The organism is Halomonas sp. CSM-2 (assembly GCF_002119345.1).
Classification (GTDB): Bacteria; Pseudomonadota; Gammaproteobacteria; order Pseudomonadales; family Halomonadaceae; genus Vreelandella; species Vreelandella janggokensis.
In genome coordinates this window covers 57112-171063 of sequence record NZ_NBYR01000003.1, presented here as the reverse complement: position 1 = coordinate 171063, position 113952 = coordinate 57112, and the positions used below count along the sequence as shown (strand labels likewise).

The 113952-nt window shown below is 57.7% G+C and carries 115 protein-coding genes, 4 tRNA genes, 1 pseudogene, 1 CRISPR repeat array and 1 riboswitch (2 of these 122 cut by a window edge); of the genes and pseudogenes, 43 read left to right on the top strand and 77 right to left on the bottom strand.

Features of this window, described 5'->3' with window-relative positions; all coding sequences use genetic code 11:
* The 5 genes and pseudogenes from B7L15_RS03655 to B7L15_RS03640 all read right to left on the bottom strand — a co-directional run.
* Positions 1-285: the 5' portion of a VRR-NUC domain-containing protein gene (locus tag B7L15_RS03655; RefSeq protein ID WP_085917665.1), read on the bottom strand. The gene continues 1407 nt to the left of window position 1, outside the view; only the first 285 of its 1692 coding nucleotides appear in the window; it begins with the start codon at positions 283-285; its stop codon lies beyond the left edge, outside the window.
* A gap of 54 nt (positions 286-339) precedes the next feature.
* The gene (locus B7L15_RS03650; protein WP_085917664.1) at positions 340-675 is read right to left on the bottom strand and encodes a hypothetical protein; all 336 of its coding nucleotides are present in this window, start codon (positions 673-675) and stop codon (positions 340-342) included.
* A gap of 72 nt (positions 676-747) precedes the next feature.
* Positions 748-1785, bottom strand: a complete 1038-nt coding sequence (locus B7L15_RS03645) for a histone deacetylase family protein (protein ID WP_176243628.1) — start codon at positions 1783-1785, stop codon at positions 748-750.
* 69 nt (positions 1786-1854) lie between these two features.
* A pseudogene (locus tag B7L15_RS19510) lies at positions 1855-2079 on the bottom strand (GIY-YIG nuclease family protein); the annotation flags it as partial.
* A 17-nt stretch (positions 2080-2096) separates the two neighbouring features.
* The gene (locus tag B7L15_RS03640) at positions 2097-6089 is read right to left on the bottom strand and encodes an EAL domain-containing protein (protein ID WP_085917662.1); all 3993 of its coding nucleotides are present in this window, start codon (positions 6087-6089) and stop codon (positions 2097-2099) included.
* 424 nt (positions 6090-6513) lie between these two features.
* Between B7L15_RS03640 and B7L15_RS03635 the strand changes: the two genes are divergently transcribed.
* Positions 6514-6825, top strand: coding sequence for a hypothetical protein (locus tag B7L15_RS03635; RefSeq protein WP_085917661.1), 312 nt, complete (start codon positions 6514-6516; stop codon positions 6823-6825).
* Positions 6826-6873: 48 nt separating this feature from the next.
* Here the strand turns inward: B7L15_RS03635 and argE are convergent, their stop codons facing one another.
* Positions 6874-8049 carry an acetylornithine deacetylase gene (gene argE, locus B7L15_RS03630; RefSeq protein WP_085917660.1) on the bottom strand — a complete coding sequence of 392 codons (1176 nt, stop codon included), beginning with the start codon at positions 8047-8049 and terminating at the stop codon, positions 6874-6876.
* A gap of 218 nt (positions 8050-8267) precedes the next feature.
* Here argE and ugpB point away from each other — a divergent pair, with 218 nt between their 5' ends.
* From ugpB to B7L15_RS03610, 4 genes are all read left to right on the top strand, one after another.
* Positions 8268-9593, top strand: coding sequence for a sn-glycerol-3-phosphate ABC transporter substrate-binding protein UgpB (gene ugpB, locus B7L15_RS03625; protein ID WP_085917659.1), 1326 nt, complete (start codon positions 8268-8270; stop codon positions 9591-9593).
* Positions 9594-9663: 70 nt separating this feature from the next.
* Positions 9664-10548 carry a sn-glycerol-3-phosphate ABC transporter permease UgpA gene (ugpA, locus tag B7L15_RS03620; protein ID WP_085917658.1) on the top strand — a complete coding sequence of 295 codons (885 nt, stop codon included), beginning with the start codon at positions 9664-9666 and terminating at the stop codon, positions 10546-10548.
* A 38-nt stretch (positions 10549-10586) separates the two neighbouring features.
* Entirely contained in the window at positions 10587-11429 is an 843-nt protein-coding gene (gene ugpE, locus B7L15_RS03615; protein ID WP_085917657.1) for a sn-glycerol-3-phosphate ABC transporter permease UgpE, read from the top strand.
* A gap of 1 nt (position 11430) precedes the next feature.
* Positions 11431-12495 (top strand): sn-glycerol-3-phosphate import ATP-binding protein UgpC, encoded by a 1065-nt coding sequence (locus B7L15_RS03610; protein WP_085917656.1) that lies wholly within the window; start codon positions 11431-11433, stop codon positions 12493-12495.
* On the opposite strand, the gene B7L15_RS03605 is transcribed toward B7L15_RS03610, so the two are convergent.
* Complete coding sequence (locus B7L15_RS03605) at positions 12481-13146, bottom strand: SDR family oxidoreductase (RefSeq protein ID WP_085917655.1); 666 nt, start codon at positions 13144-13146, stop codon at positions 12481-12483. The genes B7L15_RS03610 and B7L15_RS03605 overlap by 15 nt on opposite strands.
* 185 nt (positions 13147-13331) lie before the next feature.
* On the opposite strand from B7L15_RS03605, the gene B7L15_RS03600 reads away from it, so the two are divergent.
* The 5 genes from B7L15_RS03600 (at position 13332) to B7L15_RS19300 (ending at position 16639) form a co-directional block, all read left to right on the top strand.
* Positions 13332-14495, top strand: a complete 1164-nt coding sequence (locus tag B7L15_RS03600; protein ID WP_085917654.1) for a glycosyltransferase family 4 protein — start codon at positions 13332-13334, stop codon at positions 14493-14495.
* On the top strand, positions 14458-14997 hold the full coding sequence (locus B7L15_RS03595) for a phosphatase PAP2 family protein (RefSeq protein ID WP_085917653.1): 540 nt from the start codon (positions 14458-14460) through the stop codon (positions 14995-14997). The genes B7L15_RS03600 and B7L15_RS03595 overlap by 38 nt, the downstream gene beginning before the upstream one ends.
* A 687-nt stretch (positions 14998-15684) precedes the next feature.
* Entirely contained in the window at positions 15685-15816 is a 132-nt protein-coding gene (locus tag B7L15_RS03590; RefSeq protein ID WP_085917652.1) for an entericidin A/B family lipoprotein, read from the top strand.
* A gap of 7 nt (positions 15817-15823) precedes the next feature.
* Positions 15824-16372 (top strand): YqiA/YcfP family alpha/beta fold hydrolase, encoded by a 549-nt coding sequence (locus B7L15_RS03585; RefSeq protein WP_085917651.1) that lies wholly within the window; start codon positions 15824-15826, stop codon positions 16370-16372.
* A gap of 90 nt (positions 16373-16462) precedes the next feature.
* Positions 16463-16639, top strand: coding sequence for a DUF6435 family protein (locus B7L15_RS19300; RefSeq protein WP_139839340.1), 177 nt, complete (start codon positions 16463-16465; stop codon positions 16637-16639).
* 22 nt (positions 16640-16661) lie between these two features.
* On the opposite strand, the gene ntrC is transcribed toward B7L15_RS19300, so the two are convergent.
* The 4 genes from ntrC to glnA all read right to left on the bottom strand — a co-directional run bounded on the left by ntrC (position 16662) and on the right by glnA (position 21371).
* Positions 16662-18092, bottom strand: coding sequence for a nitrogen regulation protein NR(I) (gene ntrC / locus B7L15_RS03580; protein ID WP_085917650.1), 1431 nt, complete (start codon positions 18090-18092; stop codon positions 16662-16664).
* Complete coding sequence (glnL, locus tag B7L15_RS03575; RefSeq protein ID WP_085917702.1) at positions 18089-19147, bottom strand: nitrogen regulation protein NR(II); 1059 nt, start codon at positions 19145-19147, stop codon at positions 18089-18091. The genes ntrC and glnL overlap by 4 nt, the downstream gene beginning before the upstream one ends.
* A 206-nt stretch (positions 19148-19353) precedes the next feature.
* Entirely contained in the window at positions 19354-19884 is a 531-nt protein-coding gene (locus tag B7L15_RS03570) for a DUF4124 domain-containing protein (RefSeq protein ID WP_254902843.1), read from the bottom strand.
* 80 nt (positions 19885-19964) lie between these two features.
* Positions 19965-21371, bottom strand: coding sequence for a glutamate--ammonia ligase (glnA, locus tag B7L15_RS03565; RefSeq protein ID WP_085917649.1), 1407 nt, complete (start codon positions 21369-21371; stop codon positions 19965-19967).
* A gap of 538 nt (positions 21372-21909) precedes the next feature.
* Between glnA and B7L15_RS03560 the strand changes: the two genes are divergently transcribed.
* Positions 21910-22482 carry a hypothetical protein gene (locus tag B7L15_RS03560; protein ID WP_085917648.1) on the top strand — a complete coding sequence of 191 codons (573 nt, stop codon included), beginning with the start codon at positions 21910-21912 and terminating at the stop codon, positions 22480-22482.
* On the opposite strand, the gene B7L15_RS03555 is transcribed toward B7L15_RS03560, so the two are convergent.
* Positions 22479-23513, bottom strand: a complete 1035-nt coding sequence (locus tag B7L15_RS03555; protein WP_085917647.1) for an acyltransferase family protein — start codon at positions 23511-23513, stop codon at positions 22479-22481. The two genes, B7L15_RS03560 and B7L15_RS03555, sit on opposite strands and share 4 nt — an antisense overlap.
* A 116-nt stretch (positions 23514-23629) precedes the next feature.
* On the opposite strand from B7L15_RS03555, the gene B7L15_RS03550 reads away from it, so the two are divergent.
* Positions 23630-24565, top strand: coding sequence for an alpha/beta hydrolase (locus B7L15_RS03550; protein WP_085917646.1), 936 nt, complete (start codon positions 23630-23632; stop codon positions 24563-24565).
* 68 nt (positions 24566-24633) lie between these two features.
* On the top strand, positions 24634-24936 hold the full coding sequence (locus B7L15_RS03545; RefSeq protein WP_085917645.1) for a hypothetical protein: 303 nt from the start codon (positions 24634-24636) through the stop codon (positions 24934-24936).
* A gap of 70 nt (positions 24937-25006) precedes the next feature.
* Positions 25007-26955: direct repeats of the CRISPR family, unit length 28 nt; unit sequence TTTCTGAGCTGCCTGGGCGGCAGCTAAC.
* 129 nt (positions 26956-27084) lie between these two features.
* Here the strand turns inward: B7L15_RS03545 and cas6f are convergent.
* From cas6f to cas1f, 6 genes are all read right to left on the bottom strand, one after another.
* Positions 27085-27654: a type I-F CRISPR-associated endoribonuclease Cas6/Csy4 gene (gene cas6f / locus B7L15_RS03540; RefSeq protein WP_085917644.1), complete on the bottom strand. Its 570-nt coding sequence runs from the start codon at positions 27652-27654 to the stop codon at positions 27085-27087.
* A 3-nt stretch (positions 27655-27657) separates the two neighbouring features.
* Positions 27658-28683, bottom strand: coding sequence for a type I-F CRISPR-associated protein Csy3 (csy3, locus tag B7L15_RS03535; protein WP_085917643.1), 1026 nt, complete (start codon positions 28681-28683; stop codon positions 27658-27660).
* A 15-nt stretch (positions 28684-28698) separates the two neighbouring features.
* Complete coding sequence (csy2, locus tag B7L15_RS03530) at positions 28699-29667, bottom strand: type I-F CRISPR-associated protein Csy2 (protein WP_085917642.1); 969 nt, start codon at positions 29665-29667, stop codon at positions 28699-28701.
* Entirely contained in the window at positions 29660-31036 is a 1377-nt protein-coding gene (csy1, locus tag B7L15_RS03525; RefSeq protein WP_085917641.1) for a type I-F CRISPR-associated protein Csy1, read from the bottom strand. Before csy1 ends, csy2 begins: the two co-directional genes overlap by 8 nt.
* A gap of 224 nt (positions 31037-31260) precedes the next feature.
* Positions 31261-34605 carry a type I-F CRISPR-associated helicase Cas3f gene (gene cas3f, locus B7L15_RS03515; RefSeq protein WP_085917639.1) on the bottom strand — a complete coding sequence of 1115 codons (3345 nt, stop codon included), beginning with the start codon at positions 34603-34605 and terminating at the stop codon, positions 31261-31263.
* Positions 34602-35576 carry a type I-F CRISPR-associated endonuclease Cas1f gene (gene cas1f, locus B7L15_RS03510; protein ID WP_085917638.1) on the bottom strand — a complete coding sequence of 325 codons (975 nt, stop codon included), beginning with the start codon at positions 35574-35576 and terminating at the stop codon, positions 34602-34604. The genes cas3f and cas1f overlap by 4 nt, the downstream gene beginning before the upstream one ends.
* A 226-nt stretch (positions 35577-35802) precedes the next feature.
* Here cas1f and B7L15_RS19505 point away from each other — a divergent pair, with 226 nt between their 5' ends.
* Genes B7L15_RS19505 through B7L15_RS03495 form a run of 4 tightly spaced genes read left to right on the top strand, consistent with a single transcriptional unit; the run spans position 35803 to position 38670 of the window.
* Positions 35803-35952: a hypothetical protein gene (locus tag B7L15_RS19505; protein ID WP_176243623.1), complete on the top strand. Its 150-nt coding sequence runs from the start codon at positions 35803-35805 to the stop codon at positions 35950-35952.
* Entirely contained in the window at positions 35949-36683 is a 735-nt protein-coding gene (locus tag B7L15_RS03505; protein WP_085917637.1) for a metal ABC transporter ATP-binding protein, read from the top strand. Before B7L15_RS19505 ends, B7L15_RS03505 begins: the two co-directional genes overlap by 4 nt.
* The gene (locus B7L15_RS03500; protein WP_085917636.1) at positions 36667-37557 is read left to right on the top strand and encodes a metal ABC transporter permease; all 891 of its coding nucleotides are present in this window, start codon (positions 36667-36669) and stop codon (positions 37555-37557) included. Before B7L15_RS03505 ends, B7L15_RS03500 begins: the two co-directional genes overlap by 17 nt.
* Positions 37558-37596: 39 nt before the next feature.
* Positions 37597-38670: a metal ABC transporter solute-binding protein, Zn/Mn family gene (locus B7L15_RS03495; RefSeq protein WP_085917635.1), complete on the top strand. Its 1074-nt coding sequence runs from the start codon at positions 37597-37599 to the stop codon at positions 38668-38670.
* 24 nt (positions 38671-38694) lie between these two features.
* Here the strand turns inward: B7L15_RS03495 and B7L15_RS03490 are convergent, their stop codons facing one another.
* On the bottom strand, positions 38695-39570 hold the full coding sequence (locus B7L15_RS03490; RefSeq protein WP_085917634.1) for a LysR family transcriptional regulator: 876 nt from the start codon (positions 39568-39570) through the stop codon (positions 38695-38697).
* Between the two features lie 168 nt (positions 39571-39738).
* Between B7L15_RS03490 and ampC the strand changes: the two genes are divergently transcribed.
* Together ampC and B7L15_RS03480 are read left to right on the top strand one after the other, a co-directional pair.
* Positions 39739-40902 carry a class C beta-lactamase gene (gene ampC / locus B7L15_RS03485; protein WP_441316945.1) on the top strand — a complete coding sequence of 388 codons (1164 nt, stop codon included), beginning with the start codon at positions 39739-39741 and terminating at the stop codon, positions 40900-40902.
* An 87-nt stretch (positions 40903-40989) separates the two neighbouring features.
* Entirely contained in the window at positions 40990-41670 is a 681-nt protein-coding gene (locus B7L15_RS03480) for a cupin domain-containing protein (protein WP_085917632.1), read from the top strand.
* On the opposite strand, the gene B7L15_RS03475 is transcribed toward B7L15_RS03480, so the two are convergent.
* Entirely contained in the window at positions 41662-42024 is a 363-nt protein-coding gene (locus B7L15_RS03475) for a DUF6164 family protein (RefSeq protein ID WP_085917631.1), read from the bottom strand. The genes B7L15_RS03480 and B7L15_RS03475 overlap by 9 nt on opposite strands.
* Before the next feature lies 1 nt (position 42025).
* The gene (gloA, locus tag B7L15_RS03470; RefSeq protein ID WP_085917630.1) at positions 42026-42559 is read right to left on the bottom strand and encodes a lactoylglutathione lyase; all 534 of its coding nucleotides are present in this window, start codon (positions 42557-42559) and stop codon (positions 42026-42028) included.
* Positions 42560-42771: 212 nt separating this feature from the next.
* On the opposite strand from gloA, the gene B7L15_RS03465 reads away from it, so the two are divergent.
* The 4 genes from B7L15_RS03465 (at position 42772) to thiE (ending at position 45172) form a co-directional block, all read left to right on the top strand.
* The gene (locus B7L15_RS03465) at positions 42772-43146 is read left to right on the top strand and encodes a DUF2237 family protein (RefSeq protein WP_085917629.1); all 375 of its coding nucleotides are present in this window, start codon (positions 42772-42774) and stop codon (positions 43144-43146) included.
* A 108-nt stretch (positions 43147-43254) separates the two neighbouring features.
* A complete protein-coding gene (locus tag B7L15_RS03460) occupies positions 43255-43599 on the top strand; it encodes a hypothetical protein (protein ID WP_085917628.1) in 345 nt (114 codons plus the stop codon).
* Between the two features lie 47 nt (positions 43600-43646).
* A riboswitch (TPP riboswitch) is annotated at positions 43647-43743 on the top strand.
* Between the two features lie 24 nt (positions 43744-43767).
* Positions 43768-44571 (top strand): hydroxyethylthiazole kinase, encoded by an 804-nt coding sequence (gene thiM / locus B7L15_RS03455; protein ID WP_085917627.1) that lies wholly within the window; start codon positions 43768-43770, stop codon positions 44569-44571.
* Positions 44561-45172, top strand: coding sequence for a thiamine phosphate synthase (gene thiE, locus B7L15_RS03450; RefSeq protein ID WP_085917626.1), 612 nt, complete (start codon positions 44561-44563; stop codon positions 45170-45172). The genes thiM and thiE overlap by 11 nt, the downstream gene beginning before the upstream one ends.
* Before the next feature lie 9 nt (positions 45173-45181).
* Here the strand turns inward: thiE and B7L15_RS03445 are convergent, their stop codons facing one another.
* From B7L15_RS03445 to B7L15_RS03210, 48 genes are all read right to left on the bottom strand, one after another.
* Positions 45182-46057, bottom strand: coding sequence for a DMT family transporter (locus B7L15_RS03445; RefSeq protein WP_254902841.1), 876 nt, complete (start codon positions 46055-46057; stop codon positions 45182-45184).
* A 95-nt stretch (positions 46058-46152) separates the two neighbouring features.
* The gene (locus B7L15_RS03440; protein WP_254902840.1) at positions 46153-47412 is read right to left on the bottom strand and encodes a D-alanyl-D-alanine carboxypeptidase; all 1260 of its coding nucleotides are present in this window, start codon (positions 47410-47412) and stop codon (positions 46153-46155) included.
* Positions 47413-47646: 234 nt separating this feature from the next.
* Entirely contained in the window at positions 47647-48033 is a 387-nt protein-coding gene (gene rplQ / locus B7L15_RS03435) for a 50S ribosomal protein L17 (RefSeq protein ID WP_074397824.1), read from the bottom strand.
* A 39-nt stretch (positions 48034-48072) separates the two neighbouring features.
* Positions 48073-49068: a DNA-directed RNA polymerase subunit alpha gene (locus B7L15_RS03430; RefSeq protein ID WP_027337527.1), complete on the bottom strand. Its 996-nt coding sequence runs from the start codon at positions 49066-49068 to the stop codon at positions 48073-48075.
* A 98-nt stretch (positions 49069-49166) separates the two neighbouring features.
* Positions 49167-49787, bottom strand: a complete 621-nt coding sequence (gene rpsD / locus B7L15_RS03425) for a 30S ribosomal protein S4 (RefSeq protein ID WP_085917623.1) — start codon at positions 49785-49787, stop codon at positions 49167-49169.
* 12 nt (positions 49788-49799) lie between these two features.
* On the bottom strand, positions 49800-50186 hold the full coding sequence (gene rpsK / locus B7L15_RS03420) for a 30S ribosomal protein S11 (protein ID WP_027337525.1): 387 nt from the start codon (positions 50184-50186) through the stop codon (positions 49800-49802).
* 39 nt (positions 50187-50225) lie between these two features.
* Positions 50226-50582, bottom strand: a complete 357-nt coding sequence (rpsM, locus tag B7L15_RS03415) for a 30S ribosomal protein S13 (RefSeq protein ID WP_085917622.1) — start codon at positions 50580-50582, stop codon at positions 50226-50228.
* A gap of 123 nt (positions 50583-50705) precedes the next feature.
* Positions 50706-50819 carry a 50S ribosomal protein L36 gene (gene rpmJ, locus B7L15_RS03410; protein ID WP_009099023.1) on the bottom strand — a complete coding sequence of 38 codons (114 nt, stop codon included), beginning with the start codon at positions 50817-50819 and terminating at the stop codon, positions 50706-50708.
* Between the two features lie 29 nt (positions 50820-50848).
* Positions 50849-52180 carry a preprotein translocase subunit SecY gene (gene secY, locus B7L15_RS03405; RefSeq protein ID WP_085917621.1) on the bottom strand — a complete coding sequence of 444 codons (1332 nt, stop codon included), beginning with the start codon at positions 52178-52180 and terminating at the stop codon, positions 50849-50851.
* Positions 52181-52615, bottom strand: coding sequence for a 50S ribosomal protein L15 (gene rplO, locus B7L15_RS03400; protein WP_066318535.1), 435 nt, complete (start codon positions 52613-52615; stop codon positions 52181-52183).
* A gap of 3 nt (positions 52616-52618) precedes the next feature.
* Positions 52619-52801 carry a 50S ribosomal protein L30 gene (gene rpmD / locus B7L15_RS03395; protein ID WP_066318538.1) on the bottom strand — a complete coding sequence of 61 codons (183 nt, stop codon included), beginning with the start codon at positions 52799-52801 and terminating at the stop codon, positions 52619-52621.
* A gap of 6 nt (positions 52802-52807) precedes the next feature.
* Entirely contained in the window at positions 52808-53308 is a 501-nt protein-coding gene (gene rpsE, locus B7L15_RS03390; RefSeq protein WP_085917620.1) for a 30S ribosomal protein S5, read from the bottom strand.
* 12 nt (positions 53309-53320) lie between these two features.
* Positions 53321-53671 (bottom strand): 50S ribosomal protein L18, encoded by a 351-nt coding sequence (rplR, locus tag B7L15_RS03385; protein ID WP_066318549.1) that lies wholly within the window; start codon positions 53669-53671, stop codon positions 53321-53323.
* Positions 53672-53680: 9 nt separating this feature from the next.
* On the bottom strand, positions 53681-54211 hold the full coding sequence (rplF, locus tag B7L15_RS03380) for a 50S ribosomal protein L6 (protein WP_085917619.1): 531 nt from the start codon (positions 54209-54211) through the stop codon (positions 53681-53683).
* Between the two features lie 9 nt (positions 54212-54220).
* Entirely contained in the window at positions 54221-54613 is a 393-nt protein-coding gene (gene rpsH, locus B7L15_RS03375; protein WP_085917618.1) for a 30S ribosomal protein S8, read from the bottom strand.
* Positions 54614-54645: 32 nt separating this feature from the next.
* Positions 54646-54951 carry a 30S ribosomal protein S14 gene (gene rpsN / locus B7L15_RS03370; protein WP_066318556.1) on the bottom strand — a complete coding sequence of 102 codons (306 nt, stop codon included), beginning with the start codon at positions 54949-54951 and terminating at the stop codon, positions 54646-54648.
* A 10-nt stretch (positions 54952-54961) separates the two neighbouring features.
* On the bottom strand, positions 54962-55501 hold the full coding sequence (rplE, locus tag B7L15_RS03365) for a 50S ribosomal protein L5 (RefSeq protein WP_085917617.1): 540 nt from the start codon (positions 55499-55501) through the stop codon (positions 54962-54964).
* An 18-nt stretch (positions 55502-55519) separates the two neighbouring features.
* Positions 55520-55834 (bottom strand): 50S ribosomal protein L24, encoded by a 315-nt coding sequence (rplX, locus tag B7L15_RS03360; RefSeq protein WP_007111996.1) that lies wholly within the window; start codon positions 55832-55834, stop codon positions 55520-55522.
* A gap of 14 nt (positions 55835-55848) precedes the next feature.
* Positions 55849-56220: a 50S ribosomal protein L14 gene (gene rplN, locus B7L15_RS03355; RefSeq protein ID WP_066318559.1), complete on the bottom strand. Its 372-nt coding sequence runs from the start codon at positions 56218-56220 to the stop codon at positions 55849-55851.
* A 50-nt stretch (positions 56221-56270) separates the two neighbouring features.
* Positions 56271-56531 carry a 30S ribosomal protein S17 gene (gene rpsQ, locus B7L15_RS03350; protein WP_066318561.1) on the bottom strand — a complete coding sequence of 87 codons (261 nt, stop codon included), beginning with the start codon at positions 56529-56531 and terminating at the stop codon, positions 56271-56273.
* 1 nt (position 56532) lies between these two features.
* A complete protein-coding gene (gene rpmC / locus B7L15_RS03345; RefSeq protein WP_066318563.1) occupies positions 56533-56724 on the bottom strand; it encodes a 50S ribosomal protein L29 in 192 nt (63 codons plus the stop codon).
* The gene (rplP, locus tag B7L15_RS03340; protein ID WP_066318565.1) at positions 56724-57137 is read right to left on the bottom strand and encodes a 50S ribosomal protein L16; all 414 of its coding nucleotides are present in this window, start codon (positions 57135-57137) and stop codon (positions 56724-56726) included. The genes rpmC and rplP overlap by 1 nt, the downstream gene beginning before the upstream one ends.
* Positions 57138-57152: 15 nt before the next feature.
* Positions 57153-57857, bottom strand: coding sequence for a 30S ribosomal protein S3 (gene rpsC, locus B7L15_RS03335; RefSeq protein WP_066318566.1), 705 nt, complete (start codon positions 57855-57857; stop codon positions 57153-57155).
* 10 nt (positions 57858-57867) lie between these two features.
* A complete protein-coding gene (rplV, locus tag B7L15_RS03330) occupies positions 57868-58200 on the bottom strand; it encodes a 50S ribosomal protein L22 (protein WP_027337512.1) in 333 nt (110 codons plus the stop codon).
* Positions 58201-58218: 18 nt separating this feature from the next.
* The gene (gene rpsS / locus B7L15_RS03325) at positions 58219-58494 is read right to left on the bottom strand and encodes a 30S ribosomal protein S19 (protein ID WP_027337511.1); all 276 of its coding nucleotides are present in this window, start codon (positions 58492-58494) and stop codon (positions 58219-58221) included.
* Positions 58495-58527: 33 nt separating this feature from the next.
* Positions 58528-59358, bottom strand: coding sequence for a 50S ribosomal protein L2 (rplB, locus tag B7L15_RS03320; RefSeq protein ID WP_085917616.1), 831 nt, complete (start codon positions 59356-59358; stop codon positions 58528-58530).
* Between the two features lie 17 nt (positions 59359-59375).
* Positions 59376-59672 carry a 50S ribosomal protein L23 gene (rplW, locus tag B7L15_RS03315; RefSeq protein WP_085917615.1) on the bottom strand — a complete coding sequence of 99 codons (297 nt, stop codon included), beginning with the start codon at positions 59670-59672 and terminating at the stop codon, positions 59376-59378.
* A complete protein-coding gene (gene rplD, locus B7L15_RS03310) occupies positions 59669-60274 on the bottom strand; it encodes a 50S ribosomal protein L4 (RefSeq protein ID WP_066318576.1) in 606 nt (201 codons plus the stop codon). The genes rplW and rplD overlap by 4 nt, the downstream gene beginning before the upstream one ends.
* A 15-nt stretch (positions 60275-60289) precedes the next feature.
* Entirely contained in the window at positions 60290-60928 is a 639-nt protein-coding gene (gene rplC / locus B7L15_RS03305; RefSeq protein ID WP_066318578.1) for a 50S ribosomal protein L3, read from the bottom strand.
* Between the two features lie 152 nt (positions 60929-61080).
* Entirely contained in the window at positions 61081-61392 is a 312-nt protein-coding gene (rpsJ, locus tag B7L15_RS03300; RefSeq protein ID WP_009098983.1) for a 30S ribosomal protein S10, read from the bottom strand.
* A gap of 159 nt (positions 61393-61551) precedes the next feature.
* Positions 61552-62745, bottom strand: coding sequence for an elongation factor Tu (gene tuf / locus B7L15_RS03295; protein WP_085917614.1), 1194 nt, complete (start codon positions 62743-62745; stop codon positions 61552-61554).
* A gap of 29 nt (positions 62746-62774) precedes the next feature.
* Complete coding sequence (fusA, locus tag B7L15_RS03290; RefSeq protein WP_085917613.1) at positions 62775-64898, bottom strand: elongation factor G; 2124 nt, start codon at positions 64896-64898, stop codon at positions 62775-62777.
* Between the two features lie 193 nt (positions 64899-65091).
* Positions 65092-65562, bottom strand: coding sequence for a 30S ribosomal protein S7 (gene rpsG, locus B7L15_RS03285; RefSeq protein ID WP_027337504.1), 471 nt, complete (start codon positions 65560-65562; stop codon positions 65092-65094).
* Positions 65563-65710: 148 nt separating this feature from the next.
* On the bottom strand, positions 65711-66085 hold the full coding sequence (rpsL, locus tag B7L15_RS03280; RefSeq protein ID WP_066318585.1) for a 30S ribosomal protein S12: 375 nt from the start codon (positions 66083-66085) through the stop codon (positions 65711-65713).
* A 163-nt stretch (positions 66086-66248) separates the two neighbouring features.
* Positions 66249-70463 (bottom strand): DNA-directed RNA polymerase subunit beta', encoded by a 4215-nt coding sequence (gene rpoC / locus B7L15_RS03275; protein WP_085917612.1) that lies wholly within the window; start codon positions 70461-70463, stop codon positions 66249-66251.
* A 10-nt stretch (positions 70464-70473) separates the two neighbouring features.
* Complete coding sequence (gene rpoB, locus B7L15_RS03270) at positions 70474-74550, bottom strand: DNA-directed RNA polymerase subunit beta (protein WP_085917611.1); 4077 nt, start codon at positions 74548-74550, stop codon at positions 70474-70476.
* A 252-nt stretch (positions 74551-74802) separates the two neighbouring features.
* Positions 74803-75174: a 50S ribosomal protein L7/L12 gene (gene rplL / locus B7L15_RS03265; RefSeq protein ID WP_066318605.1), complete on the bottom strand. Its 372-nt coding sequence runs from the start codon at positions 75172-75174 to the stop codon at positions 74803-74805.
* Between the two features lie 94 nt (positions 75175-75268).
* Complete coding sequence (rplJ, locus tag B7L15_RS03260) at positions 75269-75769, bottom strand: 50S ribosomal protein L10 (RefSeq protein WP_066318608.1); 501 nt, start codon at positions 75767-75769, stop codon at positions 75269-75271.
* Positions 75770-76073: 304 nt separating this feature from the next.
* Positions 76074-76766, bottom strand: coding sequence for a 50S ribosomal protein L1 (rplA, locus tag B7L15_RS03255; protein WP_085917610.1), 693 nt, complete (start codon positions 76764-76766; stop codon positions 76074-76076).
* Positions 76767-76768: 2 nt separating this feature from the next.
* Complete coding sequence (rplK, locus tag B7L15_RS03250) at positions 76769-77200, bottom strand: 50S ribosomal protein L11 (RefSeq protein ID WP_085917609.1); 432 nt, start codon at positions 77198-77200, stop codon at positions 76769-76771.
* Positions 77201-77340: 140 nt separating this feature from the next.
* Entirely contained in the window at positions 77341-77874 is a 534-nt protein-coding gene (nusG, locus tag B7L15_RS03245) for a transcription termination/antitermination protein NusG (protein WP_066318615.1), read from the bottom strand.
* Positions 77875-77882: 8 nt separating this feature from the next.
* A complete protein-coding gene (gene secE / locus B7L15_RS03240; protein WP_085917608.1) occupies positions 77883-78266 on the bottom strand; it encodes a preprotein translocase subunit SecE in 384 nt (127 codons plus the stop codon).
* A gap of 73 nt (positions 78267-78339) precedes the next feature.
* A tRNA-Trp gene (locus tag B7L15_RS03235) sits at positions 78340-78415 on the bottom strand.
* A gap of 160 nt (positions 78416-78575) precedes the next feature.
* Positions 78576-78650 (bottom strand) — tRNA-Thr (locus B7L15_RS03230).
* Positions 78651-78678: 28 nt separating this feature from the next.
* Positions 78679-78752, bottom strand: a tRNA-Gly gene (locus B7L15_RS03225).
* Positions 78753-78855: 103 nt separating this feature from the next.
* A tRNA-Tyr gene (locus B7L15_RS03220) sits at positions 78856-78939 on the bottom strand.
* A 147-nt stretch (positions 78940-79086) separates the two neighbouring features.
* Entirely contained in the window at positions 79087-79926 is an 840-nt protein-coding gene (locus B7L15_RS03215) for a type III pantothenate kinase (RefSeq protein ID WP_085917607.1), read from the bottom strand.
* The gene (locus B7L15_RS03210; RefSeq protein WP_085917606.1) at positions 79923-80909 is read right to left on the bottom strand and encodes a biotin--[acetyl-CoA-carboxylase] ligase; all 987 of its coding nucleotides are present in this window, start codon (positions 80907-80909) and stop codon (positions 79923-79925) included. The genes B7L15_RS03215 and B7L15_RS03210 overlap by 4 nt, the downstream gene beginning before the upstream one ends.
* Before the next feature lie 162 nt (positions 80910-81071).
* Here B7L15_RS03210 and typA point away from each other — a divergent pair, with 162 nt between their 5' ends.
* The 5 genes from typA to B7L15_RS03185 all read left to right on the top strand — a co-directional run bounded on the left by typA (position 81072) and on the right by B7L15_RS03185 (position 86995).
* Entirely contained in the window at positions 81072-82898 is a 1827-nt protein-coding gene (gene typA, locus B7L15_RS03205) for a translational GTPase TypA (RefSeq protein WP_085917605.1), read from the top strand.
* A gap of 222 nt (positions 82899-83120) precedes the next feature.
* Positions 83121-83891: an ABC transporter ATP-binding protein gene (locus B7L15_RS03200; protein ID WP_085917604.1), complete on the top strand. Its 771-nt coding sequence runs from the start codon at positions 83121-83123 to the stop codon at positions 83889-83891.
* A 71-nt stretch (positions 83892-83962) separates the two neighbouring features.
* Complete coding sequence (locus B7L15_RS03195; RefSeq protein WP_085917603.1) at positions 83963-84667, top strand: ABC transporter ATP-binding protein; 705 nt, start codon at positions 83963-83965, stop codon at positions 84665-84667.
* A 16-nt stretch (positions 84668-84683) separates the two neighbouring features.
* The gene (locus B7L15_RS03190) at positions 84684-85685 is read left to right on the top strand and encodes a branched-chain amino acid ABC transporter permease (RefSeq protein WP_085917602.1); all 1002 of its coding nucleotides are present in this window, start codon (positions 84684-84686) and stop codon (positions 85683-85685) included.
* The gene (locus tag B7L15_RS03185) at positions 85685-86995 is read left to right on the top strand and encodes a branched-chain amino acid ABC transporter permease (protein WP_085917601.1); all 1311 of its coding nucleotides are present in this window, start codon (positions 85685-85687) and stop codon (positions 86993-86995) included. The genes B7L15_RS03190 and B7L15_RS03185 overlap by 1 nt, the downstream gene beginning before the upstream one ends.
* A gap of 63 nt (positions 86996-87058) precedes the next feature.
* Here the strand turns inward: B7L15_RS03185 and B7L15_RS03180 are convergent, their stop codons facing one another.
* Together B7L15_RS03180 and B7L15_RS03175 are read right to left on the bottom strand one after the other, a co-directional pair.
* Positions 87059-88267, bottom strand: coding sequence for an ABC transporter substrate-binding protein (locus B7L15_RS03180; RefSeq protein WP_085917600.1), 1209 nt, complete (start codon positions 88265-88267; stop codon positions 87059-87061).
* 105 nt (positions 88268-88372) lie between these two features.
* The gene (locus B7L15_RS03175) at positions 88373-88609 is read right to left on the bottom strand and encodes a hypothetical protein (RefSeq protein ID WP_085917599.1); all 237 of its coding nucleotides are present in this window, start codon (positions 88607-88609) and stop codon (positions 88373-88375) included.
* 65 nt (positions 88610-88674) lie between these two features.
* Here B7L15_RS03175 and B7L15_RS03170 point away from each other — a divergent pair, with 65 nt between their 5' ends.
* A complete protein-coding gene (locus B7L15_RS03170; RefSeq protein WP_085917598.1) occupies positions 88675-89478 on the top strand; it encodes a redoxin family protein in 804 nt (267 codons plus the stop codon).
* Between the two features lie 114 nt (positions 89479-89592).
* A complete protein-coding gene (gene rapA / locus B7L15_RS03165) occupies positions 89593-92538 on the top strand; it encodes an RNA polymerase-associated protein RapA (protein WP_085917597.1) in 2946 nt (981 codons plus the stop codon).
* Here the strand turns inward: rapA and B7L15_RS03160 are convergent.
* Complete coding sequence (locus B7L15_RS03160; RefSeq protein ID WP_085917596.1) at positions 92535-93455, bottom strand: TIGR01777 family oxidoreductase; 921 nt, start codon at positions 93453-93455, stop codon at positions 92535-92537. The two genes, rapA and B7L15_RS03160, sit on opposite strands and share 4 nt — an antisense overlap.
* A 160-nt stretch (positions 93456-93615) precedes the next feature.
* Between B7L15_RS03160 and B7L15_RS03155 the strand changes: the two genes are divergently transcribed.
* The 9 genes from B7L15_RS03155 (at position 93616) to B7L15_RS03115 (ending at position 102496) form a co-directional block, all read left to right on the top strand.
* Entirely contained in the window at positions 93616-94698 is a 1083-nt protein-coding gene (locus B7L15_RS03155; protein WP_085917595.1) for an NAD(P)/FAD-dependent oxidoreductase, read from the top strand.
* A 182-nt stretch (positions 94699-94880) separates the two neighbouring features.
* Positions 94881-95801, top strand: coding sequence for a MerR family transcriptional regulator (locus B7L15_RS03150; RefSeq protein WP_176243627.1), 921 nt, complete (start codon positions 94881-94883; stop codon positions 95799-95801).
* 66 nt (positions 95802-95867) lie between these two features.
* On the top strand, positions 95868-97280 hold the full coding sequence (gene phrB / locus B7L15_RS03145) for a deoxyribodipyrimidine photo-lyase (protein WP_085917594.1): 1413 nt from the start codon (positions 95868-95870) through the stop codon (positions 97278-97280).
* Between the two features lie 39 nt (positions 97281-97319).
* The gene (locus B7L15_RS03140) at positions 97320-97751 is read left to right on the top strand and encodes a nuclear transport factor 2 family protein (protein ID WP_085917593.1); all 432 of its coding nucleotides are present in this window, start codon (positions 97320-97322) and stop codon (positions 97749-97751) included.
* A gap of 60 nt (positions 97752-97811) precedes the next feature.
* A complete protein-coding gene (locus tag B7L15_RS03135; protein WP_085917592.1) occupies positions 97812-98591 on the top strand; it encodes an SDR family NAD(P)-dependent oxidoreductase in 780 nt (259 codons plus the stop codon).
* Positions 98591-99940 carry an NAD(P)/FAD-dependent oxidoreductase gene (locus B7L15_RS03130; protein ID WP_085917591.1) on the top strand — a complete coding sequence of 450 codons (1350 nt, stop codon included), beginning with the start codon at positions 98591-98593 and terminating at the stop codon, positions 99938-99940. The genes B7L15_RS03135 and B7L15_RS03130 overlap by 1 nt, the downstream gene beginning before the upstream one ends.
* Positions 99937-100701: a DUF1365 domain-containing protein gene (locus B7L15_RS03125; RefSeq protein WP_085917590.1), complete on the top strand. Its 765-nt coding sequence runs from the start codon at positions 99937-99939 to the stop codon at positions 100699-100701. The genes B7L15_RS03130 and B7L15_RS03125 overlap by 4 nt, the downstream gene beginning before the upstream one ends.
* On the top strand, positions 100698-101966 hold the full coding sequence (locus tag B7L15_RS03120; protein WP_085917589.1) for an SAM-dependent methyltransferase: 1269 nt from the start codon (positions 100698-100700) through the stop codon (positions 101964-101966). Before B7L15_RS03125 ends, B7L15_RS03120 begins: the two co-directional genes overlap by 4 nt.
* Positions 101966-102496, top strand: coding sequence for a DUF2878 family protein (locus tag B7L15_RS03115; protein WP_085917588.1), 531 nt, complete (start codon positions 101966-101968; stop codon positions 102494-102496). The genes B7L15_RS03120 and B7L15_RS03115 overlap by 1 nt, the downstream gene beginning before the upstream one ends.
* Here B7L15_RS03115 and B7L15_RS03110 read toward each other — a convergent pair.
* On the bottom strand, positions 102493-104358 hold the full coding sequence (locus B7L15_RS03110) for a putative bifunctional diguanylate cyclase/phosphodiesterase (RefSeq protein WP_085917587.1): 1866 nt from the start codon (positions 104356-104358) through the stop codon (positions 102493-102495). The two genes, B7L15_RS03115 and B7L15_RS03110, sit on opposite strands and share 4 nt — an antisense overlap.
* 284 nt (positions 104359-104642) lie before the next feature.
* Here B7L15_RS03110 and fabA point away from each other — a divergent pair, with 284 nt between their 5' ends.
* Positions 104643-105158 (top strand): 3-hydroxyacyl-[acyl-carrier-protein] dehydratase FabA, encoded by a 516-nt coding sequence (fabA, locus tag B7L15_RS03105; protein ID WP_066319005.1) that lies wholly within the window; start codon positions 104643-104645, stop codon positions 105156-105158.
* A gap of 12 nt (positions 105159-105170) precedes the next feature.
* Complete coding sequence (gene fabB / locus B7L15_RS03100) at positions 105171-106388, top strand: beta-ketoacyl-ACP synthase I (RefSeq protein ID WP_085917586.1); 1218 nt, start codon at positions 105171-105173, stop codon at positions 106386-106388.
* Between the two features lie 86 nt (positions 106389-106474).
* Here fabB and B7L15_RS03095 read toward each other — a convergent pair whose 3' ends face one another.
* The 4 genes from B7L15_RS03095 to B7L15_RS03080 all read right to left on the bottom strand — a co-directional run bounded on the left by B7L15_RS03095 (position 106475) and on the right by B7L15_RS03080 (position 110150).
* Positions 106475-107203, bottom strand: a complete 729-nt coding sequence (locus B7L15_RS03095; protein WP_085917585.1) for a lysophospholipid acyltransferase family protein — start codon at positions 107201-107203, stop codon at positions 106475-106477.
* Positions 107200-108090 (bottom strand): sugar nucleotide-binding protein, encoded by an 891-nt coding sequence (locus B7L15_RS03090; protein ID WP_085917584.1) that lies wholly within the window; start codon positions 108088-108090, stop codon positions 107200-107202. Before B7L15_RS03090 ends, B7L15_RS03095 begins: the two co-directional genes overlap by 4 nt.
* Before the next feature lie 45 nt (positions 108091-108135).
* Positions 108136-108699 carry a single-stranded DNA-binding protein gene (gene ssb / locus B7L15_RS03085; RefSeq protein ID WP_066318997.1) on the bottom strand — a complete coding sequence of 188 codons (564 nt, stop codon included), beginning with the start codon at positions 108697-108699 and terminating at the stop codon, positions 108136-108138.
* Between the two features lie 71 nt (positions 108700-108770).
* Positions 108771-110150, bottom strand: coding sequence for an MFS transporter (locus tag B7L15_RS03080; protein ID WP_085917583.1), 1380 nt, complete (start codon positions 110148-110150; stop codon positions 108771-108773).
* A 192-nt stretch (positions 110151-110342) separates the two neighbouring features.
* On the opposite strand from B7L15_RS03080, the gene uvrA reads away from it, so the two are divergent.
* Positions 110343-113186 carry an excinuclease ABC subunit UvrA gene (gene uvrA / locus B7L15_RS03075; RefSeq protein ID WP_085917582.1) on the top strand — a complete coding sequence of 948 codons (2844 nt, stop codon included), beginning with the start codon at positions 110343-110345 and terminating at the stop codon, positions 113184-113186.
* 140 nt (positions 113187-113326) lie between these two features.
* Positions 113327-113952, top strand: partial view of a Crp/Fnr family transcriptional regulator gene (locus tag B7L15_RS03070; RefSeq protein ID WP_085917581.1) — the 5' portion only. It continues 118 nt past the right edge of the window; only the first 626 of its 744 coding nucleotides appear in the window; it begins with the start codon at positions 113327-113329; the stop codon falls past the right edge of the window.

Here is a 113952-nt window from a genome sequence, read left to right as displayed (position 1 = left end):
CCAACCTAGCGACATCAAGGGCGCCACCGCCGTTGCGCTGTCGCCGATCTCGGCATAGCTGAGTTTGCCAAGCCGGAACAGCTCGCCTTTGCGCATCACCATGCGCACCAGCAGCGCCTGGGATGATCGCGGCAAGTTCTCGAATTGAACCAGGAAATCGCGCTCATCTGCCGAAAGCAGGTCAGCATGGCGCTCCCCCACCCAATCCAGAACGAAGCGGAAGTTCGTCAGGTAGTAGAAAGGGTCATCGAGGGAGGCGGTCGGCGTCGCGAATGCACTGTTCATTCATCCATTGTAACAGCGCGGCGGTTTCGCCGTCATGGCGTATGGGAGCGTGTTTTACCCCACCCGGTGCTGCTTGAGCACGGTGAGGCTTCGCTCTTCTTCGCTTTGCGGTTGCGATGGTGCTTGGCGGGTGCCGACAAGCACATACCACTCCGCCTCACTCAGATAGCCTTCGCACCAGCGACCCAGATCGGCGGCACAATCCTCTCGAGTGAGCTCTCCCGCACGATAGTCATTGGCCAGGAGTAACAAGCTCTGGCGTGCCGCGCGCGCGCGGGCATCGCCACCGTGCACCTTGGAGAGCGGGCAGCGCCTATCGTAGGCAGCGTTGGTCAAGGCATTTAACCAACGCTCCAGCTCATGTGCTTGAATACCGCCGTAAACGGCCACGCGCGAACTCCCTGCCCTATATAAAGGGCGATAGACTGCCCGAATTGGCCTCGAGTGTCATCTTTTGATGTCTTAACTTATTCCCTGTTTAAAGCCTTGTAGCACATTGACGACATTGATACCAATGTCGTCCACAGCATAGCCGCCTTCCATAAGCAACACCGTTGGCAGGCCAGCTTGTGTAAGTCGTTGTCCCAACAAGCTAAAGTCGCCGCTTGTGAAGGTAAAAGCGCTGATAGGATCACCTTCGAAGATATCCACGCCCAGCGAGACGATCAGCATGTCGCATTGTGCCTCCTTGATCCTGGCAAGGGCGTTATCCAGCGTGGCCATCCAGGTATCAACGGTCGTACCCGGCGGGAGGGGGTAATTGGTGTTGAAACCTTCCCCTCTGCCCCGCCCCGTTTCATCCGCATAGCCTGAATAGTAAGGAAAGGTTACCTCGGGGTCGCCGTGTAGTGAGATAAACAGCACGTCATCGCGCTCGTAGAAGATCTGCTGGGTGCCATTCCCGTGGTGAAAATCCACGTCCAGTATCGCGACGCGGCGCTTGCCCGATGCCAGTGCTCGCTGCGCGGCGATCGCGGCATTATTGAAAAAGCAGTAGCCGCCAAACTGGTCAAAAGCGGCATGGTGCCCCGGCGGCCGACACAGGCCAAAACTGGGCTCGCCCGTCGCCAGCGTCTGTTCAACAGCCCCCAGTGCCACATCTTTGCTGGCCATCGCGGCTTCAAAGGTACCTTCGCTAATCGAGGTTTCCGCCGCCAGGGCGTAATAGCCCAGCTTGGCACTTACCACCCGGGGTATACGGTCACCACGCAAGGTTCGCGCAGGCCAGATATTGGGAATTGCCTCCCCCTCGTGCCCGGCGGCTACCCATTCGTGCCAGCAGTCTGCCAGGAAATTGACGTAGTCAGCATCGTGCACTGCCAGCACCGGCTCCAGGCCGAAGGCGCGCGGCTCGAAAAGCTCGCCCACCGCCGCCTGCTGGAGTTGCTTCAACACCAGATCAACGCGCTCGGGGCATTCGAAGGGAGCGACCAGCACGCCATCATGAAGCTCCGTTCGCGCCTGTCTCAGGCGGGTCTTGTCTGAATAAAAAATATGCATGGTGTCTCCTGCCATCGGCAACGGGGCTGGGCTCGCCCAGGCTGATGCCCAGGCGCGCTTCTGCTGCGCCGACTGACGCTTGAGTTGGTATTCGGCACGGCTGGCGCTCGCCCGGTCGGGGAACGGCTGCGCGCCCAACAGGGCCACGGGCGGGTTCGCACGGGTAAAGCGCGCACCTTTACCTGAGGCGTGGGCGCGGTAACGCTTGGCCAAATTATTGGTGATGCCCACGTAAGTGCCCCGCTGGCATTCAAGCAAGTAAAGATACCAACGGTCGCGCCCAGGCGCCGTCACGCTATTGACGGTCTGGATCACCGCTGGCTCCTGACGCTTGGCTGCTCGTTGAGCGAATCGATGAACGCGACCAAGCTCGTCAACGGCATGGGCCTCGCCAAGCCAAAGCCCTGAAAGACATCGCAGTGATAGTCCAGCAGTTGGCGATGCTGATCAGACGTTTCAACACCTTCCGCAACGACGTTCAGCCCAAGGTGATGGGCCATGGAAATAATGCCTTTAACAATGGCACTGTCGGCCTCGCTTTGATGCAGTTCGTGTATAAAACTGCGGTCGATTTTCACCGTATTCACCGGCAGGTGCTTCAAGTAACTGAGGCTTGAAAAGCCTGTGCCAAAATCATCGATGGAGACCCGAATGTCCATATCGCGCAACGCACGCAAGGTATCGATGGCGACCTCGGTATTCTCCATCAGAATCCCTTCGGTGATCTCCAGCGCCAACTGCTGTGGCGGCAACCCGGTGTCCGAAAGCGTCTGTTGTAGCGTGGCGAGAAAATTTGAGCGCTGAAATTGGAGCGGCGATAAATTCACTGCCACCGCCAGATTCCCCCGCCCTTGCTGGGCCAGGGCTTGCATATCACGGCAGGCGCGGTTCAGCACCCACTCACTGATCGGCATGATCTGGCCGGTGGCTTCCGCCAATGGAATAAAACGCGCCGGCGAGATAAATCCTTTTGTCGGGTGCGGCCAACGCAGCAAGGCCTCAACGCTGACGAGCTGGCCGTTGCGGTTAAGCAGCGGCTGATAATACAGTTCAAACGCCTGGCTCTCGATGGCCTCCTGCAGTTCGTTGCGCAACACCAGTCGCTCGCTGGCGGTATCGTTAAATACCTCCGAAAACCATTGATACGCATTACGTCCCCGCTGTTTGGCTTTATACATCGCCATGTCGGCCCGCTGGATCAGCATTTGCGGCTCCAGCAAAGCCTCCTCACTGATGGCAATGCCCACACTTGCAGTCAGATATAGCTCGTGCTCCTCGATATAATAAGGACGCGACAGCGCTACCAGCAGGTGCTCGGCAATCTCCACCACATCAGCTTCGTCGTGAACCCTTGGGTGCAGAATGACGAACTCATCGCCACCCAAGCGCGCTACCAGGTGGTGTTCGTCTACCGCACCGAGCAGTCGCTGGGCCACCTCTTCAAGCACCCTGTCGCCCACGGCGTGCCCCAGGTTGTCGTTGATCGGTTTGAAGTCATCCAGGTCGACAAACAGCACCGCAACGCGCTGTTGCTGCGATTGAGCTTTGGTAAAGGCATCACTCAGCGTTTCTTCAAACAGTGCTCGGTTGGGCAATTGGGTCAGGTCATCGTGGGTCGCGTGATAGGCCAGCCGCGCTTCGAAGGCCTTGTGTTTGGAGATGTCGTGCTGCACGCCCACGAAGTGGGTCAACTGTGCATCGGGGCTGCGTACCGGGGCGATGTAAAGATCATTCCAGAACAGGCTGCCGTCTTTGCGATAATTGCGTAGGGTCACATGAACATCACGCTGTTCGCTTAGCCGCTGACGGATTTTCTCAACAGCATCTGAGTCAGTACCCTCGCCTTGCAGAAAACGGCAGTTGCGGCCCAATATTTCCGCCTGCTCATAGCCCGTCATCTCGGTAAAGGCCTGATTAGCATAGACAATCGGCAGCCCCGGCTGCGTAGCATCGGCGATGACCACCCCATTAACGCTGGCTTCCACGCTGCGCTCGAGGGTGCGCAGCCGAGACTCCTGCTGCCGCTTTTCGGTAACTTCCTGAGCAATCCCATAAAGCCCCTGAATGTCGCCGTCGACCACGATGGGCAGGTTGATCAGGTCCATGATATGCGGCTCGCCTGCGCGATCACGGATAACTAACTCATAGCGGATAATACTGCCCTGCATGACGGACTGGTAACGCTGGTTGACTGAATCGATATCCTCGTCGTAGATAAAACAGTTGAAGTGGCTACCGACAATCTCATCAACGGCGTAGCCACTAATCGTCGCGCAAGTGGCATTGGCCGTGGTAAAACGGCCTTGCTCATAAAGTGAGAAAACCGCATCCGGGTGGTGGGTGAACAATGAGCGGTAGCGCTGCTCGCTTTCCTCGAGCGAGCGCCGAACCTGAAAACGCTCAACCGCCAGCGCCATTAAGCCAGCCGCCTTGTCGATCAGCAAATTATCGTGCTCGGTAGGCACCCGCGGTCGGTGGGAATAGGTGGCAAACGTCCCCAGCAGTTGCCCATTGCTCCCCATCACCGGACTCGACCAACATGCGGCCAATCCCGCTTGTCGGGCAACATTGTGATACCCATTCCAATGCTGATCATTGGCAATGCACTCACTGATCACCTGGCGACGCTGGTAAGCCGCGCGACCGCATGCGCCCATCAAAGGGCCAATGGCCACCAGATTGACCGCTTCAAGGTATACGTCGGGCAACCGCTTACCCGCCGCCAGCGTCAGGTGAGTCTTCGCTTTATTCGCCAGCATGATCGAACATAGCGAACCGGGCAGTTGGCGCTCAAGCAACTGGCAGAGGCTTTCCAGAATGTCCTCCAGAGGCGCTTCCTGGGCGATCATCCGCTGTATATGCTGCTGGTCCTCAAGGGTTTGACGTGCCTCCGCCAGCTCTTTTGCCCTGGCGATACTGGCGACCACCAAACCGATGCAAAAGGCCAACAAACCACTCAGCATCAGCCCCACCATGGCGACCACCACGGGGACAAAGCCCGCTAGATACCAGTTGTAATGGCTGCCCGACAACGCCTCAAGGCGCAGGTTGATCCCCCCGGGCAAGCCTGCATTGCGCTTCGCCAATATACGCCCTGGGTGTAGCGCGCTATCTGTCTGAGCGCCAGGCGGCTGCAGCATCAGCAGAGGCGTACCGCTACGGCTCATGTTGACCTGAAAGGGGCCCAGCTCAAGACGCAAGTCATAATTGAACAGCACGGCCAGATCGAGGCTTGCCACAAGCCGCTGATCCCGCTGTGCGAGCGGCATCGCCACAAACGCCAGGCTCGGCGTGTATGGATCAGAGATCACCACCCAGGGCCGGTCGAAGGGCACCGATAACCACTCGGGCACCGATGGCTTGTTGAGCTGCTGCCGAAGCCACTTCTCGCTGCCGGATGTTCGGGAATGAAACCAGATGGGGTTCAAGCGCTCATCGACCAGGGCGATCGCCTGCAGGCTGGGGGTATCACGCAGATAGCTTTCCCCATCCAGCGTCAACAGCTCGCGATCAAAGTTGTCTGGCGAGGCGTTGATGCGCTCAGCCATACGCTGCAACAGCTGCAACCGCGAATTGACCGCCTTTTCGGCGTTCAGCTGCACATTATCCAGCAGGTACCTGGCCTGTTGTTGCGTATCGTTGAACTGCTGCAGACTGAGTACTCCCCAGGCCACGGCACTGGCGGCTACCCCGGCGAGGCACGCCAGTGCCGTGGAGCGAGTCAGGTTGAGTGGCCCGGGCGAACGGCGCAGATAAACCCCCACCATGGCGGTTCCCAGCAGGAGTGTGAATACCACTACCGCTACCGGGGACGACGAAAACATCGGATCGTCCAGCTCGATGCCCGCCCATAACCTGACCAGCATCAGCCCACCAAATAGCCACTGGCCAAGCCCACTGAATAACCAGAGTAACCGACGCCTGTCCGTTGACTGGCCGCACCACAGCGCTAACCCCACCACCAGCAACATCACCGCGCCAATACTGGTCATTCGCGCCTGACCGGTTAACCATGAAGGATCAACGGGGGAAGCAAGGACGTTATGGGCAAGGGTGTATAGCGCCAGCCCCGTTAGCGCCAGGGCGCAGAACCATCGCATGCGCTGCCACCCTTGCAGGATGGCGAACACGCCGACACTCGCCAGGGAGGTAGCGATCGCTGCATCGGGCACCAGTGCGACGGCAAACAATGAGTGGGATTCGGACAGCCCAAATAGGCTGCCGACCACGCCCATGAGCACCAGTGTGGCGACGGTCATTAACAGCAGCGTATCTAACGCAAGGGTCCGCGCGTTGATGGGCACGAAGGCAGTTTCTCCTGGTTAGTCTCTAATACCACTTCACACTGGCTAACGTGAGAAGGCTAGTTCCTCGGTCAACGATTGAATCCGTTCCTCAACAGCCTATACTGCCGCGTGCTGGCATGGATCAACTCACTTTCCTGTCAGTTATTACACTGTATCGACAGCATGCCGACTTACGTTAGGCGCTCTCCTTCAACGGTTAACCAACCACCGCTGCCGAGCAACGGAATTACCTCACGATGAACGGGGCGTAAGGTTAAGTGTACTTCATCACCCCCCCCTTGTGGTCATCATGCGAAAGACGATATACGTTTTGTCTAGGGGATAGACGACAAATTAGGTATAGTGGTAGCGCACTAACATCAGACTGACGGAGTACGAATCACGATCGATCATTCTTTCCAAATTGCAGGAGGTTCTCCCTATGAAGGTTTACAAACCCGAGTGGCAGTGCACGTTTAGCGTAAACGAAGGCGCGGAAGAATCAGCTAGCTGGAAAGAGAGAATCGCGTGGCGTCTCAGAGGGGTTGCGGATCGGTTAGAGGGCGGCGGTCGTACGGTAAAGATTGACTATCGCGTGACGCCAGCCATTAGCCAGCACGAAGTTGATACCTGCATGGGTAAAGGCTTTGAAGTGACCCAGCGCTTGCTGTCCCAACTGGCACAACAACAAGCCTGCGAAGATGTAATGCGCCATGCCAAAGCTGAGCTATTCGTAGAAGATCACCAGCATTGATGCGGTAGTCATTGTCCCGCCCGATACCGGGTGGGACACTTGCCAATTTCACTCGTTACGCCCCGACGTTTGCCGCAACACCTCTGTCATTTTGTCCAAAAACACCGTGCACGCTTCCAACTGACTGCGCTCAACATACTCATCCGGTTGATGCGCCTGGGCAATGCTGCCTGGCCCCAGAATGATCGTCTGTAAGCCCTGCCCCTGAAATTGCCCGGCCTCGGTCGCATAGGCCACCGCGTGGTCGCAGCATCCTGCTGGCAAATGGTCTTTCGCCAAGCGTAGGACGCGGTCATTATCACGATCCGCCAACCCCGGGACTGTCACATTCAGCGCCTCGGTCGTGATCTCAACATGCTTCCCTCTGGCCTGCATTTGATCGCTTAACTGGGCGCAAAACGCCTCATAGCGAGCATATACCTCGTCGAACGTATCCGTCGGCAAATGGCGAATTTCCCACTCGAACTGGCACTCCCGGGCCATGATATTGATCGCCGTACCGCCTTTGATTTTACCGACGTGCAGACTGGTATGGGGCACGTTGAAGGCCTCATCGACACGGCCCTCTTCCACCAGCGCGGCCATGGTGTCTTCGATAAAGGTCACCAGTCTTGCCGCGACGTGAATCGCCGAGGTGCCCTGATTGACCTGGCTGCTGTGGGCCTCGCGCCCGCTAACGGTGGTGCGCAGGTTGGTCGCACCTTTTTGCGCCACGACCGGCTGCATGCTGGTCGGCTCGCCGACAATCACATGCGCGGTGGTCGAGTAATGCTCATAGAATCGCCGAATCAGATCCGGCGCGCCCACACAGCCGATTTCTTCATCGTAGGAAAACCCCAGATAAACTGGTTGCTTGAGTGGCGCGTTCACCCACTCGGGCACGTTGGCCAGGACGCAGGCAAGAAAGCCTTTCATGTCGCAGGTGCCGCGCCCGTATAACCGGCCATCACCGCCATCGCGCAGGGTGAAAGGGTCACTCGACCAGGGCTGACCCGCCACCGGCACCACATCGGTATGCCCGGAAAGCATGACACCGCCCGGCGCATCAGGGCCGATACGGGCAATCAAGTTGGCTTTATTACCACACGGGCTCATTACCCGCTCGGCTTCCACACCATGGGAAGCCAGGTAGTCTTCCACATAGCGGACCAGCGCCAGGTTGGATTCGCTCGAGGTGGTATCAAACGCCACCAACCTTGCTAACAGTCGCTCCGCGTCGCTCATTATTGCCCTTCCTGTCATTGGCCATCTTGTCTGCCAGACTATCACCCCACCCACCGGCCGCCTACATCGGCAAGTTGTAATGTGGAGTTCATCTGGCGTTCACCTGAACGTCATCTGCACTTTCTACAGTCTAGGCATCCAGAAAACTATGTATCCAAAAAACCTTAACAAACGCAGGGTACTGCCTGATTCATTTCAGGCCCACAAGGAGCTTCTGTATGTCTCGTTTTACACTGCACGCGCTTGCCGTAGGGGTGGCGACGGCCAGCCTTAGCCTGTCTGCTCAGGCGACAACCGAGATTAGCTGGTGGCACGCCATGGGCGGCCAACTGGGCGACATTCTTGAAGAGATGACCCAGGACTTTAACGAGTCCCAGGATGATTATCATGTGACCCCCAGCTACCGTGGCACCTACACCGAAACGATGACGGGCGCTATCGCCGCCTTCCGAGCCAATGAGCAACCGCATATCCTGCAGGTCTTTGAAGTCGGTACCGGCACCATGATGAACGCCGAAGGCGCCATTTACCCAGTGTACGAGTTGATGGAAGCGCATGGCCGCGCTTTCGATAACGATGTCTTCCTGCCCGCGGTGGTGGGTTACTACACCGACACCAACGGCAATATGCTGTCGTTCCCGTTCAACTCCTCTACGCCCATCATGTACTACAACCGCGACATGTTTGAAGAAGCGGGCCTGGATCCCGAACAGCCCCCCCAAACATGGCAAGAAGTGGCCGACTTTTCACGTCAGATCGTCGACGCTGGTGCGGCCAGCTGCGGTTTTACCACCTCATGGCCTAGCTGGGTAATGCTGGAAAACTTCTCCGCTTGGCATAACGTGCCGCTAGGTACGCTGGAAAACGGTTTTGGCGGCCTGGAAACCGAGCTTACCTTCAACAATGAGCTGGTTGCTCGTCATTGGGACAACCTCCACGACTGGCAGGAAGAGGGGGTGTTTAAATGGGGCGGCCCCGGTTCCGGCCCCGACTCGGAGCCGCTTTTCTACTCCCAGGACTGCGCGATTTTCTTCGGCTCTTCTGCTTCACGGGCAGATGTCGCCGCCAATTCAGAATTTGACGTCGGCTTTGGCATGCAGCCCTACTACGATGACGTAGACGGCGCACCACAAAACTCGATTATCGGTGGCGCAACGCTATGGGCACTGCAGGGCCACAGCGAAGAAGAATACGCAGCCGTTGCAGCGTTCTTTGAGTATCTCTCCCAGCCCGAGGTACAGGCGCAGTGGCATCAACAAACCGGCTATTTGCCCATCACCCAAGCCGCCTGGGATCTGAGCAAAGAGCAGGGCTATTACGAAGAGAACCCGGGGGCGGATATTTCGCTTGAGCAGATGACCCTCAACGAGCCGACCGAAAACTCCAAAGGCCTACGATTTGGTAACTTTGTGCAGATTCGCGACATTATCTCCGAGGAAATGGAAGCCGTGATGACTGGCGATAAATCCGGCCAGGAAGCGGCGGACGATGCCGTGGAACGCGGCAATGTTCTGCTGCGGGACTTCGAAGCCGCCAATCAGTAACCAGGCACTGACGTCGCCGCTTACCCAAGGGTAGGCGGCGCTTTCGTTCGGCTGTGTTCAAGAGCTTGCCATGCAAACAAAACGCATGACCTTTCCAGGGCGTTGGCTGCCTTTCGCCCTGCTGGCCCCCCAGGTTATCATCACGCTGATTTTCTTTATCTGGCCGGCGGGTCAGGCCCTGTATCAATCACTCCTGCGCGAAGATGCCTTTGGGTTACGCTCGACGTTTGTGGGGCTCGAAAATTTTGCCCGCCTGTTCCGCGACGGCAGCTATCTTAATTCGCTGTCGGTGACGGTAATTTTTGCGGTGGGCACCACGCTGGTGTCGATGTCCATGGCGCTACTGCTGGCCAGCACCGTCAATCGGATGATTCGTTCGCGCAGCACCTATACCACGCTGTTGGTGTGGCCCTACGCCATTGCCCCCGCCCTGGCGGGCGTTTTGTGGTGGTTTATCTTCAACCCCTCCATAGGCATCGTGCCCTACATGCTGGAAATGGCGGGCTACAGTTGGAATAACCGCAATTCCGGCAGCGATGCCATGCTGCTGGTGATTTTAGCCGCCTCCTGGAAGCAGATCTCCTACAACTTTCTGTTTTTCCTGGCAGGCATGCAGTCCATACCGCAATCGCTGATCGAAGCAGCCGCCATTGACGGCGCCAGCCCCACCAAGCGCTTCTGGACGATTGTATTCCCACTGCTGTCGCCCACGACCTTCTTCCTGATGGTGGTCAACGTGGTGTATGCCATGTTCGACACCTTTGGGATTATCCACGCCACCACCGAAGGCGGACCGGCACAGGCCACCAACATCCTGGTGTATAAGGTGTATGCCGACGGCTTCGTGGGGCTGAACCTGGGGTCTTCGGCCGCTCAGTCGGTGATTCTGATGGTCATTGTGGTCGCGCTGACCGTGATCCAGTTCCGCTTTATCGAGCGGCGCGTTAACTACTAACGGACGGCCTGCGAATCCGGCCTTGTTGGAGCCTTGTAATGGTTGAAAACCGACCCTGGGCCAATTGCTTTGCCCATACTGTGTTGATCATCGGCGTGGCACTGGTGGTTTTCCCCGTCTATATCGCCATTGTGGCATCGACCCAGGCACCTGATGAGCTACTGCGCGGCACCCTGCCGTTGCTACCTGGCAGACATGGGATCGAAAACTATACCCAAATGTGGCAATCCGGCGTTTCGTCGACCAACTCTCCAACCGCCGCGCTGATGCTCTGGAACAGCTTTGTAATGGCCATGGCGATCACCGTGGGCAAGCTGTTTATTTCGCTGTTATCCGCCTTTGCCATCGTCTACTTTCGCTTCCGCTTCCGCATGTTTTTCTTCTGGCTGATCTTCGTCACCCTGATGCTGCCGGTGGAAGTACGCATTATCCCGACGTATCAGGTAGTGGCCGATCTCAGCATGCTCAACAGCTTTGCTGGCCTGTCGATTCCGCTGATTGCCTCGGCCACCGCAACCTTCCTGTTTCGCCAGTTCTTCATGACCGTCCCCGAAGAAATGCTCGAGGCCGCCCGGGTCGATGGCGCCGGGCCTATGAAGTTCTTCAAGGACATCCTGATGCCACTTTCGGTGACCAATATCGCTGCGCTGTTCGTGATCATGTTTATCTACGGCTGGAACCAGTACCTGTGGCCGCTGCTGATCACCACTGACCCCGACTACACCACCATCGTGATGGGCATCCAGCGCATGACCTCGGAAGAAAACCCCCAATGGCACCTGGTGATGGCAGCGGTGGTGATGGCCGCGCTGCCACCGGTACTAGTGATTCTGTTTATGCAACGCCTGTTCGTGAAAGGCCTGACCGAGACGGAGAAATAACATGGCCAGCATTACCCTGGAGGGAATAGCGAAGACCTATACCGGCGATGTCCAGGCGGTCAAGGACGTGGACCTGCAGGTCGAAGACGGCGAGTTCGTGGTGCTGGTGGGGCCTTCAGGTTGCGGAAAATCTACCCTGCTGCGCATGGTGGCAGGATTGGAAACCATCACCGACGGCACACTCAAAATCGGCGAGCGAATAGTGAACAAGCTCGAACCCGCCGAGCGGGATATTGCCATGGTGTTCCAGAACTATGCGCTTTACCCGCATATGACGGTGTACAACAACCTTGCCTATGGCCTGAAAAACCGCGGCTTCAAAAAAGATGAGATTGAACAGCGCGTTCATGCTGCCGCCAAAATGCTGGAGATCGAAGAGTTTCTGGCGCGCAAACCGCGCAAGCTCTCCGGCGGTCAGCGCCAGCGCGTCGCAATGGGCCGTGCCCTGGTTCGCGACCCGGCAGCGTTTCTATTCGATGAGCCCCTTTCCAACCTGGATGCCAAGCTGCGCGTGCAGATGCGTGTGGAAATCAAGCAGCTACAGCGGCGGTTGAAAACCACCAGCCTGTATGTGACCCACGACCAGCTGGAAGCCATGACCCTGGGTGACCGCCTGGTGGTGCTGAACGCCGGGCAGATCGAGCAGGTGGGCACGCCGATGGAGATCTACGCCCGCCCCGCCAGCATCTTTGTGGCCGGGTTTATCGGCTCCCCCGCCATGAACATGCTGCCGGTGGACTACCTGAAGGCTAAAGATGGCAACGGCCTGCTGGATAACCTGCCAGAAGGCACCGATACCGTCGGCATTCGCCCGGATGATATGCACTTAACGCCGCCCACAGCGCCTCACCTAACCATCGACTCAACGCTTGCGCTGTTTGAGGCCGCCGGAGCCGAAAGCCACCTGTATGCGAACCTTGCCGACAGTGACCAGCCCATGGTCATCCGCGTCTCCGGCCAGCCGCCAGTGGCCGAGGGCGAAACCCTTCGGTTCTACGTGCCCCGCGACGCGCTGCACCCTTTTGACAGTGCCACGGGGCAGCGCACGTCATCACCAGGGGAGTGACTCGCCGTTGCTGTGCCAAAACCCGCCGCTGTTATCGAGGGTCAATTCCTCAATCCGCGCGGCAATACCGAGCGCGGCATCCTGCGGGCTGATAAACCCGCCAAAATTCACCATGCGCGTTTGCACATAGCCGGGGTGCAGTTGGGCCACGGCAATGCCGCGGGGTTTCAAATCCATCGCCAGCGATTTGCCAAAGGCGTTGAGCGCCGCCTTGGACGCACGGTACCCATAACGGCCGCCCGAGTCGTTATCCGCGATGGAGCCCATGCGACTGGTGATATTGGCGATCTTGCTGCCTTTGCCGAGATTGGGCAGCAGGGCTTCTGCCACCCGCAGCGGCGCATAGGCATTGATTTCCATCTGCTCGCGGATACTGTCGAAATCAAGACTGCCCAGGGATTCATCGCGCAGCAACCCGGCATTGTTGATCAGCAAGTCTAGCGACTGGCCCTTCAGGGTCTCGGCAAGGCTTATGACATCATCAGGCTGAGTGACATCAGTCGACTCGATCACCTGATCCGCCACGCGGTCCAGCGCGTCGGATGACTGCCGGCAAACGCCGATAACGCGATAGCCTTCATCAAAATAGTGCTCTGCCAGCGCCAGCCCGACACCCCGGTTGGCCCCCGTGATTAACACCGTTGATTTCATCTGTAACTCCCCATTTTTGGAACATGCATCACGGCTACATCGTACATCCTTGCACAACCCTTAGGCGGGTCTCCTTTAAACGCTGACAGGCGCCTTGCTGTCATCGCTTATTCACCTGCCTGTCTTAGGCATGTCATCCCTGTCGTCCAAACTGCTCTGTAAATAGACAAGAGGGCGGATCGCACATGCGGCTTTGCATCGTCAGCGAAACATGGGCACCGGAAATCAATGGTGTCGCACACACCTTGAGTCGGCTTAGCCGCGAGCTTGACCGCCATCAGGTTCTTATTGATGTGATTCGGCCAAAGCCCCCGCTTGCCGCCAAGGCAACTCAGGCACGGGCCGAGCTACAGGTACCTCGCTTTGCCATCCCGGGCTACCGCGACGTTCAGGTAGGCTTTTGTCGCCCCGCGACTTTGCGCAAGTTCTGGAAAGAGCAGCGCCCCGATGTGGTTTACCTGGCCACCCAAGGCCCGCTGGGCTGGTCGGCACGCCTGGCAGCACGCCAGATGGGCATTCCGCTGGTGGCGGGCTGGCACACCAATTTCGACCACTACTGTGGCGATTACGGCGTTCCCTGGCTCGCCTCGGCAACCCGCCGCTATTTGCGTTATTTCCATAACGGTTGCGGGTTAACCCTGGTGCCTACCCAACTGCAGGCCAGTCAACTTCGCCAGCAAGGCATCCACGACGTCGCGGTGATGTCACGCGGCATCGATGGTGAGCGTTTTTCCCCTGCCCACCGCGACCCTGAATTACGTCGTGCCTGGGGCGTTAACGACCATCAGCCGGTGGCGCTTTATGTCGGGCGGCTCGCCGCCGAAAAAAACCTCGCGTTGCTACAGGAAACCTATCACGCCATGCGCAACGTCCGCCCGGACATGGCCCACGTTATCGTGGGTGATGGCCCCGCAAAGGCCCAGCTTGAAAGCGCGCTCCCGGATGTCCATTTTACCGGTTTTATTGATCCAGACGCGCTTGCCCGGCATTACGCAAGCGCCGACCTGTTCATCTTCCCCTCGCTTTCCGAAACCTGGGGCAACGTGGTCAGTGAGGCCATGGCCAGCGGGCTCGCCGTGGTGGCCTATCGGCACGCGGCCAGCGCCGAGCTGATCCAGAGCGGCTACAACGGCATTACCGTGCCCATCAACGACTCGGCGGCCTTTAGTCAGGCGGCGGTGACCCTCTGCCAACACCCGGCGGACTATGCCAAGTACAGTCGTCTCGCCCGGCTGAAAGCCCTTGAGCAAAGCTGGGCGGGCATTGCCCGGCAGTTTCTTGATTATCTTCAAAAGGCCCAGGAGGCTTATCATGCGACCCCGCCCCCTCGTCGTATTCGATCGTCTTGATTTGCTGGAATGGCAGTTTTGCCAGCGCGTATCGCGCCTATCGCTCTACCGGCCCTGGCGCATGACACTCCAGGCTGCCAGCCGGTTGGGTGATTGGCCGGTCTGGGTGCTACTGATCCTGGCGCAACCCTGGCTGCAGCCTGACGGCGCCTGGCGAGTGCTGCAGTACACCCTGATCGCCAGCGTCGCCATCGCCATTTACCGGCTGGTAAAAACCCGCCTGTGCAGTGAGCGGCCGTATATCACTTATCGCAGCGGTATTCAGTGCAATGCACCGGCCCGGGATCGCTATAGCTTTCCCAGCGGGCATACCATGCACGCCGTGATGTTCAGCGTGCTGGTCGCCGCCCACACGCCGTGGTTACTGCCAGTGGTCATTCCCCTGTCGGTACTGATTGCGATATCCCGGGTGGGCCTGGGCCTGCACTACACAAGCGATGTGATTGCCAGCGCCGCCATGGGCTATGGCTTTGCGCTGCTCAGCCTTTACCTGATGGGCTAGAGCGATAAGGCATCGATCAGACGCAAAAAAACCACCTCGCCGGAACAAGGTGGTAATTTCGCATCGTCGTCATTCCATGACACTGATGTTTAGCGCCTCCTTATGCTAAAACGGAGAGTGCCCATTCCTTTGAATGTTCCATTCATTATCACTCGGGCTTCCTGCCTTCCTTTTACTGCCGTGACACTCCCCTGACCCGCTTTACCTTTCTACTGCTTACCTTTCTACTGCTTACCTCTCTGCTACTTTTCCTTCCAACCTATTACCTTTTGACTGACCAGCTTCCCATTACCTTCCAACACGAGATCAACCTTTCCTACGTAACGACTTTACCTGCATAACAACGTTTCTGAACCCAATGATTTGACCTTTGTGACCGTGACTTTAATCAATGCGAATAAACAAGCTTCCTTATCATTTCGCATACACACCTAACGAAGCAGGCATCAGGCCAACTTCGCTTAAAAAAAATTAAAAAACCAATTAAAACAATATCTTAAATAAATGCCAAAGGGTTCATTTGCGGCGACGACGGCACACAAAAAATGTGGCGTAATGACACATGCGACAAAATAGCATGGTGATTAGGATAAAGAGGTACATACTGCCAGTGTCGCTAAATGGCTAACGTTTGCTAGTCTAGCTAATACCCCCTTGAAGGGGGTGACCACCTGAAAGGAAGCTTCTATGAAACGCATGACAGCTCTTGGCATTCTTAGCATCACCATCTTACTGTTAGTGAGCGGTTGCAATACCATTCGCGGGGCGGGTGAAGACATCGAGCAAGGTGGAGAAGCTATTCAACAATCAGCGAGTTAACGACATTATGCTAACGGTCTACCTATCACATGGCTTGGAAAGCGGCCCCGGCGCATTGAAAATGCAGGCGCTGAAAGGCATTGCCGAAAAGCTCGACGACTGCGAGGCCGTCGTGATGGATTATCGAGACCAACCCGACCCCCAGCAACGCCTAAAGCATCTTTTGGCGACGCTGTCGGCGCGGGGTGACAACCCTGAGTGCTGCGTCTTTGCCGGCTCAAGCCTGGGTGGCTGGCTAAGTGCAGCGGTCAGTTCACAGCAGCCCGTACTGGGCTGCTTTTTATTGGCCCCGGCCATTGGTCTACCGCATTACCCGGAAACCGCCCCCACGCTCCAAGCCAGTTGCACTCACGTGATTCACGGCTGGCAGGATGACGTGATTCCCCCTCGCCCGGTCATTGACTGGGCCGAACGGCAGCGCCTGTCGTTGCGCATGCTGGACGACGATCACCGCCTCCACGAAAGCCTTGACACCTTGCTCAGCGACTTTGACGCCTTCCTGATGCGATGCAGCGCCGTCCTGCACGCCAGTACAATCGCCTGTTCACGCCGCTAGCCGCTAAAGGTAAGGAGTAAAGGTGTCGCAGCATTAGACAAACACTCTCCAAGGGTGTACAAACAATGTACACACAGAAGGAGAGCGTCCATGTTTGGCCTTTTCAAGCGCGACCCCAAAAAGAAGCTACAGCAAGACTACGAACGCAAGCTGCAAGCCGCCATGGAGGCATCACGCAACGGTGACATGCGGGCAAATGCCACCTTGACGGAGGAAGCCGATGCGCTGCTCGCTGAAATAGAACGCCTGAAACAAGAAGGCAAGTAACGTAAGCTCATTGCGGCTTGCGCTACTCGTCCGCCGCCAGCGCAGGCAGCAGCGTTTTCAGTTTGCGGGTCAACGTATTGCGCCCCCAGCCCAGTAATTCTGCGGCCTCGCCCTTACGCCCGCCGGTGTGCTTGAGCGCGGTTTCTATCAAGATGCGTTCGAAATCCGGCACGGCCTCTTCCAGCAAATGGGTGTGGCCTTCTGCCAGGGCGTGATCCGCCCAATCGCGAAAAGCGCTCCGCCAGTCACCGTGGGCACTTGACTCAGAGGCGCTGGGTGCGCGCAATTCCGCGGGCAAATCTTCTACCAGCACTTCACGTCCCGAGGCCATCACCGTCAGCCAGCGGCAGATGTTTTCTAACTGGCGAACATTGCCCGGCCAGGGCAGGCGGGTCAGATGTGCTTCCGCTTCGGGGGTCAGCACTTTCACATCCGTGGACAGCTCTTTGGCCGCCTCGGCCAGAAAGTGACTCGTCAGCCTGGGGATATCCTCACGGCGCTCGGCCAGCTTCGGCAAGTGGATGCGAATGACGTTCAGGCGATGAAACAAGTCTTCCCGGAAGCGCCCATCGTCGACCAGTGATTCAAGGTTCTGGTGGGTGGCCGCGATAATCCGCACGTCGACTTTTGTCGGCGTATGCCCCCCCACGCGATAGAACTCGCCGTCGGCCAGTACGCGCAGCAACCGCGTCTGGGTTTCAGCCGGCATATCGCCAATTTCATCCAGAAACAGCGTGCCGCCATTGGCCTGCTCAAAGCGCCCCTGACGCTGTGAAGTGGCACCGGTAAAGGCCCCTTTCTCATGGCCGAACAGCTCGGACTCGATCAAGTCCCGCGGAATCGCCGCCATGTTCAGCGCAATGAACGGCTTGCCCTGGCGCGGGCTGTGCTGATGTAGCGCCTCGGCAACACGTTCTTTACCGGTGCCCGACTCGCCATTGATCAGCACGGTAATATGCGAATGAGACAAACGCCCGATCGCCCGGAAAACCTCCTGCATGGCAGGGGCTTCACCGATAATTTCCGCGTTGAGCCCCTCCGGCACCGTGACCGGGCGCTGACGTTCGCGCGCATGGGCAATGGCACGACGCACCAGCGCCAGCGCCTCATCCACGTCAAACGGCTTGGGTAGATATTCGAAGGCGCCGCCTTGATAAGACGCCACGGCGCTGTCCAGGTCCGAATGCGCGGTCATCACGATCACCGGCAAATCGGGGTGGGCCTCGCGTACCCGGGCCATCAGGTCCAGGCCATCAATTCCCGGCATGCGAATATCGGTAACCAGGACATCCGGCGGACTCTCGAGCAAGCGGGAAAGGGCCGTGTCGGCACGCTCGATACATTCAACCTCGAGATCGGGTTGCGCCAGCGCACGTTCAAGTACCCAGCGAATCGCACGGTCATCGTCAACAATGACGACCCGCGCAACATCATTACGGGCAGGCTCTGTCATGACGCTTCTCCGGTGACATTAATAACCAAGGGAATCAATAAACGAAATTCGGTGCGCCCTGGGCGTGAGTCGCATTCGATCAGTCCTTGATGTTGGTGCAAAATTGATTGGGCGATCGACAGTCCAAGCCCGCTGCCTTCGGCACGGCCCGAGACCATCGGATAAAACAGGGTTTCTTGCAGGGAGCCGGGAATGCCGGGGCCATTGTCGATAATGCCCACCTCGCTGACCAGGCGGTGCCGCTCGGCGCCCAACGTAAACTGGCGGCGCGCACGGGTGCGCAACGCCAGCGTCGGTGTCGGCGTCTCGGCATCGCCCATGGCCTGAACCGCATTGCGGGCCACATTCAGCACCGCCTGGATCATCTGCGCTTCATCGCCGAACAGGTCCGGCAGGCTGGGATCGTAATCCCGTTGAATATCGACCCAAGGGTGCTCAGCGATCAGCAATGAACGCACACGTTCGAGCACCTTGTGAATATTGACCGGCTCGTGTTTGACGATGTAATTGGGCCCCAGCATGGAATCCACCATGTCCCGTAGCCGGTCAACTTCTTCGACGATGATATGGGTAAATTCACGCAGCGCCGGGTTATCCAGATCGCGTTCAAGCAACTGCGCCGCGCCACGAATACCACCCAACGGGTTTTTGACTTCGTGAGCAAGGCCGCGCGCCAGCACCTTGATAGTTTCCTGGCGGGTGGTGAGCGCCTCCTCGCGGGAAATCTGCATCAGCCGGTCGCGGGGCTCGACCTCCAGCAACAGTTCCGTGTCGGACAGGGGGGTTACCGTATAGTCGACGGTGAGCGGATCGCGATTCAGCGGCGTAATGCGCGCCTCACGCTGGGTAAAGGGATGAAACGCATCGCGGGCTTTGGCCAACACCTCATCGATGCTTTCATCACCGCCCAGCATCTCGTCCAGGCTCATCCCCCGCACACGGCTGAGGCTAACGGCAAACAACGCCTCTGCGGCAGGATTCATCCAGCACACATTGAGGCGGCCGTCCAGCAGCAGCACCGCCGTGGTGAGGTGTTCAAGTAAACGCTGGTGCATGGTGATGTCTTGCAAAGTCGCCTCGTCCATTATCTTGGGTCAGCCTTCCGCTGGAAAGATGTAGAGAGAACTGCAAAAAGCGCGCCAAATGGGCCAGCGTGCTGATTTGCACGGCACTTGCGCCGTGTGGCGGTGCATGGCGAGTCGTTTTAGCGCAGGTCATCGACGCTTCCAGCGACCACATGCACCATAATGGCGCATTGACGCTATTCTGCCACCACAATCGTCACCGTGTTTGTGCGGTGCTGCCGTCGCCCATGGCTATCCAATAGCTCAGCCTGAAGCCGATGCCGACCGGTGGGCAAGTTTGCCAACCAGAACACATCGCTGTGCAGCGCCGACTGGCTAAGCTTGCCATTCACCCGCAGCTGTACCCGATGATCATCACGTAACCGGGGGCTAATACTCAGCATTACCGGCGTGTCGGCACCCACCTCGGTGCCATCGCTTGGCGAGCGAATCTGGAAGCGGTCGTAAGGCATGAAGGGCTGGCCAGGTGAGGTGGCCGGTGGCTCATCGGACCTCTCGGCGTATTCGCTTGGCAATCCAGGCAACGGCGCCAGCTCAAGCGCTTCCCCACCCTCGCTCGGGGTGTCGGAAAAGGTGACATTGCCGTGTTCATCGACCACTCGATAGACGGTTGATGATGCAGCCGTAACATCCACCCATACGGCCAGCACCAGACCAAGGCCGATGCCCCAGCCTTTGGTCAGCGCCATTAACACCTTGCGCAACATGCGTCCCCCTCAACTAAAAAACCCCGCCGTGGCGGGGTTTAGGATCATCTGCACCACATAGGTGAGATTAGCCGCTGTTGTTAGCAGCTATAATACATATCAAACTCGACCGGATGCGTGGTCATGCGGATCCGCTCCACGTCTTCCATCTTGAGTTCGATGTAGGCATCGATCATTTCGTCGGTGAACACGCCACCTTCGGTCAGGAAGGCCCGGTCGGTGTCCAGCGCTTCCAGCGCCTGATCCAGGCTGCTTGCCACGGTGGGTACCGACTTGCCTTCTTCCGGCGGCAGGTCGTACAAGTTCTTGTCCATGGCGTCGCCAGGGTGAATCTTGTTCTTGATGCCGTCGATACCGGCCATCAGCATCGCCGCAAAAGCCAGGTACGGGTTGGCCGTCGGGTCAGGGAAGCGGGTTTCAACACGCTTGCCTTTCGGGCTGGCCGTGTACGGAATACGAATGGATGCCGAACGGTTACGGGCACTGTAAGCCAGCATGACCGGTGCCTCGAAACCCGGTACCAGGCGCTTGTACGAGTTGGTAGAAGCGTTGGTGAAGGCGTTCAGGGCACGGGCGTGCTTGATGATGCCGCCAATATAGTAAAGCGCCATTTCGGAGAGACCCGCGTACTCGTCGCCTGCGAACTGGTTGGTACCGTCCTTCCAGAACGACTGGTGAACGTGCATGCCCGAACCGTTATCACCCACCAGCGGCTTCGGCATGAAGGTTGCCGTTTTGCCGTAGGCATGCGCCACGTTGTGGATCACATACTTCATTTCCTGAACTTCGTCGGCTTTCTTCACCAGCGTGTTGAACTTCACACCGATTTCGTTCTGACCAGCGTTGGAAACTTCGTGGTGGTGAACTTCTACCGACTGGCCGATCGCTTCCAGGGTGTTACACATGGCACCACGGATATCGTGGAAGCTGTCGACCGGTGGAACCGGGAAGTAGCCGCCTTTAACACGCGGACGGTGGCCCAGATTGCCACCTTCTACCTGGCTGTCCGTGGCCCATGCACCTTCTTCAGACGTGATCTTGTACATGGCGCCCTGGATGTCGGATTTCCAGTGGACTTCGTCAAAGATGAAAAACTCGGGCTCAGGACCGAAGAAAGCCGTGTCGCCAAGACCGGTTGACTGCAGGTACGCCTCGGCGCGCTTGGCAATGGAGCGTGGGTCACGGTCATAGCCCTGCATGGTGGCCGGTTCGATAATGTCACAGCGCAATACCAGCGTGGCATCTTCAGTGAACGGATCGAGATAGGCAGTGCCATCTTCGGGGCGCAGAATCATGTCGGATTCGTTGATGCCCTTCCAGCCGTTGATGGACGAACCATCAAACATCTGACCGTTTTCGAAAAACTCTTCGTCCACATCGCGGGCAGGCACGGTCACGTGCTGCTCTTTACCGCGGGTGTCGGTGAAACGCAGGTCTACCCACTTAACATCATGCTCTTCAATTAGCGCGAGAGTCTTGGCTGACATAGTGTCCTCCGGTATGAGCGTGGCTTAAAGCTAATGACAGTAAGCTACCAATAAATGTTGTTCGACATGTCGCGTGCATCATGGCACGCCTGCCTTGCTTATTCACTCAACGTTTGTCCGTTGCCATCAACAGAACGTCTAGCGATAGAAACCGGCTAATGTTGTAGCACGCCGCCAGGCGATTTGCCTATGACCTACTAGCCGCTACCGCAAATAATGCAGGTTGCGTGCCAATATTGCACCAATATGGCATAAAATAATGGCAAATAGTTGTTTTTAAATGACTTTAAAAATCACTCTGGTGCCACTTCATGTTGCATATCAGGCATAAACGTCCATTCAGAACCCAATGTCGCCAACTATTGCACCACAAATAAGCAAGAACAGACTTAATTGCACCACAGAGGTGCACTCGATATTGCAGCCAAATTCACCCGCTTAATTTACTTGCGCGCCAAACGGTAGAGACTATAGTAAACTTTTATACACAATCAGTTACAATAAGCAAAAACCAGACACATAGACCGGAGGGCAACCCATGAAGTCGGTCTGCTTTATTATCGACACCAGCGTAACGGGTGCCCAACTGCCCCGCCATTTACGCAACATTCACCTAGCAGCCGCCGACCATCCCGCTTTCACACTGCAGATAACCAGTTTGCTCCGTGACCCCCGGTTAACCCTGATGGAGCAACGCTTCGCTGCCCACTGCACCACCCTGCCGGGCACCGCGCTGGGTGCGCGGCTGAACCATGCGGCCGCCACCAGCCAGGCCGAATGGCTGGTGTTTGCCCTCCACGCCACGGCCCTGCCGGTGACCCTCTGGGTGGCAATGTTTCCCATGCTGGATAGCTACGCCGTGGATGCCGTCGTGCTCGGCCCCAGTGAGCCCACCTTTCCCGCACGCCTGTTACAACGCTTTTTAGCCTCAGCGCTTCAATCGCCGCCTTACATAGCGGTACGACGAACGTGGTTGGAGCGTCTGGGCGGCTTCGACCCCGACCTCGACCGCAGCGCCCTGCACGACTTCATGCAGCGACTGCATGCCTGCCCCACCCGCATTCATACGTTGACCAACGACAATGCCACTACCTCGCCAGGGGTCGCCTAGTGCATGGCCACATTCAGTTGTTTGCCAAACATCATCGCCCCGATTCTGGATGTATTGACCACCTTGCTTAGCAAGATACAGCCCGTCATGCTTACCAACGCAAGCATTACGGCGTAAACCACGATGGGCAGCGATAAAGGCGCGATGATCAGGTCGGTGGCGATGAAAAACATCGGATGCGCCAGATAGATGCCAAACGAATACACATTGATCTGGCGGACCCAATTCGGTGCCGTATAGCCCTTGAGCTGACGTGTGGCACAGAGCGTAAACAACACAAAGAACGGAATGACCCAGACCTCTTTTGATGTAAAGGCCGGCAGGTGGGCAAGTGTTGCCACACCAAGCCCAAGTACAAACAGGCCCAGGCAGGCCGGGTGGGCCAGATACTTCATCCACTGCGGTCGCTGGGCTTTGATGCCATCAGGGGCCAGCGGGTAGTAACGCACGAGCACCAACGCCAGGAAAAACAGGTAAAGCCAGCCCAGCGGCGCCACCCAGAGCAGATACCCCGGCGGATTGACGCCCTGCCAGTACGCCGTTCCCCAGTAGGCCATGCTGATCAGGCAAGATAGCCAGAACCACGGTAACGGGTTGACTCGCCAGAGGCGCAAGCGGGTAAACAGCCAATAACCGACATAAAACTGCATCGCAATGATCAGGAAGTAACCGTGCCAGCCGGCATAAACAAAATACTCAACGGCATTGGCCCAGAAGTTGACCGGGTCACCTTCTGCCCCCCTTTTCGCCCACTCCGCCGTTGAATAGATAAATCCATAAACGAAATACGGCAGCATGACGTATTTGACCCGCTGGCGTATGAACCCTTCAGGCACCGCTTTATCGTAGCGAACGGCAAATACGAACACCGAAATAAACAGGAAAATCGGCGTCCCCAATACCAGGGGGATACGCATGAAATCAGTGACGAGGTTGTCGACGTACTTGTTGACCTGGTCCATCAAGTGGAATAAAAAAACGGCTATACAGCCGTAAGCTCTAAGCCAAAAGATTTCTTCCACTTTCTGCATGAACCCTCCCGCCACGTTGTGTTGCGCGACGCCGACGCATTAGCATCTTGAACATCCCACCCCGTGAGTTGTCCGACCCCGGTAGAACACGAGAATTCCCGACAGACGAGGTGCTCATGAGGAAACGCCCACTTTGGCGGCTCGGATTCATCAGCCTGTTTGGTTTACTCGCGGGGCTGTTGGCGGCCACTTCAACCGCCCTCGCCAGCAGTGTGGAGCGACACCATTTCGATTCGCCGACGTTGGGCAACCCCTACCCCTACACGGTTTACCTGCCTGATGGCTATGCTGAAAACAGCGACACCGTCTACCCTGTGGTTTACCTCCTGCACGGCTCGTTTGGTAACGAACGCGACTGGCTGGCCAAGGGCAATTTGCAGCAGACCGCTGACCGGTTGATTCGTGCCGGGCACATTCCGCCCAGCGTCTTCATCATGCCCGGCAGCCGCAGCTGGTGGGTCGATGGCCATAACGAAGCGGCCCGCAGTGCCTTTTTCAACGACCTCATGCCCCATGTGGAAAACCACTACCGTGTGGGCGACGAGCGCTCGATGCGCGGCGTGGGTGGGCTCTCGGCCGGCGGTTTTGGCGCGATTAACTTCGCCCTGGAGCGCCCCGACCTTTTCGCGGCCGTCGCCGCGCTCAGTCCCGCGAGCTATGTGCCTTTTCCACCCAACAACTCCTCTGCCAACCGTCACCCTGCCTTTCTTGACGAGCAGGGCGAGTTCGACCGCCAGCTTTGGCAGCAGTTGAACTACACCGCGCACCTTGAGGATTACCGCATCAAAGTGACGCCTCGCCCCTTGGAAGAGCATAGCGACGTGCCCCACGTTCCAATGTATATCAGCGCAGGGCGCAGTGATGTATATGACGCCGAGTTTCACGCCCGGCAACTGCGCCAGGCCATGGAAAAGATTCAACCCACCTCAGTGCATATGGACCTTTACCCCGGCGGCCATACCTGGAGAGTCTGGCAGGCCAGTCTGCCCGCAGCGCTTAACTTCATGTTTCAACACGTCGGACAGCCTAACCAGGGCGAAAGTAGCGAATAAGTAAGCTACGCTAATATAACGATATTTATCTTTGTTGCTTGCAACGCACCACGAAGAAGGAGTTTTCTATGCATCGGCACATTGAATGGGATATGCCAGGCAGCGCCAGCGTTGCGCACCATTACGCCCAGGATCCCAACCACGACGCCAGACCGCATACCGGTGATATCATCTCCGCCCGCTACCAGGGCTGTTCGGTTCGAGTCGACGTGCAAAGCTACCAGGAAGACGAAGCGGTCAGCATCGGCCCGGTGGTAGCGATCATTGGCCCCCAGGGCCAGCGCCTGGACAGCCACGGCAAGCTCCACAAAGGCGACATCGTCCGTCTCCCTGACGACAAGCGTGCTATGGAGCCGAGTCCTGAGGAGTGAGTTTTATTCCTTGGTAGACTGCCTGGGCTGCAGCGAACGCCATAGCCTTTTCGATATTGCGCTTGGGGTCTTTCTGAGCTGCCTGCACGGCAGCGAACATTCAATCGTTGTTGGTGGTGTTGATTATCTGTTTCTGAGCTGCCTGCACGGCAGCGAACGCGGGCGAGTGGGCCGAGTTCCTGCGCATTATTTTCTGAGCTGCCTGGGCGGCAGCTAACCGCGAAAGAAACTGATAACGGCCTGCCGCCGTTTTCTGAGCTGCCTGAGCGGCAGCTAACCTTTCCTCCCGCGCAAAAGAAACCGCCTCTTGTTTCTGAGCTGCCTGGGCGGCAGCTAACCTGCTCATGATCGCGGACAGATCCCGCTCCACTTTCTGAGCTGCCTGGGCGGCAGCTAACGTAAGCGCCAAGCCCTTCACACAGCTCATCAATTTCTGAGCTGCCTGGGCGGCAGCTAACATCCGCAGTTTCAGCTTCCGCCTCTTTTAGTTTTTCTGAGCTGCCTGGGCGGCAGCTAACACGGCGCAGGAGGGCGCCCGATGCCACTATCATTTCTAAGCTGCCTGGGCGGCAGCTAACCGCCGCGTTGATCGGTTGAACGAAATGATCAAGTTTCTGAGCTGCCTGGGCGGCAGCTAACCATCGGAAGCTCTGACGTGATGGTGCCAACGATTTCTGAGCTGCCTGGGCGGCAGCTAACGTCACGGCCGCCGCCCAGTCCGCTGTGCCCAATTTCTGAGCTGCCTGGGCGGCAGCTAACGGCGGTTAATCGCGCCTCAGTCACAGCGGCTATTTCTGAGCTGCCTGGGCGGCAGCTAACCGGCACAGCAACCGAGCAAGGCGAAGGGGCTATTTCTGAGCTGCCTGGGCGGCAGCTAACCCCTATGATTAAAAAATATCATGAGCGCACCGTTTCTGAGCTGCCTGGGCGGCAGCTAACTCAACCGCATTGATCAATAAAGGGATCAGCATTTTCTGAGCTGCCTGGGCGGCAGCTAACTCACGCTGGCCGAAACGGAGCCACCCTGGAAATTTCTGAGCTGCCTGGGCGGCAGCTAACCGGTCACGCTCGGTCGCGGCGTCGGTGGCGTTTTTCTGAGCTGCCTGGGCGGCAGCTAACCTTGATGAGCGCATCGATACCGGGCAATTGCCTTTCTGAGCTGCCTGGGCGGCAGCTAACTGTTAGTGTTGCTCCTTCTGGCATAGCTGATATTTCTGAGCTGCCTGGGCGGCAGCTAACTCGCGCTGGCGAGAAGTCGACATTCAGGCATGTTTCTGAGCTGCCTGGGCGGCAGCTAACGCTGGTCGCTGTCACCGCTGCGCTGTCATGCCTTTCTGAGCTGCCTGGGCGGCAGCTAACGCCTCGATGACGGCTTTGCTGACCTGTGGCAATTTCTGAGCTGCCTGGGCGGCAGCTAACCAGATCAAGAAAATGGAGACGCCCGACTTTGATTTCTGAGCTGCCTGGGCGGCAGCTAACTTTGCGCTTCGGTGCTGTGCGAAACTCGCTCGTTTCTGAGCTGCCTGGGCGGCAGCTAACATGGAAGGCAAGCAATTCGCCAACCCTGAGAATTTCTGAGCTGCCTGGGCGGCAGCTAACATAGCGTTCATCGTGTGGCCGTGCTGGCTTCTTTTCTGAGCTGCCTGGGCGGCAGCTAACAATGGCGGGAAAGCACTGCCAGCCAGCCGGTCTTTCTGAGCTGCCTGGGCGGCAGCTAACGCGGCCAATAACCTCAAGGAGCGATTCTGATGTTTCTGAGCTGCCTGGGCGGCAGCTAACCTGGGCAACTGACTCGCTCATGCGCTGGTGTCTTTCTGAGCTGCCTGGGCGGCAGCTAACCCTGCCGCAACCTGATTACTGGTTTCCTGACTTTTCTGAGCTGCCTGGGCGGCAGCTAACCGGCTCGTCGGCACCGGCGTAGTTGCCTGAGCTTTCTGAGCTGCCTGGGCGGCAGCTAACGTAGACCTGCTGCGTATATCGACCATCTTCCATTTCTGAGCTGCCTGGGCGGCAGCTAACTAGAGCTTATCAAAATTAATGTGCTGATTGTTAAAGAGCTTTGGCCGAAAAAAACGGTATCACCCTTTTTTGAGCGATACCGCTAAGTGATTGATTATTGGCATCCTATTCTCATGGTGAAAAAAAGGGTCAAAACCAGGGCACCGTAGCGTTAGGACTTAATCCGTAATGGCTAAACGTGCCCTCCGTTGCAGAAGCGGCCGGTTTTCCATGTTCAATAAACAGGCTAAAACGCTGCTGAGTGGAGCGGCTATTGATCTGTACAAAAGGAAGCTCAATACGCTGTTCAGCCAATTTGGCGTAAATTTGCCGCGCTTCGTCTTCCGAGATGTCATGCCGCTTGGCGTAGCGTTTGGCTCGGCTTGGGCTTCCCGTATTGAACTGCTTACGCGCCACGTTGATATGCTTAGCACTAGAAGGCACCGTAAGCACGTCACTAACCTGGGTGTGATCGCGCATGCCGATTAGCCAATTTGCACTCATTAGCTGCTGCAAACGCGCTTGCGTGCCATGCAAGCGAAGGTGATTACCCAATGTGCGAGCGCGTACACCGTGCTTATGGTCAGGGAAGCTAACGCCTACATCTTCGGCCTGTAAATCAAACAGCGCCCGGTGCAGCTTGTTATAAAGCGCGCCCATTAACATTGCTGGAGCAAAGTCAGGGTCGGGCCTTAAACGAATGTCGATATAGTGATCCATGGTTTACCCCGCTTCGCCGAACACACCGCCGCGAATCAGGGTCGCCATTACAAAGTGCTGGTCTTCCTTCGTAGGCACTTTATCCTTGATCATCCAGTTATCCAGGAGTGAATAGAAATCGGCCTTCTGCTTAGGCTGGCGGTACGCTTTACCCTGGGTAGTCACCGAACCATAAGGTTCCACGGCAATAGGCCCAAGGTCCTCATCGTTCTCATTGGGGTACCAAGTATCAATGGTGCGAATGGCGTTACCCAGCTTCTGCGAGTGAATACCGGCAATCTTGCTAACATGATAAAGCGTTTTACTCTTATCCCCCCGACCCCGCTCGAGAATCAATTCTTGCGAAGGGAACACCTCCTGGCCGCTACCCACGCGCGCATAGGCGACCACTTCAAGCAGCAGGTGCTGTTCACCCGCCAACGCGGAGGCGATAACACTGGCGAGCTCTTTAAGCTCGGCGGTGTCCTCGAAGCCTCGCAACGAAAGCGACAGAGCATCAAATGTCCACTCTTTGGTGGCTTTGCCCTTTTCCAGTTGGCGAACACTGACCTCTACCTGTTCTGCCCCCATGCGATTACGCCACAGGAAGCGGCCATTGGCGAGGTTATTGGCATAGCGATGCGCCAGCTCGCCGAAGCCCTGTACTTGTTTATACTCGGCAACCGCCTGTTCCAGCTTGGCTTGGTAATCAGCGTTATTACAAGCAGAGGGCGTTCCGGCACCAGCCAAAACGCGCAGCGTAAATCGAGCAACTAAGGCGTCTGCATCGTGGGGCAGCGTGGCGACATCCACTGTTTGCAGGTTGGGATTTTCAATCTGAGCATCCAGCTTGGCAGGGTCTTGGTCTTTGGCTTTCAGGCGGTTGGAAATGGTGCCACGCACCGATTTTTCGCGTACTTCTACCGGCTGCCACTGCTGATTATCTTGCCTTTTTTCCCAATTGCTGGCGTAAAGCAGCGCATCGGAAGGGTCAAGTTTGCGCTCAAAGGCGAGGACGGAAGCGGTTTTAAGGGTATCGTTTTTAGCCATGATAGAGCTCCTTGTTTACTGTGCTGAGGCGCGAAGGTGGTAATCGTTATTGAGTCGGTAGAGTCCCGCTTCTTCGTCGTTATCAACGTACCAAAGCAGGTCTTCAGGTTGCTTCATGCGGTGCGGGCTGACCCATTCACCAATGGAGTAAAGACTTTCAACAAAGCGAAACGGAGTCTTGGCATTGCGAGCATTGGCCACTTCACCAGGATTAAAAAGATCGGAAATGGCGCCATAACCCACGGGGATAGGCACCAGCCAGCCGCGATAGGGGCGCTGCACCTGCCAAACAGGCTTCTCGTTGGATTCACCTTCATTTTCCAGGGCGCAATAGTGGTTGAGCCGTGAAAGGTCTAACCACGCATCCAGCAAACTGGCTTCCGGTTTTTGCTGTTGCAGCGTTTGGTGATGTTCGATGAGGTAGTCATCGCGCAGGGTTAGCGCAAAGCCCGGCAGCCAGCGGCGCTTTAGGCGGGCGAACTGCTTTTGCCGTTTTTCTTCATCGTCATCAAGCGTGACCCATTGTGGGCGTTGCTTGTGGCTTGGCACGGCGCGGTTAGGAATGACGCTGCCACCGGCAATACGCATACCCGCAACGATCTCACCGATTTGATGGGCAATATCTTCATGCTCACTTTCTGTAGCAGCACTATCCATTGAGAAGATCAGAGTGATATCAAGATGAACGCGCCCTTCCTCCACAATCGCTGCTGTACCACCCGATTTATCTACCGGGTTGCGGGTGAGATGAAAGCCCCGAATGTAACCGCCCTCAGTGGCTTGGGCTTCAAAGTCGTGGCAAATAACCCCAACACGGCCTAATGAAACGGGAAGACTCGAATCTGCTAACTTCCTCTCCAGAGCATGCATCAAACCTACAAAAGCACTCATGGCGGGAAAGCCCCAGGTCATTGGGCTGGAAATCGCGTTGGCGTTTTGCACCCGCAGGCGCGGCAGGACTAGGAAGTTTTTCACTTCACTCATCGTCATCACCTCCTGGCAGGTTGTGTAAGGCTTCCATTAGGCTTTCCATCCATCGACAGTCACGATCCTCCAGGCGTTGATGGGTAGCATCTTTCGCCAATGTTTTCTGCCAGTGACGAAATTCCACATCGCCTAATGGGAGCTTTTCACCCAACGCTGCGTTGAGCCAGTTAGCAAAACGGTGGCGAATCTCTTCTGCCCACTCCACGCTGTTTCGAGCTTCACGAAAAGGAATATCCTCTTCAGCGCGGCCAGGATCTAGCCAGAAGGCTTCTTCAGCGACCAATTCACATTTTTCATCGTCGCTCCAACCCGCAGGTAGGCTATGCATCTGCATGGCAAACAGCGCCAGCTCATCCATCAGCATGGCCGTGTAGTCATCGCGCAGGTCTCGGGTGTGCATATCCGTGGAGGGATCGGTCTCCAGAAAGCGCTTGAAGTCTTTAACAAGGGAGCGCACTTCTGACCGGCTGCCAAATACACCGGGGTGAGAAAACACAGAGGCTACTTTTAGCGGCGGGCGAATATCACGCACATTCCAGCTAGGCGGAAGCGATGCCAATAAATAGTTGTTACCACCCCGCTCGCTATTAAGTTGCGAGATATTTTGCGGCTTGGTGCCGCCCATTTTTTGTACGGCCAGGTCAGGGTAGCTGTGTACAGGTTGTTCAGCGTATTTGCCTTCCCGCTTGGCTTTACGTGCTTCTTTGGCGTCTTCGCTAAAGCGGTCATAGTTAATGGTTTGGAATACGCGATGGGCCAGCGAGGTGGCATAGAGCGGTGCTAGCAGATGGAAATTCTCAGCATCATTTTCCACGTCTGCGGCATCATCCCCCACCAGCCAATAGAGCTGTTTGCCCCGGGTATGTGAGGCGTGCTCACCGCGCGGCTCGGTAATCGCCGCAAAGGCGCTGATCCATGCATGGGCTTGTTCGGGATTGTCGTTTAACGCTTTGGCAAAATCGCTGTCATCTTCTAGCGCACGCTCAAGCAGCGACTTTCCCTCGAATTGCAGCTTCAAGAATTTATACACATCCAGGGCTGCGGCGTTCCCTACAACATCCCCCGCAAAATCGGCAGGTAGTACATGACTGCCAACAAGGTTGTGGGTATGTAGTGATTCAGGTGGAGCGTAAAGGTTGGAGCCTTTGGCATCGGGGTGAATAGGCTTGAGGGAGTGGGTAACGACTTGCAGTTGGCCTACGCGGCGTGCCGCATCGTTGATCCAGGTATCGAATTCGAACTGCTCAACCAGTGCATGGTATTTCGGATCATCGGGAGCTAGCTTTTCCGCCTTGGTATCGAAGCGCTCTCTTAAGAAGGCTTCAATCCCAGAGCGAATTTCCGCTGCTCTGCTATTATCTGCCATACGTTTTCCCTTTGGTTATCACACTCTTTTGGCATAAAACTGATGATAAATCACAGCGACCACATCTTTAGTATTCTTTGGTCTGAAGAAGATCAGCAATTTGTTGGCCTATGCTCTGATTTCCCCAGTCTTGCCTGGCTTGCGAATGACAGCGCTGAGGCTCTTGCTGGCATACAAGCACTTGCACGTGAAACGCTCGCAGATATTAACGAGCATGCTTAACGTCATTTGCTCCGCCAAAACCCCAACACCGGGTGATACCCCCACCGCTGATTTCTAGCCGAGGCCGTGACCGTGCCGAAGGTACGAGCAGCACGATCCAGGGAGATATCCAGGTCTTCAGCCAAGACAGCCAGTGCGGTTAAATAGTCGCTGGCGCCCCAGGGTTGAATTCGTTCACCCTGCTCTTTTGTCAGGTCTACCCGCACCAGCAGGCTCTCTTCTACCGGCACATAGAGCTTTTCACCCCGCCTTGCGCCATCGTCTACGCGGTGCAGTGTCCAGGTTTCGCCGCCCTCATCGGGCAGCAGCGCTAGGGTTATTTCAGGTTCGAGCTGCTGGCGAAATGGATCACGCTGAATCAATACCCCGGTTAAATGCAGTTGCGGCATCACATGCCAGCTATAGGCACCCAATGGCGGCGGCTTGGGTGCTTTACCAATTCTTATCTCTTTTTTAGTTAACGGCTCGGCGGGCTGTTCAATCATTAACTGGTGCAGCCGCTCATGCTCCAAATCGACGAGGCTTTCACTGGCGCGTAGCGTTCCCCGCGCCAGCACGCGGGGTCGCGCGTCGATGACCTTGTACTCATCTTCCGTTAACAACTCATTAAGTGAGTGGCTACTCAGCCGCCAATTGGCGTCTGTTTCAAAGCCAGGTTTATGGAATGCTGGTTTTCCAGGCTGCTCAAAATGTTTGAGGTTAGTATCGAGCAGTAAAATATTAGGCGAGTCACATGCCTGTTCGCGGTGGCGGCGCACCCGGCCTGCGAGCTGGATGATTGAGCGCATGGAAGAAGGCTCGACTATCGCCCAATCGTAATCGTGGTCGCGGCCCACTTCAGTGACCGGCGAGCCGAGCACGATAAACAGGTGGTCTTGTTCGTCGCTGCTATCCAGCAGGCGGCGGATATCCGGCTGCTGGAAAATACGTTCGGGCACGGCCCGTTGCAGCGTTTTATCCAACCGGCGCTCGATCTCCGAACGCATCACCAGTGGGTGGCGGGAGTGGTAAACGCAGAGGTGAATGCGCACACCTTCTGGCGCCCCCTGCTGAAACAGCGCCCTGGCGACATCCACCAAGGGATCGATATTGGCCATTCGAACCAAGCCAAAACTCACGCGTTTGCTGGTGTGGGGGTCAACGGAATGATGCTGCTGGTGCAGCGCCAACGCGTGCTCGCGTAACAGCGCTGCAACTGCGGGCCTTATTTCTTCCGGCCGTTTGCCCAACGCTGGCAACGCTAAAATATCGCCACGGCGGCGCACCGGGCTAGTCGATAGGCGTTCTAACCGACGCTTGGCAAAAGCATGATGTGCGGTCTTGAAGGTCTCGCTACTGGCGCAGTTTTCATGCTGACGGTCGTGCTCGTCGAACCAGGCGCAGCAGATATCCACCGCCAACCCCGGCTCGCCTCGGTGGCGCTGAAAAGCTTCGCGGCCGCTTCGGTAGGCTTCATACAACCCTTCGACCAATGCGGGTGGCAAAGTGGCCGATGACAGCAGCACCCGCGATCCCAGCAGCCCCGCCCAATTTACCAATCGAGTAAGCGCAGGCAGGTCGTTGATATCAAAATCGTCGATCTCATCCAGCACTAAGTCGCTGCTCATTAGGCGCAGCATGGGCACGATTTGACGCCCGCCCCGGGTGCTCTCCGTGGCAGGCACAAGATGGTCTACGGTACATACCAAAATGGGGGCGGCGATCAGCGCGCGGGTGCCCGGCTCATCGCTCAAACGGCGCAGTACCGGGTGGCTATCAAAATTGCCGTCAAACACCACGTGGGCATCTTCTTCAATCAGTGCCTGTTTGGATGCTGAGCCGCTGGCTTCGACTTCTTGCTCGTAGTGCTCAAACAAGGCTTTATTGGCGCTGCCACCCACGCGCACGGCGAGTTCGTCTTCGCCCAGATGCAGACGGTCACGTAATGCTTGGCCAGTTTGCAGAGTGAGGGTGCGCAGCCCCAGTGCAATGCTAAAGCGCGCGCCCTGCTGTGGGTCGGCCAGCGCGTACATAATGCGGCCATTCGCTAAGGTTTTGCCGCAGCCAGTGGACGCCATATTGATGCCAAAAAAGCCCTGGCGCTGGCTACACTCCCTAAGTGATTGGGCCAGATCAAAGGCTTTATCCTGCCAGCGAAACCGTGGGTGGCTGCTGCGTTTTCGGAAGCCTTTATGGCGCGCTAGACGGGGTAAGTGACTGTCTACACTGGGCAGCGCACGGGCGACCGCGGCGGCATGTTTTTCAACCCCCAGAATATGCTCATCCAACGGCTGATTGGGCTTACCGGTTTTGCGCACGGTATTGGCAATTAGCGGGTAGTTGGGCTCGCCGCGAACGCGATGCTGAAGGTCTTCAAGGCTGGAGTAGTGGTGGTCAGCCAGCATTAAGCTAAGCCGGGCTAAGTGCATAACGTAGCGGCTTTCCAACAAGTGCCCGCCATTTTGCAGTCGCGCCTGTAACCGCGTGGCAAGCTTTTTGGCACGATCACGCCAACGTGGGGTGCTAACGGGCAATCCGGCCTTGAACCGCCAATAAGGCGCGATGCGTTTCGGGTCTTGCGTCTCAGGAATCTCGTTCCACTCGGCATGAATGGAAGCAAACAATCCTCCCAGTTGTTCCGCCTGAAGTGGTGCGTTTCCTCTGCCCCAGCGCCTTTCATTTTCGCCATCTTTCTCCGGCGGTTTTAAAGGTAGCCGGTGGTGGCTAAGCACTAGCCAACCCAGCGCGGCAGCCAGCGGGGGTAAGCGACTAAAAACCGCTGAGGTGGTGGCATCTATCCCGTCGCGCTCTAATCCTTCCAACCAGTCCTGCTCTTGGTAGTCACCTTCGACCAGACGCGCCAGCCAGGTAGCGTCGTCGTCACTTCCCACAAATGCTTGGAAAAGGCGAAGCGATATCCATTCATGGCGGTACAAGTTGCGGCCTTCCAGTTTGCCTTGAAGCCGCTGCTGAAAGGCGTCGCAAGCTTTGCCCAGGTCGTGCAGTAGCGCTGCCAGGGCGGTGAGCAGAAGAATGTCTTCACCGCTGTGCCAGTCATTTTCATCCCGGCTGCGCAGGATATCGCGGGCGGTGGTATTGGTCGGCACCGCACCATTGAGATTGAACTGGGCGGCATCCCCCACCACCCACATCAACTCACTATGATCGTGGCCACGAATCCAATGGCAGGCAACGGCGGTGTTCTTACGAGCGGTTTTGCGTAGCAGCTTACGCAGCGTCTCCAGCCCTGCCTGGGTGATCGGTGTTTGCCAGGTACGGTCGCCGCGGCGTTCGGCAAACTGATCAAGAACGCGCCGGGTTTGTTTGAGAGCATTTTTATTGCACTGGGAAATTAGCAGCACATTCATGCGTCGCCACTCCCTAACTCCTGGGCGACTTCCTTGAGCGTATCGATCATAAAGTCGAGAGACTCGGTGCGGGTTAAGCGCTCGATACAGGCTTGGCGAAACTCCTGCTCCTCATCACCGCGCATGGCGGAAATAAACGCCTGCGGCAGAATCACCGCGTCTTTCACTAAGTCCGCCACATCAAAGACTAGGCCGCCTCGGCGGGTTTTGCCGTGGAGTACCGCCAGGCCGTGAGGGATGCCCAACACCCATGTGGCCGTCGCCGCGAGGCCATAGGCAAGATAGTTGCCGTGATCGAGAAAGCGGTTGGCAGGGTCAGTGCCGGTACCGCGTTTGGCTCGGGTGAACTCGCCATAGTCGACAGCGTTTACCGCTAGCTTAAACAACGTCTTGGTTAAACGCGCCTCCAGGGTCAGCAGGTCGATAGTGCTGGGAGCTTTGTTGATTGCTTCACGGTGGTGGCCCAGTGAGCTATGCAGGTGCTCGGTGGCAATACTAAAGCCTGCGTCTTTCATCACGCGGCTTGTCCACAGCGCTTCGATACGGGCGAGTCGCGCCTGCTGAAACGCCCGGGCAGCATCCAGGCGTTTTACATCATCAAACCAGAAGCGTACCCAGTACTGAAGGTACTCAGTGGGCCGGTACTCGCTTTGCGGCGTTAACCAAGCGACATCCACGTCAACTTCATTGGCAGCAAATAGTGGCGTACCGCCGCCACCACAAAACCCGACGAGTACACCTGCTTTGGCCAGCTCGCGCATCGCCGCCTGGGTAATCGAGGTGCCGGTGCCAAGCAGTATCGAGGTGGTGTTGGCGATGGGGATATTCCAGTAGCGGGATTTGCTACCCTCATCGGTGACATATTCCACCCGACCTCCATTCACCAACACCCGGCAGTGCTGCAGGTAATAGAGGTTAGCGCGCTTGGAGTGAAGAATGGTTTTTAGGTCATTGGGCGACAAGTCATCCATGCGGCGCTCCTGATTCTCGTTTCATTCATCTAATCATTCTTTATAACGAAACACCATTGACCTTCGTCATGCATCGCTAACTCCAAATCCAGCCTCGCCTCATTTGATGGCATCGCGGCATGATTAGCGTTGCCCTGTGCCGCTGAGCGCGTAAAATAAGCGGTAAATTTTTGGCTTTGCCATCGTTATGTTATAACCTATTCGATTATTCACGAGGTCGGCTTTAATGAGTGAGCATTCGCATCGCCACAACAGGGAAGGCCCTTGCCATTTTTCGCTGATGTCGCTGTCGGCGGTACGGCGGTTGCTGTCGGTAACGGTACCGCTGCTGGTGCTTTGGTTGATGGTGCTATGGGCCAACTGGTGGACATCATGAGTCAGCGCTCACTATCACGCCTGCAACTGCACAACCTGCATTTGGCTCAGGGGCACCGCACGGTGCTTGAGCATGTGGAAGGCGACTTTCAGCCTGGCGCGATTACCGCCTTGATTGGGGCTAATGGCTCGGGCAAAAGCACGCTGATTCAAGCCATCATGGGGGAGCTACGCCCGATCAGCGGCAAGGTGGTGTGCACCGTGCCGAAAGAACGCCGGGCCTGGCTGCCCCAGCAGCTGGCGTTGGATCTGACCTTTCCGATGAGCGTGGAAGAGCTGGTCATGACCGGCAGCTGGCCGAGCCATGGGGCGCTGAAAGGCTACTGTGCGTCGCATTACCGCAAGGGCCGCGAGATCATGGCGCGGCTGGGCATTTCTCATCTGGCGCACCGCCCGCTGGGCGAGCTTTCCGGCGGCCAGCGCCAGCGCGCCTTGATTGGCCGTACCCTGATGCAGGAAGCCGAGCTGTTACTACTCGACGAGCCGTTTGCCAACGTGGATAGCGAGACGGTGGATATCCTGATCCGCATCTTGCGCCAGATGGCCGATGACGGGGCCACCCTGATTCTGGTGCTGCACGATATGGACCACCTGCGCCGCCTGGCCGACGAGGTATTGATGCTCAACGGCGGTCACGGTCGCTGGGTATCGCCCGGCGCCCTGACGCACCAACACGCCCCGGCAGAAGTGGTGCCGTTCACCGTGGGAGGTCGACATGCTGGCTCTGCTTGATGCCTGGATTATCGCGCCTTTCGATTACGGCTTTATGCGCCGCGCGGTGGTCGGCGGCCTGGCGCTGTCACTGGCGGCACCCACGCTGGGGGTGTTCCTGGTACTACGTGGCATGAGCCTGATTGGCGATGCCATGGCCCACGCGATTCTGCCGGGGGTGGCGCTGGGCTTTCTGCTGGCCGGGTTTTCGCTGCCGGTGATGAGCATCGGCGGCGTGCTGTTTGGTGTCATGGTGGCATTGCTTGCCGGGGCCGTGTCCAAAATGGGCGGCCAGCGCGAAGACGCTGCCATGGCCAGCTTTTTCATTATTTCGCTGGCGGCGGGCGTTATGCTGATTTCGATCGGCGGTAGCAGTGTCGACCTCACCCACGTGCTGTTCGGCTCCATTCTTGCGATCAACTCCACCGCACTGCTACTGATCGCTGGGATGAGCACGCTGATCGTGCTGACTCTGGCGGTGATTTTCCGCGCCCTGGTAGTGGAATGCCTGGACCCGCTGTTCCTGCGCGGCCAGAGCCGCCGAAGCGGCTGGGTACACAGCGTGTTTCTGGGCCTGCTGGTGCTCAACCTGACCGCCGGGTTTCAGACCCTGGGGACACTGATGGCAGTAGGCTTGATGATGCTGCCCGCCACCTCGGCACGGTTCTGGAGCAAGCGCCTGGAGGGGTTGATCGGCATTGCCGTGTCGCTTGCCATGATTTCCAGTACCGGCGGGCTACTGCTGTCGTTCCATCTCGATATTCCGTCCGGGCCGAGCATCATTCTGCTGGCCGGCATTGGCTATCTGCTCTCTGCCCTTTTCGGTCGCTATCACAGCTTGGCAGCCCGCTGGCGGCGCAAAACCGCGCCCCTCTCGGCCGAGCCAAGCGCTTGATCATCGGGCCTTGCCCGTTCACCTTTACAAGGAGCCTTTATGTCGCCGTTACCTTTCTCCCGCTGGCTGGTTGGCGTGTCTGCGCTGCTGGCGCTACCCGCCGCCGTGGCGTCTGAACGCGTGCAAGTGGTCACCAGCTTTTCGATTCTTGCCGACATGGTCGAGCAGGTCGGCGGCGAGCACGTGGACGTGACCTCGCTGGTCGGCCCAGACGGTGATGCGCACATGTATAGCCCGAGCCCGGGTGACGCGCGAGCGCTGGCCGATGCGGACCTGGTGGTGTTCAACGGGCTACTGTTTGAAGGCTGGATGGAGCGCTTGATCGACGCCAGCGATTACACCGGCGCGTTGGTCACCGCGACCCAAGGCATCAAGCCACTGGCCCAGGCAGGTCAAGATGATCACGACGAGCATGACCACGATGAGCATGGCCACGACGAACATGGTTATGGTGATCACGACGAGCACGGTCATGATGCTCAGGGCCACGATGGTCCCGGCGACAACGCCGAACACGCCCATGGCGATGACGACCCCCACGCCTGGCAGGATCTGGCCCGTGCGGAAACCTACGTCGAGAACATCCGCGATGGATTGATCGAAGCCGATGGCGACAATCGCGAGGCTTATCAGGCCAATGCCGAGCGCTATCTGACCGATATCCGAACGGCTGATGAAGAAATCCGCGCGCTGATCGAAGAAATTCCTGATTCTACCAGCGTGATTACCGGCCACGATTCGTTTGGCTACTTTGCCAATGCCTACGGCGTGCGTTTCCTGTCACCGGTAGGGCTGTCCACGGAAGCCGACCCGAGCGGCGCCAGCATGGCCGAGCTCATCGATGTTATTGAAGAAGAGAACGTCGAGGCGCTGTTCCACGAAAACATGACCAATCAGTCGGTACTTGATCAGTTAGCGGAAGAAACCGGTCTGAGCGTGGCTGGCACACTATACGCCGATGCGCTGAGCAGCGAGGGCGAAGCAAGTACTTACTTAGGCATGATGCGTCACAATGCCAAAACGCTCCACGATGCGTTAGCCAAACCCGGTCATGAAGAGACTGACCACGAAGATTACGATCATTCTCACGACCACAGCGAGCATAGCCACTAATCGAACCGGACCTAAAAGCGCTGCTCAGGCCTTGGCTGCCTTGAGCAGCCATGCTCGGAAACACGTCATGGCGTGGGTTTCGGTGCGTGTCTGCAGGCGCGTCAGCCAGTAGCCGCCCAAACTGACGGCGGTGTTAAACGGCTGAACCAGTGCGCCACTGCTCAGTTGACGGGGGAACATCAGGGGTGGCGCCAACGCCACTCCCGCCCCTTGCAAGGCCGCTTCCACCATGGCGATGGATGAGTCGAAAACGATGCTTTTCGACATCGGATAGCTGCTGGGCAACCCCGCCGCCAATAGCCACTCGGTCCACTCATCAGCACGATAGGAACGTAGCCATGTCTCGCCCAGCACATCGGCTGGCGTGTTGAGCCGGGCAGCAATCTCTGGAATGCACATTACCGATAGCGACGCTGGCATCAAGGGCTGCGCGGCGGTACCGTGCCAAGCCCCGCTACCAAAGCGGATCGCAAAGTCGAGGCCCTCGGCGGCCAGCTCGGCGCGATTGTTATGAGTGGAAAGGCGCAGGTCGATAAACGGGTACTGCTGCTGAAAATCATCCAGACGTGGCAATAGCCAGCCGACGGCAAAGGTCCCCACTACGCCCACATGTATCACTTCCCGGTAACCGCTCTCGCCTATCCGGTCCAGGGTATGCCCCATCTGGTCAAAGGCACTGTTCAGCACCGGCAACAAGCGCTCGCCTTCTTGCGTCAACATCAGCCCTCGGGGCAGGCGTTTAAATAGCGGTACCTTCAAATGACTTTCAAGCAGCTTGACCTGGTGGCTAACGGCCGCCTGGGTAACGCAGAGCTCATCCGCTGCCTGGGTAAAACTCAAATGCCGCGCCGACGCCTCAAAGGCGCGCAACGCGTTTAGCGGCAGATAAGAACGCGCCATCCAGACCCCCTAATTTTTCTAATGGCTTGGGCAAAATATCGCTGTTTGTCGTACTCACCCGCTCACCCTATATTAGCGACTTTCACGCTCGCACCGGCGGGCGATTACGCCCGGCCAACTGACACTCACCTTGTTTCACCACTGCAACAGGAGCCATGTATGTGCAGGATGTTAGCAGCAAAAACCGGCCTTATCATGACAGGTTCTCTTCTGATTGGCAGCACTGCCTGGGCATTGGAAGACGCTGATAACGCAAATATCGAGGCGCTGGTCAACGACGCGATCGCTCCGCTCATGGCCGAGTATCGTATTCCCGGGATGTCCGTTGCGCTGAGCATCAACGGCCAGCCATATTACTTTAATTATGGCGTTGCCGACCTGGAAGCAGAAACGCCGGTCACCGAAGAGACGCTGTTCGAGCTTGGGTCCATCAGCAAGGTGTTCACCGCTACGCTTGCGGCTTATGCGGCATCCAATGGCGACCTGTCGCTTACTGATTCGGCCAGCCAGCACTTGCCGGCCCTTGAAGGCAGCGCTTTCGATGAGATCACCCTGCTGGAACTGGGTACCTACACGGCAGGTGAGCTACCTCTCCAGTTTCCGGAAGCGGTGCAAGATGAAGCGGCGATGGTGGACTATTATCGCCAGTGGCAGCCTGAATCACCGCCCGGTAGCCACCGGCTCTACTCCAACCCGAGCATGGGCCTGTTCGGTTATCTTGCCGCGCAACGCCTTGGCAAGCGGTTCGAGACGCTGATGCAGGAAGACCTGCTCACACCGCTAGGCCTTGAGAACAGCTATTACCAGGTACCTGACCCGCAACAGCCGCATTACGCCTACGGTTACTCTCAAGACGACGAGCCGATCAGGGTGAACCCGGGCATGCTGGATGCCCAGGCCTACGGTTTGAAATCGACCGCGGCAGACGTACTGGCGTTTGTGGAAGCGAATATGGACGGTGCCGGGCTTGATGGATCACTCAGCCAGGCCATGGCGACTACGCGCGCCGGTTACTTTGAAGTCGGCAACATGACCCAGGGGCTGGGCTGGGAAAGCTACGCCTACCCGGTCCCCCTTGATAAGCTTGTCCAGGGCAACTCGCTTGAGATGATACTCGACGCCAACCCCGTCAGTCGCTTAAGCCCACCACAGCCCCCCAGGCAGCAGGCGCTCTACAACAAGACGGGCTCCACCAATGGCTTTGGCGGCTATGTGGTCTTTGTGCCCAGCGAGCAGATCGGTATCGTGATGCTGGCAAACCGTAATTACCCCAATCAGGCGCGCATCAAGGTGGCTCATCAACTCCTTACCGCGTTGACCGACGGGCACTGAGTGCAGGAACAGTGTCAGCGAAAGTTGCATTTTTCGCTGTCGATAAGGAGACTAGCACCACTTCCTTTGCCTGCAAGAGTCAGCCCCATGCGTTTAAACGCCGACTTTACCCGCTTTGCCTGTGTGACACCGGAAGATTACCGCTGGGTGGCCTCGCCCAGTGCTGGCGTCGAACGGATGATGCTTGACCGTATTGGCGACGAAGTCGCGCGCGCCACCAGCCTCGTGCGCTACGCGCCGAATAGCCAGTTTGACCCGCATATCCACGGTGGTGGCGAAGAGATTTTAGTGCTGGAGGGTGTGTTTGCCGACGAGTATGGTCGCTATGCCGCCGGTAGCTACTTGAGAAACCCCATCGGTACCGCCCACACGCCGCAAATTGGCGATGAGGGCGCGCTGATACTGGTCAAGCTGCACCAGTTCGACCAGAACGATGAGCTACAGCTTGCCGTCCCCGCCCACCGCCTGCCCTGGCAGCCGGACCGCCGCCCCGGCATCAGCTACAAGATGCTGCACACCTTCAAACAGGAGCGGGTCAGCCTGGAACACTGGGAGGCTGGCCAGGCCATTGAGTATCCGGTGCTGACCGGCGGGCTGGAGTTTTTCGTGCTGGAGGGCGCCTTGAGCGACGGCGACCGGGAATACACCGCTGGTAGCTGGTGCCGCTACCCCAGCGGCATGGCGCTGACCCTCACTGCCGGGGAAAGTGGCGTGCAGATGTACCTCAAGCGCGGCCACCTACCGCCGGTGCAGGACGATTCAGCCTAGGGCCAGAAAGGGCAGCAGCGTTAACGCCACCAGCAATAAGATGGCCACGCCCACCAGCGTGATTTGCACGGGGTGGGCACTAAAACGCTGCCATAAGGTGGGTGCATCACCCCGTGCGAGGGCTTCGTTGTGTTCTTGCCTGGCCCGCGCCTGGCGCTCGGCCTGATACTCGGCCAGTAGCGCGTTGGCATCCTCAAGTTGACTTAGGTCACGCAGCCAGATGGCATCCACGCCCAACCGGAAGAAACCAGCCTGTGTCTCGTAAGTATCCAGGCCATGGGCATCGAGCAACTGGCGGACTTCCATGGCCTCTTCGTCGGTCACATGGCGCAGGCGAAACAGCAAATGCGCCATGCTAGTCGCCCTTGCCGGCCATCAGGTCCGCTTGAATCACTTCAATCCAGTAGCCGTCCGGGTCTTTGACGAAAATCACGTCTTGCATCTTTCCCTGATCGGCACGCTTGACGAAGGTGACGTCGTGCTCGTCGAACCACGCCTGGGCCGCCGCCAGATCGGGCACGCTAAAGCAGATATGGCCAAACCCCTGGGGCTCGGCGTTGCCATCGTGGTAGGCAAAGCCGTTCTGGTTTTCTGTGCCCCAGTTGTGGGTCAGCTCTAAAAGTCCCTTTTGACTAAACGTCCAGGCGGTTCTTGCCTGCGTCTCTTCAGGGACCTGATCACCGTCTTCCAGATTAGCCAGAAAGTAGAGTGAAAATTGCATTTCTTCAAAATCAAGTCGACGCATCACTTGCATACCAAACACCTGTGAATAAAACGCCAGCGCACGCTCGGGGTCCTTGACCCGCAACATGGTGTGGTTCAAACGGAATCCCTGGGTTTGCTTGGGCGTCGGGGCAACCCCTGGATGCTGCTCACCTTGAAATGACATGCACTATCTCCTTTGACGTTTCGGTTACTTTGTACAAGGCTGTAGAGTCCTGGCTGGCAGTCTTCAGCAACTGTCTGTACCAACTATCTGTTACCAACAGCCTTTACCAACCATCGTGACTCGCCCTCATGGCGCACCAGAATGATCGTTGTTTGTCATTTCATCATGAGGGCAGTCTGACAAAATACCAGTCCTTGCGCTAAGGAGGCCTTATGGCCCGCGATCTCAATGTCCTGGGTGAACCGCTCACCCCGTGCTGCCATGACCCCAAAACCGGCTTTTACCGCGATGGATTCTGTCGCGTGGGGGCGGATGATATGGGCGTCCACTCTGTGTGCGCCATGCTGACGGAGGAGTTTCTGGCCTTTTCACTGGCACAAGGTAACGACCTGGTAACGCCGCGGCCTGAATTTGGCTTTCCTGGCCTGCGGCCCGGTGACCGTTGGTGCCTGTGCGCATCACGCTGGCTGGAAGCCGCCGAGGTGGGCTTGGCGCCCCCTGTCGTCTTATCCGCCACTAACCAGAAAACCCTCGACATCATCGGCCTCGAAACCTTGCGCCAACACGCCCTGGATGCCGTGCATTGATAGGGTTGCGTCTTGGATATTCTGTGCAAACATCCTACACTTCCATTATAAATTTTATACACCCCATCAGTTGATCCCCACCGGAAGGGTATCCAACAGGAGTAGGTCATGACCTCGATCGATATGACCCTTGGCGATCACATCACCTTGAAGCAGCTTTCCCAGGCGCTCCGCAACGGCTTCTCGCCGATTGTGGAAGTTGAATCAATGGATGGCATCTATAAGGTGCGCTTTCACCATGCCAACGGGGTTTCTGATTTATCCAATGCCCAAGGGCACGTCAGCACCTTCCTGGGCACTGGCGAAATCCGCGATACTCTGGGTGAATTGGGCTTGACCCATGGCGTGCTTACCTTTGCCGATCAGTGCGGCGACGAAATGATCGGTGTTGAGGGGAAAGCCATGACGCCCGATGAAATGCTCACCTACGGAACACGCATCTCGTTTCGTTAAACGAGCCTATCCAACGCTTTACAGACCCACCTAAGGCACGGATAGTATGATCACGACAGGGGCGCTCGTCACTGAACGGGCTGAGAAGCACCCTTATAACCTGAACCGGCTAATACCGGCGTAGGGAGTCGTGGTGCCCTGTCACCACCTCCCTGCCGGGAGGATTTCATGACCACATTTGGCGACAGCTTGATGACGCTGCGCGATACCACCCCGCTTATTCACTGCATCACCAATTATGTCGCGATGAACAGCACCGCCAATCTGCTGCTGGCCACCGGGGCGTCACCTGCCATGCTGCATGCCACCCAGGAAGTCGCTGAGTTCGCCGCGCTTGCCGATGCACTGTCGGTCAACATCGGGACGCTTTCATCACCCTGGGCGGAAGCCATGCTGCTTGCCGCGCGCACGGCTCGCGAGCACAGCACGCCCTGGGTACTGGATCCCGTCGCCGTCGGTGCGACCCGTTATCGCCAGACGGTCTGCGCCGACCTGTTAGCCCTTAAGCCCAGCGTCATCCGTGGCAACGCCTCTGAAATACTGTCGCTCAATGGGCTGGCCCACCAGGGCAGGGGGGTTGATGCCACCGCGTCTACCGATGATGCCATAACGGCCGCCATGGCACTTGCCGAGCGGCAACAGTGTATTGTGGCCATGACCGGTGAGCGGGACAGGGTCACCGACGGACGAGTCTGCTACTCGATCAATGGCGGCCACCCTTTGATGCCCCGCGTCACGACCTTGGGCTGTGGGCTTAGCGCCCTGGTCGCCGCGTTTGTCGCCACCAATCCGGACGCGCCGTTGAATGCCAGCAGTGCCGCCGTGGCGTGCTTTGCGGCAGCCGGGGAGCGTGCTGGCAAGGCTGCCAGGGAGCCCGGCAGCTTTTACGTTGCCTTGTTGGACGCGCTTTACCAACTGACACCTGATGAGCTTAACCGCTTTGCCCAGCGGGAGGTCAGCGATGCCCTTTGATCTGTCGCTCTATCTGGTCACCGACGCGACCCTTTGCCAGCACCATGGTCTTGAGCATACCGTCAGCGAGGCGGTCCGCGGCGGCGTCAGCATGGTGCAACTGCGCGACAAGCAGGCAAGCGATGCACAGATGATCGACCAGGCACGACGTTTGAAAGCCCTGCTGGCAGGCACTGGGGTGGCGTTGATCATCAACGACCGCCTTGAGGTGGCACTTGCCAGTCAGGCCGATGGGCTGCATGTGGGTCAGAGCGATGCGACGGTTCGCCAGGCCCGGGCTGCGATGGGGCCAAAGGCCATATTGGGGCTCTCGATCAACACCGTTGAGCAACTGCATGACGCGCCCATTGATCAGCTTGACTACGTCGGCATCGGGCCGATCTTTGCCACCCCCAGCAAAGCGGATCACGCCCAACCGATTGGCTTTGGCGGTCTCGCCTCCTTGATCAAGGATTGCCCGATACCCAGCGTGGCCATCGGCGGGCTGAATGCCAGCCACGTGAGCGCGATACGGCGGGCAGGCGCTGACGGGCTAGCGGTCATCTCGGCGATTTGCGGGCAGCCCGACCCTGAGGCAGCGGCTCGCGCCTTCCGGCGTTAAGAGTCGGTACTAGGCCGTTGGGCGCCGCTTTAACGTCGTTCGACGGTCGTGATAGGCAATCGCCAGACCGCTCGCCATGATCAAGGCACTGCCCACCCATACCCAGAGGTCCGGCAGTTCGCCCCAGAACCACCAGCCGAGCAGCACTGCCCAGAGCATGGCGGTGTAATCAAACGGGGCGGCTATCGCCGCGGGAGCGAAGCGAAATGCCAGGGTAATAAACGCCGTCGCACCTACCCCCAGAACGCCAGACGCCAAAAAGCCCAGCCAGTGCCAGGGCAGCGGCGTCTGCCAAACCCAAGGCAAGGTCAGCCCCGTCACCACCAAGGGCACAGAGGTCATGTAGAAAAGCATCGCCCAAAGGTGCTCACGGCCCCCGTAGCGGCGTGCGGTAATCATCATCAGGGCATAGAACAGCGCCGCTCCCACCAACACCACGGCGCCCAGTTGAAAGGCATCACTGTTAGGGCGAACAATAATCAGCACGCCGACAAACCCCACCAGTGAGGCAATAAGCACCGGAGGTTCAATACGTTCTCCCAGCAACGGCACCGACAGCACGGTGACAAACAGCGGCGCGACAAAGGCTATCGCCGTGGCTTCAGCCAGCGGTAATAGCGTCAAACCCCATACGAAACAGACCATGGTAGCGGTATAGATCAAGCCGCGTAGCAGGTGCACCCCCGGTCGCCGGGTCCGTAACTTGCGCAAGCCGCCAGCAAAGTGGGCAAGCAGGGCAATCAGCGGTAGCGAGATCAGCGCCCTAAAGAAGATGATCTGCAGTGGTGAGTGCACCTCGCCTAGCCACTTGGAGACGGCGTCCCCCAGTGCCAGGAACAGCACCCCCGTACACATGCAAAGTATGCCTTTCAGCGACGTCGTCACCGCCGTCTCCTTTTATTCCCTAGCTCGAATTGATGATCTGAAAAGTAAAAACCCCGCCAAAGAGCCTTTGGCGGGGTTTTGGGCTCTTTTCAATGCTACAGGCTGGCGTTGACGACCATACAGTCCATTCCCCGCGAGCGCAGCTGTTCGCATGCCTGATGTGCCTGTTGTTCTTCCAGCGCCATCAGCCGGGCACGAAATATCGGGTTCTGACCTACGGAGGTGTCGTCTATCGCCACTTGACCATCGAGGTCACGTGGCAAGTACGCGGCAGCTTCACGTGCATAGCGCTGGGCTTGATCTTCCTGACTGAAAGCGCCTACTTGAATACCCCAGCCACCTGCGGCACGAGATGCCATAGCACGCTCGCGGTCGATAAAGGCCTGCAAGGGATCCGTTTGTGGTTCTGGAGCTTGTGCTGCCACGCCCGGCGGTTCAAATGGAGCTGTTTCAGGCGAGTAAGACGCGACAACGGGTGAAGATTCGACCGGTGCGGGTGTTGGCGTCGGCGACGGCGCGGGCGTATGAGAAGGTGCTGGGGAAAAGGCCATGTATTCTTCAGAAAATTCAAGGTCGGCCAGCCAGTTCGACTTATCAAGGAGGGCTGCACGGGCAAAGCCCCGATCCAGCAGATTTGCCATGTGCTTATCCCGGGACTGAGCGGTAAATCCGCCCATCACAATAGCCATCAAGCGCCGGTCACCGCGCTTGGCCGTGGTAATCACGTTGAAGCCTGAAGCGCGTATAAAACCGGTTTTCAAGCCATCGGCCCCGGGGTAGTCACGTACCAGTCGGTTGTGACTGGTGTGCCGAGTGCCGCGGTAAGTGAACGCCTGAAGACCAAAATAGTGATAGTACTCGGGGAAATCCCGCATTACACGTACCGCAAGGGTGACCATGTCGCGCGCCGTGGTGACCTGCCGATCATCGGGAAGCCCCGAGGCATTGCGGAAGGTGGTATGGCGCATTCCCAGTTCGCGGGCTTTTTCCGTCATCAACTGGGCAAAGCGACGTTCGCTACCCCCCAACGCCTCTGCCATGACGACCGCTACGTCATTGGCCGAGCGGACAGCGAGCGCACGAATTGCTTCATCGACCAGAATCGAGCTGCCAGGGGAAAGCCATAACTTTGTTGCAGGCATGGACGCCGCCTGGGACGACACCGGCAGCGGTTGGTCCAGCTGCAATCGCCCTTCTTCTAGCGCTTCAAAGGCCAGATAGAGGGTCATGACCTTGGTCAGCGAGGCAGGGTAACGGCGAGCATCCGCATTTTCCGAATACAGTACTTCACCTTGATCAAGGTCGACGACCATCCCCGCATAGCGTGGGTTAGCCGCTTGCAGGGGTAGAGCCATGACAATGAACAATACCCCTATCAACAACGATACTGCTCTGATGGATACGGCTCGCCGACATTGTCTCGCTATCATACGTCCCCCTGACATTTTGTTTTATAACAGCGCCGTGATAGTGGCCTTTACTTCAGGCTAATGCATTGAGTATATACGTTGAACTGGCTAATCGGCACCATAAAAAAACCGACCCACAAGGGGTCGGTTTTGGCGTTGACGAGGTGTAGCAAAAGGGGATTACTCTTCTGCAACGGCCTCTTCAACCACCGGACGATCGACAAGCTCAACGAATGCCATGGGCGCATTGTCGCCGGTACGATAACCGCACTTGAGAATACGGACATAACCGCCCGGACGCTCGGCGTAACGCGGACCCAACTCGTTGAACAGTTTGCCGACGGCTTCTTTGGAGCGCGTGCGGGCAAATGCCAAACGGCGGTTGGCAACGCTATCCTGCTTAGACAAGGTGATCAGCGGCTCGATGACGCGACGCAGCTCCTTGGCTTTGGGCAGGGTTGTCTTGATAACTTCATGTTCGACCAGCGAGACAGACATGTTCTTGAACATGGCCTGCCGATGCGAGCTGGTACGATTCAGATGACGACCACTCTTACGATGACGCATGGTTGTAATTCCTTACCAAACTGGGACTCGAGTCGACACTCACGCGGAGGCCTTGTCGTCCTTCAGGCTAGCCGGCGGCCAATTTTCCAACCGCATGCCGAGGGACAAGCCGCGCGCCGCCAATACATCCTTGATTTCATTCAAGGACTTTTTACCGAGGTTCGGGGTCTTCAACAGCTCAACTTCAGTGCGCTGAATCAGATCACCGATATAATAGATATTCTCGGCTTTCAGGCAGTTCGCGCTGCGAACGGTCAACTCAAGATCGTCTACGGGGCGCAATAGGATCGGATCAACGTGATCCTCTTCCTCTTCGACTTCCTGCTCTTTATCTGCTTCCAGGTCGACGAAGGCGGCCAGCTGCTCTTGCAGGATGGTCGCACTGCGGCGGATAGCCTCTTCCGGATCCAGAGTACCGTCGGTTTCCAGATCGATAATCAGCTTATCGAGGTCGGTCCGCTGTTCGACACGAGCAGCTTCGACCGCGTAGGAAACTCGGCGGACAGGGCTGAAGGTAGCATCCAGCTGCAGGCGGCCAATGGCACGGGACTCTTCATCAGAGCCACGAGCGTCAGCCGGTTCGTAGCCACGACCCAGTGCTACCTTAAGCTGAATCTTCAGCTCGGCACCTTCATTGACGTGTGCAATGACGTGGTCCGGGTTGACGATTTCGACGCTATGATCAAGTGCAATGTCGCCAGCGGTGACGACGGCTGGGCCCTGCTTGTTCAGCGAGAGCACCGCCTCATCGCGGCTGTGCATCTTGATCGCAACATCTTTCAAGTTCAGGAGGATTTCAATGACATCTTCCTGCACCCCTTCGAGAGCACTATATTCGTGCTCGACACCCGCAATCTCAGCCTCTACCACGGCACAGCCGGGCATGGATGAAAGCAGAATGCGACGCAGTGCATTCCCCAGGGTGTGGCCAAAGCCGCGCTCGAACGGTTCGAGTACGATCTTGGCATGATGTGCGCTGATTTCTTCGACCTTGATGTCACGAGGACGGAGAAACTCTGTCACTGAACGCTGCATATGAACACCTTTCAGGCTGCCAAACGGATACTTGGTACTCGGTACGACCTGGTGCTGGCCTTAAACCGGCACCAGGTCGACAAGAAACAGAAAACTGCTTACTTGGAGTACAGCTCGACGATCAGGTTTTCGTTGATGTCGGCAGACAGGTCACCGCGTTCAGGCAGAGCCTTGAAAGTGCCTTCCATCTTCTTGGCGTCGGTTTCGATCCACGCCACATCACCACGGTTGGCCGCAATGGACAACGCGTTTTGAATGCGAGCCTGGTTCTTCGCCTTTTCGCGAATGGAAACAACGTCGCCCGGCTTCACTTGATAGGAAGCTATGTTAACGCTGCGACCGTTCACGCTAATCGCCTTGTGGCTGACCAGCTGACGCGCTTCAGAGCGAGTCGAGCCGAAGCCCATACGGTAGACGACGTTATCCAGTCGGGATTCGAGCAACTGCAACAATACTTCGCCGGTCGCGCCTTTCAGGCGAGCGGCTTCTTTGTAGTAGTTACGGAACTGTTTTTCGAGTACGCCGTACATACGACGTACTTTTTGCTTCTCGCGAAGCTGCAAGCCGTAGTCTGAAAGACGTTGACGGCGCTGGCCGTGTACACCCGGAATCTGCTCGGATTTACACTTTTTCTCGAAGGGAGTCACACCACTCTTCAAAAAGAGGTCGGTGCCTTCACGACGAGACAGTTTGCACTTCGGTCCAATATAACGAGCCATGAATCTGTCTCCTTAAACGCGGCGTTTCTTCGGCGGACGGCAGCCATTATGGGGGATGGGCGTCGCGTCGATAATGCTTTGCACGCGGAAGCCGGCGGCATTCAGTGCGCGCACGGCGGATTCACGACCGGGACCTGGGCCTTTGACCAGCACGTCTACGTTTTTCACACCATACTCGGCTGCAGCAGTTGCTGCACGTTCACTTGCCACTTGAGCAGCGAACGGGGTGCTCTTGCGAGAACCACGAAAACCCGAACCACCGGCAGTCGCCCATGACAGAGCGTTGCCCTGGCGGTCTGTGATCGTCACGATCGTGTTGTTAAAAGAGGCATGGATATGCGCTACGGCATCCACTACCTGCTTTTTAACCTTTTTACGGTTACTACGCGGGTTAGCCATGTTGATGTCTATTCCTGTCTTTACGCCAGAACGTGCGTGTTATTTGCGGATCGGCTTACGCGGGCCCTTACGGGTACGCGCGTTAGTCTTAGTCCGCTGACCACGCAGCGGAAGACTACGACGATGACGCAGACCACGGAAACAACCTAAGTCCATGAGACGCTTAATGTTAAGCGTGACATCACGACGAAGGTCGCCCTCTACGGTGTACTTACCAACTTCAGAACGCAGGGTGTCGACTTCTTCAGAAGACAGGTCCTGGATCTTGGCAGTCGGCGCGATACCGGCAGCAACACAGATGTGCTCTGCACGTGTACGGCCAATCCCGAAGATATAGGTCAGCGAGATCGCCGCATGCTTGTTGTCCGGGATATTGACGCCTGCAATACGGGCCATCAGCTTACTCCGAAATTTGAGCGGCTTGCTCGTTAATCATCTTTAAAAGGCGCAACAGCATACCCCCTTTGTACACCCGAAGGCAAGGGGTATGCCGGCACCCGCTTAATACAGACCAGGAAATTAACCCTGGCGCTGCTTGTGCCGCGGTTCGATGCAGATGACGCGGACTGCGCCATTGCGACGAATAATCTTGCAGTTACGGCACATTTTCTTTACGGAAGCTCGAACTTTCATCGTTCTCTCCAATACGGACGGCAGGCGCCTTAGCGCATGATGCCGCCACTACCGTAGCCTTTCAGGTTGGACTTCTTCATCACTGAGTCATATTGATGCGACATGAGATGCGATTGCACCTGGGCCATGAAGTCCATGATAACCACGACCACGATCAGAAGCGAGGTACCACCAAAGAAGAACGGTACGTTCCACGCTACGATCAGGAACTGGGGCATCAGGGAAACCGCAGTGATGTACAAGGCACCAAACAACGTTAAACGCGTCATGACCTTGTCAATATAGCGAGCGGTCTGCTCGCCAGGACGAATACCCGGCAGGAATGCACCTGACTTTTTCAGATTGTCAGCTACGTCCTTGGGGTTGAAGACCAGCGCTGTGTAAAAGAAGCAGAAGAATACCACTGCCGCCCCAAAAAGCAAGATGTAAAGCGGTTGGCCGGGACCTAATGCTTGCGAGGCACGCTGCAACCACTCCATGCCATCACCTGAACCCACCCATTGGCCGATTGAAGCCGGGAAGAGCAGGATACTGGAGGCGAAAATGGCTGGAATGACCCCCGCCATGTTCACTTTCAATGGCAGGTAGCTGCTTTGCCCTGCATACATCTTGTTGCCGACCTGGCGCCGCGGGTAATTCACTTTAAGGCGGCGTTGACCGCGTTCAATGAACACCACGAACGCAACAGTCGCGATACCCAGTGCCGATAGCGCTAACAGTGGCAGTACGTTCCAGGCCCCTTCGTTGCGAGCCAATTCAAACGCCTGACCTGCCGCACTGGGCAGCCCAGCCACAATACCGGCAAAGATCAGCAACGAAATACCGTTGCCAATGCCTTTCTCGGTAATTTGCTCACCTAGCCACATCATGAATACCGCACCCGATACGAACGTAATCACGGCGGTAAAATAGAAGCTGAAGTCAGCGGTGTACGCGATACCCTGGCTAGCCAGACCGACAGACATACCGACAGCCTGAATAAACGCCAGTAGCACCGTACCGTAGCGGGTGTACTGGCTAATCTTGCGGCGGCCGGCCTCACCTTCCTTCTTGAGCTGTTCAAGATGGGGAGAGACCGCAGTCATCAGCTGCATGATAATCGACGCCGAAATATAGGGCATTATGCCCAGGGCGAGGACACTCATGCGCTCCAGCGCACCACCCGAGAACATGTTGAACATGCCCAGAATGGTGCCCTGTTGCTCCCTGAACAAGGCAGCAAGCTGGTCAGGATTGATACCGGGAACGGGAATGTGGGCACCAATACGGTACACCACGATGGCGAGGAGCACGAAGCGCAAACGCGCCCACAGTTCACTCAGACCGCTGCCCATCGCCGGCATGTTTCCTGACTTGGCCATTTAGTCCTCTACCTTGCCGCCAGCGGCTTCGATCGCTTCACGGGCACCTTTGGTGACCTTGATGCCGCGAACGGTAACCGCTTTTTTCAGTTCGCCAGAAAGGATGATCTTCGCGTGTAGCGTTGCATCCTTCAGCACGTTTGCCTGCTTCAGCGTCTCGAGTGTCACCTCTTCGCCGGCCACTTGGGCCAGCTCAGCCAGGCGAACCTCTTCCGAGACCATCGACTTGGCCGAGGTGAAACCAAATTTCGGCAGACGACGCTGCAACGGCATCTGACCGCCTTCGAAACCTGGCTTGACGCTGCCACCGCTGCGTGCTTTCTGACCTTTGTGGCCTCGGCCACCGGTCTTGCCCAGACCGGAACCGATACCACGACCAACGCGCTTTGCAGCGTGTTTAGAGCCCGCTGCCGGGCTCAAGGTATTGAGTTTCATGGATTACTCTCCCTCAACGCGCACAAGGTAGTTAACCTTGTGGATCATGCCGCGTACGGCAGGGGTGTCTTCCAGCTCAACCGAATGACCGATGCGACGCAGACCCAGGCCGTTGATAGTCGCCTTGTGCCTGGGCTGAACGCCGATGGTGCTGCGGATCTGGGTAACCTTGATCGTTGCTGCCATGGTGCCTTACCCCGTGATCGCTTCGACAGACAGGCCGCGCTTGGCGGCCACGTCATCCGGTGCTTGCATGGAAGCGAGACCTTTAACAGTCGCTCGCACCACGTTAACCGGGTTAGTGGAACCGTAGCACTTGGCCAGTACGTCATGGACACCAGCGAGCTCCAATACAGAGCGCATGGCGCCACCGGCGATAATGCCGGTACCTTCAGAGGCTGGCTGCATGTATACCTTGGAAGCACCGTGACGGGCTTTAACCGGGTATTGCAGCGTATGGCCTGAAAGGTTGACCTTGACCATGTTGCGACGAGCTTGGTCCATGGCTTTCTGAATCGCGATCGGCACTTCACGCGCCTTACCACGACCGAAACCAACACGACCTTTACCATCACCAACGACGGTCAGTGCGGTGAAGCCGAAAATACGACCACCTTTGACCACCTTGGCGACGCGGTTGACCTGCACAAGTTTTTCCTGCAGATCACCGCTTTGCTGTTCGTTCTTCGCCATCGTAAAAACCCTTTAGAATTCCAGGCCGCCTTCACGCGCGGCGTCGGCCAGAGCCTTGACGCGACCGTGATACTTAAAGCCAGCACGGTCGAAGGCCACCTGGGTGATGCCTGCTTCTTTAGCGCGTTCGGCAATCAGTTCGCCGACTTTCGTAGCGGCTTCCGAGTTACCAGTCGCACCCTCGCGCAGTGCTTTGTCCAGCGTAGATGCGCTAGCCAACACTTTGCCACCATCCGGCGAGATAATCTGCGCATAGATGTGACGCGGGGTACGGTTGACGCACAGGCGATACACGCCCAGCTCGCGGATCTTGGCGCGAGCACGGCGGGCACGACGGAGACGAGATTCTTTCTTCGCGTTCATAACCCTGCCTTACTTCTTCTTGGCTTCTTTGCGACGCACCTGCTCGTCGGCGTACCGAACACCCTTGCCTTTATACGGCTCGGGGGGACGGAAGGCGCGGATTTCCGCGGCGCACTGACCGAGCTGCTGCTTGTCCGCGCTTTTCAGCACGATCACGGTGTTTTTCGGCGTTTCCGCTGAGACACCTTCAGGCAGTTCGTAGTCGACCGGGTGCGAGAAGCCCAGTGAAAGATTGAGCGTCTGGCCCTTAACTTGGGCACGATAACCGACGCCAACAATTTCGAGAGTTCGTGTAAAACCCTCGGATACGCCCGTCACCAGGTTCTGAACCAAGGCGCGGGTTGTACCGGCCATTGCCCAGCTCTTGGCAGATTCACTCGGGGCGAAGGTCAGCTGGCCATCTTCTTGAGCCACTACCACATCGTGGTGAATGGTCATTGACAGCGTGCCCTGGCCGCCCTTGGCGGTCAGCTGGTCGGCATCGATTTTGATCTCAACGCCGGCAGGCACTTTAACCGGATATTTCGCTATGCGGGACATTCCAGCCTCCTAGAATACGGTGCAGATGACTTCGCCACCAACACCCGCCTGGCGAGCAGCACGATCGGTCATCACCCCATTGGAGGTGGTAACGATCGCAATACCCAGACCGTCGGCGACCTTAGGCAGGTTGTCCTTGCCCATGTAACGGCGCAAAGACGGCTTGGAAACCCGCTGGATATGGTCGATAACCGGCTTGCCCTCAAAGTACTTGAGAGTCACGGTTAATTCGGGCTTGGTGCTTTCAGCCACCGTGAAATCGGTGATGTAGCCCTCTTCTTTCAGCACGCGGGCCACTTCCACTTTCAACTTGGAAGACGGCATGGTGACCGTCTCCTTGGTGGCCATCTGCGCATTGCGGATACGGGTAAACATATCCGCCAGAGTGTCTTGCATGCTCATTTAATGTGCGCTCCTGATGATTCTACGTGGCGTTACCAACTGGACTTTTTCAGACCAGGAACGTCGCCACGCATGGCGGCTTCACGCAGCTTGTTACGGCCGAGGCCGAACTTGTTGTAAAAACCGTGCGGACGGCCTGTGACACGGCAGCGATTACGCTGACGTACCGGGCTTGAGTCGCGCGGCAGTTGCTGCAGCTTCAGCGTCGCCTCGAAGCGATCTTCCTCAGAAGCGTTCACATCTACGATGATTGCCTTGAGCTCAGCGCGCTTGGCCGCATACTTCTCGACCAGCTTGGTGCGCTTTAGCTCACGCTCTACCATGCTTTTTTTAGCCATGATCCAACCCTTATTTCTTGAACGGGAAGTTCAGCGCGGTTAGTAGCGCGCGACCTTCCTCGTCGGTGTTGGCGGTAGTGGTGATAGTGACGTCCAACCCACGGATACGATCGATCTTATCATACTCGATCTCCGGGAAGATGATCTGTTCACGCACACCCATGGAGTAGTTGCCGCGACCGTCGAAGGACTTCGGGTTGAGACCACGGAAGTCACGCACGCGAGGAATCGCGATGTTGACCAGACGGTCCAGAAAGTCCCACATACGCTCAGCGCGCAGTGTTACCTTGATACCGATCGGCCAACCTTCACGCACCTTGAAGCCCGCGATGGACTTGCGTGCCTTGGTCACCAGCGGCTTTTGACCGGACAACATCTCCAGGTCGCCGATGGCATTGTCGATCAGCTTTTTATCGCTGACCGCATCGCCGATACCCATATTAAGCGTCACTTTCGTGATGCGGGGTACCTGCATTACGTTGGCGTAGCTGAACTGCTCTTTGAGCTGTGCTACGACCTCGTTTTGATAACGTTCTTTCAAGTTCGCCATTTTGCTACCCGACTCGCGTTAGGCGTCGATCTGCGTCTGCGTCGACTTGTAGATACGTACCTTGGTACCGTCTTCCTTCACTTGGAAGCCGACGCGATCCGCCTTACCGGTCTCCGAATTGAAGATGGCTACGTTGGACGCGTGAATCGGAGCCTCACGCTCGACGATACCGCCCTGATTTCCCGCCATGGGATTTGGCTTGGTGTGACGTTTAATCATGTTCACACCGGACACCAAGAAACGGTTTTCTAGTACCCGCTTAACGGTGCCACGCTTGCCCTTATCCTTCCCGGCGATGACGATGACTTCATCGTCACGTTTGATTTTTTGCATATCCGCCTCGCTCCTTACAGCACTTCAGGCGCTAAGGAAATGATCTTCATGAACTTCTCGTTACGAAGCTCACGAGTGACCGGCCCGAAAATACGAGTACCGACTGGCTGTTCGTTGGTGTTATTCAACAAAACCGCCGCATTTCCATCGAAACGGATCAGCGAACCGTCGTTACGACGGACGCCACTACGGGTCCGGACCACAACCGCTTTCATGACCTGGCCTTTCTTGACCTTGCCACGCGGAATGGCTTCCTTCACCGTTACCTTGATGATGTCACCAATGCGAGCGTAACGACGGTGTGAACCGCCCAACACCTTGATGCACTGCACCCGGCGCGCTCCGCTGTTGTCGGCGACATCCAGCATTGTCTGAGTCTGAATCATCGGTTTTCTCCAAACCTAATCTGACTGCACTGGTTAAGCAGGTTCATGGGTTACCCCTTGGCCTGCTCGACCACCTCGATTAGCGCCCAGGCTTTCTTCTTGGAAAGCGGACGGCACTCCTCAATGGAAACCGTATCGCCTGCCTTAGCCTGGTTCGCCTCATCATGGGCGTGCAGCTTGGTGGAGCGCTTAACGTATTTTCCGTAGATCGGGTGACGCTCACGACGCTCGATCATTACGACGATGGACTTATCCATCTTGTCGCTCACCACCTTGCCGGTGAGCGTACGTGCTTTTTTCTCTTCGGCCATCTCAGTCACCTGCCTTCTCGTTGAGCACAGTCTTCACACGGGCAATATCCCGACGGACCTGCTTGAGCAGATGAGTCTGGCTCAGTTGGCCGGTGGCCTTCTGCATGCGCAGGTTGAACTGCTCGCGGAGGAGTTCGAGGAGCTGCTCATGGAGCTCTCCTGCGGACTTTTCACGAATTTCCTGGGCTTTCATCACATCACCGTCCGTTTCGCAAAGGTGGTGGATATGGGCATTTTCTGTGCGGCAAGCTCAAACGCTTCACGAGCGAGCTCTTCAGGCACACCTTCGATTTCATACAGGACCCGACCCGGCTGGATCTGGGCTACCCAGTATTCGACGGAGCCTTTACCTTTACCCATACGAACTTCGAGCGGCTTTTTGGAAATCGGCTTGTCAGGGAAAACGCGGATCCAAATCTTACCGCCACGTTTAACGTGACGTGTGATCGCACGACGGCCGGCTTCGATCTGGCGCGCAGTAACGCGACCACGACCGGTAGCTTTCAGACCGTACTCCCCGAAGCTGATCTTGCTTCCGCGATGCGCCAGGCCACGGTTGCGGCCTTTCTGCATCTTGCGGAATTTCATACGCTTGGGCTGTAACATCGACTCGCTCTCCCCTTACCTGGAACCTTTCTTCTTGGGCGCGTTGCCGGAAGGCTGCTGTTGCTTAGCCTTGGCACGAACTTCCTCGATACCGCCGAGGATTTCACCCTTGAAGATCCACACTTTGACGCCGATAACGCCATAGGTGGTGTGAGCTTCGTAAGTGGCGTAGTCAATGTCCGCACGCAACGTATGCAACGGAACACGACCTTCGCGGTACCATTCGGTACGTGCGATTTCAGCACCACCCAGACGACCTGACAGCTGAATCTTGATGCCGCCAGCGCCAAGACGCATGGCATTTTGCACCGCGCGCTTCATGGCACGACGGAACATCACACGACGCTCAAGCTGGCCCGCTACGTTAGCAGCGACGAGCTTGGCATCCAGCTCCGGCTTGCGAACTTCTTCGATGTTCACGTGAACAGGAACACCCATCAACTCGGTGAGATCGCGACGCAGACGGTCGACATCTTCACCTTTTTTACCAATCACGATACCCGGACGGGCAGTGTGAATGGTGATGCGGGCGTTGTTCGCCGGACGCTCGATGTGAATACGGCTAACGGAGGCGTTTTTGAGACGCTGCTCCAGGAAGCTTCGCACTTCGAGATCGTTATTGAGCTTATCGGCATATGCGCCGCGCTCGGCATACCAGACAGAAGCATGGTCTTTGACGATGCCCAGTCGAATGCCTGTTGGATTGACTTTCTGACCCATCGGTCGACTCCTACTTCTCGGCTACCTTGACGGTGATGTGGCAGGTGCGCTTCAAGATACGATCCGCCCGCCCCTTGGCGCGCGGCTTGATACGCTTGAGCGTCATGCCCTCATCGACGCAGATGGTCGAGACACGCAGCTCGTCAATGTCCATGCCGTTATTTTCTTCCGCGTTTGCAATAGCGGACTGAAGCACTTTCTTGACCAGTTGGGCAGCCTTCTTCGGTGAGAAGGTCAGCAGGTCGAGTGCCTCGGCGACAGGTTTACCGCGCACCTGATCAGCCACCAAACGGGCCTTCTGGGCGGATAATCCGGCGCCACGCAGCTTAGCTGTGACTTCCATCTCTCAATCCTCTTTGGCTTACCGTTTGGCTTTCTTGTCCGCCACGTGCCCGCGATAAGTGCGAGTGGCAGCGAATTCGCCTAGCTTGTGACCAACCATTTCCTCGGAGACGTGCACCGGGACGTGTTGGCGACCATTATGGACTGCGATGGTCAGACCCACCATGTTTGGCAGGATCATCGAACGACGCGACCAGGTCTTGATCGGTTTGCGATCGTTCTTTTCCACTGCAGCCTCTACCTTCTTCAAAAGATGAAGGTCAATGAAAGGACCTTTCTTTAGTGAACGTGGCACAGCCGTTACCTCTTAATGTCTTGGCAATTTAGATCAGCTACGAGCCTTGCGGCGACGTACGATCAGCTTGTCGGTGCGCTTGTTCTTACGCGTCTTATAACCCTTGGTCGGCACACCCCATGGAGTGACCGGGTTACGACCACCGCTGGTGCGGCCTTCACCACCACCGTGCGGGTGATCCACCGGGTTCATTGCGACACCGCGAACAGTCGGACGCACACCTCTCCAGCGCTTCGCACCGGCCTTGCCAAGTTGACGCAGGCTGTGCTCGGAGTTGCTCACTTCGCCCAGGGTCGCACGGCACTCAGCCAGCACCTTGCGCATCTCGCCGGAGCGAAGACGCAGGGTGGCGTAGTTGCCTTCACGCGCAACCAGCTGAGCGCTAGTACCGGCACTGCGAGCAATCTGCGCGCCTTTACCCGGCTTCAGTTCGATACCGTGAACGGTCGAACCCAGCGGAATGTTGCGCAGCGGCAAGGCATTGCCTTTCTTGATGGGCGCGTTGACACCAGATTCCAGCACGTCACCCGCGCTGACACCTTTCGGTGCGATGATGTAACGACGCTCGCCATCGGCGTATTTCAGCAGCGCAATGTGCGCACTGCGGTTCGGGTCGTGCTCCAGGCGCTCAACGGTGGCCGGAATGCCATCCTTGGTGCGCTTGAAGTCGATCAGCCGATAGTGATGACGGTGACCACCGCCCACGTGGCGGGTGGTGATGCGACCGTAGTTGTTACGGCCGCCGGACTTGGACTGTTTTTCCAAAAGCGGTGCATAGGCACGGCCTTTGTACAGTTCCTCGCCAACGATCTTGACGACGTGGCGACGACCGGCGGATGTGGGTTTGGTCTTGACGATTGCCATTATCCGTACTCCTGCCCTTATTCGGCGCCAGAGAAGTCTTCGAGCGTTTCACCCGCAGCGAGGGTTACATACGCTTTACGGTAACCCTTACGCAAGCCAACGCCGTTTGCAGTACGCTTGGTTTTACCCTTCACGTTCAGTACCTGAACGCTAACGACCTTCTTGCCGAAAAGTATTTCCACGGCCTTCTTGATCTCGGGCTTGGTAGCATCGGTTGCCACCTTAAAAACGTACTGGTTGCGCTCGGCAGCCATCGCGGCCTTCTCGGTCACGTGCGGTCCAAGCAGAACCTTGAATACGCGTTCCTGGTTCATGCCAGCTTCTCCTCGAATTTACGCAGGGCGGAGACGGTGACCAGGACCTTATCAAAGGCAACCAGGCTCACCGGGTCAGCGGCCGCAACATCCACCACATCAACGTGAGGAAGGTTGCGCGCGGCTAGATAGAGCTTTTCGTCAACGTCTTCGGTGACGATCAACACTTTCTCAAGGTTGAGCTCTTTCAGCTTGGCAGCGACCTGCTTGGTTTTCGGCGCTTCAACGTTGAACTCTTCAACCACGACCAGGCGCTCTTGACGTACCAGCTCTGACAAGATGGAGCGCATCGCGGCGCGATACATCTTGCGGTTCACCTTCTGGGTATAGTCTTGCGGACGCGCCGCGAAGGTGACACCGCCGCTACGCCAGATTGGCGAACGGATGGTACCGGCACGAGCACGGCCAGTCCCTTTCTGACGCCACGGCTTTTTACCACCACCGCGAACATCGGAACGGTTCTTTTGAGCACGGGTGCCCTGACGACCACCAGCCAAATAGGCAGTGACGACCTGGTGAACCAGCGCTTCGTTGAATTCTTTGCCAAAGGTGGCGTCGGCTACTTCAACGGTACCCGCGCCTGCAGCAAGATTCAGATTCATTGGTAATTATCCCCTTCAGCCTGCTTTAACGGCGCTGCGAACGATAACGTCACTACCGGTTGCACCCGGCACGGCGCCCTTGATCAGCAGCAGGTTACGCTCGGCGTCGACACGGACGATCTCTAGGCTCTGCACGGTGCAACGGGCGTTACCCATTTGACCGGCCATCTTTTTGCCTTTGAAAACGCGACCCGGGGTCTGACACATACCGATAGAACCCGGCGCGCGATGCGACAGCGAGTTACCATGGCTGTTGTCTTGGGTACGGAAGTTCCAGCGCTTAACGGCACCCTGGAAACCTTTACCCTTGGAGGTACCGGTCACATCGATCATCTGACCAGCTTCGAAGAGGGATACGGTGAGTTCGCCGCCGACTTCAGGAGCTTCTTCGCCATCTTCCAGACGAAACTCCATCAGTGAACGACCAGCCTCAACACCCGCCTTAGCAAATTGACCCGCCTGGGCTTTGCTGAGGTGTTTGGCCTTGCGAGAGCCGGTTGTTACCTGAACCGCCGCGTAACCGTCAGACTCGACAGATTTAACGCGTGTAACACGGTTAGGATCAACCTCAATAACGGTTACGGGCACTGATGCACCGTCTTCGGTAAAGACACGAGTCATCCCGGCCTTTTTACCGACTAAACCGATAGTCATTCTCAGTTCTCCTATAGTGTACGGGGCTATCACCCGCTATGGCTGCCCTTTCCAGAGCATTCCACTAGCACATTGTGTGGCGTCTCACGACGCGGCGGCTGCTGCTCAAGGTTATTTCGTAATGAGCGCTGGGCCGCAAGTGTCTAGTGTGATTAGTCGAGCTTGATTTGCACGTCTACGCCAGCGGCGAGATCGAGCTTCATCAGCGCATCAACGGTTTTCTCGGTCGGCTCAACAATGTCGAGCACACGCTTGTGCGTACGAATCTCATACTGGTCACGCGCGTCCTTGTTGACGTGCGGCGAGATCAGAATGGTGTAGCGCTCGCGGTTGGTTGGCAGCGGAATCGGACCACGAACCTGAGCACCAGTACGCTTAGCGGTTTCAACAATCTCCGCTGTGGACTGATCGATCAGGCGATGGTCGAACGCTTTCAACCGAATGCGAATCTTTTGGTTCTGCATTTGCCCTAAACTCCAATGGATGTCGACGGCGCGAGCCGTCTACCCACGCATTCAAAGGATGCGCATTATAGGCACGCCAAAAGCCCATGTCAAACATTTGCTAGAGGTGCGCAGAAAAGGGGGCTCAAACGAGCCCCCTTTCACATTCAGCGAATCAACTTACTGAATGATTTTGGCCACAACGCCAGCGCCAACGGTACGGCCGCCTTCACGAATCGCGAAGCGCAAACCTTCGTCCATGGCGATCGGAGCGATCAGGGTGACAACCATTTTCACGTTGTCGCCCGGCATGACCATCTCAACGCCTTCCGGCAGTTCACAGGTACCGGTGACGTCAGTGGTACGGAAGTAGAACTGCGGACGGTAGCCCTTGAAGAAAGGCGTGTGACGACCACCTTCTTCTTTGGACAGTACGTAGACTTCTGCTTCAAAGACGGTGTGCGGGGTGATGGTGCCGGTTTTCGCCAGAACCTGACCACGCTCAACGTCATCACGCTTGGTACCACGCAGCAGGGCGCCAACGTTCTCGCCTGCACGACCTTCGTCGAGCAGCTTACGGAACATTTCAACGCCGGTAACGACCGTCTTGGTCGTGTCGCGCATACCGACGATTTCAACTTCTTCGCCCGCCTTGATGATGCCGCGCTCTACACGACCGGTAACAACAGTACCACGGCCAGAGATAGAGAATACGTCCTCGATCGGCATCAGGAACGGCTGATCGATGGCACGCTCAGGCTCCGGAATGTACTCATCCAACGCCTTGATCAGGTTGGCAACGGCAGTCGTACCCATGCCGTTGTCGTCCTTGCCTTCCAGAGCCATCAACGCAGAACCAGTGATGATCGGCGTGTCGTCACCCGGGAAATCGTACTGGTCGAGAAGTTCACGAACTTCCATTTCAACCAGCTCGAGCAGCTCTTCGTCATCGACCATGTCCGCCTTGTTCAGGAACACAACGATGAACGGAACGCCTACCTGGCGAGACAGTAGGATGTGCTCACGCGTTTGCGGCATCGGGCCGTCGGCGGCAGAACATACCAGGATTGCGCCGTCCATCTGCGCAGCACCGGTGATCATGTTCTTGACGTAGTCGGCGTGCCCCGGGCAGTCAACGTGTGCGTAGTGACGCGTCTCGGACTGGTACTCCACGTGAGACGTCGCGATGGTGATACCGCGCTCACGCTCTTCCGGCGCGTTATCGATGGCGTCGAACTCACTCCAGTCACCACCGAATACTTCAGCGGAAACGCGGGTCAAGGCCGCAGTCAGAGTCGTTTTACCGTGGTCGACGTGACCAATGGTGCCGACGTTGATATGCGGTTTGGAACGTTCAAATTTTTCCTTAGCCACTGCTATAACCTCTTTACGTTAGCTAACGGTTAACCGTTTTGGTTGATGACGGCTTCAACGACGCTGGAGGGCGCCTCCTCGTACTTCGCGAACTCCATAGAGTAGCTCGCACGGCCCTGGGTTTGCGAGCGGAGATCGGTTGCATAACCGAACATCTCACCCAGCGGCACCGTTGCACGAATGATTTTACCAGACGAGGAATCATCCATGCCCTGGACCAGGCCGCGACGACGGTTCAGGTCGCCCATGACGTCACCCATAAACTCTTCGGGGGTCACGACTTCGACCTTCATCACCGGCTCCAGCAGCACGGCCTTGGCTTTCCTGGCACCTTCTTTCACTGCCATAGAAGAAGCAATCTTGAACGCAGTCTCGTTGGAGTCCACGTCGTGATAGGAGCCATCAAACAGCGTCACTTTAACGTCAATCATCGGGTAACCCGCAATGACGCCATTTTTCAGCTGCTCGTATGCCCCTTTCTCTACTGCCGGGATGTATTCCTTGGGAACCACACCACCGACGATTTCCGAGTTGAATTTGAAGAAGATTTCATCATCCCCTTCGCCTTTCTCCTCGTAGGTCAACGGCTCGATACGCATGATAACGTGACCGTATTGACCACGACCGCCAGACTGGCGTACGAACTTGCCTTCCTGCTCGACGCTGCCGCGAATCGTTTCACGGTAGGCCACCTGCGGCTTACCGATATTGGCTTCTACCTTGAACTCGCGACGCATACGGTCGACAAGAATATCGAGGTGAAGCTCGCCCATTCCCGAAATGATCGTCTGACCAGTCTCTTCGTCGGTTTTCACCTGGAAGGACGGGTCTTCCTGGGCCAATTTACCCAGAGCAACACCCATCTTTTCCTGGTCAGCCTTGGACTTCGGCTCAACCGCTACCGAGATAACCGGGTCGGGGAATTCCATACGCTCAAGCACGATCTTGTGATTGATATCACACAGGGTGTCCCCGGTGGTGACATCTTTCAGACCGATACAAGCCGCGATATCGCCCGCGCGTACTTCCTTGATTTCTTCGCGCGAATTCGAGTGCATCTGAACGATACGTCCAACACGCTCTTTTTTGCTCTTGACCGAGTTGTAGACGCCATCACCAGAATTCAAAACGCCCGAGTAGACGCGAATAAACGTCAGGGTACCCACAAAGGGGTCGGTGGCAATCTTGAACGCCAAGGCAGCAAACGGCTGATTATCGTCCGCTTCACGGGTATCGATAGTACCGTCTTTATCATCAAGCTCGCCTTCGATCGCCTTGACTTCAGTCGGCGACGGCATGTACTCGATGACGCAGTCCAGCACTGCTTGAACGCCCTTGTTCTTGAAGGCGGAACCGCAGGTGATGAGGACGATTTCGTTAGCCAGGGTGCGCGCACGCAGACCTGCCTTGATCTCTTCGATGGTCAACTCACCACCTTCGAGATACTTTTCCATCAACTCATCAGAACCTTCTGCCGCGGCTTCGACCATCTGCTCGCGGTAGGTTTCTGCCGTTTCGACCAGCTCTTCGGGAATATCAACCAGGTCATAATTCATGCCCAGGTTCTCTTCGTCCCAAAGGATGCCCTTCATCTGGATCAGGTCGATGACGCCCTTGAAGTTCTCTTCCGTGCCCCAGTTGATCTGGATGGGCACGGCATTGGCACCCAGGCGCTCTTTCAACTGGTCGACGACCATGAAGTAGTCGGCACCGGTCCGGTCCATCTTGTTGACGAAGACCATGCGCGGCACTTCGTACTTGTTGGCCTGGCGCCATACTGTCTCGGTCTGCGGCTGAACGCCGGAAGAACCGCACAGTACGACAACCGCCCCATCAAGTACGCGCAGGGAACGCTCAACTTCGATGGTGAAGTCAACGTGCCCCGGTGTGTCGATGATGTTGATGCGGTGCTCAGGAAACTGCTTGCTCATGCCCTGCCAGAAACAGGTCGTCGCAGCTGAGGTGATAGTAATACCACGCTCCTGCTCCTGCTCCATCCAGTCCATGGTCGCCGCACCGTCATGCACCTCACCCACTTTGTGGGAAAGGCCGGTGTAGAACAGTACACGCTCAGTCGTCGTGGTTTTACCCGCGTCGACGTGGGCGACGATACCGATATTACGGTAACGATTTAGTGGAGTCTTGCGTGCCACGGTGGAACTCCCGTTTGTTGGCGATGCTCGTGAATCTGGAGGTGCGTTTTTTGCTTATGCCACCGCCGCCATCAATCATGATAGCGGCGGCATCTTGCAACTGACGCTCACTGATCTCGACACGGCGCAGTAGCAAAAAAGCATCTCCAGAAAACGCCGAATTTAAAAAACGCTGATGCTAAAAGCGCCGATCTTAAAAACGGTAGTGCGAGAAGGCCTTGTTGGCTTCTGCCATACGATGCACGTCTTCGCGCTTCTTGACGGCAGAACCCTTGCCTTCAGCGGCATCCAGCATTTCGCCTGCAAGACGCTGAACCATCGTTTTCTCACCGCGACGACGCGCCGCGTCAACCAGCCAGCGCATGGCGAGCGCTTGGCGACGTGACGGACGAACTTCAACCGGCACCTGATAAGTCGCACCACCGACACGGCGCGACTTTACCTCGACCATCGGCTGGATAGCTTCCAGCGCCTTGTCGAAGATCTCCAGCGGCTCTTCTTTACTACGCTCGGCAACCTTGTCCAACGCACCATAAACGATGCGCTCAGCTATGGACTTCTTGCCGCTGAACATCAGGTGGTTCATGAACTTCGCCAGGCGCTCACTTCCGAACTTGGGATCCGGCAGGATTTCGCGCTTAGCTACAACTCTTCTTCTAGGCATGATAAGCCCTCAATTTAAGGATCCTTCAGGTAAACTCGGAACTCACACAAGCGATTTCGCGAAGTGCCGCCCGACCTTACTCTTATCAGACCATCATATGCGTGATAAACATCTCGTACGGACGCCGCTTACGCGACGCAGCACCGAATTAGGACTTCGGACGCTTGGTACCGTACTTGGAACGACCCTGCTTCCGATTCTGTACGCCAGAGGTGTCAAGGGCGCCGCGAACGGTGTGATAACGCACACCGGGCAAGTCCTTCACACGACCGCCACGAATCAGCACAACAGAGTGCTCCTGGAGGTTGTGACCTTCACCACCGATATAGGAAGCCACTTCGAAGCCGTTGGTAAGGCGCACACGGCAAACCTTACGCAGGGCCGAGTTGGGCTTCTTCGGGGTGGTGGTGTAAACGCGCGTACATACGCCGCGCTTTTGCGGACAAGCCTGAAGCGCGGGCACGTCACTCTTGGTGACGGGGCGCTTACGCGGCTTGCGCACTAGCTGATTAATCGTTGCCATGGTGTTTAGCTGACTCCAATGGTTGCCTGGCCTTCCAGCGGATGCGGGCGTACCCACCCCACTGTTAAAGGCTGCGCATTCTAAAGGCTGACCCTAGCCGACGTCAAGTCCTGCCGGTCGCTAAACCGACAGGACCATGATGCCAAAGGGTCAGGTCTCAATGTTAGAGCTCGTCGTCGGAATCCAATGCGGTCAACTGAGCTCCCAGCTCCTGCTCTACCTCGGTCGCCGAGGGATTGTACAGGCGCTCGACGTCTTCGCGTTTGCGGCGACGTTCCGCGTGGTGAGTCAGACCGGTACCTGCCGGAATCAGACGACCCACTACGACGTTTTCTTTCAGGCCGCGCAGATAATCGCGCTTGCCGGTTACCGCTGCTTCGGTCAATACACGGGTCGTTTCCTGGAACGATGCCGCCGAAATGAACGATTCGGTCGCCAGACTGGCCTTGGTGATACCCAGCAACAAGCGCTGATACTTGGCGGGGAATTTGCCTTCCTTCTCAAGTACTGCGTTCTGCTCCAGCACCCGCACTAGCTCTGCCTGATCGCCAGTGATGAAGTCAGAATCGCCAGAGTCGGTGATTTCCACCTTGCGCAGCATCTGACGCACAATCACTTCGATGTGCTTGTCGTCGATACCGACGCCCTGCAGGCGGTAAACATCCTGAACTTCGGCGGCGATGTACTTGGCAAGCTCGGCGACGCCCAGCAGACGCAGGATATCGTGAGGATTGCTCGGCCCGTCGGAAATCACCTCGCCTTTCTCGACGGTCTCGCCCTCAAACACGGCAATCTGGCGCCACTTGGGAATCAGCGCTTCAAACGGATCACCGGATTCCGGCGTGATCGTGAGGCGACGCTTGCCTTTGGTCTCTTTACCGAAGCTGACCACACCGCTGATCTCGGCCAGGATTGAGGGTTCTTTCGGCTTACGCGCTTCGAACAAGTCAGCCACGCGTGGCAGACCACCGGTGATGTCTTTGTTACCGGACGCCTCGACCGGAATACGGGCAACCACTTCACCCACACCGATCGCCGCACCGTCATCAACGGAAATAATCGATTTACCCGGCAGCAGGTATTGCACTGGGGTATTCGCCCCGGAGACCGAAACGTACTCGCCAGCGGTATCCTTGAGCATGACCATCGGGCGCTTGTCACGACCGGCCATGGGACGTGCCGCAGCTTCGATAACCTCGATGGACGACAGGCCCGTCATCTCGTCGACGGTACGGTGCATGGTGACACCCTCGTCGAGATCGATGAACTGCGCCTTACCTTCCACTTCGGCAACGATCGGGTGAGTGTGCGGATCCCACTTGGCGACCGTTGCACCGGCATCGACGACATCGCCGTCACGCACGGAAAGCTCTGCACCGTAGGGTAGCTTGTAGTACTCACGCTCGCGACCATGGTCGTCAGCAACGGCCAGGGCGCTGGAGCGGGATACCACGACCAGCTTGCCGTCGGCACGCTCAACGTGCTTGATGTTGTGCAGGCGCACCTTGCCGCCGTGCTTGACCTGGACGCTGTCCACTGCCGATGTCCGCGAAGCCGCACCACCGATGTGGAAGGTCCGCATGGTCAGCTGGGTACCCGGTTCACCGATGGACTGAGCGGCGATGACGCCGACAGATTCACCGATGTTGACCTGATGACCGCGAGCCAGGTCACGGCCGTAGCAGGCAGAGCACACGCCATGCGGCGTATCACAGGTAATCGTCGAACGAACGATAATTTCGTCAACGCCCATGGTGTCCAGCGACGCGCACCATTTTTCATCGAGCAGCGTACCGCGCGGGATAAGGACTTCATCCGTTCCAGGATCGACTACGTCCTGAGCTACCACTCGACCCAACACACGCTGGGACAACGGTACGATGATGTCGCCGCCTTCGATGATCGGGTGCAACGTCAGGCCGTTTTCGGTACCGCAATCGGACTCGGTAATCACCAGATCCTGTGCGACATCGACCAGACGACGGGTCAGGTAACCGGAGTTGGCCGTCTTCAGGGCCGTATCCGCGAGACCTTTCCGCGCGCCGTGGGTCGAGATGAAGTACTGCAGTACGTTCAGGCCTTCACGGAAATTGGCGACGATCGGTGTTTCGATGATCGAGCCGTCCGGCTTGGCCATCAGACCACGCATACCCGCCAGCTGGCGGATCTGGGCGGCGGAGCCACGTGCGCCGGAGTCGGCCATGATGAAGACGCTGTTGAACGAATCCTGTTCGACTTCGTTGCCATCGCGATCAACCACCGTCTCTTTCGAGATACCGGTCATCATCGCCTTGGCGACTTTGTCATTGGCCTTGGACCAGATGTCGATAACCTTGTTGTACTTCTCGCCCGCTGTTACCAGGCCAGAAGAGAACTGGTCTTCGATTTCCTTAACTTCCGCCTCGGCAGCGTCGACAATTTCTGTCTTCGCTTCGGGAATGACAAAGTCGTTGACGCCGATAGAGGCCCCGGACATCGTCGCCAGACGGAAGCCGGTATACATCAACTGGTCAGCGAAGATGACGGTCGGCTTGAGGCCGGCGCGACGGTACACTTCATTGATCAGGCTGGAGATCGCCTTTTTCTTCATCGGCTGATCGATCAGCTCGAACGGCACCCCTTCCGGCAGGATGCGGAACAGCAGTGCCCGACCCACCGTGGTGTCGTAGATACGGCGGTGATGAGAACGATCCCCGGTCTCTTCGTCAACATCCACTTCGTCCAGGCGCACTTTCACCCGCGCGTGCAGCGATACCGTCTGGGTACCGAAGGCGCGCTCGACCTCATCGAGGCCGGAAAAGATCATGCCTTCGCCTTTATCGTTGATTCTTTCCCGGGTCATGTAGTAAAGACCCAGAACAACGTCCTGCGACGGCACAATGATCGGCTCGCCGTTGGCGGGCGACAGCACGTTGTTGGTCGCCATCATCAATGCACGGGCTTCGAGTTGGGCTTCCAGGGTCAGCGGTACGTGTACCGCCATCTGGTCACCATCAAAGTCGGCATTGTAGGCAGCACACACCAGCGGGTGCAGCTGGATGGCCTTACCTTCGATCAGCAGCGGTTCAAACGCCTGGATACCCAGACGGTGCAGCGTCGGTGCGCGGTTAAGCATGACCGGATGCTCGCGGATAACGTCGGCGAGGATATCCCACACTTCCGGCAGTTCGCGCTCGACCATCTTCTTGGCCGCTTTGATCGTTGACGCGTAGTCAAGCGACTGAAGCTTGGAGTAGATAAACGGCTTGAACAGCTCCAATGCCATCTTCTTGGGCAGACCGCACTGGTGCAGACGCAGCGTCGGACCCACGGTAATCACCGAACGGCCCGAGTAGTCGACGCGCTTACCCAGCAGGTTCTGGCGGAAACGGCCTTGCTTGCCTTTGATCATGTCGGCGAGCGATTTCAGCGGACGCTTGTTGGTACCGGTAATCGCACGGCCGCGGCGGCCGTTATCCAACAATGCATCGACCGCTTCCTGGAGCATGCGCTTCTCGTTGCGCACGATGATGTCCGGCGCATTGAGATCGAGCAGCCGCTTGAGGCGGTTGTTACGGTTGATCACTCGACGGTAAAGGTCGTTGAGATCCGAGGTCGCGAAGCGGCCACCGTCGAGCGGCACCAACGGACGCAAGTCCGGCGGCAGCACGGGCAGCACTTCCATGACCATCCACGCCGGCGCGTTGCCGGAGTGGTAGAAGGCTTCCAGCAACTTCAGACGCTTGGAGAGCTTCTTGATCTTGGTTTCAGAGTTGGTCTGCGGAATTTCTTCGCGCAGATGATTGATCTCTTCTTCCAGATCAATGTCCTTGAGCAGCTCCTGGACGGCTTCGGCACCCATACGGGCATCGAAATCGTCGCCGAACTCTTCCAGCGCTTCGAAATACTGCTCGTCGTTCAGCAGCTGACCGCGCTCCAGCGTGGTCATGCCCGGATCGATAACGACAAAGCTTTCAAAGTACAGCACGCGCTCGATATCACGCAGGGTCATATCGAGGAACATGCCGATGCGCGACGGCAGTGATTTCAGGAACCAGATGTGAGCCACCGGGGAGGCGAGCTCAATGTGCCCCATACGCTCACGACGCACGGCGGCCTTGGTCACTTCAACACCGCACTTCTCGCAGATAATACCGCGGTGCTTCATGCGCTTATACTTGCCGCACAGACACTCGTAGTCCTTGACCGGGCCGAAGATCTTGGCGCAGAACAGACCATCCCGCTCCGGCTTGAAGGTCCGGTAGTTGATGGTCTCGGGCTTCTTCACCTCGCCGAAAGACCAGGAGCGAATCATGTCCGGCGACGCCAGGGTAATCTTGATCGCGTCAAACTCTTCGGACTGAGATTGCGATTTGAGTACTTTCACCAAATCTTTCATGGGACGGCTCCTAGCTCTCTAACTCGATATCGATGCCCAGCGAGCGGATTTCCTTCACGAGTACGTTGAAGGATTCCGGCATGCCTGCCTGCATGGTGTGGTCGCCATCCACGATGTTCTTATACATCTTGGTGCGTCCTTCGACGTCGTCCGATTTGACGGTGAGCATCTCTTGCAGCGTGTAGGCCGCGCCATAAGCTTCCAGCGCCCACACTTCCATCTCACCAAAGCGCTGACCACCGAACTGCGCTTTACCGCCCAGCGGCTGCTGGGTGACGAGCGAGTAAGAACCGGTAGAACGCGCATGCATCTTATCGTCGACCAAGTGGTTCAGCTTGAGCATGTACATGTAGCCAACGGTAACAGGGCGGTCAAAGGCATCACCGCTACGTCCGTCGTACAATGTCATCTGACCCGACTCGGGAATGTCCGCCAGCTTGAGCAGGTGCTTGATTTCGTGCTCTTGAGCACCGTCAAACACCGGCGTTGCCATGGGCACGCCCGCCTTGAGGTTTTTCGCCAGCGCAATGACTTCGTCATCACTCAGCGAATCGATGTCTTCGACCCGCGTGCCTGGCGTGTTGTATACCTGCCCCAGGAAGTCGCGGATCTCGGCCACTTGCTGTTCACGGGCATCGCGCAACATGGCTTCGATCTTGACGCCTAGACCACGCGCCGCCATGCCCAGGTGGGTTTCGAGAATCTGACCCACGTTCATCCGCGACGGTACACCCAAGGGGTTCAGCACTACGTCAACCGGCTCGCCTTGCTCGTCGAACGGCATGTCTTCGATGGGCATGATCGCCGAGATAACACCCTTGTTACCGTGGCGGCCAGCCATCTTGTCGCCCGGCTGAATGCGGCGCTTGACGGCCATGTAAACCTTGACGATCTTGAGCACGCCCGGTGCAAGATCATCGCCCTGGGTCAGCTTGCGCTTCTTGTCTTCAAAGCGCTCGTCCATTTCTTTGCGGCGATTTTCCAGCTGCTCATCGGCCTGGGCCAGCAGCTCGTTAACGCTCTCATCCTGCATGCGTAACTTGAACCACTGCTGACGCGGCAGCTCGTCAAGGTACGCCGCATCAAGGGTATCGCCTTTCTTGAGGTTCGGGCCACCGTTAACCACCTGGCCTTCCAGAGTCCGCTTGAGACGCTCGAAGGTTGCGTCTTCAGCGATACGATAGGTCTCCTGCAGGTCCTTGCGTACCTCATCCAGCTGCATTTGCTCGATCGCAAGCGCCCTGGAGTCTTTCTCGACGCCGTCACGGGTAAACACCTGAACGTCGATAACGGTGCCTTTCATGCCTGTGGGGGCACGTAGCGAGGTGTCTTTCACGTCAGACGCTTTCTCGCCGAAGATGGCACGTAGCAGCTTTTCTTCCGGCGTCAGCTGGGTTTCGCCTTTGGGCGTTACCTTACCGACCAGGATGTCGCCCGGGCCCACTTCGGCACCAATGTAGACAACACCGGCATCGTCCAGCTTGCCAAGCGCCGACTCACCGACGTTGGGGATATCCGACGTAATCTCTTCCGGGCCCAACTTGGTGTCGCGCGATACGCTGGTCAGTTCCTGGATGTGAATGGTGGTGAAACGGTCTTCTTGGGCCGCCCGCTCGGAAAGCAGGATGGAATCCTCGAAGTTGTAACCGTTCCAGGGCATGAAAGCGATGCGCATGTTCTGACCCAGCGCCAGATCGCCCATGTCCACCGACGGGCCGTCGGCGAGGATATCGCCACGCGCCACGTCGTCACCAGGCCGCACGATGGGGCGCTGGTTCATGCAGGTATTCTGGTTCGAGCGGGTGTACTTGGTCAGGTTGTAGATATCGACCCCGGCTTCCCCGCCGATGATCTCGTCTTCATTGACCCTTACTACCACACGACGTGCATCAACGGAATCAATCACCCCGCCACGACGAGCTACGGCACAGACACCGGAGTCACGGGCAACGAAGCGCTCCATGCCGGTACCCACCAGTGGCTTCTCGGCACGCAGTGTAGGCACCGCCTGACGCTGCATGTTGGAACCCATCAAGGCACGGTTGGCATCATCGTGCTCAAGGAACGGAATCAATGCCGCTGCCACTGATACCACCTGGCGCGGCGAGACATCCATCAGCGTGACCTGCTCAGGCCGCATGAAGGTGGTTTCGCCCTTGTGACGGGCCTGCACCAGATCGTCGCTCAGCTTGCCGGACTCATCCACGGCCGCTGATGCCTGGGCAATAACATAGTCACCTTCTTCGATTGCCGAGAGGTGAACAATATCGTCGGTCAACTGACGGTTCACTACCTTGCGATAAGGCGTTTCCAGGAAACCGTAGCTGTTGGTGTGGCTGTAGGTGGCCAGCGAGTTGATCAGACCGATGTTCGGGCCTTCCGGCGTTTCGATCGGGCACAGGCGACCATAGTGCGTGGCGTGTACGTCGCGCACTTCGAAGCCGGCACGCTCACGGGTCAAACCACCCGGGCCGAGCGCTGAAACACGGCGCTTGTGAGTCACCTCGGAAAGCGGGTTGTTCTGGTCCATGAACTGCGAGAGCTGGCTAGAGCCAAAGAACTCTTTCACCGCCGCTGCCACCGGCTTGGCGTTGATCAGGTCTTGCGGCATCAGGCCTTCACTTTCCGCCATGGAAAGACGCTCTTTCACCGCGCGCTCAACGCGCACCAGACCAACACGGAACTGGTTCTCGGCCATTTCGCCAACGCAGCGAATACGGCGGTTACCCAGGTGATCGATATCGTCAACGTCGCCAAAGCCGTTGCGGATGTTGATCAGCTCACGAAGGACGTCGAGGATGTCTTTACGATCCAGGATGCCGGAACCGGTATCGCCTTCGTTGCGTAAGCGACGATTGAACTTCATGCGACCCACGCCCGACAGGTCGTAGCGGTCCTCAGTGAAGAACAGATTGTGGAACAGCGTCTCGGCGGCTTCCTTGGTAGGCGGCTCACCGGGGCGCATCATGCGGTAGATTTCCACCAGCGCTTCCAACTGCGACCCTGTAGTGTCCAGTTTCAGCGTGTCGGAAATAAACGAACCACAGTCCAGGTCGTTGGTATACAGCGTTTCAATCCGCTTGATACCGCCCTTGGCCATGGCTTCCAGCACGTCCGGGGTAATTTCGGTATTACACGGGCAGATCAGCTCGCCAGTCTTGCTGTCGATCTGGTCCTTGGCCAGGGTTTTGCCGAACAGGTACTCCATCGGCACATCCAGGCGCTCAAGCCCGGCTTTTTCGAGCTGGCGGATATGCTTCTGGGTAATCCGGCGACCTTCTTCAACGATGGTCTCTCCGTTGCCATCCTTGATATCGAAGGTGGCCGTTTCGCCGCGCAGACGCGACGGCACCAGTTCCACTGAAAAACCAGACTTTTCAACGTGGAAAACGCTGGTTTCAAAGAATTCGTCGAGAATCTCTTCCGCACTCATGCCCAGCGCACGCATCAACACCGTGGCCGGCAGTTTACGGCGGCGGTCAATACGCACAAAGACGTTGTCTTTGGGATCGAATTCGAAGTCCAGCCAGGAACCACGGTAAGGAATCACTCGGGCGGAATAGAGCAACTTACCGGATGAGTGACTCTTGCCTTTGTCGTGATCGAAGAAAACACCGGGTGAGCGGTGGAGCTGGGACACAATGACCCGCTCGGTACCGTTGATCACAAAAGTACCGTTCTCCGTCATCAGGGGGATTTCCCCCATGTAGACTTCTTGCTCTTTGATATCTTTGATTGCTTTATTCGAGGAATCGCGATCATAAATGATCAAGCGAACCTTGACGCGCAGCGGTGCGGAATACGTGACTCCGCGCAGCTGGCACTCCTTAACATCGAACGCCGGCGTACCGAACCGGTAGCTGACATACTCAAGCGCCGCATTACCGGAGAAGCTCTCAATCGGAAACACGGACTTGAACGCCGCGTGCAGGCCGATCTCGTGCCGCTCGTCGGGCGAACGATCTTGCTGGAGGAAGTCGTAATAGGAATCAAGCTGGATGGCCAGCAAGTAAGGCACATCCATCACTTGTGGCAGTTTGCCGAAATCCTTGCGGATGCGTTTTTTCTCAGTATATGAGTAAGCCATCTGTATTCCCCAGCTTGTTCACCATGGGTGACCGATGCGTGGTCATCTGCCCTGCGGCCGTGTCAGACGCGAACAGCAAGCTCCTGATCGGGTAGCTCGCCGTCGAAAATCTTGATCGATAACAGTCTTGCGATAACCGTACTACAACGATTCTGCTTCACCGTTCAGTTACAACAGAAAAAGGCCGGCAGCGGGAGTTCCCGCCGCCAGCCGTGGAAGCTTACGCAGCGCGTAAAGCCATCGGCACAAGAATTACTTGAGCTCGACGCTTGCGCCCGCTTCTTCCAGCTTCGTCTTAGCTGTTTCAGCGTCTTCCTTGGCCATGCCTTCTTTGATGGTCGCCGGTGCGCCGTCAACGGCACCCTTAGCTTCCTTAAGGCCAAGACCGGTGATCTCACGTACCGCTTTGATGACGTTAACTTTCTTGTCACCAGCAGAGGTCAGCACCAGGTCAAATTCGGTCTGCTCTTCTTCAACAGCCGCTTCGCCGCCACCAGGGCCAGCCACAACAGCTGCCGCGGCAGTAACGCCGAATTTTTCTTCCATTGCTTCGATCAGCTCGACAACTTCCATGACGGACATGTCGGCTACAGCATTGATGATATCGTCTTTGGTCAGTGCCATTGTTTCATTCCTAACTTTGCGGGAGTCTCGGTTTGCCGACGACTCGGGATTCATTGCTCGGTTCAAGCAGCCTCAGGTTGCGCAGAAAAAGCGTTTAAGCCGCTTCTTCTTTCTGGTCGCGCAGGGCAGCCAGTGTGCGAACCAGCTTGCCAGCGGAGGCTTCTTTCATTACCGACATCAGCTTGGCAATTGCTTCATCGTAAGTCGGCAGGGTTGCCAGACGGTCGATGTCAGCAGCCGGAATCAGCTCACCTTCGTAGGCCAGCGCTTTGACTTCGAAGTCTTTGTCGTCTTTGGCAAACTCTTTGAACAAACGAGCGGCAGCGCCCGGATGATCAGTCGAGAAGGCCAACAGAGTTGGACCCACGAAGCTCTCGGTCAGGCATTCCCACTGGGTGCCTTCGAGGGCGCGACGCGCCAGGGTGTTGCGGACAACACGCAGCTGGACGCCATTCTCACGTGCCTGCTTACGCAGATCGGTCATCTTGCTGACCGTCACACCGCGAGAATCGGCAACTACGACGGAGAGTGCGTCCTTGGCCGCTTCACTGACCTCGGCAACAATCGCTTTCTTGCCTTCAAGTGCTAGTGGCACAGTGATCACTCCTTCGTGCCGAAACCTGTTATAAGTCTCGGTGGTTACCATCTCTTCCAGGTGATCAGTCGATCAACGCTGGAAGCCTTAGGGATGGTGCTCACCAGAAAGCGGTTAGCTAAAAAGCGTTACCAACTGGCGGCCACACCATCTGCGCAGGCGCTTTGAGCAATTAAGCCACACTTTTCAGCATCTACTGCATACATCCAAAGTGCGGCACCTGCGGTCTTTGACGGTGCCCCGGCATGACCGAGGGACCGCAAAGTTATTGCTCGGTTGTTGCTAAAACCTCACGAACACCCGCTTATACGTAAGCAGAATGATCGATAGTCAAACCCGGGCCCATGGTAGTAGACAGGGTGACTTTCTTAAAGTAGATACCTTTCGACGTACTCGGCTTGAGACGCTTCAGGTCAGCGACAAGCGCTTCAACGTTGCCGTTGATAGACGCCGCATCGAAGTCCACTTTACCAACTGTCGTGTGGATGATGCCGTTCTTGTCGGTACGGAAGCGCACCTGACCCGCCTTGGCATTTTTAACCGCCGTCGCCACATCGGGCGTAACGGTGCCAACTTTCGGGTTAGGCATCAGGCCGCGCGGCCCCAGAATCTGGCCCAGCTGACCAACAACGCGCATGGCGTCCGGAGAGGCGATAACGACGTCAAAATCCATCACGCCTTTCTTGACCTGTTCGGCCAGATCGTCCATGCCCACAATGTCGGCGCCTGCTTCTTTAGCGGCATCGGCATTGGCACCCTGGGTAAAGACCGCAACGCGCACATCTTTGCCGGTGCCGTTAGGCATGACAGTAGCGCCACGCACCACCTGGTCTGATTTACGCGGGTCAACACCCAGGTTGATCGCCACGTCGACAGACTCCTTGAACTTGACCGTCGACAGCTCGGAGAGAAGAGTGACAGCTTCTTCAAGGGAATAGACCTTGTTGGTGTCGACCTTTTCACGAATCTGCTTGGCACGCTTGGTAAGTTTCGCCATGATTAGAGACCCTCCACGTTGAGGCCCATGCTACGGGCACTACCCGCGATGGTGCGGACCGCTGCGTCCATGTCAGCCGCTGTCAAATCCGGCTCTTTGGTTGTGGCGATCTCTTCAAGCTGTTCGCGTGTCACCGTACCGACCTTCTTCTTGTTCGGCTCGCCTGAACCCGACTTGATGCCGGCTGCTTTCTTCAGCAGCACAGCCGCCGGCGGCGTCTTGGTGATGAACGAGAAGCTGCGGTCAGAGTAGACCGTAATCACGACAGGCGTCGGCAGACCAGGCTCGATATCCTGAGTCTCTGCGTTGAACGCCTTACAGAATTCCATGATGTTCACGCCGTGCTGACCCAGTGCCGGGCCGACGGGCGGACTTGGATTGGCTTTACCTGCAGCAACCTGCAGCTTGATGTAAGCCTGTACTTTCTTGGCCATCGTTTTACTCCAGTTGGGTGATAACGCCTTTCGGCTCCCCGGTAACAGCCAGATGACGACATCGTCACCTGACACGAATCAAATCAAGACATGGCGCAGCACGAACGCCTGACGGGACACACCCGCCAGGGTATCGACTGCTATTCTTTCTCTACCTGCGCGAACTCGAGTTCGACAGGCGTTGCACGCCCGAAGATCAGCACACTGACCTGCAGACGGCTCTTCTCGTAATTGACTTCTTCCACAACGCCGTTGAAATCAGCAAAGGGACCGTCAACCACACGAACAGACTGGCCCGGTTCAAACATGTGCTTGGGCCGTGGCCTGTCGGTGCCGTCTTTGACACGACGCAGAATGGCATCAGCCTCCCGCGTGGTAATGGGCGCTGGCTTTTCCTTGGTACCGCCAATAAACCCCATTACACGGGGCGTTTCGTTTACCAGGTGCCAGGTATCGTCGGCCATTTCCATTTCGACAAGCACATAGCCGGGGTAGAACTTGCGCTCGCTCTTGCGACGCTTGCCGTCACGCATTTCAACGACTTCTTCAGTCGGCACCAGAATCTCGCCAAAACGATCTTCCACGCCGTACATCTTGACGCGCTCAATCAAGGAGCGCATCACGTGCTTCTCAAAGCCGGAATAGGCGTGAACGACGTACCAACGTTTGGACATGCAAGCTCCTAACCAATAACGCCGGACATCGCCCAGCCAAGAAGAGTGTCAATCAACCAGAGCATCAACCCAACCACCAGCACAGCAACAAGCACAATCGCCGTGGTTTGAATGGTTTCAGGGCGAGTTGGCCATACAACGCGCTGAATCTCTTTCTTAGCGCTTATTGCCAGCTCTACCAACTCACGCCCCTTGGTCGTGGTAAGTGCCAGCAGACCAGCTGCGACACACAACACCACGACGCCCAGCACGCGGTAGATCAGGCCAATATCGGCAAAATAGGTATTACCTACAACGGCAACGACAAGCAACGCAATGACTGCAGCCCACTTGAGCCCGTCATGGCGCGACTGTTGCACCTCAGCGCCATGTTTTACAGAACTCGGCTTCATAAAAACGAGACTCCTCAGGGTGCAGCAAGCGACAAAGGAATTCTTGAAAAAGACATACCAATCTGGGGAAGATTGGCAGGCCAGGAGGGAATCGAACCCCCAACCTGCGGTTTTGGAGACCGCTGCTCTGCCAATTGAGCTACTGGCCTGTATCAATATTTACGCAGACAAGCTCTCCAGCCTACGCAACAGCGGGCGTCATAATAGCGGACAAAAAGCCGCTTGACAACCCTTGCTCACGCCAACCACTTTCATCAAGCAACTGGCGGCAGCGACAAAAAAAGCGAGCATCGCTCGCTTTTTTGAATATGGAGCTCATGGACGGATTTGAACCGTCGACCTCACCCTTACCAAGGGTGTGCTCTACCCCTGAGCTACATGAGCCAAGTACCTATACAACTCAGTACCTAACTGGAGCGGGCGGCGGGAATCGAACCCGCACCATCAGCTTGGAAGGCTGAGGTTCTACCATTGAACTACGCCCGCGCAACTTGCTTCAGAATGATCATCCGCAGCGCGCCTAGTCGTAATATTGCCCGCTTCCGGCTTTCATTCTACGGCATCGACACTTGTCGCTGACGCTTGAAACTGGTGGAGAGGGAAGGATTCGAACCTTCGAAGCTTTCGCGGCAGATTTACAGTCTGCTCCCTTTGGCCACTCGGGAACCTCTCCAACTAAGGCGGCACATTATGCCAAGCTCCAAAGCCGTGTCAAGCTCACTTTGACCTTCAGTGACCGCAACAACCTTTGGCTTCAACAACATAGGATTTTATTACCCTAAACTTGCTGGCCGCATGCCTTGGAACGCGCTGTATTCTGTCAAAGCAGCATGGAGAATGCAAGGCCCGCACGAATTTTTTCCAATGATACCGGCTCCGGAACACGCGGGGCGCCCGCCATCTTACCCGCGCGTTCGGCAAAGGTGAGCGGGAAACGCGCTTCAAGCCCGCCATAGACCATATCAGGCCACACCGCGTGGGGCACCTGCACCCCCCGCGAGACCACGCGGGCGTCGCCACCCGTCAGCAGCATTGGCAGGGCCACGCCTTCCTGATCGCACACCTCGCTGTAGATGCGGTTAATGGCACTCACTGCCGCCATGTAAATGCCATGGTTCACAGCGTCGACCGTTCGCCGCCCTGGCTCCAGCAGAGCGTCCGCTTCGCTTTCCGGGTCAATGGCCACGTTCCGCGTTCCCAGCTTCAGGCTTTCCTTCATCAGGCGCAGTCCGGGTACAATAAAGCCACCCAGGTGCTGTCCGCCTGGCAGCACGAAGTCGATAGTGATGGCACTACCACAGTCTACCGCACAGCAGCCACCCGCGAGCTGATAGCCCGCCAGCGCACCCAGCCAACGGTCGACACCTAATCTTTCGGGCTCTTCGTAGCCGTTGACCACGCCCAGTGCTTCGGCAGTTGAACGGGCAACATGGACATTCCGCACCCGCCGACGCAGCAGCCCCACGGTCTCCTCTAGTACGGCCGCCCGGGCAACACTTGAAATGCGCACAGCTTCGACCACGTCGAGGTCGGGTATATCAGCCCCGGGCCGCCATTCCTCACGTGTCCATACAGCGCCCCGTGACCGTATCTCACTGCTGTCAGCGTCTTTCAGGCGCCACTTGGACAAGGTATTGCCAATATCTAGATCTAGAATCATAAGCGCCTACGTACGCTGATTTCACCGCCCGACAAGCGCTTTGACTGCCCTGATGCCGTTACCCACAGGCTGCCGCTATCGTCCACATCGCACGCGACAGCCTCGTAAACCTGACTACCCTGAGTGACGCGAATGGGTTGGTCAGCATAAGCATGCCGCTCATTCCAGGCCGCGCGCCAGGATGCAAACCCTTGTTGTTCAAACCCCGCCAGCATGGCGAGCAGCCCCGCCACAACATCCGCTGCCAGCTGGTTACGGGAAAGCGACGGCAAGTCATCAAACAGTGCCGCTACCGGCTGTTCAATGGCGTCACGCATTGCCTCGGGCAGCGAGAGGTTCATCCCCATGCCTATCACGACCTCGCACGGGCCGGCCGCGTCCCCGGTCACTTCCACCAATATACCCGCCAGCTTGCCCAACTCATCGCTGTCGCGCTGGGGCAGTAAAATATCATTGGGCCATTTCAGCCGAGGGGCGACACCATGCTGTTCAAGCACCTGGGCAACTACCACGCCAACGGCCAGGCTCAAGCCTTCCAGGGCATTGACACCCGCTTCAAAGCGCCAGCCAACCGAGAGCATCAGGCTTTGCCCCCAGGGCGTTGTCCATACCCGCCCTCGTCGACCACGCCCCGCCGTTTGCAGCTCGACCAGGCACACCTCTGCGTGGCCAGCCCCCTGCTCAAACCGCTCACGCAGGTAGGCATTGCTCGAAGGCAGTTGGTCTTCGACAAACAGGCGGGCAAGGTGATGGCGAGCGGAGGCGGGAAGGCGCTCCACGATTTTTGCTCCGACAAGCGGCTCCAACGGCTGGGCAAGGCGATAGCCGCGCCCCTTGACCGCCACCAGCGACACGCCGAGCGCCTCTAACTTTTTCAGCTGCTTCCAGACGGCAGCGCGTGAAACGCCTAGCGCCTCGCCCAATTGTTCACCGGAATGAACCTCGCCATCGCTTAGCAGCCGCATCAGGTTGCCGATGCTCATGTCCTTGCCCCATCTGGGAAAACGTCTATCTTACCGGATGCGCCAGCAGCGCGAAAACTACTGCCCAAAGTTAATCTATTGATGCCTTGCACAATACAGTGCTGGTAGTAGACCGCACCGAGACCCTATAATGCCGCCCTATTTTTCTAGCAGGATCGCGTCGTGATCGAGAATCTTCGCAACATTGCCATTATCGCCCACGTTGACCACGGTAAAACCACCCTGGTCGATAAACTTTTGAGCCAGTCCGGCACGCTCGACCGCAAAGCCGAAGGGCAAGAGCGGATCATGGACTCCAATGACCAGGAAAAGGAGCGTGGCATCACCATCCTGGCCAAAAATACGGCGATCAAGTGGCAGGACGGCAACGGCACTGACTACCACATCAATATCGTGGACACGCCCGGACACGCCGATTTCGGCGGTGAGGTCGAGCGCGTCATGTCGATGGTGGACTCGGTATTGCTACTCGTTGACGCCGTTGATGGCCCGATGCCGCAGACCCGCTTTGTTACCCAGAAAGCGTTTGACCGTGGCCTGAAGCCTATCGTCGTGGTCAACAAGATTGACCGCCCCGGCGCGCGCCCCGACTGGGTGATCGACCAGATCTTTGATCTGTTTGATAACCTGGGCGCTTCCGACGACCAGCTCGACTTCCCGATTATCTATTGCTCTGCCTTGAACGGCATTGCCGGCCCCGACCCGGAAGAGCTGGCAGACGACATGTCCCCCATGTTCCAGTCGATTGTCGATATCGTCGAACCGCCCAAGGTCGAGAGTGACGGACCGTTCCAGATGCAGATTTCAGCACTGGACTACAACAGCTACGTCGGTGTCATCGGCCTCGGACGCATCAGCCGCGGCAGCGTCAAGCCGAACCAGCAGATTACCGTGGTAACCAAGGAAGGCCAGTCACGCAAGGGCAAGATCGGCCAGGTAATGACCCATATGGGCCTTGATCGCGTACAGACCGACGAAGCCACTGCAGGCGATATCATCTGCATCACCGGCATCGAGAATCTGGCGATTTCCGACACCCTGTGCGACGTGAACGCCGTCGAAGCGCTGCCGCCGTTGACCGTTGACGAGCCGACAGTCTCGATGACCTTCCAGGTCAACGACTCGCCGTTTGCTGGTAAAGACGGCAAGTTCGTGACCAGCCGCAATATCAAGGACCGCCTGGAACAGGAACTCATCCACAACGTGGCGCTGCGCGTTGAACAAGGCGAAACGCCGGAGAAATTCAAGGTCTCCGGGCGTGGCGAACTGCACCTGTCCGTATTGATCGAATCCATGCGTCGTGAAGGCTTTGAGCTGGCCGTTGGCCGCCCCGAGGTGATCATCCGTGAAATCGACGGCGAACAGCAGGAGCCCTACGAAGAAGTCATCATCGACTGCGAGGAGCAGCACCAGGGCGCCATCATGGAAGAGCTTGGCTACCGCAAGGGTGAAATGACCAACATGAATCCGGACGGCAAGGGTCGCGTTCGCCTGGACTTCATCATCCCGGCGCGTGGCCTGATCGGCTTCCGCGGTCAGTTTTTGACCCTGACCTCGGGCACCGGCATCCTGACCAGCCGCTTTGACCACTACGGCCCGCTGAAGCCGGACGCCTCGATCGAGCGTCGTAACGGCGTCATGGTGTCGATGGTCGATGGCAAGGCACTGGCCTATGCGCTTTACACCCTTCAGGAACGCGGCAAGCTGATCGTCGACCACGCCACCGAAGTCTACGAAGGTATGCTGATCGGCATCAACAACCGTGCCAACGACATGGTAGTCAACCCGACCAAGGGTAAAAAGCTCGATAACATGCGCTCAACAGGTAACGATGAAAATATCGTGCTGACGCCGCCGATCAACTTCACCCTGGAGCAGGCCATCGAGTTCCTTGACTCCGACGAGCTGGTGGAAGTAACGCCGAACCATATTCGTCTGCGCAAGAAGCTACTCAAGGAAAACGAGCGCAAACGCTCCAGCAAGAAGTAAGTTCTCGAAGCCCGCTTAGCAGCGGGCTTTTTTTTGCTTGCCACACCCCTGACATGTTGACCACGCACGTTTGCCAAGGGGTTCCCCCAACGCAACCTTAACGGTTACTCGCTGGAAAGCCGCTGCGGTGTAGCGCAAAGTAGCGGTATCCCCGACACGGGAAATCATTTTATTATCGAATTCATACAAACGTTTTGATCATCACTGCCGTCAAGGAAACCCATGACCCCGCTTATCGAGGTTCAACAGGTCAACAAGGCCTTTGGTGGCCTGCAGGTCATCAACGACTGTTCTATCCACGTCGAGAAAGGCTCGATTACCGGCATGATCGGCCCTAACGGCGCGGGCAAGTCGACGTTATTCAACTTGATGGCCGGCGCGTTACAGCCCGACAGCGGGCGTATCCTGCTGGAAGGCGACGATATTACCGCGCTCAGCGCGGATCAGCGCTTTCATAAAGGCCTGCTGCGCACCTTCCAGATTGCCCATGAGTTCACCCACATGAGTGCTCTGGAAAACCTGATGATGGTCCCCCCGGCGCAGGCCGGGGAAAACCTGTTCACGACCTGGTTCAAACCCGGTCTGGTGCGCCGCGAGGAAGCCGAAGTGCGCCGACGCGCGCTTGAGGTGATCGACTTTATCGGCCTTCACCATGTGCGCAATGAGCTGGCTGGCAACCTGTCCGGCGGCCAGAAGAAACTGCTGGAACTGGGCCGCACGATGATGACCAACGCCAAGATCGTGCTGCTCGATGAAATCGCCGCTGGCGTCAACCGTACCCTGCTCGGCGACCTGATAGGCAATATTGAACGACTCAATCGCGAAATGGGCTATACCTTCCTGGTTATCGAACACGACATGGACATGATCGCCCGGCTTTGCGATCCGGTCATCGTGCTTGCCCAGGGTCAGGTCATGGTTGAAGGTCACATCCAGGATATCCAGAACAATCCCGAGGTCATTGAGGCCTATTTCGGTGCCGGAGCAGCGTGACGGATGAAGGCGCCGAGCTTATTTAAATGCCACAAGCAATCAGTTGGCAATCAACAAGAGACTTTTCCACCATGCCTTTAATCGAAGCGCGCGACGTTTATGGCGGCTATGGCGGCATGAATATCCTCAATGGGGTGGACATGTCCCTGGAAGCTGACGAAGTCGGGGTGATTGTAGGACCGAACGGGGCGGGTAAATCGACGCTGCTGAAAGCGATCTTCGGGCTTCTGCACGTCAATCAGGGTGACATCCTGCTCCATGGCAAGCCCATCCAAAATTTACCCCCCCACCAGTTGGTTGAGCGCGGTATGGGCTTTGTCCCTCAGGAAAAGAACGTTTTCCCGAGCCTCACCGTGCAGGAAAACCTGGAGATGGGAGCCTTTCTGAAGCCGCAGAACGTGAAACGCATGCTGGGTCAGGTTTACGAGTTCTTTCCGCCCCTGCAGGAAAAGCGTCATCAGCCGGCGGGGGAGCTATCCGGAGGGCAGCGCCAGATGGTCGCCATGGGCCGCGCGCTCATGGCCGAACCCAGCTTGCTGCTGCTCGATGAACCCACCGCCGGGCTTTCCCCGCTCTACATGAACGAGATTTTTGACCGCGTTAAGCATATCAACGCGGCTGGGGTAGGCATTCTGATGGTCGAACAAAACGCCAAGCAAGCACTGGCCATTGCCGATAAGGGCTTTGTGTTGGCAGCAGGCCAAAACCGCTTCACCGATACCGGCGCGGCACTGCTTGCCGACCCGGACGTGGCAAAAAGCTTTTTGGGCGGATAGTCCAGGGGACAATAACGTGAATGAACTGGTTTTCTTTGTTAACAACGTCGTGATCGCCGGTAGCGTGACGGGCGCCATCTACGCCATTGGGGCGATCGGCGTCACGTTGATTTTCAGCATCATGCGCTTTGCTCATTTTGCCCACGCCGACGTGATGACCTTTGGCGCCTTCATGGTGTTGCTGCTCACCACCGCATTTCCTGGCGTCGGCATCAGCATCGGCGTACCCACGGCAATCGTCATGTTGCCTATTGCCATGCTGCTGACCGCCTTCCTGGCAGTGGGTATTGATAAAGCGTTTTACAAGCCGCTGCGCGCTCACGGGGTGAAGCCCATCGTCATGGTCATCGCCTCGCTGGGGGTCACCTTGATTCTACAGGGCCTGATTCGCTTGTTCTCAGGGACAGGCGGCCAAGGCTTGTACGTTGACGATCGCAAGGCGATTTTTCGCATGCTGCCGTTTGAAAACGTTCGTGTACCGATCGTGATTACCGAGCCGCAAATTTATCTATTCGTGATCACCCTGGTGGCGGTGATCGCCCTGCACCTGTTTTTAAGCCGCTCGCGGCTCGGTAAAGCCATGCGGGCAATGTCCGATAACCCCGAACTGGCCCAGGCTTCGGGCATCAACACCAACACCATCGTCGCCGTCACCTGGGTGATTGCCGGCGGGCTTGCCGCCATTGCCGGCACGCTGCTGTCGCTGGACGTGACGTTCAAGCCCGACCTGAGCTTCTTCCTGCTGCTACCCATTTTCGCCGCCGCCATCGTCGGCGGCGTCGGCCACCCCTATGGCGCGGTCGCCGGGGGCTTCGTGGTCGCTTTTGCTGAAACCCTGGCGGTGTTCAACTGGGCCGTGTTGCTGCGCCCCTTCCGCGATAGCCTGCCCACCTGGCTCGAGCTGCCGTCCAACTTAGCCTTCGTGGGGACCGAATATAAAATCGTCGTGCCGTTTTTCATTCTGGTCGCCATCCTCGTTTGGCGACCCACCGGCATCTTTAAAGGCAAGGTGATCTGATGGCTGATAATAACTACACCCCGCAGGATGCAACGCCCAAGGCGTCGCGGCTGCCGCTACGCGAACTTTGCCTGTTCGGCGCACTATTGTTGACCATTGTCGGCGTTTATGCGGCGATGGGGGCCGCCTACAGTACCCGCATGCTGGTCGAAGCGGCGTGTTACGCCGTGCTGGCGCTGGGGCTGACCATTCAATGGGGCTATGCGGGCCAATTCAATGCTGGTGTCATGGGTTTTGTCGCCCTGGGCGGTGTCAGCGCCATGTTGTTCAGCGTGCCGGTCAACGACGCTTTCTGGAACAGCGAACTGCCTGCCGAGCTTGGCAAGGTATTGCTGTATGCCATTGGGGCCACACTGCTGGTCGTGGCCGCCACCAAGCTCACCCGGCTCGGCGTTCCCAAACGGGTGCGTACCGTATTCGCTGTGCTGCTCGCCATCGTTCTGTATATGGTGGTCATCAGTTTGTTGCGCGACGTCACCGCGGATATTGAGTCCCAGGCAGACTTCGTCGGCGGGCTTGGCTTGCCGCCCTGGCTCGGCTGGATCTTTGGCGGTGCGCTGGCAGGCGTCGTGGGCTACTTCATCGGCCATGTTTGCCTTGGCCTGCGCAGCGACTATCTGGCCATCGCCACACTGGGTATCGCCGAGATCATCAAGGCATTCCTGAAAAACTCAGACTGGCTGACCCGCGGCACCGCGACGGTTTCGCCACTGCCCTGGCCAACGCCCGGGCCGGCAGAATTGGGGTTTACCCTTTCCCGGGCGATATACCTGTCGCTGACGGCGGTGATCATTGCCGGGATCTTCTTTCTGCTCCATCAGGCTTACCATGCCCCCTGGGGGCGTATGATCCGCGCCATTCGCGACAACGAGATATCGTCGGCGGCCATGGGCAAGGATATCAACAAGCGGCGCCTCGAGATTTTCGTCCTCGGCTGTATCCTGATGGGCATCGGCGGCGGGATGCTAGCCAGCTTCAACAGCTTGTTTGACCCCAACGGTTACCTGCCGCTCAACCATACCTTTCTGGTTCTGGTCATGGTGATTCTGGGTGGACCAGGCAACAATCTGGGCACCATTTTTGGCGCCGTCGCCGTATATATCATCTGGATCATGTCGGAACCACTGGCGCTGTACCTGATGGACCTCGCCGTGGCTTTCGGTAACGTTGCCTTCGACTGGCAGGCCCCTGCCAACATCGACAGTCGCGCCCTCCAGGCAAGGGTCTTGGTGATTGGTGTACTGGTAACGCTGGTATTGCGCTTCGCGCCTAAGGGACTGCTGCCAGAGCGCGTCAAGTACCACGACTGAACAAAAAACCGCCCCAGCGACTGGCCGGGGCGGTGGATGTGGCTCAGTTGACGCCGCTGACTGCTAGTCGGCGAGTTCGCCTACCCGTTTGAACTCGCCGTCTTCAACGGTCATTTCCACAACGATACCGGGCACGTCGCCGCTTTCGTTGAACTCATGGCTGCCTGAAGCACCTTCGTAGTTAATCTCTTCTCCCTGGGCAATCAGCTCCACGGCCTTCTCCCACTCGCCGGGCAAAATGGTTTCACCGGGTGCTGTCGCCACCGAGCGCAATGCCTCTGATAACCCTTCACGCTCGGCGTTACCGTTCTGCTCGATGGCCAATGCCACCAGAAACGCCGCATCATAGGCCTGGGCGGCAAATACCGCTTCAGGGTCGATTCCTTCAGCTTCGGCGGCTTCAATGAAGATATCCGTGCCGGGCAGTGCCGGGCTGCCTGGGCGGGTTGCGATCATGCCCTCAAGCACACCAGCGCCTACGGCTTCGACGAGGCTATTGCCCACCATGCCGTCAGCACCGACGTACTGGGTGAATACACCGCTTTCTGCCGCCTGGCGCAGCACGGTCTGGCCCGATGTATCAGCATAGGCCAGTACCACTAACGTTTGTACACCGGTCGACGACAATATGCCCAGTTCAGAGCGGTAGTCGGCACGATTGTCTTCGTGGGCGAGGCTTTCCACCACGCTACCACCTTCCGCTTCAAAGGTGGTGGTAAAGGCGTCGGAAAGCCCCTGTCCATAGTCGTTATTGACGAAGGTCACGGCGACTTCTTCGATGCCTTTATCGATCAGAAGCTTAGCCAGCATTTCGCCCTGGAAGGCATCAGAAGGCACGGTGCGGAACACCAGATCATTATCGTCAAGCTCGGAGACCGCCGGCGCGGTAGAAGCGGGGGATACCATGAGCACACCGCCGGGGATCGCTGCATTATTGGCCGCGGCAATGGTGGCACCGGTACACAGCGCACCGACGATGGCGGTGACATCTTCGGAATTGACCATACGGTCCGCCGAATTCGAGGCGGCCGATGCATCAGAACAGGTGGTATCGCCCGACGGCATTTCCAGCGTCTGGCCGCCCAGAAGACCGCCCTGTTCATTGATCTGCTTGACCGCCAACTGCGCACCGTCAAAGATTGGCGGTGTCAGGCTCTCGATCCCCCCGGTAAAGCCCCCCAAAAAGCCCACCTTGACCTGAGCCTGGGCCGCACCTGCCAATGCCAGTGAAGAAACGGCCACGGCCGTGGCAATTATGCGTTTATTCATCATGTTATCAATCGCTCCCTGTAGGATTTAGCGCCCCATCGTCTCGCGCTGGGGTCTGCTCTTAATCTGGAACTGGAACGCTAAAAATACAAGCAACGTTTTCCAACGCTAGCCGTCGCGATCATCCTTGACGCGCTCAGCCCAGCGCTTGCGAGCCAGGTTGCGTCGATAAAGCCGCATCAGTGCAATCGTCAGCGCCGTCGCCAGCATGGCAGCCAACACGACGCCCTGCCAGGGACGGGCCGCGTTACCCAATACCGTCTCCAACGTAATAATCAGTGTCAGGCCAATTGCCTGGGAGCCGATCGCTAGCGCGCGCAGCCTATCAAAAGCGGGTGGGGGCATAACGTCTCCGTAATTTTCAACTCGCATGATATGGTGCATCAGTGTAACTGCTAAACGGGAAAACCATGAACGCCATCACCCTTGGCCCGCTGCTGATTTCGCTGCCCCGCCTTTACGCCATTGCCTGCGCGCTGGCATTGCTGGTCAGCACGCGCTATTTGCTGGGGCTGCCCCACCGCCGCCACCAACGCTGGTTTTTGGGTCTTTTGGTCATCTGGCTGATCGCGGCTCGCTTCGGTCATGTCGCCCTGCATATCGAAAGCTACAGTACCGCCCCACTGGAGACACTTAAGCTCTGGAAACCTGGTTACCAAGGACTTTGGGGCATGGCAGCAGGCCTGTTGTGGACAATCTGGTCGCTGCGCTCACGGCTGATTGCCATGGGCGGCGCCATGGCGCTGCTGATCGGGGCCTCAAGCCTGTGGCTGGTGCTGGTAACGCTTGCCCCGCTGGGCAGCGACATGAGTTTGAAAAGCCTGCCCGACATTACCCTGGAAGATATTGATGGCACCCCGGTGCATCTTCCCTCCTTGGCGGACGACCACGACAGGGTCATCGTCAATCTTTGGGCCACCTGGTGCCCGCCTTGCCTACGCGAAATGCCGCTGCTTGAAGATGCCGACCAGCGCGAAGGCGTCGCTGTCGTGGTCGCCAACCAGGGCGAGGACCTGCTGCCCATTGTGCGCTACCTGGATGAACAATCGCTGCGCTTTCGCTACGCCCTTCGCGACCCCAACCAAATGCTGATGTCGCTCGTCGAGGCCCCCGGGTTACCCACGACGGTGTTGTTCGACGGCGACGGCAACACCCTGGATATTCATGTGGGCGAACTCACCCAGGCCCATCTGGACCGTTGGCTCGAAGATTGACGACGATACACCTTAATCCCCCAGCGCCTTTGCGTTAGAATCCCTCGCCCTGTTTGTAGCCGGTCATCGTGACCGGCCACGTACGCCCCGTTTCGCAGACTTCCTTGAGGCATCATGAGCGATTTTTCCCCCGGCCAACGCTGGATTAGTGACGGAGAAGCCGAGCTTGGGCTCGGTACCGTGCTTAACTGCGACACCCGTAGCGTTACCATCTTGTTCAGTGCCAGCCAGGAAACCCGCACCTACAATACCCGCCAGGCCCCGCTGACCCGCGTCATGTTCGGCACCGGCGACCGCATCCAGTCGGCTGATGGCTGGCAGATGATCGTCGATGACAGCCAAACGTCTAACGGCTTGATCACCTATACAGGCGAAGACAACCAGGGACAACGGCGCGAACTGCCGGAAGCCAAGCTCGCCGACACCATGCAGTTCGACCAGGCTCGCGACCGGCTGCTTACCGGCCAGGTCGACCGCAACGACTGGTTCGACCTGCGCTTTCGCACCCTGCATCACCACCAGCGTATCGAACAGCACAGCGCGCTGGGCTTTGCCGGGCCGCGAATCGACCTGGTGCCACACCAGCTGTATATTGCCGATGAAGTCGCCCGGCGCCATGCGCCGCGCGTCCTGCTGGCAGACGAAGTCGGGCTCGGCAAAACCATTGAAGCGGGGCTGATATTGCACCGCCTGCTGCTGACCGGACGCGCCGAGCGAGCCCTGATTCTGGTGCCGGATAGCCTGACCCATCAGTGGCTGGTCGAGTTGCTGCGCCGCTTCTCGCTCAACGTTACCCTGTTGGATGAGACCCAGAGTCAGGCTCACGGCAGCGCCAACCCGTTTGAAAGCGCTCAGCTGGTACTGGCAAGCCAGGGCTGGCTGTTTGCCAATACCCACCGCCAGGAACAGGCGCTGGCCAGCCACTTTGACCTGCTGATTGTTGACGAAGCCCACCATCTTGACTGGAGCAGCGAGGGTAGCGGCCCCGGCTATCAGTGCGTCGAGCAGCTGGCAAGCGATATCCCCAGCCTGTTGCTGCTCACCGCCACGCCCGAGCAGATGGGCATAGAAAGCCACTTTGCCCGTTTGCGGCTGCTCGATCCAGAACGCTACCACGACCTGGCGCGCTTCAAAGACGAAGAACGTCACTACGGTGAAGTGGCCAGCGCCATTGAAGCGCTCGAGGCATTACCCGACACGCCTGACGCCCGTGTCCACGTCGACGCCGTGGCCGACGACCGCGATAGCCGGGCCCTGCTTGCCACCCTGTGCAATCCTGAGGCCAGCACCGACCAGCAGGACGCTGCCCGCGCCCAACTGCGCGACGCCCTGCTTGACCGCCACGGCACCGGGCGGGTGATGTTTCGCAATAGCCGCCGCCATGTGGGCGGTTTCCCCGAGCGCCGCCTGCACCTTGACGCGCTGGCATTGCCGTCGGCCTATCGCCGCATGCAGCGACGCCTGGAACGCGACGACGACTACCTCGACGAACTGCTGATCGAGACCGGCATGGATCATCCGGACGTGCTGATCTATCCGGATGCCGCTTACCGCGAGTTGAGTAACGATCCGCTTCACGGCGAACCCTGGTGGCATATCGACCCGCGGGTTAACTGGCTGCTGGAAAAACTCAGCGACGACAGCGCCGCCGGTTTTGCCAACGATAAGGTGTTGGTGATTGCCCATCACCGCGACACCGCTGAAGGCCTGGCCGAAGGTCTCCGCGTGCTGGGTGGCTACCATGCCCCGGTGTTTCACGAGGGCCTGTCGCTGGTCGAACGCGACCGTGCCGCCGCGGCGTTTGCCGATGAAGAAGACGGCTGCCAGGTGCTGGTGTGCTCTGAAATCGGCTCCGAAGGGCGCAACTTCCAGTTCTGCCGTCACCTGGTCATGTTTGACATGCCCCAGCATCCCGACCAGTTAGAACAACGCATTGGCCGCCTTGACAGGATCGGCCAGCGCCACGCGATCGAGATGCACATACCGACGTTTACCGGCAGTCCCGGCGAACGCCTGATGCGCTGGTATCACGAAGGCATGGATGCCTTCAGCGCGCCCCACGGTATTGGCAGTGACCTGTTTGACGCCTTTGGCGATGCCCTGGCCGATGCACTGCTCGACGACGAGATGCTGGATGAAATCATCAGCGAGACCCGTGAGCTGTTTGTCGCCAAATTAGCCGAGCGGGATGCAGGCCGTAACCGCCTGCTGGAGCTCAATGCCTGCCGCCCTGTGCGCGCCCAGCAGGTGGTCGAAGCCGTGCGCGAGCTGGACGACGACAGCGCCCTGCCGCGCTACGTAGAGCGCGCGTTGGATGTGTTTGGCGTGGATAGCCAGGAGATCGGCAACGGGCTGCTACACCTCCAGCCGGGACAGCACATGCTGGACGGCCTGCCTGGGCTGGTAAAAGGCGAAGAAGGGTTTTCGGCTACCTTTGATCGTCATCAGGCACTCGCCCGCGATGACGTTCAGCGGCTTTCCTGGGAACACCCGCTGCTGCGCGAAATGATGGGGCGCATCATTGACGGCACCATGGGTAACACGGCACTGGCATTGCTGGGTCACCCGGCAATCCCCAGCGGCCGACTGATGACCGAGCTGATATTCCGCACCCATTGCCCAGCCCCCACATCGCTGCACCTGAACCGGTTTCTGCCGCCGACGGCCGTCCGCGTATTGCTTGACGAGTCGGGGGCCAACCTGACCGACAAGATTTCCTTCACCGGGCTGGGTAAAAACCTGCAGAAGGTCAATAAATCCATGGCACGGGACCTGATCAAGAGCCGTCACGACGAACTTCGCGGTCTGCTCAGGCAAGGAGAGGGTGAAGCCGAACGAGAACTACCCAGCATCGTTGAAGCCGCCGAGGCACGCATGCGCACCCAGTTGGACGCAGAACTTGCCCGTCTGGGGGCGCTGGCGGAACACAACCCGTCAGTACGCAGCGAGGAGCTCGACGCCCTGAAAAAGGAACGCCAAGCCCTCAGTGACGCGATTGAAAACACCCGTCTGCGGCTGGACGCCGTGCGGGTGATTATCACCGTTGACCCCAATGCCTAAGCACTCCGCTCAGGCGAAAGGATAGCGGCGAGCGCCTTTTCCAGCGTGGGGTATTGAAAGCGAAACCCCGCTGCCTCAAGGCGCTCGGGGCGCATATCAGCACCGGTCAGCAGCAGCTGAGACATCTCACCCAACCCCGCTTTCAACGCGCAGGCGGGCACCGGCAATACCGCCGGGCGGTGCAGTTGCCTGGCCAGTGTCCGGGTAAACTCGGCATTGGTCACAGGATGCGGCGCACTGCCGTTGAAGGCGCCGGATAGCGAGGCATCATTGAGCAGGAACATGATCGCCTCGACCAGGTCGTCGCGATGGATCCAGGGCATGAACTGCCTGCCATCGCCAAAACGGCCCCCCAGCCCCAGCTTGAACGGCGGTAACATCTTTTGCAGGGTGCCGCCGCCCGCCCCCAATACCAGCCCGATACGTAAAATCGCCAGGCGCACGCCCATGTTCTCAATGGGCTTCGCCGCGGCTTCCCATTCCGCGCATAGCCGGTGGGCAAACTCATCGTGGGGCGAGGTGTCTTCGGTGACGCGCTTATCGCCTTGATCACCGTAATAGCCCATCGCGGAACCACTGATCAGCACCTTGGGCAGCGGCTGGCCGTTCTCGCCCAGCTGCTCGCAAAGCGAGACGAGTTGCTCGGTCATCTCGATCCTCGAGCGAGTCAGCCGCTTTTTCTGGCTGTCGCTCCAGCGCTTGGCCGCAATTGACTCCCCCGCCAGGTTAACCAGTGCATCCGGCGGGCTATCGATGAACGCCTGGGCGCTGTCACGGATGTCACATTCGCGGGGAAGACGCTCGTGTACTTTATGGGGCGTACGGGAAACCACCAGCACCTCATGTCCCTGCGCTATCAACGCCGGGCAGAGTCGCTGGCCGACAAAACCACTGCCGCCGGTCACTAGTACACGCATGTGCTTCTCCCTTTGATATCGATGAGCAAGCTACGCTCTTTATTAAGGTTTACATTTCGATTTATTTATACAAGACTATTACTTATAAAATGATCCGTACATAAATATATGTGAACTCTATACATCACATCGTGCTGGGCCGATTACCCAACAGGTCGCCATGACAACCGTCACCTCTCCTTCTCTCTCAAACGTCGCCATTATCGGTGCTGGCATAACGGGACTGGCCTGCGCCAACCGGTTGGTAGAACACGGTGTGGCGGTGACGGTATTTGATAAAGCCCGTGGCCCAGGCGGACGCATGTCGACCAAGCGCCTCGATCAGGCTCAGCTTGATCTGGGTGCCCAAGCATTTACCGCTCGCGATCCAACCTTCAGGGACGCTGTTGCTGACTGGCTTGCGTCAGGGCTCGTCGCTCGCTGGCCGATCGTCAGCTATCAAGCTAGTCCAAACGGCTGGCAACTGCATCATGACTCACGCCCCCGCTACACCGGGGTACCCCGAATGAGCGCTATAACCCGCCACCTGGCAGCTAGGTTCCAGGCCCACCCCCAAACGGCCCTGCAACTTGCAACGCGCATCGAGGCGCTGCACCGCTCACCCAAAGGCTGGCAGCTCCAAGATGCACAGGGGCGTGGTTACGGGCCGTTCGACCACGTCGTCTTGACCACTCCACCGCCACAGGCATTACCACTAGTGGCGCCCTGGGAGACGACACTGGCTGAGGCATGCCAAGCACGTGAGCAGCGCAGCTGCTGGGCGGCCTGGGCGGTGCTGGATGGCCCCCTACCCACTCCACCAGGCAGTCAGAGCGACTGGCAGATGGCCCGTATTGAGCACCCCGCGCTGCGCCTGGTGTCGCGTAACCAGACCAAGCCGGGTCGCGAGCATCAGCCTGAAAGCCTCAGCCTGATGGCCCATCTGGACTGGAGCGAGACCCACCTGGAAGATGACCCACAAGCGGTTGCTGAGTCACTGTGGGCGGCCTTTACGACGCTTTTTCCGGCTGACACGCCGTTACCGTTGCGGGTTACCAGCAGCGCACACCGTTGGCGTTATGCTCAGCCAAGCACTGCCGATGACCAGCTATACCTATACAGCGACAGCGGCCTGGCTATGTGCGGTGACAGTTTCACGGCCAGCCGTGTGGAATCGGCATGGGTCTCTGGAACGCAATCAGCCCAGGCGTTAATAGATCGGTCGGTACATAACAGAGCCTCATCATCACACTCCAACAAGTGAATCCAAAGGTTGTACCTTGAGGCTACAAGTTGTACAAAGGAACGTTAGTTATTCAAGATTGTTGATCGGTTAATTAGATATTAGGTAATTGCTATGGATAGCAAACCACATCGCCCGCCGCAGCAAACCACGATAGGCCCATGCGGCTTGGCTCCGCAGACAACGAAGAGGCAATGGCGCCCATGAATAATAAGGCGACCCACCCACCCGATACCCCACTTTATCCTATTCGGGAAGTTTCCCGTCTGACGGGCGTAAACTCGGTTACCCTGCGCGCCTGGGAGCGACGTTACGGTTTGATATGCCCCAAACGCACCCCCAAGGGCCACCGGCTGTATGCCCAGGACGACATCACACGCATCGAGCGCATTCTTCAGTGGCTCAACCGCGGCGTTCCGGTCAGCCAGGTCGCGGACCTGCTCGACCAACCCGACACCGTTGAGGCCCCGGTGCCCGATGCCGGCGATTGGGTAAGCCAGCGTCAGCAGTTGCAGGCGGTCATCGAAGCGCTGGATCTACCCAAACTGGAAGCCTTCTACCACCAGAGCCTGGCCCTCTATCCGCTGAGTACCGCTATCAACGAACTGTGGCAGCCGGTGGTGCTGACGCTGGAAGCCAAGTGGGCAGTGCAGCCTGATGCCCTTGTCCGCCGCACCTTCGAAGCCTTCCTGCGCAGTCAGGTGGGAATTCGCCTGCATTATGCCAACCAAGCCACCCGCGGCCCGTTGATCCTGCTTAATGTCATGCCCGACGACCCAGGCCCCCTGTGGGTTCTGATGGCAGCGTTGATGGCCAGCGAACAGGGTTACCGTGTGCAGCTGCTGGATCACTCCTTGCCGCTTGAAGACCTACCCCAAGCCGTTGCCCGCCTGCATTCTTCGATGGTGCTGCTGTCCAGCGGCCAGCGGGAAGACGACCACTATATTCGCCAGTCGCTGCCGGATGCCGCCGCCACGTTAAATGTGCCCATCGGCGTCTGCGGTGAAGTCGCCCGCCTGCGCGACGCCGACTTGCGCGACACCTCCGTGCATATGCTGGGCGATGACCTCCCTCAAGCCATCGCCCGCTTGCGCCCGTTGCTGCGCGAATCAGGCGTCCTTTGACAAACTGAGTGACACCGCCGCTGCGGCGGTGGCTACCCGCTTGACCATCGCCCTGCAGGAGTTCCCATGTCTCGACAGTTGGTTTGGCTGCGTAGTGACCTGCGCATCCACGATAACACCGCGCTTGCCGCCGCCGCTGCAAAAGGGCCGGTCGTTGCCGTGTTTCTTCGCTCAGTGGCCCAGTGGCAGGCGCATGGCCATGGTATTAACAAGATCGACTTCTGGGCACGTGGCGTTACTGCCCTCAAAGAGGCACTCGATGGACTGAATATTCCGCTCCTGCACCGGGATATCGCATCGTTTGACGATGCTCCCGCCACCTTGCTGGAGATTGCCCGCCAGCACCGGATTGAGCAGTTGCATTTCAACATCGAGTACCCCCTCAACGAACGGCGCCGCGACCAGGCGGTCATGGAGTCCTTCAAGCAGGCAGGAATTGACGCGCAAGGACATCATGATGCGGTGGCCTTTGCCCCCGGGACGCTACTGACCGGCAAGGGCGACTATTACGGCGTGTTCACGCCGTTTGCCAAGGCCTGGCACAAGCAGATCACGGCAGACCAGTTGACACTGCGCGACACCCCGGACGCCCAATCGCCGCTAAGTATCGAGAGCGACCCCTTGCCTACGCTGGCAGACGTCAATGGCTCCCCCGTTGATGCACACCAGTGGCCTGCAGGAGAGCACGCCGCCAGTGACCGCCTGGAGCGCTTCTTACGCTTCCGCGGCCACCACTACAGCGATCAGCGGGACTTCCCAAAGGTGCGCGGCACCAGCGAGCTTTCGCCCTATCTGGCGCTGGGAATGATTTCTTATCGTCAATGCATGCAAGCCGTCATGAGCGAGAATGGCGGACATTTGGCCGATGGCGATAAAGGCCTGACCGCCTGGGTAAGCGAGCTTATCTGGCGGGAATTTTACCAGCACGTGGCCGTCGGCTTTCCTCAGGTATGCCGCCACCAGCCGTTTCAGGCCCACACTCGTAAACTTGCCTGGCGCGACGACCCCGACGCCTTTAGTGCCTGGTGCGAAGGACGCACCGGCTACCCGCTGGTAGACGCCGCCATGCGCCAGCTCGTCGCCACCGGCTGGATGCATAATCGGTTGCGAATGGTGACGGCGATGTTCCTGAGCAAACACTTGTTGATCGACTGGCGGCAGGGTGAAGCGTTTTTTCTGCATCATCTGATCGATGGCGAATTTTGCGCCAATAACGGCGGCTGGCAGTGGGCGGCCTCAACGGGTACCGACGCGGCCCCGTATTTCCGAATCTTCAATCCCACCACGCAATCCACGCGCTTTGACCCCCACGGCGAGTTTATTGCCTACTGGTTGCCCGAGTTTGCCACTTTGCCAGCCAAAGCCCGCCATGCACCGCCACGCGACTTGTTGACCCAGTTGGACTACCCCGCCCCCGTTGTCGACCACAAGGCAGCACGTCAACGGGCACTCGATGCCTTCAAGGCGCTGTCAGACTGATACCGGCCCGCTAACCGCCTAACGACTTCAGGAGTCTTCATGTCACAGGACAAGGCACTGGAAGATTTTTGCGCCTTTTTCAACAAACTTGACAATACCTGTACAGAAAAGCTGTACGAAGTATATACTGACGATATAATTTTCACTGACCCGCTGCATAACGTTGAAGGTCGCCCCGCGCTGTCGCGCTATTTTGCCGCGATGTATGAAAACGTCGAGCATTGCCAATTCGTTTATCACACGCGCCAGCGCCAGGGCAGTCAGGCATTTGTCACCTGGACCATGACATTCGTGCATCCAAAGCTGTCAGGGGGACGTACGATCAAGGTAGAGGGATGCAGTGCGTTGACATTTGCTGACGACGGACGTGTAGCGCGACACAGAGACTACTTTGACGCCGGGGCGATGCTCTATGAGCACCTTCCGGTAATGGGGCGGGTCATTCGCTGGTTAAAGCATCGTCTTGATTAATCATTACGTTGCCTGGGGCACCTGACCGAGGTGCCCACAGGGTGTAACAGGAGAGGTTCGATGAGCACATGGACAACCCCCCAGCGTATCTGGCTGACGGGTGCGACCTCGGGGATTGGCGAAGCCTTGGCCAGAAAGCTTATTGCCCAGGGTCATCAGGTCGTAATCAGCGCCCGCAACCACGAGGCGCTGGAAGCGCTGTGCCAGGACCACCCCAACGCCCACCCGCTGCCGCTCGACGTCAGCGACCGCCATGCGGTGTTGGCGGCGGGCCAGCAGATCGGCGAACTGTTGGGCGCCCTGGACCTCGTTCTGCTCAACGCAGGCACCTGTGAATATCTCGATGCCCAGCAGTTTGACATGGACCTGATCGAACGTGTTTTCACCCCCAACCTGTTTGGCACCCTGTATGGCGTCGAGGCGGCCCTCCCCTTACTGCGTGCCGCCCGCCAGGAAGGCAATCCCGCCCGGCTTGCGGCCACTTCGAGCGCTTCTGCCTACCTGCCGTTACCCCGGGCTGAAGCCTATGGCGCCTCCAAGGCGGCCGTCAGCTATTTCCTGGAATCGCTGCGCCTTGACCTTGACCAGGAAGGCATCGACGTCAGCCTGATTCACCCAGGCTTCGTCAAGACGCCGCTGACCGATCGCAATGACTTCCCCATGCCCATGCAGGTCAGCGCCGACACCGCCGCCGAGGCCATTATCAACGGCCTGGTCAAAGGCCATCTGGATATTCATTTTCCGCGCCGCTTTACCTATCTGGTCAAGTTTCTCGGCATCCTGCCGCCAGCCCTGCGTCGCCGGATCGGCCTGCGCATGACCCGGCAAGAGGCTTCCTGATGAGCAACACGGCGTCTCAACGCATTGCCATTATCGGCAGCGGCATCAGCGGCATGGCGGCCGGATGGTACCTATCTGCCCAGCACGAGGTCACGCTGTTCGAAGCCGACGCGCGCCTGGGCGGGCATACCGCGACCATGGATGTCGAGGTAGGTGGTCGCCCTTACGCCATCGACACCGGCTTCATCGTCTTCAACGACTGGACCTATCCGCATTTTCAGCGCCTGCTGGATGCCCTGGATGTTCCCAGCCAGGCCACCGAAATGAGTTTTTCGGTACACGAGACCAGCGTTGACTTTGAATACAACGGCCACACCTTGACCTCGCTGTTTGCCCAACGCCGAAACCTGCTGAATCCAGCTTTTTATCGCTTACTCGGCGATATCATGCGCTTCAACAAGCAGGCCACTGCGGACCTGGAGAACGGTCGGCTTGCTCAGGACATGACGCTTGGCGACTATCTGGACCGTCACGGCTACGGCCAGGCCTTCCAGCGGCACTACCTGCTGCCCATGGGTGCGGCCATCTGGTCGGCGAGCATTGGCGACTTGCGATCCTTTCCGCTGACCTTTTTTGTCCGTTTTTTTCGCAACCACGGGCTTCTATCGGTCAACCACCGTCCCCAGTGGTACACCTTGGTGGGCGGTTCACGCCGCTACATTCCACGATTGACCGCGCCCTATGCGGACCGTATTCATCTGAACACCCCGGTTTCCGGCATTACCCGCACGGATACCGGGGTGATGATCACCACTGCTCAAGGCCCCCAACGCTTTGATCAGGTCGTACTGGCATGCCACGCCGATCAGGCTCTGGCCATGCTGGACGACCCGACCGAGGCTGAAAGTGAGATTCTCGGCGCAATGCCTTACCAGGACAACGAGGTGGTACTACACACTGATACGTCGCTGTTACCGCGTCGGCAACGCGCCTGGGCCAGCTGGAATTACCGCCTCGACGGTCGCGGCGCCGATGAGCGGGTCTCGGTCACCTACAACATGAACATTCTCCAGCGGCTGGACGCGGACACCACGTTCTGCGTCACCCTCAACGATTCAGACAGCATTGACCCCGCCAAGGTGCTGGGTCGCTACACCTACGCTCACCCGCAGTTCACCCTGGCGGGGCACGCCGCTCAGCAGCGTCACGACGAGATTTCATCCCCCGCCCGACGTACGCACTTCTGCGGTGCCTACTGGCGCAACGGCTTTCATGAAGACGGCGTCTGGAGCGCCCTGCGTGTTGCCCGCTCGCTGGGTTGTGACGAAGCGTACACCCCGTTTACCACCCCCACGGCGCTGCCTACCACGGAACTGTTTGACGCCCACCAGGGGAGTGACGCGGGATGATAACGACGCCACATTCACGGGTGTATCGCGGCACCCTGCGCCACCGACGTTTCTCGCCTCATGCCCACCGTTTTGATTACCAGCTGTGGATGGCCTGGCTGGACCTGGACGAGTTGCCGACGCTGTTTGACGGTGTGCCGGGGTTCAGCGCTAGAGGCGCGGCGCTGGCTCGCTTTCGCCGCGAAGATTATCTCGGCCCGACGGATCGCCCGCTGGCCACCGCCGTGCGCGAGGAGCTGACACGCCAGCTGGGCAGCGCTCCTGAGGGCCGAATCTGCGTGTTGACGCAACTGCGAACGCTGGGCGCCATGTTCAATCCTATCTCGATGTATTACGCCTATGACCGGCAAGGCCAACTGTCAGCGGTGCTTGGCGAAGTCACCAATATGCCCTGGCGTGAGCGCACCTGTTATGCCTGCCGTGTCGATAGCCACCGCCACAGCCACCACGCAACCTTCGCTAAAGCCATGCACGTCTCACCCTTTAACCCCATGGACATGACTTATCGATGGCGATTTAACACACCGGGCGACCAGTTATTACTGCACATGGAAAACTGGCAGGCCGGGCAGCGTCATTTCGACGCCACCTTGACCCTGGAGGCGGCACCCGCCACCGCCAGGGTATTGCTGACCACTTTGGCGTGCCAGCCATGGATAAGTCTGAAAACCATCACCGGCATTCATTTTGAGGCGCTTCGGCTGTGGTTGAAGCGCAACCCTGTCTACAACCATCCCAAGCGCAAGGAGACCTCGAAATGACGACCCTGCGTTCCACGCCGCCTGACATTCAACCCGCCCCCCAGGGGCGTGTCACCCGCTGGCTGAAAAAGCGGCTGATCACACAGCTGGACACCTTTACCGGCGGGCACATCACCCTGATTGAAGGCAACCAATGTCACCATCTGGGCCAGGGTGGCGAGCTTCACGTCACCGTCGTCGTCCGCCACGCACGCGCCTGGAAGCGGCTGGCTTTCGGCGGCACCGTGGGCGCCGCCGAGGCGTACATGGATAACGACTGGGACGCCGATGACCTGGTCGCCCTGGTGCGCCTGTTTGCCATTAACCTGGATCAGGTCAACGGGCATCTCGAGAACGGCAGCGCGCGCATGGCACGCTGGCTGATGGGCCTGGTGCATCGTTTTCAGCGCAACAGCCTGACCGGTTCCAAGCGCAATATCGCCGCGCATTATGATATTGGCAACGACCTGTTTGCCACCTTTCTCGACAAGCACCACTGGATGTACTCCAGCGCCGTTTTTCCCTATCCGGATGCCAGTCTGGAAGAGGCCTCGACCTACAAGCTGGATGTCATGCTCGACAAGCTCGACGTGCAACCCGAGCACCATTTGCTGGAAATCGGCACGGGCTGGGGCGGGCTGGCCATCCATGCGGCCAAGACCCGCGGCTGCCGTGTGACGACAACCACCATTTCCGAAGAACAGTACGCCTATACCGCAAACCGCATTAAGGAAGAAGGCCTGGAGGAACGCGTTACTCTGCTGAAACAGGACTATCGCGAACTGACCGGACGCTTTGACCGGCTGATTTCCGTCGAGATGATTGAAGCCGTCGGCCATCAGTACCTGGATACCTACCTGCACAAGGTCGACAGCCTGTTGACCGACGACGGTCAAGCCATGCTCCAGGCAATTACCATCCGCGACCAGCGCTTTGATGGTGCCAAGCGGGATATGGACTTCATCAAGCGGTATATTTTCCCCGGTGGCTTTTTACCTTCCCACCACGCCATTGCCAGCAGCTTGATGCGCAAGACCTCGCTCAACATGGTTGCGCTCGATGAAATTGGCCAGCATTACGCTCGAACCCTGCGCGAATGGCGGCACCGCTTCGAGGCCCATCTGGAACATATTCAAGCGCTGGGTTATGACGAGCGCTTTATTCGCATGTGGCGTTATTATCTCTGTTACTGCGAAGGCGGTTTCCTTGAGCGTTCGATTGGCACCTGCCACCTGCTGCTGGCCAAGCCTGCTGCCAAACCGGCGCCCTTGACCGGAGGGTTGTAATGCTTGCACGGCGGCGCTTGATGGCGGTGCTCGTCAATGCCCTCGGCTTTGAAGTGATCTGGACGCTATGCGTGCTTGGAGGCTCCTGGGTCGCAGCGATCGCTGGCAGCACCTGGATTGCACTGCATTTAAGGTATGTCGGTAAACCGGGCGAATGGCGCCTGGTGGCAGGCTTTGCCTTGTTAGGGCTCGCAGTCGACGGCGGCTTACAGCTGGCAGGGGGGCTGATATTTGGCGATCAACGGCTCATTGCCGGCTTGCTGCCATTATGGCTATGGATGCTCTGGCCACTGTTTGCCACCCTGGTGCATCATTCGCTTGCCTGGCTATGGCGTTGGCCCTGGCTGGCAGCAGCGCTGGGTGCGCTGGGCGGGCCACTATCGTATTTTGCGGGCGCCGCCCTCACCGATGTCACCCTGGCGCCTTGGCTGCTACCCGCCCAGGCGCTGGTATGGGCACTCCTCTGCCTGGGGGTTTGCCGCTATTATCGGCACTGGCAATATCGCCATGCTGCCACTGCAGTTCGCTAAGGACCCGCTTTCGCCATGCTGCCGGTGCGTGACTTTGCAGGCTGTGACTGAGGGAGCAAACGTTGCTCCAGTTCGTGTGCGGGTTGAGGACGGGCGAAATAAAACCCTTGCACCATATGGCAGCCCGCATCAACCAGGAAATCACACTGTTCTTTGGTTTCGACGCCTTCAGCAATCACATCAAGCTCCAGCCCCTTGGCCATCGACAGGACCGCCTTCACAATGGCGGCATCGGCCTGATCACCGGGCAGCTCCCGGATGAAAGCGCGGTCGAGTTTTATCTTGTCCACCGGCAAGCGCTTCAAGTAGCCAAGCGACGAATAGCCGGTACCGAAGTCATCAATCGCAATAGCATAGCCTTGGGCGCGTAGCGCTTTCAGGCGCGGCCCCATATCTCCCGCGCGCTCGTCCAGAAGAACCGATTCGGTTAGCTCCAGACCGATGTGACCAGGCGTTATCCGGTAGCGTTTCAGGCAGGTGGCCAGCTGGGTTTCCAGATCGCCATGAAAGAGTTGCAGCGCCGAGATGTTGACCCACATGGTCAGCGTCGGCATGCCATTATTGGCCCAGTGCGCCTGCTGGGCGCAAGCCTTTTCAATCACCCAGCTACCCAGTTCGGCCATCAGGCCGTGGCGCTCGGCCAAGGGAATGAATTCACCGGGCGATATCATTCCATCGCGAGGGTGCTGCCAGCGCAGCAGCGCTTCCATGCCAAGCAGCTCGCCCGTACCAGGGTGGTGCTGGGTCTGAAAGTACAGTTCCAGTTGGTCTCCCGAGACGAGGGCGGCGCGCAGGTCGCTAACCAGCGCCAATTGCGGATTGTCCTGCTTGTCCAGGGCAGGGCGAAAACGCAGACTGTGGTTACGCCCAAGCCGCTTGGCGTTGTATAACGCCGACTCCAGCCGTTGAAACAGCACGCCTGAGTCACGACCATCTTCTGGCGCTCGACAGCTGCCGATGGTCAAACCCAGACGCAACGACTGCTCTAGAATCTCAAACGGATTGCTCATGTGGTCGCGTAAGTTAGCGACCCACTTATCGTGATCATCATAGGTCGTGGTGCGAATGACCATGAATTCATCGCCGCCTAGACGTCCGACGACGCTACCTGCCATATAACTCGTCAACCGCTGAGCAAAGCGCGCCAGCAAACGATCACCCTGCTCAACGCCCATGCTGTCGTTCACCGATTTCAGGCCATCAATATCGATCAGCGCAATATCCAGGCTTTCCCCCGCGCGTACACCGCGCAGGCGTGATTCCATCAGGTCGTGCAGGCGCCGCCGGTTAGGTAGCCCGGTCAGCGGGTCTTCATAGCCAATGCGACGCAGGTCGCGCTCACGGGCTTTCTGGGCGGAAATATCGGCAAAAAGGCTAATGAAATGGGTTATCTTGCCGCGTTTATCGGTGATGGCACGCACCTTGAGCCACTCGGGGTATTCATCGCCGTGCTTGCGCCGGTTCCACATCTCGCCTTCCCAGCGCCCGGTGCTTTTCAGTGTGCTCCAGAAATGCTGGTAAAACGTCTTGTCGTGCCTCGGGGCTGCCAGCGTTTCGAGCTTCAGCCCCAGAATTTCATGACTTTCATAGCCGGTAATTTCAGTAAACGCAGGGTTAACCGCAATGACACGATTCTCAATGTCACTGATGACCATCGCATCATTGGCGAGACCGATCGCATCCTGCGATAGGCGCAACCTTAGGCGCTGGTGACCAACCTGACGCCATGCATCCCAAAGCCCGAGCGCCACCATCGATGCCGCGACCATGCGCAGCGCGACATCCGGAATCCAGATGCAGGCGGGTAATGCCACCAGCGCTGTCCAGACTAAGGGACGATTAAGGGAAACGGGAAGCCACATGCTTGTTCACGATATCCTATAAAAACGGGCTCAGAGCTACTCCCAAAAAGAATTAGATCGACGTCATACCGTCGCCTGACAAGCGACTGAACGCCAATCTTACGTCAATAAGCCGTTTAATGTGCAAAACCAATCATTCGACTCTACACTATTTGCCTCATTATACTTTCGGCCGCTAATAAAAAATCTGTAGGGCACACCAATAATAGGCCCGTTACGTGCATTCAGCGGTTTCGGGAAGTAGACTAGGCGCAACCTTTTACCCTGATACTCGGAACGATTCAGTGACCAAGCAACATTCCTTTGATCGCGATGAACTGCTGGCCTGCTCGCGCGGCGAACTTTTTGGCCCGGGCAATGCCCAACTGCCAGCACCCAACATGCTGATGCTTGACCGCATCACGCACATTCACGAAGCAGGCGGCGAGTACAATAAAGGCGAGCTGATTGCCGAATTGGATATCACACCCGACCTGTGGTTTTTTGATTGCCATTTTCCCGGTGACCCGGTCATGCCAGGCTGCCTTGGGCTTGATGCCATGTGGCAGTTGGTTGGCTTCTACCTGGGCTGGCTAGGCCACCCCGGCCGCGGTCGCGCACTCGGCTGCGGCGAAGTGAAGTTCAGCGGCCAGATACTTCCCGACGCGCAAAAAGTAACTTATCGTATCAACATGAAGCGTATTATTACTCGTCGGCTGATTCTGGGCATGGCCGACGGCACCGTCTCAGTAGACGGTCGTGACATCTATCAGGCTAATGATTTGCGCGTTGGCCTATTCACCTCCACTGCGAATTTTTAACAGGAGGCTCCCATGCGACGAGTGGTAGTCACCGGCCTTGGCATTGTGTCGTGCCTGGGCAACGACCAACAACAGGTTCTTGAGGCGCTCAGAAGTGGCCGTAGCGGCATTCGCTTCAAAGAAGACTATGCTGAACGTGGCTTTCGCAGCCAGGTTGCAGGCAGCGTTGATATTGACCTTGAATCGCTCATTGACCGCAAACTGCTGCGCTTTATGGGCGATGCAGCGGCTTATGCGTATATTTCCATGGCACAGGCCATCGAAGACGCCGGCCTCCCTGATGACCAGGTATCCAACGAGCGAACCGGCCTGATTGCAGGTTCTGGCGGCGCCTCGAGCGCCAACCAGGTTGAAGCCGCTGACGTACTGCGCGAAAAAGGTTTGCGCCGTGTGGGCCCCTACCGCGTTACCCGCACAATGGGCAGTACCGTGTCGGCCTGCTTGGCAACGCCGTTCAAGATCAAGGGCGTCAACTATTCGATTTCGTCGGCTTGTGCGACATCGGCGCACTGCATTGGCAGCGCCATGGAGCAGATCCAGCTCGGCAAGCAGGACGTGGTCTTTGCTGGCGGTGGCGAAGAGGAACACTGGACACTGTCCTGCCTGTTCGACGCCATGGGCGCTCTTTCCACTCACTATAACGCGTCGCCCGACAAGGCATCGCGTCCTTATGACCAAGCTCGTGACGGCTTTGTGATCGCTGGCGGCGGCGGCATGCTGGTGCTCGAAGAACTGGAGCACGCCAAGGCACGCGGCGCCAAGATTTACGGTGAGTTGGTAGGCTATGGCGCCACGTCTGACGGCTACGACATGGTGGCACCTTCCGGCGAAGGGGCGACTCGCTGTATGCGCCAAGCCATGGCGACCGTTGAGGGTGATATTGATTATATCAATACCCACGGCACATCAACGCCGGTGGGCGATGTGGCCGAGCTCAAAGCGGTTCGCGAAGTATTTGGCAATTCAACACCGGCGATGAGCTCGACCAAATCGCTGACTGGCCATTCACTGGGCGCGACCGGCGTGCAGGAAGCCGTCTACTCGCTGCTTATGATGCAGCATGGCTTTGTGGCCGCCTCGGCCAACGTGGAACAGCTCGACGAGCAGGCCGACGGTTTCGATATCGTCACCGAACGTCGCGACGGCGTAACGATCGACCGCGTCTTGTCCAACAGCTTTGGCTTTGGCGGCACCAATGCCTGCCTGGTGTTCCAGCGCTACGCCGAGTAATCTGCGGCTAGTCTCTGGTAAGCACCATGAAAACGCCCCCTGTGGAATCCACAGGGGGCGTTTTTTATGCTCAGCACATAAGCGCGTTATTGCGGCCTTGGCACATCCGATATATCGATCAGTTGGGTCTCTATCCACGCCTCGACATCGGCCAGTACCTCATCCGAGGTTCGCCCCGCGGTTTCGATCGGCTCGCCAATACGCACCCGCAGCACGCCCGGACGCTTGACCCAATGGCGCCCTGGCCAACGCTCTCCCGCATTATGGGCCACGGGGATGACCGGCACCCCTGCACGACAGGCAACCACGCTACCGCTTTTGTTGTAACGCCTGCGCTCCCCCGGCTCAACCCGGGTGCCTTCAGGGAAAATCAGCACCGAAAGCCCCGTGTTCAGCCGCGAGACGCCCTGGCTCAGCACCTGTTTGATAGCCCGTGCCGGTTTGGAGCGGTCCAGGCTGATCGGGTGTAGCAGACGCAAGCCCCAGCCAAAGATGGGTAGACGCAGTAATTCTCGCTTCAACACGGTACAAACAGGCGGTTTCATCACCTGCAGAAAAACCGTTTCCCACTCGCTCTGGTGGTTTGCCTGAATCACACAGGGCCCGTCAGGTAGGTGATGCGCGCCCTGAATGTCGTAACGCACACCACAGGCGATGCGGAACCAGAACATCAGAAAATAATTATATAAATTGAGCAGGCGATAGCGCCCGGCCAGAGGTAAAAAAGGCGCGATCGGCAGAAACAATACGCCAATCACCAACAAAGCGGCAAAATATCCCGCGTAAAATACCACGCTGCGAACCACTTGCTTCAAGACGACGCTCCTGTGCCGTCGACACCCTTTTGATCACGCGTTAAACACCAGGCATCGAGCATGCGCCCAACCTCCAAACGCCACGGCTTTTGATGGACACCAAACACGTTGAGCACGCGGCGGCAATTCAGCACGCGCCGCAGTTTGGCATCGTGATGATGCTTCAATGCCTTGACGTCGCCTAATGTCACTTGCTCGCCACGACCTTCAAGGTGGGTCAACAACTGGGTTCTTACCATGGAGGTAAAGGTAAAAGCGCTCACCGGCTCAGTGCCTGCCAGGTGATAGGCGCCCCAGGCGTTCGCCCCGCAGGACTGCTGCTGGAGCATGCCGATCAGTGCGAGAGCCACGGCATCTGCCGAGGTAGGGCAGAAGATGACGTCTTCCGCCGCGCGCACGCTGTCACCCATGACCAGGCTGTCCAACAGTTCGTTGAGCCACGCATGACTGCCCTCAAGGGCAAACAGCGGCCCCAGACGAACAATCAGATGGCGCGCGTAATCAGCCCGGATACGATTGCCGGTTTGCACCAGACGGCGCAGGCTCTCATCACGAGGTGCCGGAACGACATGCTCATCGATGGCGACGTCGAAACCGTCTTCGTAGAGCTGATCAGACACACACCAGACGAGCGCCACGTCTTCTGCGCGGCAGGCCTCAAGGCAGGCCTCAACGGCGTCGGCGTGCTCCATAACGGCGGTGGGAGCCATGTTCAAGGGGTGCGCCAGAGGCGGCATAATCACTGCATCCGGCGACACCTCGCGCAGGCGCTCGGCGCTCACTCGCGTCGTTGGCTCAATCACCAGCTCAGTATCTGAGCGGCGATTGGTTTCGCGCGCCAGCGCCAGACTCAAGCAGTGTCCCGCATCGAGTATCAAAAGCTTCAAGACGGCCTGTCTCCCTTAACCATCACTCGCGTCATTGAACGTCACTTAGAACGGAATCTCATCGTCGAAATCATCGAAATTGCCGGGGTCAGGGGCGCCATACTGGTTGTTTTGCTGGCCTTGGGGCGGTGCGGGCTGGTTTTGCTGGGGCGCTCGCTGCGGCTGGTTAGCGCCTTGTCCGCCGTATTGGTCACCCTGAGGCGGCTGGGGTTGGCCACCCTGCCCACCTTGCGCATAGTTATTGGGCGCCCCGCCGCCCTGGTAATCACCGCCGCGGGAATCAAGCATCTGCATGTCATTGGCAACGATTTCAGTGCTGTAGCGGTCCTGACCATTCTGGTCCTGCCATTTGCGGGTTTGCAAACGACCTTCGATGTAAACCTTGGAGCCTTTCTTGAGGTATTGCTGGGCAATTTCGGCGGTTTTGTTGAACATCACCACCCGGTGCCACTCGGTGCGCTCCTGGCGCTGGCCACTCTGGCGATCCATCCAGGTATCAGTGGTGGCCAGATTAAGATTGGCAACCGCTGTCCCGGAGGGCGTGAACCGTACCTCAGGATCCTGTCCGAGGTTGCCGATCAAGATAACCTTGTTAATGCCGCGAGCCATAAGGCGCTCCTTTCAATTGATATCGATAAACGTCGACAGCGTCCCAGCGACGCACTATTACCCCGCCCCTCTTACGATTTCGGGGGTGTTACCAGCTTAGCAAGCGCTGCTTGATCAAGCTGCTGTCGATTGACCTTCAAATACGCTAGCCGCTCTTCGGGCACAACCATGACATCCTCGACGCCTGCCACGCCCGCCAGGTGATCAAGCAGCACGTCCATAGTATCGCCCTCGGTGTCACCCAGTGCCACCACCTCACTGCTCAACGGCGGTGGCGATGGCATATTCAGCATCGCGACCCACCATAATAGCGCCAGCAGCGCACAGCCGAGAAATACTGCGTCCAGACCGCCGACCGTTGCCAGCACGCCCCCCAGGGTACCGCCGAGAAATGCCCCCAGGAATTGGCTGGTGGAATAGACACCCATGGCAGTCCCCTTCGCCCCGGCCGGTGCGAGCTTGCTGAGCATCGAGGGAAGGGTCGCTTCCAGCAGGTTAAAGCCGGTAAAGAAAATAAACAGCCATGGAAATAACCAATAGCCTTCAGAAACGGGCAGTCCCAACCCCGCCAGGCTGACCGCAATGGCGCCTATCGCCAGCAAACAGATCCGCGTCATGCGCTGGTGCTTCTCGGCCATGATCATCAGCGGCAGCATGGCGATAAACGAAAGCCCCATGATCGCCAGGTAGGCCAGACCATGATGCGCCGCACTGATACCCGCCTCAATCAAGCGAAACGGCACGGCCACAAAAATCGCCATCAGCACAAAGTGCAGTGCAAAAATCGACACGTCGAGTCGCCAGAGCTCCGGGCGTGACAACACGCTTCTCAACTGCCGACGATCCATGCCCACATCGCGGTGCTGGACACGGCGCGGCGCGGGAGGCACCCAGCGCCAAAGTACCATCAAGCCCAGCAGCGTCAGCAGCACCGTCATCCAGAACACACCGGCAAGCCCTGCCCACGCCGCCAGCCAGGGCCCAATCACCATGGCCAGCGCAAATGCCACGCCAATCGATAAGCCAATCGTTGCCATCGCCGCGGTACGCACCTGCTCGCGGGTCTGGTCCGCGAGCAGCGCCATGATAGCCGCGGCCACCGCACCACTGCCCTGCAAGGCACGACCGACAATCATTGCACCGATGGAATCAGCGAGCGCCGCCACCACACTGCCCAGGGCAAACAGTACCAGGCCGAAGGCAATCACGCGTTTGCGGCCAATCCGGTCAGACCATAAACCAAAGGGGATTTGCAGCAGCGCCTGGGTCAGTCCATAGATCCCTAGCGCCACCCCCACCAGCAGCGGCGTCGAACCTGCCAGACCGTCGGCATACAGCGCCAACACGGGCAGCACCATGAAAAGCCCCAACATACGAGACGCGTATAGACCCGCCAGGCCGCTGATGGCACGGCGTTCAGAGGCCAGTAACAGTGCAGACACCTTGCGCATAAAACCCTTGGGGTGGTCCTTGGGGTGATGATCGTCGATGGTAAATGCCCATAGGGGCTTGGATAGCCGCCCATTCTAGCGCGTTGGGTGATTCAGCGAAACGCCATCAACCCGATGCCAAGTGAAACCGCTTTGCCGGGAGGGCACAGAGAAACGTATAATCACGCTTTTGCCGCGCGATTCGAGGTGTTGATGGACAGCATTCTGGTCAGGGGTGCCCGCACCCACAACCTCAAGCAGATCGATGTGGAACTGCCCCGCAATAAGTTGATCGTGATTACCGGCCTTTCCGGTTCGGGTAAATCATCGCTGGCGTTCGACACCCTTTACGCCGAGGGGCAGCGCCGCTATGTGGAGTCGCTCTCCACCTACGCGCGCCAGTTCCTGTCGATGATGGAAAAGCCCGATGTAGATCACATCGAAGGGCTGTCACCTGCGATCTCCATTGAGCAGAAGTCCACCTCGCACAACCCGCGTTCGACGGTTGGCACGATTACCGAAATTTACGACTACCTGCGCCTGCTGTTTGCCCGTGCGGGCACGCCACGCTGCCCCGAGCACGGTGAGGATCTGGAAGCCCAGACGATTTCGCAGATGGTCGACCAGGTAATGAACCTCACCGAAGGCACCAAGCTGATGCTGCTTGCCCCGGTGGTCAAAGGCCGTAAAGGCGAGCATTTGCAGCTGCTGGCAGAGTTGCGCGCTCAGGGCTTTGTGCGCGCGTTGATCGATGGACAGGTGCTGGAACTGGACGACATCGCTCCGCTGGACAAGCGCAAAAAACACGACATCAGCGTGGTGGTCGACCGTTTCAAGGTGCGTGACGACCTCGCTCAACGCCTGGCCGAATCCTTTGAGACCGCGCTGAACCTGGCCGACGGCACCGCCATGATCCACTTCATGGACGGTGGCCACGAGGATATCGCCTTCTCGTCGCGCTTTGCCTGCCCGGTGTGCGGCTACTCGCTGGCAGAGCTCGAACCGCGCATGTTCTCGTTCAATAATCCGGCCGGTGCCTGCCCCACCTGCGACGGGCTGGGTGTCCAGCAGTACTTCGACCCGGCCAAACTGATCAGCCACCCTGAGCTGTCCTTGGCGGAAGGTGTCATCAAGGGCTGGGACCGGCGCAATATCTACTACTTCACCCAACTTCAGGCGTTGGCCAAACACTATCGCTTTGAACTGGAAACGCCCTGGAATGAACTTGCTCGCCACGAGCAGGAGATTATTCTCAACGGCAGCGGCGATGAAACCATTCCGTTTGTCTATGTGGGTGATCGCGGCCGCAAAGTGACCCGCGAACATGCGTTTGAGGGCGTACTGCCCAACATGCAGCGCCGCTACCGGGAAACCGAATCCAACATGGTCCGCGACGACCTGGCCAAGTATATCGCGGTACAGCCCTGCGCGACCTGTAGCGGCTCTCGTCTGCGTAAAGAATCACGCCATGTGTATGTCGACGACCGCAACATTGCCGATATGGTGCATTTGCCCATTGGCGACGCGTGGCGCTACTTTGCCAACCTGAGCCTGCCGGGACGCAAGGGTGAGATCGCCGACAAGATCGTTCATGAAATTCATGCACGGCTGGAGTTTCTGGTCAATGTGGGCCTGGATTACCTTAACCTGGAACGCAGCGCCGACACCCTCTCCGGCGGCGAGGCACAGCGCATTCGCTTGGCCAGCCAGATTGGCGCAGGCCTGGTCGGGGTGATGTATATTCTCGATGAGCCTTCCATCGGGTTGCATCAACGCGACAACGACCGGCTTTTAAAGACCCTGGAGCGACTGCGCGACCTGGGCAACACCGTGATCGTGGTCGAGCACGACGAAGATGCCATCCGCGCCGCCGACCACGTGCTGGATATCGGGCCCGGAGCTGGCGTCCACGGTGGCGAAATTGTCGCCCAGGGGACCCCGCAAGACGTCATGGACAACCCCAAGTCGCTGACCGGCCAGTACCTTTCCGGCACGCGGAAAATCGCCGTACCGCCCTACCGCATTCCCGGCAATCCGGAAAAGCAGCTCATCGTGCACGGCGCCACCGGCAACAACCTTCAGGACGTGTCGCTCTCGCTGCCGCTGGGGCTATTTGTCGCCATTACGGGCGTGTCTGGCTCGGGTAAATCAACCTTGATCAACGGCACCCTGATGCCCATCGCCGCCAGGGAATTGAATCGCGCCACCTCACTTACCCCTGCGCCTTATCAGAAAATCGAAGGGCTCGATCAGCTGGATAAAGTGATCGATATCGACCAGAGCCCGATTGGGCGCACGCCGCGCTCCAACCCGGCCACCTATACCGGTATTTTCACGCCTATCCGCGAACTGTTTGCCGGCACCCAGGAAGCCCGTTCGCGGGGCTACAAGCCCGGCCGGTTCAGCTTTAACGTCAAGGGCGGGCGCTGCGAGGCCTGTCAGGGCGAAGGCATGATCAAGGTCGAGATGCACTTCCTGCCCGACATCTATGTGCCCTGCGACGTGTGCAAGGGCAAGCGCTATAACCGTGAAACGCTGGATATTCATTACAAGGGCAAAACGATCCACGAAGTGCTGGCCATGACGGTGGAAGATGCCCTGGAATTCTTCAGCCCGGTGCCAGCCATTGCCCGCCGCCTGCAAACCCTGCTCGACGTGGGCCTGTCCTATATTCGCCTGGGGCAAAGTGCGACCACGCTTTCCGGTGGTGAAGCTCAACGAATCAAGCTCGCCCGCGAGCTGGCCAAACGTGATACCGGCAAAACGCTATATATCCTCGATGAGCCGACCACCGGCCTGCACTTTGAGGATATTCGCCAACTGCTGACGGTACTTCACCGCCTGCGCGATCACGGCAACACCATCGTGGTGATCGAGCATAACCTGGATGTGATCAAGACCGCCGACTGGATTATCGACCTGGGGCCTGAGGGAGGCTCTGGAGGTGGCCGAATCATCGCTGAAGGCACGCCGGAGCAGGTCGTCAAACAATCGACATCGCATACCGGACGCTTCCTGGCACCGTTACTGAAACGCCAACAGCCCGCGTCCGCCTGATGGTCAACCATGGTGGGCTTGCGCGCGCTGCTGCCACGCTGCGAGACTCATACGCTAAGCATTTTTAATCGGCGTCGTTTATAGTAGCGATCGATTGGATCATCGATTTTGTGCGAACATCATTTAAGGGGTCGTTAGCCGTGGGCCAAGAAAAAAGCTGCATCATTAAGCATTTCAGCCACTACTCCTCGCTTAGTGAAGACGAAAAGCAACTGCTCATCTCGCTGGAGGATAGTCCCACCGACATCAAGGCAGGCACGCTACTCTGGGAGATAGGCGACCCGGCCAATGAGTTCTGTACCCTGAAAAGCGGCTGGGCTTACTCGTATCGCCATCTGGAGAACGGCGACCGCCAGATACTGGAAGTCTTTTTGCCAGGCGATATCATTGGACTGCGTGAGTTTGCCTTTAACCAGCGTCTCGAGAACGTGCGCATGATCAACGACGGGGTTATCTGCCATTTTCCCCATCGCCGCATGCTCGAGCTATTTCGCCAGTCGCTACCGTTAACCTCGGTCATGTTCGCCATCGGCAGTCGTCAGCAAGCATTACTAACCGAACGGCTAGTCAACATTGCCCGGCGCAGCGCCCGCCAGAAAATGGCTCATTTTCTTCATGAAATGTATTTACGGCTGCGCCAAACAAACGACGATATCAGTGGCCAGTTCCGCTTACCGCTTTCCCAGGAGCAGTTGGCCGATATCCTGGGCTTGAGCCCGGTCCACGTCAGCCGAACGTTCAGCGCCCTCAGCGAGGATGGGCTGGT

Bases quoted from the DNA above. Each gene is read 5' to 3' on its own strand.
- rplC (WP_066318578.1), bottom strand. From the start codon at position 60,928: ATGACTATCGGTTTAGTCGGTAAAAAGGCCGGGATGACTCGTGTCTTT.
- csy2 (WP_085917642.1), bottom strand. From the start codon at position 29,667: ATGAGTGAAGTGAAAAACTTCCTAGTCCTGCCGCGCCTGCGGGTGCAA.
- B7L15_RS03480 (WP_085917632.1), top strand. From the start codon at position 40,990: ATGCGTTTAAACGCCGACTTTACCCGCTTTGCCTGTGTGACACCGGAA.
- rplA (WP_085917610.1), bottom strand. From the start codon at position 76,766: ATGGCGAAACTTACCAAGCGTGCCAAGCAGATTCGTGAAAAGGTCGAC.
- rpsN (WP_066318556.1), bottom strand. From the start codon at position 54,951: ATGGCTAAAAAAAGCATGGTAGAGCGTGAGCTAAAGCGCACCAAGCTG.
- B7L15_RS19505 (WP_176243623.1), top strand. From the start codon at position 35,803: ATGAGTGAGCATTCGCATCGCCACAACAGGGAAGGCCCTTGCCATTTT.
- B7L15_RS03605 (WP_085917655.1), bottom strand. From the start codon at position 13,146: ATGAAATCAACGGTGTTAATCACGGGGGCCAACCGGGGTGTCGGGCTG.
- rplX (WP_007111996.1), bottom strand. From the start codon at position 55,834: ATGCAAAAAATCAAACGTGACGATGAAGTCATCGTCATCGCCGGGAAG.
- rpsG (WP_027337504.1), bottom strand. From the start codon at position 65,562: ATGCCTAGAAGAAGAGTTGTAGCTAAGCGCGAAATCCTGCCGGATCCC.
- B7L15_RS03500 (WP_085917636.1), top strand. From the start codon at position 36,667: ATGCTGGCTCTGCTTGATGCCTGGATTATCGCGCCTTTCGATTACGGC.
- rpsD (WP_085917623.1), bottom strand. From the start codon at position 49,787: ATGGCTCGTTATATTGGACCGAAGTGCAAACTGTCTCGTCGTGAAGGC.
- rplO (WP_066318535.1), bottom strand. From the start codon at position 52,615: ATGAAACTCAATACCTTGAGCCCGGCAGCGGGCTCTAAACACGCTGCA.
- rapA (WP_085917597.1), top strand. From the start codon at position 89,593: ATGAGCGATTTTTCCCCCGGCCAACGCTGGATTAGTGACGGAGAAGCC.
- B7L15_RS03125 (WP_085917590.1), top strand. From the start codon at position 99,937: ATGATAACGACGCCACATTCACGGGTGTATCGCGGCACCCTGCGCCAC.
- cas1f (WP_085917638.1), bottom strand. From the start codon at position 35,576: ATGGATGACTTGTCGCCCAATGACCTAAAAACCATTCTTCACTCCAAG.
- B7L15_RS03600 (WP_085917654.1), top strand. From the start codon at position 13,332: ATGCGGCTTTGCATCGTCAGCGAAACATGGGCACCGGAAATCAATGGT.
- thiM (WP_085917627.1), top strand. From the start codon at position 43,768: ATGACCACATTTGGCGACAGCTTGATGACGCTGCGCGATACCACCCCG.
- rplB (WP_085917616.1), bottom strand. From the start codon at position 59,358: ATGGCAATCGTCAAGACCAAACCCACATCCGCCGGTCGTCGCCACGTC.
- secY (WP_085917621.1), bottom strand. From the start codon at position 52,180: ATGGCCAAGTCAGGAAACATGCCGGCGATGGGCAGCGGTCTGAGTGAA.
- B7L15_RS03430 (WP_027337527.1), bottom strand. From the start codon at position 49,068: ATGCAGCGTTCAGTGACAGAGTTTCTCCGTCCTCGTGACATCAAGGTC.
- rpsM (WP_085917622.1), bottom strand. From the start codon at position 50,582: ATGGCCCGTATTGCAGGCGTCAATATCCCGGACAACAAGCATGCGGCG.
- rpoC (WP_085917612.1), bottom strand. From the start codon at position 70,463: ATGAAAGATTTGGTGAAAGTACTCAAATCGCAATCTCAGTCCGAAGAG.
- glnL (WP_085917702.1), bottom strand. From the start codon at position 19,147: ATGCACCAGCGTTTACTTGAACACCTCACCACGGCGGTGCTGCTGCTG.
- B7L15_RS03495 (WP_085917635.1), top strand. From the start codon at position 37,597: ATGTCGCCGTTACCTTTCTCCCGCTGGCTGGTTGGCGTGTCTGCGCTG.
- nusG (WP_066318615.1), bottom strand. From the start codon at position 77,874: ATGTCCAAACGTTGGTACGTCGTTCACGCCTATTCCGGCTTTGAGAAG.
- B7L15_RS03200 (WP_085917604.1), top strand. From the start codon at position 83,121: ATGACCCCGCTTATCGAGGTTCAACAGGTCAACAAGGCCTTTGGTGGC.
- B7L15_RS03150 (WP_176243627.1), top strand. From the start codon at position 94,881: ATGAATAATAAGGCGACCCACCCACCCGATACCCCACTTTATCCTATT.
- B7L15_RS03560 (WP_085917648.1), top strand. From the start codon at position 21,910: ATGAAGTCGGTCTGCTTTATTATCGACACCAGCGTAACGGGTGCCCAA.
- fabB (WP_085917586.1), top strand. From the start codon at position 105,171: ATGCGACGAGTGGTAGTCACCGGCCTTGGCATTGTGTCGTGCCTGGGC.
- B7L15_RS03465 (WP_085917629.1), top strand. From the start codon at position 42,772: ATGGCCCGCGATCTCAATGTCCTGGGTGAACCGCTCACCCCGTGCTGC.
- B7L15_RS03570 (WP_254902843.1), bottom strand. From the start codon at position 19,884: ATGTTGCGCAAGGTGTTAATGGCGCTGACCAAAGGCTGGGGCATCGGC.
- B7L15_RS03490 (WP_085917634.1), bottom strand. From the start codon at position 39,570: ATGGCGCGTTCTTATCTGCCGCTAAACGCGTTGCGCGCCTTTGAGGCG.
- B7L15_RS03645 (WP_176243628.1), bottom strand. From the start codon at position 1,785: ATGCATATTTTTTATTCAGACAAGACCCGCCTGAGACAGGCGCGAACG.
- rpsL (WP_066318585.1), bottom strand. From the start codon at position 66,085: ATGGCAACGATTAATCAGCTAGTGCGCAAGCCGCGTAAGCGCCCCGTC.
- ugpA (WP_085917658.1), top strand. From the start codon at position 9,664: ATGCAAACAAAACGCATGACCTTTCCAGGGCGTTGGCTGCCTTTCGCC.
- rplQ (WP_074397824.1), bottom strand. From the start codon at position 48,033: ATGCGTCATCGTAAGAGTGGTCGTCATCTGAATCGTACCAGCTCGCAT.
- csy1 (WP_085917641.1), bottom strand. From the start codon at position 31,036: ATGGCAGATAATAGCAGAGCAGCGGAAATTCGCTCTGGGATTGAAGCC.
- ntrC (WP_085917650.1), bottom strand. From the start codon at position 18,092: ATGACAGAGCCTGCCCGTAATGATGTTGCGCGGGTCGTCATTGTTGAC.
- ssb (WP_066318997.1), bottom strand. From the start codon at position 108,699: ATGGCTCGCGGCATTAACAAGGTTATCTTGATCGGCAACCTCGGACAG.
- B7L15_RS03550 (WP_085917646.1), top strand. From the start codon at position 23,630: ATGAGGAAACGCCCACTTTGGCGGCTCGGATTCATCAGCCTGTTTGGT.
- rpsK (WP_027337525.1), bottom strand. From the start codon at position 50,186: ATGGCTAACCCGCGTAGTAACCGTAAAAAGGTTAAAAAGCAGGTAGTG.
- csy3 (WP_085917643.1), bottom strand. From the start codon at position 28,683: ATGGCTAAAAACGATACCCTTAAAACCGCTTCCGTCCTCGCCTTTGAG.
- rplP (WP_066318565.1), bottom strand. From the start codon at position 57,137: ATGTTACAGCCCAAGCGTATGAAATTCCGCAAGATGCAGAAAGGCCGC.
- phrB (WP_085917594.1), top strand. From the start codon at position 95,868: ATGTCTCGACAGTTGGTTTGGCTGCGTAGTGACCTGCGCATCCACGAT.
- argE (WP_085917660.1), bottom strand. From the start codon at position 8,049: ATGAGCGACGCGGAGCGACTGTTAGCAAGGTTGGTGGCGTTTGATACC.
- rpsH (WP_085917618.1), bottom strand. From the start codon at position 54,613: ATGAGCATGCAAGACACTCTGGCGGATATGTTTACCCGTATCCGCAAT.
- rplK (WP_085917609.1), bottom strand. From the start codon at position 77,200: ATGGCCAAGAAAGTACAGGCTTACATCAAGCTGCAGGTTGCTGCAGGT.
- B7L15_RS03080 (WP_085917583.1), bottom strand. From the start codon at position 110,150: ATGCGCAAGGTGTCTGCACTGTTACTGGCCTCTGAACGCCGTGCCATC.
- B7L15_RS03175 (WP_085917599.1), bottom strand. From the start codon at position 88,609: ATGCCCCCACCCGCTTTTGATAGGCTGCGCGCGCTAGCGATCGGCTCC.
- thiE (WP_085917626.1), top strand. From the start codon at position 44,561: ATGCCCTTTGATCTGTCGCTCTATCTGGTCACCGACGCGACCCTTTGC.
- B7L15_RS03160 (WP_085917596.1), bottom strand. From the start codon at position 93,455: ATGCGTGTACTAGTGACCGGCGGCAGTGGTTTTGTCGGCCAGCGACTC.
- rpmD (WP_066318538.1), bottom strand. From the start codon at position 52,801: ATGGCAGCAACGATCAAGGTTACCCAGATCCGCAGCACCATCGGCGTT.
- cas6f (WP_085917644.1), bottom strand. From the start codon at position 27,654: ATGGATCACTATATCGACATTCGTTTAAGGCCCGACCCTGACTTTGCT.
- B7L15_RS03635 (WP_085917661.1), top strand. From the start codon at position 6,514: ATGAAGGTTTACAAACCCGAGTGGCAGTGCACGTTTAGCGTAAACGAA.
- secE (WP_085917608.1), bottom strand. From the start codon at position 78,266: ATGAAGCCGAGTTCTGTAAAACATGGCGCTGAGGTGCAACAGTCGCGC.
- rpoB (WP_085917611.1), bottom strand. From the start codon at position 74,550: ATGGCTTACTCATATACTGAGAAAAAACGCATCCGCAAGGATTTCGGC.
- glnA (WP_085917649.1), bottom strand. From the start codon at position 21,371: ATGTCAGCCAAGACTCTCGCGCTAATTGAAGAGCATGATGTTAAGTGG.
- B7L15_RS03110 (WP_085917587.1), bottom strand. From the start codon at position 104,358: ATGTGGCTTCCCGTTTCCCTTAATCGTCCCTTAGTCTGGACAGCGCTG.
- ugpB (WP_085917659.1), top strand. From the start codon at position 8,268: ATGTCTCGTTTTACACTGCACGCGCTTGCCGTAGGGGTGGCGACGGCC.
- B7L15_RS03440 (WP_254902840.1), bottom strand. From the start codon at position 47,412: ATGGCTCTACCCCTGCAAGCGGCTAACCCACGCTATGCGGGGATGGTC.
- B7L15_RS03595 (WP_085917653.1), top strand. From the start codon at position 14,458: ATGCGACCCCGCCCCCTCGTCGTATTCGATCGTCTTGATTTGCTGGAA.
- rplV (WP_027337512.1), bottom strand. From the start codon at position 58,200: ATGGAAGTCACAGCTAAGCTGCGTGGCGCCGGATTATCCGCCCAGAAG.
- B7L15_RS03555 (WP_085917647.1), bottom strand. From the start codon at position 23,513: ATGCAGAAAGTGGAAGAAATCTTTTGGCTTAGAGCTTACGGCTGTATA.
- B7L15_RS03210 (WP_085917606.1), bottom strand. From the start codon at position 80,909: ATGAGCATCGGCAACCTGATGCGGCTGCTAAGCGATGGCGAGGTTCAT.
- B7L15_RS03130 (WP_085917591.1), top strand. From the start codon at position 98,591: ATGAGCAACACGGCGTCTCAACGCATTGCCATTATCGGCAGCGGCATC.
- B7L15_RS03115 (WP_085917588.1), top strand. From the start codon at position 101,966: ATGCTTGCACGGCGGCGCTTGATGGCGGTGCTCGTCAATGCCCTCGGC.
- rpsJ (WP_009098983.1), bottom strand. From the start codon at position 61,392: ATGCAGAACCAAAAGATTCGCATTCGGTTGAAAGCGTTCGACCATCGC.
- rplN (WP_066318559.1), bottom strand. From the start codon at position 56,220: ATGATTCAGACTCAGACAATGCTGGATGTCGCCGACAACAGCGGAGCG.
- B7L15_RS03195 (WP_085917603.1), top strand. From the start codon at position 83,963: ATGCCTTTAATCGAAGCGCGCGACGTTTATGGCGGCTATGGCGGCATG.
- ampC (WP_441316945.1), top strand. From the start codon at position 39,739: ATGTTAGCAGCAAAAACCGGCCTTATCATGACAGGTTCTCTTCTGATT.
- rplR (WP_066318549.1), bottom strand. From the start codon at position 53,671: ATGAACGCGAAGAAAGAATCTCGTCTCCGTCGTGCCCGCCGTGCTCGC.
- B7L15_RS03215 (WP_085917607.1), bottom strand. From the start codon at position 79,926: ATGATTCTAGATCTAGATATTGGCAATACCTTGTCCAAGTGGCGCCTG.
- B7L15_RS03545 (WP_085917645.1), top strand. From the start codon at position 24,634: ATGCATCGGCACATTGAATGGGATATGCCAGGCAGCGCCAGCGTTGCG.
- B7L15_RS03610 (WP_085917656.1), top strand. From the start codon at position 11,431: ATGGCCAGCATTACCCTGGAGGGAATAGCGAAGACCTATACCGGCGAT.
- gloA (WP_085917630.1), bottom strand. From the start codon at position 42,559: ATGTCATTTCAAGGTGAGCAGCATCCAGGGGTTGCCCCGACGCCCAAG.
- B7L15_RS03155 (WP_085917595.1), top strand. From the start codon at position 93,616: ATGACAACCGTCACCTCTCCTTCTCTCTCAAACGTCGCCATTATCGGT.
- B7L15_RS03170 (WP_085917598.1), top strand. From the start codon at position 88,675: ATGAACGCCATCACCCTTGGCCCGCTGCTGATTTCGCTGCCCCGCCTT.
- rpsC (WP_066318566.1), bottom strand. From the start codon at position 57,857: ATGGGTCAGAAAGTCAATCCAACAGGCATTCGACTGGGCATCGTCAAA.
- ugpE (WP_085917657.1), top strand. From the start codon at position 10,587: ATGGTTGAAAACCGACCCTGGGCCAATTGCTTTGCCCATACTGTGTTG.
- B7L15_RS03140 (WP_085917593.1), top strand. From the start codon at position 97,320: ATGTCACAGGACAAGGCACTGGAAGATTTTTGCGCCTTTTTCAACAAA.
- B7L15_RS03590 (WP_085917652.1), top strand. From the start codon at position 15,685: ATGAAACGCATGACAGCTCTTGGCATTCTTAGCATCACCATCTTACTG.
- rplL (WP_066318605.1), bottom strand. From the start codon at position 75,174: ATGGCACTGACCAAAGACGATATCATCAATGCTGTAGCCGACATGTCC.
- rpsE (WP_085917620.1), bottom strand. From the start codon at position 53,308: ATGGCGAAGAACGAACAGCAAAGCGGTGATCTGCAGGAAAAACTTGTG.
- B7L15_RS03505 (WP_085917637.1), top strand. From the start codon at position 35,949: ATGAGTCAGCGCTCACTATCACGCCTGCAACTGCACAACCTGCATTTG.
- uvrA (WP_085917582.1), top strand. From the start codon at position 110,343: ATGGACAGCATTCTGGTCAGGGGTGCCCGCACCCACAACCTCAAGCAG.
- B7L15_RS03185 (WP_085917601.1), top strand. From the start codon at position 85,685: ATGGCTGATAATAACTACACCCCGCAGGATGCAACGCCCAAGGCGTCG.
- B7L15_RS03120 (WP_085917589.1), top strand. From the start codon at position 100,698: ATGACGACCCTGCGTTCCACGCCGCCTGACATTCAACCCGCCCCCCAG.
- rpsQ (WP_066318561.1), bottom strand. From the start codon at position 56,531: ATGGCCGAAGAGAAAAAAGCACGTACGCTCACCGGCAAGGTGGTGAGC.
- rplE (WP_085917617.1), bottom strand. From the start codon at position 55,501: ATGGCGAACTTGAAAGAACGTTATCAAAACGAGGTCGTAGCACAGCTC.
- B7L15_RS03180 (WP_085917600.1), bottom strand. From the start codon at position 88,267: ATGATGAATAAACGCATAATTGCCACGGCCGTGGCCGTTTCTTCACTG.
- rplF (WP_085917619.1), bottom strand. From the start codon at position 54,211: ATGTCCCGCATAGCGAAATATCCGGTTAAAGTGCCTGCCGGCGTTGAG.
- cas3f (WP_085917639.1), bottom strand. From the start codon at position 34,605: ATGAATGTGCTGCTAATTTCCCAGTGCAATAAAAATGCTCTCAAACAA.
- rplD (WP_066318576.1), bottom strand. From the start codon at position 60,274: ATGAATCTGAATCTTGCTGCAGGCGCGGGTACCGTTGAAGTAGCCGAC.
- rpmJ (WP_009099023.1), bottom strand. From the start codon at position 50,819: ATGAAAGTTCGAGCTTCCGTAAAGAAAATGTGCCGTAACTGCAAGATT.
- rplW (WP_085917615.1), bottom strand. From the start codon at position 59,672: ATGAACCAGGAACGCGTATTCAAGGTTCTGCTTGGACCGCACGTGACC.
- rpmC (WP_066318563.1), bottom strand. From the start codon at position 56,724: ATGAAAGCCCAGGAAATTCGTGAAAAGTCCGCAGGAGAGCTCCATGAG.
- B7L15_RS19300 (WP_139839340.1), top strand. From the start codon at position 16,463: ATGTTTGGCCTTTTCAAGCGCGACCCCAAAAAGAAGCTACAGCAAGAC.
- B7L15_RS03475 (WP_085917631.1), bottom strand. From the start codon at position 42,024: ATGGCGCATTTGCTGTTTCGCCTGCGCCATGTGACCGACGAAGAGGCC.
- B7L15_RS03460 (WP_085917628.1), top strand. From the start codon at position 43,255: ATGACCTCGATCGATATGACCCTTGGCGATCACATCACCTTGAAGCAG.
- B7L15_RS03135 (WP_085917592.1), top strand. From the start codon at position 97,812: ATGAGCACATGGACAACCCCCCAGCGTATCTGGCTGACGGGTGCGACC.
- B7L15_RS03585 (WP_085917651.1), top strand. From the start codon at position 15,824: ATGCTAACGGTCTACCTATCACATGGCTTGGAAAGCGGCCCCGGCGCA.